This is a genomic window from Malonomonas rubra DSM 5091, from assembly GCF_900142125.1.
GTDB lineage: Bacteria > Desulfobacterota > Desulfuromonadia > Desulfuromonadales > Geopsychrobacteraceae > Malonomonas > Malonomonas rubra.
In genome coordinates this window covers 1-115,343 of record NZ_FQZT01000007.1, presented here as the reverse complement: position 1 = coordinate 115,343, position 115,343 = coordinate 1, and the positions used below count along the sequence as shown (strand labels likewise).

Annotated in this window: 95 protein-coding genes and 1 tRNA gene (1 of these 96 running past the window's edge); 49 read left to right on the top strand and 47 right to left on the bottom strand. The window is 53.8% G+C overall.

All coding sequences use genetic code 11. From position 1 onward, the window contains the following. From BUB13_RS10900 to BUB13_RS10875, 6 genes are all read right to left on the bottom strand, one after another. Positions 1-918: the 5' portion of a coiled-coil domain-containing protein gene (locus tag BUB13_RS10900; RefSeq protein WP_139249359.1), read on the bottom strand. Its footprint begins 1,227 nt before the window's first position; 918 of the gene's 2,145 nt are visible here — the first part of the coding sequence; the start codon lies at positions 916-918; its stop codon lies off the left edge, out of view. 11 nt (positions 919-929) lie between these two features. Then, positions 930-1,340: a hypothetical protein gene (locus BUB13_RS10895; protein WP_072908784.1), complete on the bottom strand. Its 411-nt coding sequence runs from the start codon at positions 1,338-1,340 to the stop codon at positions 930-932. Between the two features lie 270 nt (positions 1,341-1,610). Then, positions 1,611-3,023, bottom strand: coding sequence for a sigma-54-dependent transcriptional regulator (locus BUB13_RS10890; RefSeq protein WP_072908783.1), 1,413 nt, complete (start codon positions 3,021-3,023; stop codon positions 1,611-1,613). Then, the gene (locus BUB13_RS10885; RefSeq protein WP_072908782.1) at positions 3,016-4,608 is read right to left on the bottom strand and encodes an ATP-binding protein; all 1,593 of its coding nucleotides are present in this window, start codon (positions 4,606-4,608) and stop codon (positions 3,016-3,018) included. Before BUB13_RS10885 ends, BUB13_RS10890 begins: the two co-directional genes overlap by 8 nt. 394 nt (positions 4,609-5,002) lie before the next feature. Next, positions 5,003-6,385, bottom strand: a complete 1,383-nt coding sequence (locus BUB13_RS10880) for an ATP-binding protein (RefSeq protein ID WP_072908781.1) — start codon at positions 6,383-6,385, stop codon at positions 5,003-5,005. A gap of 6 nt (positions 6,386-6,391) precedes the next feature. Next, the gene (locus tag BUB13_RS10875; protein ID WP_072908780.1) at positions 6,392-7,093 is read right to left on the bottom strand and encodes a response regulator transcription factor; all 702 of its coding nucleotides are present in this window, start codon (positions 7,091-7,093) and stop codon (positions 6,392-6,394) included. A gap of 184 nt (positions 7,094-7,277) precedes the next feature. On the opposite strand from BUB13_RS10875, the gene BUB13_RS10870 reads away from it, so the two are divergent. From BUB13_RS10870 to BUB13_RS10855, 4 genes are all read left to right on the top strand, one after another. Continuing rightward, entirely contained in the window at positions 7,278-8,669 is a 1,392-nt protein-coding gene (locus tag BUB13_RS10870; RefSeq protein ID WP_072908779.1) for an efflux transporter outer membrane subunit, read from the top strand. After that, positions 8,666-9,916, top strand: coding sequence for an efflux RND transporter periplasmic adaptor subunit (locus tag BUB13_RS10865; protein ID WP_072908778.1), 1,251 nt, complete (start codon positions 8,666-8,668; stop codon positions 9,914-9,916). The genes BUB13_RS10870 and BUB13_RS10865 overlap by 4 nt, the downstream gene beginning before the upstream one ends. Beyond that, complete coding sequence (locus BUB13_RS10860) at positions 9,909-13,088, top strand: efflux RND transporter permease subunit (RefSeq protein ID WP_072908777.1); 3,180 nt, start codon at positions 9,909-9,911, stop codon at positions 13,086-13,088. The genes BUB13_RS10865 and BUB13_RS10860 overlap by 8 nt, the downstream gene beginning before the upstream one ends. A 175-nt stretch (positions 13,089-13,263) precedes the next feature. Further along, positions 13,264-13,560: a hypothetical protein gene (locus tag BUB13_RS10855; protein ID WP_139249358.1), complete on the top strand. Its 297-nt coding sequence runs from the start codon at positions 13,264-13,266 to the stop codon at positions 13,558-13,560. A gap of 68 nt (positions 13,561-13,628) precedes the next feature. Here the strand turns inward: BUB13_RS10855 and BUB13_RS10850 are convergent, their stop codons facing one another. Next, complete coding sequence (locus BUB13_RS10850; RefSeq protein ID WP_072908775.1) at positions 13,629-13,991, bottom strand: hypothetical protein; 363 nt, start codon at positions 13,989-13,991, stop codon at positions 13,629-13,631. 171 nt (positions 13,992-14,162) lie between these two features. Between BUB13_RS10850 and BUB13_RS10845 the strand changes: the two genes are divergently transcribed. Next, positions 14,163-14,687: a Spy/CpxP family protein refolding chaperone gene (locus BUB13_RS10845; protein WP_072908774.1), complete on the top strand. Its 525-nt coding sequence runs from the start codon at positions 14,163-14,165 to the stop codon at positions 14,685-14,687. A gap of 72 nt (positions 14,688-14,759) precedes the next feature. Here BUB13_RS10845 and BUB13_RS10840 read toward each other — a convergent pair whose 3' ends face one another. After that, positions 14,760-15,755, bottom strand: a complete 996-nt coding sequence (locus BUB13_RS10840) for a LacI family DNA-binding transcriptional regulator (protein WP_072908773.1) — start codon at positions 15,753-15,755, stop codon at positions 14,760-14,762. A 288-nt stretch (positions 15,756-16,043) separates the two neighbouring features. On the opposite strand from BUB13_RS10840, the gene ptsP reads away from it, so the two are divergent. From ptsP to BUB13_RS10820, 4 genes are all read left to right on the top strand, one after another. Then, entirely contained in the window at positions 16,044-18,512 is a 2,469-nt protein-coding gene (gene ptsP, locus BUB13_RS10835; protein ID WP_072908772.1) for a phosphoenolpyruvate--protein phosphotransferase, read from the top strand. Next, on the top strand, positions 18,473-19,489 hold the full coding sequence (gene pfkB / locus BUB13_RS10830) for a 1-phosphofructokinase (RefSeq protein ID WP_084092025.1): 1,017 nt from the start codon (positions 18,473-18,475) through the stop codon (positions 19,487-19,489). The genes ptsP and pfkB overlap by 40 nt, the downstream gene beginning before the upstream one ends. Beyond that, complete coding sequence (locus BUB13_RS10825) at positions 19,482-21,209, top strand: PTS fructose-like transporter subunit IIB (protein WP_072908771.1); 1,728 nt, start codon at positions 19,482-19,484, stop codon at positions 21,207-21,209. The genes pfkB and BUB13_RS10825 overlap by 8 nt, the downstream gene beginning before the upstream one ends. Positions 21,210-21,761: 552 nt before the next feature. Then, a complete protein-coding gene (locus BUB13_RS10820; RefSeq protein ID WP_072908770.1) occupies positions 21,762-22,292 on the top strand; it encodes a Spy/CpxP family protein refolding chaperone in 531 nt (176 codons plus the stop codon). Between the two features lie 206 nt (positions 22,293-22,498). On the opposite strand, the gene BUB13_RS10815 is transcribed toward BUB13_RS10820, so the two are convergent. The 5 genes from BUB13_RS10815 to BUB13_RS10795 all read right to left on the bottom strand — a co-directional run bounded on the left by BUB13_RS10815 (position 22,499) and on the right by BUB13_RS10795 (position 27,369). After that, positions 22,499-22,921, bottom strand: coding sequence for a universal stress protein (locus tag BUB13_RS10815; protein WP_072908769.1), 423 nt, complete (start codon positions 22,919-22,921; stop codon positions 22,499-22,501). A gap of 12 nt (positions 22,922-22,933) precedes the next feature. Beyond that, positions 22,934-24,220 (bottom strand): TRAP transporter large permease, encoded by a 1,287-nt coding sequence (locus BUB13_RS10810; RefSeq protein WP_072908768.1) that lies wholly within the window; start codon positions 24,218-24,220, stop codon positions 22,934-22,936. Position 24,221: 1 nt separating this feature from the next. Further along, positions 24,222-24,731: a TRAP transporter small permease gene (locus BUB13_RS10805; RefSeq protein WP_072908767.1), complete on the bottom strand. Its 510-nt coding sequence runs from the start codon at positions 24,729-24,731 to the stop codon at positions 24,222-24,224. 364 nt (positions 24,732-25,095) lie between these two features. Continuing rightward, entirely contained in the window at positions 25,096-26,139 is a 1,044-nt protein-coding gene (locus tag BUB13_RS10800) for a TRAP transporter substrate-binding protein (protein ID WP_072908766.1), read from the bottom strand. A gap of 204 nt (positions 26,140-26,343) precedes the next feature. After that, the gene (locus BUB13_RS10795; RefSeq protein WP_072908765.1) at positions 26,344-27,369 is read right to left on the bottom strand and encodes a TRAP transporter substrate-binding protein; all 1,026 of its coding nucleotides are present in this window, start codon (positions 27,367-27,369) and stop codon (positions 26,344-26,346) included. 182 nt (positions 27,370-27,551) lie between these two features. On the opposite strand from BUB13_RS10795, the gene BUB13_RS10790 reads away from it, so the two are divergent. Genes BUB13_RS10790 through BUB13_RS10775 form a run of 4 tightly spaced genes read left to right on the top strand, consistent with a single transcriptional unit; the run spans position 27,552 to position 32,891 of the window. Further along, positions 27,552-30,551 carry an efflux RND transporter permease subunit gene (locus BUB13_RS10790; protein WP_072908764.1) on the top strand — a complete coding sequence of 1,000 codons (3,000 nt, stop codon included), beginning with the start codon at positions 27,552-27,554 and terminating at the stop codon, positions 30,549-30,551. A 28-nt stretch (positions 30,552-30,579) separates the two neighbouring features. Beyond that, on the top strand, positions 30,580-31,371 hold the full coding sequence (locus tag BUB13_RS10785; protein ID WP_072908763.1) for an outer membrane lipoprotein-sorting protein: 792 nt from the start codon (positions 30,580-30,582) through the stop codon (positions 31,369-31,371). A gap of 31 nt (positions 31,372-31,402) precedes the next feature. Continuing rightward, positions 31,403-32,668: a hypothetical protein gene (locus tag BUB13_RS10780; RefSeq protein WP_072908762.1), complete on the top strand. Its 1,266-nt coding sequence runs from the start codon at positions 31,403-31,405 to the stop codon at positions 32,666-32,668. A gap of 31 nt (positions 32,669-32,699) precedes the next feature. Further along, entirely contained in the window at positions 32,700-32,891 is a 192-nt protein-coding gene (locus BUB13_RS10775) for a YgaP family membrane protein (RefSeq protein WP_072908761.1), read from the top strand. 76 nt (positions 32,892-32,967) lie between these two features. On the opposite strand, the gene BUB13_RS10770 is transcribed toward BUB13_RS10775, so the two are convergent. Further along, positions 32,968-34,677, bottom strand: coding sequence for a methyl-accepting chemotaxis protein (locus tag BUB13_RS10770; protein ID WP_072908760.1), 1,710 nt, complete (start codon positions 34,675-34,677; stop codon positions 32,968-32,970). Between the two features lie 197 nt (positions 34,678-34,874). Between BUB13_RS10770 and BUB13_RS10765 the strand changes: the two genes are divergently transcribed. The 20 genes from BUB13_RS10765 (at position 34,875) to BUB13_RS10670 (ending at position 58,577) form a co-directional block, all read left to right on the top strand. After that, on the top strand, positions 34,875-35,609 hold the full coding sequence (locus BUB13_RS10765; RefSeq protein WP_072908759.1) for a DsbC family protein: 735 nt from the start codon (positions 34,875-34,877) through the stop codon (positions 35,607-35,609). A gap of 10 nt (positions 35,610-35,619) precedes the next feature. Then, positions 35,620-37,989, top strand: coding sequence for a peptidase U32 family protein (locus BUB13_RS10760; protein ID WP_072908758.1), 2,370 nt, complete (start codon positions 35,620-35,622; stop codon positions 37,987-37,989). A gap of 72 nt (positions 37,990-38,061) precedes the next feature. Beyond that, complete coding sequence (locus BUB13_RS10755) at positions 38,062-38,499, top strand: DUF4019 domain-containing protein (protein WP_072908757.1); 438 nt, start codon at positions 38,062-38,064, stop codon at positions 38,497-38,499. Between the two features lie 88 nt (positions 38,500-38,587). Continuing rightward, a complete protein-coding gene (locus BUB13_RS10750; protein WP_161947648.1) occupies positions 38,588-38,947 on the top strand; it encodes a DUF2141 domain-containing protein in 360 nt (119 codons plus the stop codon). Between the two features lie 91 nt (positions 38,948-39,038). After that, positions 39,039-39,968 carry a pentapeptide repeat-containing protein gene (locus tag BUB13_RS10745; RefSeq protein ID WP_161947647.1) on the top strand — a complete coding sequence of 310 codons (930 nt, stop codon included), beginning with the start codon at positions 39,039-39,041 and terminating at the stop codon, positions 39,966-39,968. Between the two features lies 1 nt (position 39,969). Further along, positions 39,970-40,794 (top strand): HDOD domain-containing protein, encoded by an 825-nt coding sequence (locus BUB13_RS10740; RefSeq protein WP_072908754.1) that lies wholly within the window; start codon positions 39,970-39,972, stop codon positions 40,792-40,794. Positions 40,795-40,889: 95 nt separating this feature from the next. Continuing rightward, positions 40,890-41,606 carry a GGDEF domain-containing protein gene (locus tag BUB13_RS10735; RefSeq protein WP_072908753.1) on the top strand — a complete coding sequence of 239 codons (717 nt, stop codon included), beginning with the start codon at positions 40,890-40,892 and terminating at the stop codon, positions 41,604-41,606. Positions 41,607-41,633: 27 nt separating this feature from the next. Continuing rightward, a complete protein-coding gene (locus BUB13_RS10730; RefSeq protein WP_072908752.1) occupies positions 41,634-42,590 on the top strand; it encodes a D-2-hydroxyacid dehydrogenase in 957 nt (318 codons plus the stop codon). Continuing rightward, positions 42,590-43,306 (top strand): YkgJ family cysteine cluster protein, encoded by a 717-nt coding sequence (locus BUB13_RS10725; RefSeq protein ID WP_072908751.1) that lies wholly within the window; start codon positions 42,590-42,592, stop codon positions 43,304-43,306. The genes BUB13_RS10730 and BUB13_RS10725 overlap by 1 nt, the downstream gene beginning before the upstream one ends. A 384-nt stretch (positions 43,307-43,690) precedes the next feature. Continuing rightward, positions 43,691-45,940 carry a methyl-accepting chemotaxis protein gene (locus tag BUB13_RS10720; protein ID WP_072908750.1) on the top strand — a complete coding sequence of 750 codons (2,250 nt, stop codon included), beginning with the start codon at positions 43,691-43,693 and terminating at the stop codon, positions 45,938-45,940. A gap of 163 nt (positions 45,941-46,103) precedes the next feature. Continuing rightward, positions 46,104-47,789: a sigma 54-interacting transcriptional regulator gene (locus BUB13_RS10715; RefSeq protein ID WP_072908749.1), complete on the top strand. Its 1,686-nt coding sequence runs from the start codon at positions 46,104-46,106 to the stop codon at positions 47,787-47,789. Positions 47,790-48,060: 271 nt separating this feature from the next. Then, entirely contained in the window at positions 48,061-48,564 is a 504-nt protein-coding gene (locus tag BUB13_RS10710) for a chemotaxis protein CheW (protein ID WP_072908748.1), read from the top strand. Between the two features lie 71 nt (positions 48,565-48,635). Next, complete coding sequence (locus BUB13_RS10705; RefSeq protein WP_161947646.1) at positions 48,636-49,097, top strand: chemotaxis protein CheX; 462 nt, start codon at positions 48,636-48,638, stop codon at positions 49,095-49,097. Positions 49,098-49,191: 94 nt separating this feature from the next. Next, entirely contained in the window at positions 49,192-52,257 is a 3,066-nt protein-coding gene (locus BUB13_RS10700) for a sensor histidine kinase (protein WP_072908746.1), read from the top strand. A gap of 5 nt (positions 52,258-52,262) precedes the next feature. Next, positions 52,263-52,907, top strand: a complete 645-nt coding sequence (locus BUB13_RS10695) for an ANTAR domain-containing response regulator (protein ID WP_072908745.1) — start codon at positions 52,263-52,265, stop codon at positions 52,905-52,907. Between the two features lie 674 nt (positions 52,908-53,581). Beyond that, entirely contained in the window at positions 53,582-54,658 is a 1,077-nt protein-coding gene (locus BUB13_RS10690) for a KamA family radical SAM protein (protein ID WP_072908744.1), read from the top strand. Positions 54,659-54,714: 56 nt separating this feature from the next. After that, entirely contained in the window at positions 54,715-55,077 is a 363-nt protein-coding gene (locus tag BUB13_RS10685; RefSeq protein WP_072908743.1) for a hypothetical protein, read from the top strand. 24 nt (positions 55,078-55,101) lie between these two features. Then, entirely contained in the window at positions 55,102-56,295 is a 1,194-nt protein-coding gene (locus BUB13_RS10680) for a KamA family radical SAM protein (RefSeq protein ID WP_084092017.1), read from the top strand. 597 nt (positions 56,296-56,892) lie between these two features. Then, positions 56,893-57,624, top strand: a complete 732-nt coding sequence (locus BUB13_RS19275) for a PEP-CTERM sorting domain-containing protein (RefSeq protein ID WP_072908742.1) — start codon at positions 56,893-56,895, stop codon at positions 57,622-57,624. Between the two features lie 188 nt (positions 57,625-57,812). Beyond that, positions 57,813-58,577, top strand: coding sequence for an endonuclease (locus BUB13_RS10670; RefSeq protein WP_208610153.1), 765 nt, complete (start codon positions 57,813-57,815; stop codon positions 58,575-58,577). Positions 58,578-58,681: 104 nt separating this feature from the next. On the opposite strand, the gene BUB13_RS10665 is transcribed toward BUB13_RS10670, so the two are convergent. Next, positions 58,682-58,758, bottom strand: a tRNA-Pro gene (locus BUB13_RS10665). Positions 58,759-58,857: 99 nt separating this feature from the next. After that, positions 58,858-60,321 (bottom strand): SpoIIE family protein phosphatase, encoded by a 1,464-nt coding sequence (locus tag BUB13_RS10660; protein WP_072908741.1) that lies wholly within the window; start codon positions 60,319-60,321, stop codon positions 58,858-58,860. 132 nt (positions 60,322-60,453) lie between these two features. Here BUB13_RS10660 and BUB13_RS10655 point away from each other — a divergent pair, with 132 nt between their 5' ends. Both BUB13_RS10655 and BUB13_RS10650 read left to right on the top strand, forming a co-directional pair. Beyond that, complete coding sequence (locus BUB13_RS10655) at positions 60,454-61,221, top strand: Mut7-C RNAse domain-containing protein (protein ID WP_072908740.1); 768 nt, start codon at positions 60,454-60,456, stop codon at positions 61,219-61,221. Next, on the top strand, positions 61,211-61,555 hold the full coding sequence (locus tag BUB13_RS10650) for an MmcQ/YjbR family DNA-binding protein (protein ID WP_072908739.1): 345 nt from the start codon (positions 61,211-61,213) through the stop codon (positions 61,553-61,555). Before BUB13_RS10655 ends, BUB13_RS10650 begins: the two co-directional genes overlap by 11 nt. A gap of 33 nt (positions 61,556-61,588) precedes the next feature. On the opposite strand, the gene BUB13_RS19400 is transcribed toward BUB13_RS10650, so the two are convergent. From BUB13_RS19400 to BUB13_RS10560, 20 genes are all read right to left on the bottom strand, one after another. Beyond that, positions 61,589-61,717 carry a hypothetical protein gene (locus BUB13_RS19400; protein WP_279625983.1) on the bottom strand — a complete coding sequence of 43 codons (129 nt, stop codon included), beginning with the start codon at positions 61,715-61,717 and terminating at the stop codon, positions 61,589-61,591. A gap of 81 nt (positions 61,718-61,798) precedes the next feature. Next, positions 61,799-62,425, bottom strand: coding sequence for a YigZ family protein (locus tag BUB13_RS10645; protein ID WP_072908738.1), 627 nt, complete (start codon positions 62,423-62,425; stop codon positions 61,799-61,801). A 48-nt stretch (positions 62,426-62,473) separates the two neighbouring features. Further along, positions 62,474-62,959, bottom strand: a complete 486-nt coding sequence (gene lspA, locus BUB13_RS10640) for a signal peptidase II (RefSeq protein ID WP_072908737.1) — start codon at positions 62,957-62,959, stop codon at positions 62,474-62,476. After that, entirely contained in the window at positions 62,959-65,742 is a 2,784-nt protein-coding gene (ileS, locus tag BUB13_RS10635; protein ID WP_072908736.1) for an isoleucine--tRNA ligase, read from the bottom strand. Before ileS ends, lspA begins: the two co-directional genes overlap by 1 nt. 246 nt (positions 65,743-65,988) lie before the next feature. Further along, positions 65,989-66,159, bottom strand: coding sequence for a hydrogen-dependent growth transcriptional repressor (locus tag BUB13_RS18805; RefSeq protein ID WP_139249355.1), 171 nt, complete (start codon positions 66,157-66,159; stop codon positions 65,989-65,991). A gap of 303 nt (positions 66,160-66,462) precedes the next feature. After that, positions 66,463-67,290, bottom strand: a complete 828-nt coding sequence (locus BUB13_RS10630; RefSeq protein WP_139249354.1) for an ElyC/SanA/YdcF family protein — start codon at positions 67,288-67,290, stop codon at positions 66,463-66,465. 5 nt (positions 67,291-67,295) lie between these two features. After that, complete coding sequence (locus BUB13_RS10625) at positions 67,296-69,158, bottom strand: glycosyltransferase family 39 protein (protein WP_072908735.1); 1,863 nt, start codon at positions 69,156-69,158, stop codon at positions 67,296-67,298. 63 nt (positions 69,159-69,221) lie between these two features. Next, positions 69,222-69,878: an endonuclease III domain-containing protein gene (locus BUB13_RS10620; protein ID WP_072908734.1), complete on the bottom strand. Its 657-nt coding sequence runs from the start codon at positions 69,876-69,878 to the stop codon at positions 69,222-69,224. A gap of 172 nt (positions 69,879-70,050) precedes the next feature. Beyond that, positions 70,051-70,560 (bottom strand): prepilin-type N-terminal cleavage/methylation domain-containing protein, encoded by a 510-nt coding sequence (locus BUB13_RS10615; RefSeq protein ID WP_072908733.1) that lies wholly within the window; start codon positions 70,558-70,560, stop codon positions 70,051-70,053. 1 nt (position 70,561) lies between these two features. Further along, the gene (locus BUB13_RS10610) at positions 70,562-71,515 is read right to left on the bottom strand and encodes a putative Ig domain-containing protein (protein ID WP_072908732.1); all 954 of its coding nucleotides are present in this window, start codon (positions 71,513-71,515) and stop codon (positions 70,562-70,564) included. 3 nt (positions 71,516-71,518) lie between these two features. Beyond that, the gene (locus BUB13_RS19435) at positions 71,519-75,400 is read right to left on the bottom strand and encodes a thrombospondin type 3 repeat-containing protein (protein ID WP_072908731.1); all 3,882 of its coding nucleotides are present in this window, start codon (positions 75,398-75,400) and stop codon (positions 71,519-71,521) included. A 28-nt stretch (positions 75,401-75,428) separates the two neighbouring features. Then, positions 75,429-75,809, bottom strand: a complete 381-nt coding sequence (locus tag BUB13_RS10600) for a hypothetical protein (RefSeq protein WP_072908730.1) — start codon at positions 75,807-75,809, stop codon at positions 75,429-75,431. A gap of 25 nt (positions 75,810-75,834) precedes the next feature. Next, the gene (locus BUB13_RS10595; protein WP_139249353.1) at positions 75,835-76,377 is read right to left on the bottom strand and encodes a pilus assembly PilX family protein; all 543 of its coding nucleotides are present in this window, start codon (positions 76,375-76,377) and stop codon (positions 75,835-75,837) included. Positions 76,378-76,397: 20 nt separating this feature from the next. Further along, positions 76,398-77,300 carry a prepilin-type N-terminal cleavage/methylation domain-containing protein gene (locus tag BUB13_RS10590; RefSeq protein WP_072908728.1) on the bottom strand — a complete coding sequence of 301 codons (903 nt, stop codon included), beginning with the start codon at positions 77,298-77,300 and terminating at the stop codon, positions 76,398-76,400. A 21-nt stretch (positions 77,301-77,321) separates the two neighbouring features. Further along, positions 77,322-77,756, bottom strand: a complete 435-nt coding sequence (locus BUB13_RS10585; RefSeq protein ID WP_072908727.1) for a type IV pilus modification PilV family protein — start codon at positions 77,754-77,756, stop codon at positions 77,322-77,324. A 388-nt stretch (positions 77,757-78,144) separates the two neighbouring features. Continuing rightward, positions 78,145-79,122, bottom strand: a complete 978-nt coding sequence (locus tag BUB13_RS10580; protein ID WP_084092009.1) for a 4Fe-4S dicluster domain-containing protein — start codon at positions 79,120-79,122, stop codon at positions 78,145-78,147. Then, positions 79,116-81,146, bottom strand: a complete 2,031-nt coding sequence (fdhF, locus tag BUB13_RS10575) for a formate dehydrogenase subunit alpha (RefSeq protein WP_072908726.1) — start codon at positions 81,144-81,146, stop codon at positions 79,116-79,118. The genes BUB13_RS10580 and fdhF overlap by 7 nt, the downstream gene beginning before the upstream one ends. Next, complete coding sequence (locus BUB13_RS10570; protein ID WP_072908725.1) at positions 81,143-81,988, bottom strand: FAD/NAD(P)-binding protein; 846 nt, start codon at positions 81,986-81,988, stop codon at positions 81,143-81,145. The genes fdhF and BUB13_RS10570 overlap by 4 nt, the downstream gene beginning before the upstream one ends. A 67-nt stretch (positions 81,989-82,055) precedes the next feature. Then, entirely contained in the window at positions 82,056-84,872 is a 2,817-nt protein-coding gene (locus BUB13_RS10565) for a putative bifunctional diguanylate cyclase/phosphodiesterase (protein WP_072908724.1), read from the bottom strand. A 110-nt stretch (positions 84,873-84,982) separates the two neighbouring features. Then, on the bottom strand, positions 84,983-86,440 hold the full coding sequence (locus tag BUB13_RS10560; RefSeq protein WP_072908723.1) for an aminotransferase-like domain-containing protein: 1,458 nt from the start codon (positions 86,438-86,440) through the stop codon (positions 84,983-84,985). A 218-nt stretch (positions 86,441-86,658) separates the two neighbouring features. Here BUB13_RS10560 and BUB13_RS10555 point away from each other — a divergent pair, with 218 nt between their 5' ends. Beyond that, the gene (locus BUB13_RS10555; protein WP_072908722.1) at positions 86,659-86,925 is read left to right on the top strand and encodes a DUF2917 domain-containing protein; all 267 of its coding nucleotides are present in this window, start codon (positions 86,659-86,661) and stop codon (positions 86,923-86,925) included. 45 nt (positions 86,926-86,970) lie between these two features. Here the strand turns inward: BUB13_RS10555 and BUB13_RS10550 are convergent, their stop codons facing one another. Next, positions 86,971-87,219: a hypothetical protein gene (locus tag BUB13_RS10550; RefSeq protein ID WP_072908721.1), complete on the bottom strand. Its 249-nt coding sequence runs from the start codon at positions 87,217-87,219 to the stop codon at positions 86,971-86,973. A 177-nt stretch (positions 87,220-87,396) separates the two neighbouring features. Between BUB13_RS10550 and BUB13_RS10545 the strand changes: the two genes are divergently transcribed. After that, on the top strand, positions 87,397-87,699 hold the full coding sequence (locus tag BUB13_RS10545) for an MTH1187 family thiamine-binding protein (protein ID WP_072908720.1): 303 nt from the start codon (positions 87,397-87,399) through the stop codon (positions 87,697-87,699). Here BUB13_RS10545 and BUB13_RS10540 read toward each other — a convergent pair. From BUB13_RS10540 to tatB, 4 genes are all read right to left on the bottom strand, one after another. Further along, positions 87,696-89,933: a diguanylate cyclase domain-containing protein gene (locus BUB13_RS10540; RefSeq protein ID WP_139249352.1), complete on the bottom strand. Its 2,238-nt coding sequence runs from the start codon at positions 89,931-89,933 to the stop codon at positions 87,696-87,698. The two genes, BUB13_RS10545 and BUB13_RS10540, sit on opposite strands and share 4 nt — an antisense overlap. 97 nt (positions 89,934-90,030) lie before the next feature. After that, entirely contained in the window at positions 90,031-91,035 is a 1,005-nt protein-coding gene (gene rsgA, locus BUB13_RS10535; protein ID WP_072908718.1) for a ribosome small subunit-dependent GTPase A, read from the bottom strand. Between the two features lie 93 nt (positions 91,036-91,128). Beyond that, positions 91,129-91,911, bottom strand: a complete 783-nt coding sequence (gene tatC, locus BUB13_RS10530) for a twin-arginine translocase subunit TatC (RefSeq protein ID WP_072908717.1) — start codon at positions 91,909-91,911, stop codon at positions 91,129-91,131. Then, positions 91,904-92,314: a Sec-independent protein translocase protein TatB gene (gene tatB, locus BUB13_RS10525; RefSeq protein WP_072908716.1), complete on the bottom strand. Its 411-nt coding sequence runs from the start codon at positions 92,312-92,314 to the stop codon at positions 91,904-91,906. The genes tatC and tatB overlap by 8 nt, the downstream gene beginning before the upstream one ends. A gap of 193 nt (positions 92,315-92,507) precedes the next feature. Between tatB and nadA the strand changes: the two genes are divergently transcribed. From nadA to BUB13_RS10500, 5 genes are all read left to right on the top strand, one after another. Then, positions 92,508-93,425: a quinolinate synthase NadA gene (gene nadA / locus BUB13_RS10520; protein ID WP_072908715.1), complete on the top strand. Its 918-nt coding sequence runs from the start codon at positions 92,508-92,510 to the stop codon at positions 93,423-93,425. A gap of 77 nt (positions 93,426-93,502) precedes the next feature. Beyond that, on the top strand, positions 93,503-97,000 hold the full coding sequence (mfd, locus tag BUB13_RS10515; protein WP_072908714.1) for a transcription-repair coupling factor: 3,498 nt from the start codon (positions 93,503-93,505) through the stop codon (positions 96,998-97,000). 49 nt (positions 97,001-97,049) lie between these two features. Then, on the top strand, positions 97,050-98,006 hold the full coding sequence (locus tag BUB13_RS10510) for a peptidylprolyl isomerase (protein ID WP_072908712.1): 957 nt from the start codon (positions 97,050-97,052) through the stop codon (positions 98,004-98,006). A 34-nt stretch (positions 98,007-98,040) separates the two neighbouring features. Next, entirely contained in the window at positions 98,041-98,979 is a 939-nt protein-coding gene (locus tag BUB13_RS10505) for a SurA N-terminal domain-containing protein (RefSeq protein WP_072908710.1), read from the top strand. A gap of 109 nt (positions 98,980-99,088) precedes the next feature. Then, positions 99,089-99,697 (top strand): TetR/AcrR family transcriptional regulator, encoded by a 609-nt coding sequence (locus tag BUB13_RS10500; RefSeq protein WP_072908708.1) that lies wholly within the window; start codon positions 99,089-99,091, stop codon positions 99,695-99,697. Between the two features lie 12 nt (positions 99,698-99,709). Here the strand turns inward: BUB13_RS10500 and BUB13_RS10495 are convergent, their stop codons facing one another. Further along, positions 99,710-100,294 (bottom strand): flavodoxin family protein, encoded by a 585-nt coding sequence (locus tag BUB13_RS10495; RefSeq protein ID WP_072908706.1) that lies wholly within the window; start codon positions 100,292-100,294, stop codon positions 99,710-99,712. A gap of 308 nt (positions 100,295-100,602) precedes the next feature. Here BUB13_RS10495 and BUB13_RS10490 point away from each other — a divergent pair, with 308 nt between their 5' ends. Continuing rightward, complete coding sequence (locus tag BUB13_RS10490) at positions 100,603-101,970, top strand: diguanylate cyclase (RefSeq protein ID WP_161947644.1); 1,368 nt, start codon at positions 100,603-100,605, stop codon at positions 101,968-101,970. A 15-nt stretch (positions 101,971-101,985) separates the two neighbouring features. Here BUB13_RS10490 and cobO read toward each other — a convergent pair whose 3' ends face one another. Beyond that, positions 101,986-102,555, bottom strand: coding sequence for a cob(I)yrinic acid a,c-diamide adenosyltransferase (gene cobO / locus BUB13_RS10485; protein ID WP_072908702.1), 570 nt, complete (start codon positions 102,553-102,555; stop codon positions 101,986-101,988). A 233-nt stretch (positions 102,556-102,788) separates the two neighbouring features. On the opposite strand from cobO, the gene BUB13_RS10480 reads away from it, so the two are divergent. From BUB13_RS10480 to BUB13_RS10460, 4 genes are read left to right on the top strand one after another with little or no spacing between them, the layout of a single operon-like run. Further along, complete coding sequence (locus BUB13_RS10480; protein ID WP_072908700.1) at positions 102,789-103,664, top strand: aminotransferase class IV; 876 nt, start codon at positions 102,789-102,791, stop codon at positions 103,662-103,664. 20 nt (positions 103,665-103,684) lie between these two features. After that, on the top strand, positions 103,685-104,224 hold the full coding sequence (locus BUB13_RS10475) for a hypothetical protein (RefSeq protein WP_072908698.1): 540 nt from the start codon (positions 103,685-103,687) through the stop codon (positions 104,222-104,224). Between the two features lie 18 nt (positions 104,225-104,242). Then, a complete protein-coding gene (locus tag BUB13_RS10465) occupies positions 104,243-105,778 on the top strand; it encodes a PilT/PilU family type 4a pilus ATPase (protein ID WP_084092003.1) in 1,536 nt (511 codons plus the stop codon). Positions 105,779-105,788: 10 nt separating this feature from the next. Then, positions 105,789-107,093: an L-cysteine desulfidase family protein gene (locus BUB13_RS10460; RefSeq protein ID WP_072908696.1), complete on the top strand. Its 1,305-nt coding sequence runs from the start codon at positions 105,789-105,791 to the stop codon at positions 107,091-107,093. A gap of 5 nt (positions 107,094-107,098) precedes the next feature. On the opposite strand, the gene BUB13_RS10455 is transcribed toward BUB13_RS10460, so the two are convergent. The 4 genes from BUB13_RS10455 to sucC form a co-directional block, all read right to left on the bottom strand. After that, positions 107,099-107,572 (bottom strand): HAD family hydrolase, encoded by a 474-nt coding sequence (locus BUB13_RS10455; RefSeq protein ID WP_244151863.1) that lies wholly within the window; start codon positions 107,570-107,572, stop codon positions 107,099-107,101. Between the two features lie 141 nt (positions 107,573-107,713). After that, positions 107,714-109,687 (bottom strand): choice-of-anchor F family protein, encoded by a 1,974-nt coding sequence (locus BUB13_RS10450; RefSeq protein WP_072908692.1) that lies wholly within the window; start codon positions 109,685-109,687, stop codon positions 107,714-107,716. Positions 109,688-110,092: 405 nt separating this feature from the next. Further along, positions 110,093-110,971 carry a succinate--CoA ligase subunit alpha gene (gene sucD / locus BUB13_RS10445; protein WP_072908690.1) on the bottom strand — a complete coding sequence of 293 codons (879 nt, stop codon included), beginning with the start codon at positions 110,969-110,971 and terminating at the stop codon, positions 110,093-110,095. Positions 110,972-110,975: 4 nt separating this feature from the next. After that, a complete protein-coding gene (gene sucC, locus BUB13_RS10440; RefSeq protein WP_072908688.1) occupies positions 110,976-112,196 on the bottom strand; it encodes an ADP-forming succinate--CoA ligase subunit beta in 1,221 nt (406 codons plus the stop codon). Between the two features lie 560 nt (positions 112,197-112,756). Between sucC and BUB13_RS19270 the strand changes: the two genes are divergently transcribed. Together BUB13_RS19270 and BUB13_RS10430 are read left to right on the top strand one after the other, a co-directional pair. Then, the gene (locus BUB13_RS19270; protein WP_244151862.1) at positions 112,757-114,895 is read left to right on the top strand and encodes a HAMP domain-containing methyl-accepting chemotaxis protein; all 2,139 of its coding nucleotides are present in this window, start codon (positions 112,757-112,759) and stop codon (positions 114,893-114,895) included. A gap of 217 nt (positions 114,896-115,112) precedes the next feature. Next, on the top strand, positions 115,113-115,343 hold a 231-nt coding region (locus BUB13_RS10430; RefSeq protein WP_139249351.1), incomplete at its 3' end, for a transposase.

Sequence of the window (115,343 nt, the reverse complement as noted above, 5' to 3'; positions counted from 1 at the left end):
CAGTCCCGAGACTTGCTGCATGATGTTGCCGATAGCCTGTGACTGGGTGCTGAAAAGATCATCTAGCTCCTTCACCAGGTTGTCGAGCTGGGCTTTTTGCAGCTCCACCGAGAGGTAGGTTGTGCAGGCCTGCTCATCTTCAACTGTTTGTGGTTGGGCCGGGCACTCCAACAGGGCTTCATTGACATGCTCGATCCGCTGTCGCAGGTTGTCGTGGAACTGGATTCCCATGACCACCTTGTTGATCTCGGCGCCGATCGCTTGTGCACTCTGCTCTGCTTCGTTGACCATGGAAATCGAGTAGTCGACCAGCTCGGAAACCTTTCCCAGTGCCATTTCTGTTGCCTGCTTCGACCCTTTTGCGAGGTCCTCAAGGGAGGCGATATTATGTTTTGCATCCTGCAGGGTTTTCTGTTGTTCGTTGCTCGCCTGCTGCGATTTGTCGAGCAGTGTGTTGGTCGCCTTACGGATCTGCTCTGCCAGATTGATGGTGTCGTTGGCAACGACCTTGAAAGTCGATTCAATCTGGCTGTAGCGCGAGCATTCGATGCCAGTGTTGATGCCGATCACGTGCAGGAACAAGCCGGTCTTTTCCAGCGCGTGGCTGTCCTTGTCGATCGCCTTCATCACCTGCAGCATCTGCGAAAGTTCGTCACACAGGTTGGCAGCAGTCTGCTGCGCTGCAGCTGTGTCCTGCTGGCTCTGGCTGACGTAGCTGGAGATCTGCTGCATCAGCCCAGTCTCTTCGTCGGCCTTGAGCAAAGACATGGCGGCAGCAATTTTCTGCCGCTGCGCCGAAGACATCATCTGTACTTTCTGCAGGTTCATCCCCAGGGACATGAAGTCGTCCTCGGAGTTGGTAACGACCTGCTCCAACATTTTTACCAACCCGGTCAGCGGGTGCTCATTTGTCGTCATCGGCACCTCCATTACAGCTGCTCGTGCAGGTTGGTTGATTGTCCGTTGTTGCGGACAGGGATGTCGTCCGGGGCTTTTTTGAGGTGGTATTTGACACAGTCGAGAACCAGTTTCGGATCGCAGATGGAATAGTTGGAAAAGCTTGGCTTGGGCCCTGTAGCACGGGCTTTTTTCTCGTGCACGATGATCAGGTTGTCGCAGAACGGGTTGCTCTGAAGAGTTTCCAGTTCGCCCAGCAGCTGTTTGTCCGGAATAATCAGGACCAGATCGAAAGCGTTGTCCAGTTTCTGGAAAATTTTGAACCGGTTGATCCCCTCATCAATGGTGTCGCAGGATTCAATCTGGTAACCGTTCAAATGCAGCAGGAACTTGATATCTGCACAATGTTGCGTGTCCGGATTGATTAATAGAATTCTGGCCATTGTTTCCCCATAAGTTTGAAGATTGTCTGGCTTTTATTAGGCAATACTCATGCCAGTTAATCGAGTTGCTGCAAGCTGCTGTTTTTCTTGAAAACTGCTTGTGTTTTCAAGATGTTGACATTTTTCGACCCCTGCAACAAAAATTGCAACAGAAGATGAGAGGTGGCTAACTGTGTGAAATTGCTAATGTGTCTGCTTTCAACAAAAGTTGAGGCTGCAACAAAAGTTGAAGGGGTTTAGTGGGGGGAATTTGAACTGAAATAGCGGAATTTATTCGTTGTTTTTCTTCAGGCGCCGGCTAAGAGCCTGGTGGGAGATGCCGAGCAGGCGGGCGGCCAGCGTCTGGTTGTCGCCAGACCGCTTCATCGCTTCTTCAATCAGCAGTTCGTTAACCTGTTTGATGGTTGGCAGAACGTCGTTGAAGCTGACCTGGGGCCGCGATTCTTCCGGCAGGGTGACCGCTTCGGTTTTACCGCTTGGAGTCGGCAACATGTCGATAAAGCCGACCATCGAGAGGACTCCCCGGCGGTGCAGGCTGACAGCATTAAAGGCCATGGCGCGCAATTCGCGAACGTTGCCGGGGAAGTTGTGGGTCTGCAGCAGCGGCACCAGTTCCGGCGGAGTGGTCGGTACATTTTTGCCCATCGATTCGGCGGCTTCCTGCAGGAAATGATCGAGCAGTCCGCGGATGTCCTCTTTCCGCTCCCGCAGCGGTGGGATGGCAACCCGGTGAGCCCAGAGACGATAGAGCAGGTCGCGGCGAAATTCTCCGGCGGCTTCTTTGGCCTGCAGGTCCTGGTTGGTGGCGACCAGGATACGCGCTTTGATTTTACGCGGCTTATCGCTGCCGAGAGGGTAATACTCGCCCTCCTGAATCAAGCGCAGCAGCTTGATCTGGGAGGCGATCGACAGGTCGCCGATCTCGTCGAGGAAAAGGATTCCGTCCTGTGCCTGCTCGATCATGCCGGAGCGGGTTTGATCCGCGCTGGTGTAAGCACCTTTGACGTGGCCGAACAGGCTGTCGGAGAACATGGTGTCGTCCAACCCGGCGACGTTGACCGCGACCCAGGGGCGATCCGGGCAGCTGACCTGGTGCAGTGCCTTGGCAATCAGCTCTTTACCGACCCCGCTTTCGCCGGTAATCAGCACCGGTTCGCTGCTGCGGGAGATCGCCTGCAGGTAGCCGAAGATTTTCTTCATTTCCGGGTTGTTGGAAATCAATCCCGGCAGGTTGAACGCTGGCCCATCCTCTTTGCTCAACAGAACTTCGGTCAGGTTGCGGCTTTCCTGCCGTAGCTGGCTCTGTTCCAGCACGCGCTGGACTCCGGCGACGACACGCTTGCGCTCGTCGGTTTTGACGAAAAAATCTTCCGCTCCCAGTTTGACACAGCGGATGGCCGTTTCGATCTGGTTGATGCCACTGATGATGATTACCGGGAGATGGGGGTGCTTTTCAGCGATCAGTTCCAGCAGTTCTTCTCCCGACAGCTTCGGCATGGTCAAGTCGAGTAGCGCCAGGCTGTAACTGTTTTCCTCCAGTAATTGCGGTACCAGCGTACTGTCGCTACACTTTTCGACGTTGTTCAAGCCGGCCGAAACTTTCAGCGAGAGGGCGAGACTGTTGATCCAGGTCGGTTCGTCATCGACGATCAGTATCGGTTTGCGCGGTTGACTGTCAGACATCGGCCTGTTCCTCGCCCGTATAAACCGGAAGCTGCAGGGTGACGCAGGTTGGCTCGCCTGGCGGCGAACTGAATTCGAGTTTTCCGCCGTGTGCTTTGACGATCCTGCTCGAGACCGAGAGACCGAGACCGGTGCCGCCGCTTTCTCCCTTGGTTGTGGTGAAAGGTTTGGTGATGGATTGCAGGATTTCCGCTGGAATTCCATGCCCTTCATCGATCACCTGGAGTGTGACTTGCCCTGGTTGCTGCTGGCTGGTGCGGAGGCAGATCGCCTGATCCTGACTGGTCAACGCCTGGCAGGAGTTGAGCAGCAGGTTGATGACCACCTGCTCCAGTCGACCGAAATCCCCATGAACTGGTGGCAGGTCTGAGGCCAGCTCTAACGAGAAGCTTGTTGTACTGTTCTTCAGCGGGTTCTGCACCAGTCGCACGGCGGCATCGGCGACGCTGTTGAGGTCGATCGGTTTGAAGCTGCTGTTGCTTTCACCTCGGGCGTAATCGCGCAGGTCGGCGACGATCCGCTTGATCCGCTGAGCGCCTTCCTGGATAGCCGACAGCATGTTCGGCATTTCCTCTTCCAGCTCGGACCAGCTGAGGCCGTTGATTTCGACGCTCTCCAGTGCGGGGTTCTGCTGATGCAGATAAGGGAGCAGTTCGGTGAAGATTTCCCGCAGGATATCACTATTGTAGATGATGAATGCGTTCGGATTGTTGATTTCGTGGGCCACCCCGGCGGCCAGCATGCCGAGGGACGCAAGCCTGCTGCTGCGGGCTGCTTTCTCGCGCAACTGTTCTTTTTCGCTGATATCGATAGCGATCTGTAGCGCTTGCTGCTGATCTTTCCCGGTCGAGAGTGGAAAGGAGCGTAGCTGCCAGAGACGCCCATCGTTGGTAGCGACATCTGATTCAACTCGTTTGCCGCTGGCAAAGCAGCGTTGCAGCGGGTATGAGTCCGGTTCGGTGAAGTAGTTGCGAAAGATCAGGCCATTGTGATCGCAGCCGATCTCTTGCTGCAGGTCTCGGTAACTGTCGTTGGCCCAGAGCAGGTCATAGTTATCATCGATCAGCCCGATCGGATCGTCGATCGCGTTGAGCAGGGTCTCGAACTGACGGTAGAAGTGCTGGACCCGGTATTCGTTTTCATCGCTGTACTGCAATTGCTGTATCAGTTCACTGATATCTTCGATGCAGACCAGTGCCATCGATTCATCAGCAAAATCGACAGGTGTCGCCGAGATTTTCAAATGTTTAAGTACCGGGCCCTGCGGCGTGATGGTTGTCAGGGTCGCGACCTGGTCTTTTCTGCTTTTTCGCTCGAGCAAACTGGTCAGGACATTCTGGTTGACCAGGCATTGGCTGCATTCGAAACCGATGCCGCAGCCACTTTCGGCGTGTTGGCAACGGAACAGATCTCCACCATATCGACCCAGCGCTTGTTCTCGATCGAGATTGCACATCTGCAGTGCCGACTGGTTCAGCTCAGCAACTTTGCGCTCGCTGTTGATGACCAGCATGGCATGAGGAGCGTACTGGTAGAGCACGCCCAGGTCGCTTTGTTCTGTTGCAAGAGACTCTGCGCTTATCACGGAAGCCCTGTCTTTTCCGGGGGTGAAGGCTGCTTGTTACAACTGAGTGGTTAAATATATCTAATGCGATCTGGAACGTCAACGCCAAGTAACTATTTTTATTGGAATTGATGCTTGTGAAGGGGTTTTTGAACAGAAAAGAACAAAAAAGCGGTTTTCCCGAGTCTCGGGAAAACCGCTTTGCTTTATTGCTGCTGCCCGTTTTCTGCTTTCTCGGGCTGGTTATTTTTACTTCCGTCACGCGGAAGTTGACAGCTGTCGGACAGTCATGTCTGTACCCCCATTTTCGGGAGCACCCATTTGTTCAGAATATACCAGACGGCAAAAATGCCGAGCAGGGGGAGAAGGTCCATGTTGAACTCCTTTTCTTGAATTATTCAAAAAATAGAATATATCAATTCGAAGCCTGTGGCAAGTAGATCTCGACTTCCAAGCCTCCTTCAGTGCGGTTCTGTGCCTTGATACGACCATTGTGTAGTCTGATTGATCTGTCGGCAATCGCCAGTCCAATGCCAGTTCCGCCGCTTTTTCTGTCGCGATCGTCGGCAACACGGTAGAAAGGCTCGAATAATTTTTCCAGCGATTCTTCCGGAACTCCCGGTCCCTGATCGAGAATCTGGATGCAGATCTGCTGCTCCTGTTGGCCCAGCTTGACCTGAACGGCTGTTCCCTCTGCAGTATATTTTACCGCGTTGCGGATGACATTTTCCAGCGCCCGGGCCAGTAACTGCTGGGAACCATAAAAGGGGCATGGGATGTTGTCGCTGAATTCAACCCGGCAATTACGATTTTTCGCTTCATAGTCGGCGTCCTGCACCAGCTCTGTGATCAATTCGGCCAGGTCAAAGTTCTCTCGCTGCAGCTCGCGGGCACCGCTCTCCAGCCGGGTCAGGTTGAGCAGCTGCCCGATCATTTCGTTCATCCGTTCAGCTTCCAGCTCGATCCGCTGCAGTGCTTTCTGCCGGATCTCCGGCTTGCCTTCCTGGCGAGCTAATTCCAGCGCAACGCCCAGGCGGGCAAGTGGCGAGCGTAGCTCGTGAGAGATATCACGCAGCAGTCGCTGCTGGGCAGAGACCAGGTCTTCGATCCGCTCGGCCATATGGTCAAAGTCACGCGCCAGCCCTGCTATTTCGTTTTTCCCTTTGACCTGGTCGCCGATCCGGATACCCAGATCTCCATCGGCCAGCTGGTGAGTCGCTTTGCGCAGGCGACTGATCGGAGAGGAAAAAGAGCGGGCCAGCCAGAAGCAAACGACTGCCGAAATTGCCATCAGTATCATCAGGCGCCAGCCCAAAAAGCCACGGCCGAGGCTTTTCAGCAGTTGTTCCGGTTCCGGTTCCCCTTTCAGAGCAATGGTGACGGCGTACCTGCGGCCGCTCTTGCCCTGCAAACCGGCAGAGACCAAGTTGCGATCCCCCATCATCGGAAAAACGACTTGCCCGCTTTCCAATGCCCGGTGAGCCATCATCTGCATGCGGCGTGGCATGTGCCGGTGCGATTTGGTCAACGGCTGACCGTGCGCATCGAACAGGCTCAGCTTGACCTGGCGTCTGCCGTTGAGCTTGTCGATGAATGTGTTCAAGGCTGCCGAGCCGCGGGTTTCGTAGATCTCGATCGCTTCCGAGCCGTACTCCTCCACCAGTTGGCGAGCGAACTGGCGGTGGGCTTCGGGTGGAAACTCGCGGTCACGCAAAAATGCCAGAGAGAGGGCGATGGCGACAAAAAGGATGTTGATCAGCAGGAAGCTGAGGAAAAATTTCAGAAACAGGCTACGCATTGCAGCTCAAGCCTCCGCGCGAGTATAGAGATAGCCGATGCCGCGAATGGTTTTGATCCGTTCTTCTCCGGCATATTCTTTACCCAGCTTTTTACGCAGCGCACTGACATGAACATCAATGCTGCGATCGTAAGCAGAGAGGCGGCGGCCGAGAGCTTTTTCGACCAGTTCTTCACGGCTGATGACGTTGCCTGCCTGTTTCAGCAACACAGTCAGCAGGGTGAACTCGACCGATGTCAGCTCCACGGTTGTTCCGTCCCGTTTCACGCTGCGGTTGGTGGGACAAAGGACAATATCACCGACCCGCAGTTCGCCATCGTCGCTCTTCCGAGTCCCGCTGTCGCTTGTGTCCATGCGTCGCTGTACCGCACGGATGCGGGCGATCAACTCGCGGGGATTGAAAGGTTTCGGCAGATAGTCATCGGCACCAAGTTCGAGGCCGACAATGCGATCGACATCATCACCGCGCGCAGTCAGCATAATCACGGGAACCTTGCTGGTTTCGCGGATTCTGCGCAGGACATCAAAGCCACTCATCCCCGGGAGCATCACGTCGAGCACCACCAGCGTGTATTCCTGCTCCAGGGCCTGGGTAGCGCCTTCTGTACCATGGTTGACGGTTTCGACCAGGAAGCCTTCACCGCCCAAGTAGTCACTCAGCAGTTCACAGAGTTCGGTGTCATCATCGATCACTAAAATTCGATTCATCATTTTTCTCCTATGTTTGACATCATAGCGAAAAATAACCTGCCGGTGCTGTAAAGAATTTTAAAGCCGGTGAGCTTAAATCTTTACGAAACTTTACAAAATGAAATTGCTATTTAACACCAAAAGTTTTGGCGAAAGCGTATCATAACAACATTCATGTGAACGTTTCGAAGGATGGATAACTATGAGATGGAACATTCCTGGCCTGCTGCTGTTGCTGTTTTTGAATGCCTGCAGCCCCTTCAGGGTTGAGCTGCAGCCGCAGGAGATGGTCGAGCCGCCGCAGAACTATTCGACTGTCGGCAGCGAAGTGGTACCGGGGCGCTGGTGGCAGAGTTTCGCTTCCGCTGATCTGGACCGGCTGATCGATGAAGCGCTGAACGACAACCTGACCCTGCGCCAAGCCTGGGCGCGCCTGCTGCAGGCGCAGAGCTTGTCACGGCAGAGCCGGAGTAGTCAGCGTCCCGACCTGTCCCTGAGCGCCGGCCACGAAAACAGCCGTCAGCGCAGCAGTGGTATGACGACAGACGATGAAAGCTATTCTCTCGGCTTGAGCAGCAGTTTCGAGCTTGATCTCTGGGGCCGGGTGGCAGCGGAGGTTGAGAGCCAGCAGAAAGAAGAGCTGGCAACACGGGAGGATCTGCAAACTGCTGCCATCAGCCTGGCGGCGGAAGTGACCGACAGCTGGCTGTCGCTGCTGACACAGATCGGCCAGCAGCAGTTGCTTGACCAGCAGCTGCAAACATCGCGGGAATACCTGCGGCTGATCGACCTGCGCTTCCGTAAATCACAATCGACAGCCCTTGATCTGCTGCAACAACAGGAAGCGATCGCCGCACTGCAGACCAGGCTCCCGGCGTTGCAGAAACAGGAGCAACTGTTGCGTCACGAGTTGGCCCTGTTGCTCGGCAACAGCCCACAGCAGCCGCTGGTATTGACCGAAGTCACCCTTCCGCAACTGCACCCTTTGCCCGCCTTGGGACTTCCCGCTGACCTGCTACGGCAGCGACCTGATGTCCGGGCGGCTGCATTGCGCCTGCAAGCCGCTGGCCTGGACCTGACAGTCGCCAAGGCCGATCGGTTGCCGGCTCTGAAGCTGACCGCTTCTGCAACGACCAGCGGCGATTTCTCTGAACTGTTTGATAACTGGCTGCTTAATCTGGCACAGAATCTGTCTGCCCCGTTGCTTGACAGTGGCAAGCGTAAAGCGGAGGTTGAGCGGCAGAAAGCAGTTCTTGCCGAAGAGGTGGCGGGCTACCAGCAAAGCGTTCTGACCGCTATCCGCGAAGTGGAGGATGCGCTGGTCAGCGAACAGAAATTACAGGAAGAGCTCAATGCCTTGCTGCATCAACTGGAAATCGCGAAAAAAGCTTTGGCTGTTGCGAAGAACCGTTATCTGAAAGGACAGAGTACCTATCTGCCGGTTCTGACCGAGCTGCAGAATGTTGAACAATTGCAGCAGGATCTCCTTAATCAACGGCTCGATCTTTTGAGTAATCGTGTCAGCCTCCACCGTGCCTTGGGGGGTGACTGGAGCGAACAGCTGCCGGTGCAGCAACTTGAGGTGAAACTATGAATGTTTCTGAAAACAATCGACCTGCTTCGGCAAAAGGTCAGAAGAACGGCAAAAAAACGGTTCTGACCCTGCTGGCGATTGTGTTGATCCTGGCTTCGGCACTGGCGACCGGAGCCTATATTGTTAAAAGCACCCCGAAAGCGAACCGAAAAAAGCCGGTCAAGGAGGCCCCGCTGGTCGTGACCCGTCTGTTGGAAGCGTCCATTGAGCAGGTGACGATTTCCGCCATGGGCACGGTCATTCCGGCCACGGAATTGAACCTGCAAGCGGAAGTGAGTGGCCGGATTGTCGGTGTGCACAAAAACTTTCAGCTCGGCAGCCGCATCACATACGGAGACAAGCTGTTGATGCTGGAACCGGCTGATTACCAGCTGGCAGTGGCTCAGGCTGAAAGCAAAGTTGCCGACGCCGCTTACGCGCTGGCGATCGAAGAAGGAAACCAGGAGATTGCCCTGCAGGAGTGGGAGTTGTACGACGGCAGAGAGAACGCCAGCGAAAAGGATAAAGAGCTGGCGCTGCGTAAGCCTCATCTGTTGAAAGCCCAGGCGGAGTACAAGTCTGCTCGTGCCGAACTGGCCCAGGCGGAGCTGAATCTGCAGCGCACCGTGCTCTACGCACCTTTCAACGCGTTGGTAACAGCGAAAACCGCTGAGCCAGGCGGCTATCTGTCGGTTCAGCAGAGTGTCGCCACCCTGGTTGGCACTGATCGCTACTGGGTCCAGATCTCTCTGCCGGTCGATCGTCTGGGTTGGATCGATATTCCGCAGAAGGAGGGTGCAGAGGGCTCGCTGGTACAGATTCACAGCGGAGATAAGTGGAAGGTCGGCACGGTCATCAAACTGCTCGGTGACCTCGAAGAACAGGGGCGTATGGCGCGTCTGCTGGTCGAGGTGGATGACCCTCTCGACCTCAAGAAACCGGCTGCAAAAAGAGAGCCTCTGCTGCTTGGTGAATATGTCCGGGTCAAAATCGATGGGAAGATGCTGGATGATGTTGTCAGTATTCCTCGCTCGGCGCTGCATGACGGCAACCAGATCTGGCTGGTCGATGAAGAGGGTCGCCTGCAGATCACTGCTGCCGATGTGCTCTGGCGCGACAGTGAACGGGTGTTGCTGCGTAATAATCTGCCAGCGAACTCCAGGCTGGTGACCAGCAATCTGGGCAGCGCCGTCAGCGGTATGCAGCTGCGCCTGGAAGAAGGTCAGCCGAAAAAAAGGCAGCAGCCGCAGGAGCCTGATCATGAATGATCGGTTGGATAATCCCAAAGGCCCGATTGCCTGGATGGCGAGCAACGCGGTTGCCGCCAACCTGCTGATGCTGGTGCTGTTGGTGGGTGGCCTGTTCTTCATGGGGCAGATCAAGCAGGAAGTTTTTCCGGAGTTTGACTCCGACCAGGTCAACATCAGCGTCAGCTACAGCGGTGCCAGCCCCGAGGAAGTGGAGCAGGGGATCGTGCTGGCGATCGAAGAATCGGTCAGCGGTTTGGAAGGGGTCGACGAGATCAGTTCCAGTGCGACCGAGGGACGGGGCACGGTGATGGTGACCATGCTCAACGGCAGCAACCTGCAGAAGCTGGCACAGGATATTCAGAACGAAGTTGATCGCATCAGTACTTTCCCGGAAGAGGCGGACGAACCGAATGTCGAGATCGCGGCCCGCAAGCGGGACGTGATTGAGTTCGTTCTTTTCGGCGATCAGAGCGAGCAGGTTCTGCACAACCTGGCCGACGATTTTCGCACCGCCCTGCTGCAGAATTCCGAGATCACCCAGGTCGAACTGTCCGGCACCCGTGACCTGGAAATTGCCATCGAGATTCCCCAGGAGAAACTGCGCGCTTACAACCTGACCCTGCAGCAGGTGGCGCAGACGCTCAGTGCGGCGACGGTCGAACTGCCTGGTGGCGGGATAAAAGCGGCTGGCGGTGAAATCCTGATGCGGATGCAGGAGGGGCGCGATTACGGCAGCGATTTTGCCAAGGTGCCGATCTACACCGACAACAATGGCAGCCAGTTGTTGCTGGAGGACATTGCAGAAATCAAGGACGGCTTTGAAGAGAGCGAGCGTTATGCCGAGTACAATGGCAAGCGTGCCGTCCGTATCGAGGTCTTTCGGGTTGGTGAGCAGACCCCGATCGTGGTCGCGGCCGCTGCCAAAAGCGAGATGGAGAGCTTCCGGCAGCAGCTACCGCCCGGTGTGGATATCTCGATCCGCAGTGATCGTTCAAAGATTTTTGAGCAGCGCCTCGATCTGTTGCTCGGCAACGCCTACCTCGGCTTGTCGCTGGTGCTGATCCTGCTGGCAATCTTTCTTGAAAGCCGCCTCGCTTTCTGGGTCACCATGGGGATCCCGATTTCCTTCCTCGGCGCTTTTCTGGTGCTGCCGTGGTTGGGGATGAGCATCAACATGATCTCGATGTTCGCCTTTATCGTTGCCCTGGGTATCGTTGTCGATGATGCCATCGTTGTTGGCGAAAATGTTTACAAGTTCCGCCAGCAGGGCCTGCCTCCGCTGCGGGCTGCGATTGCTGGAGCGCGTGAAGTCTCCATGCCGGTGACCTTCAGTATCCTGACCAACGTCGTCGCTTTCATGCCGCTCTATTTTGTTCCCGGTACCATGGGAAAAATCTTCCGGGCAATTCCGGTGGTTGTCATCATCGTTTTTCTGGTTTCGCTGATTGAATCCTTGTTTGTTCTGCCGGCCCATTTAGCCCACATGAGGCAGAATCGGCACGGGGGGATTCTCGGTCGGCTGCACCAGTGGCAGCAAGGTTTCAGTCAGGGGTTCAGCCGATTGATTGAACAGCGCTACGCACCATTTCTGCAGGTGCTGCTGCGCAATCGTTACCTGACGCTCAGCGCTGCTGTTGCCATCCTGATTTTGATTACCTCACTGGTTATCAGTGGCCGGATGGGCATGACGATGTTCCCGAAGATCGAATCCGATTATGCCCGGGCCCAGGTGGTGCTGCCGTACGGCTCGGCCGTCGAACAGACCGAAGCGGTGCGCGATCGCTTGCTGGCCAGCGCTGCCGAGGTGGCGGCAAAGTACGAACAGGATCAGCTGGTTATCGGGACCTTTGCCGACTTGGGCCGCAGTGTTAACGGAACCTCGGGCAGCCACACCCTGGATATTATGGTTTACCTGGCTGATCCGGAGAAGCGGGTCATCCCGACGGCGCAATTCATCCAGGAATGGCGCCAGGTGACCGGCGACATCAGCGGGTTGGAGTCGATCTCTTTCCTGTCCGATTCGGGCGGCCCCGGTTCTGGCAAGGCGCTGCGGATTGAGCTCAGCCACACCGATCTGTCGACCCTGGAACAAGCGGGGCAGGAATTGGCCGAGAGCCTCTCCGGTTACGCCATTGTCAAAGATGTCGACGATGGCTTTGCCCCGGGCAAGGAGCAGCTTGATTTCAGCATGCGGGCGGAAGGTTTGGCTCTTGGACTGACGGCGAAAGAGGTTGCCACCCAGGTACGTCATGCTTACAGCGGCGCAGAGGTTCTGCAGCAACAGCGTGGCCGCAATGAAGTAACGGTCACGGTGAGGTGGCCGAAGGCCGAACGGATTTCTGAGTATGACCTGGAGGAAATGATCCTGCGCAACGCCGCGGGGATTGAAATCCCCTTGCGGGAAGCGGTCGATATCGAGCGTGGTCGGGCATATACCAGCATTGACCGGGAGAACGGTCGCCGGGTGATCACCGTGATGGCCGATGTGCGTCCGGTTAGCATGGCCGGGCAGATCAAGAGTGAACTGCAGGCGGCCGAACTCCCGCAACTTGCGGACCGTTACCCGGGGTTGAGCTACGCTTTTTCTGGTCGGCAGGCCGATATGGCTGAAAGCATGACCAGTCTCTATACCGGCCTCGGTTTGGCGATGTTGCTGATTTACGCGCTGCTGGCGATTCCGTTCCGGAGTTACATGCAGCCGATGATCATCATGGCCTGTATCCCCTTCGGTATTGTCGGGGCGGTCATCGGCCACCTGTTGCTCGGTTACAGTTTGAGTGTCATGAGCATGTTCGGCGTGGTCGCGCTATCCGGGGTTGTGGTCAACGACTCGTTGGTGCTGATCGATTTTGCCAATCGTCGACAGCGGAAAGGGGAGCCCGCTTTTGCCGCCGTGGTTGAAGCTGGCATCCTGCGTTTCCGGCCGATTCTGCTGACGACTCTGACAACCTTCTGTGGCTTGATGCCGATGATCTTCGAAACATCGCGGCAAGCGCGCTTTCTCATCCCGATGGCGATCTCGCTCGGCTTCGGTATTCTCTTCGCGACCCTGATCGCACTGCTGTTGGTACCTTGCCTCTACCTGATCGTAGAGGATGTGCGCAAGCTTTTTGGGCAGACAGAGAAAGATAAAGAAAAAGCATTAGAATCACACTTTTTGGCGCCTCAGGAAGGGGTGGAAAGATCCTGATAATCGTATTTTTGTATATACAAAGAATGTTCGTTTCTTGATTTTTTAAGTTGTTAAACCCCGTTAAAATGCGGCTTTAGCAACAGTTTTTTGAGCAAATAAAATTTTTTTGTCAACTTTTTCGATCGGACTGCGTTATAAAGGCTGAAGCTACAAGTTCATTAACAAATCTGAAATGAAAAGTAGATGGCAGTTTTGTAATGGCTCTGCAGCAATGTTGCAAGATCGAGAGGTTGAGATGTTGAAAGTGTGTGAATCGGAAAAAAATGATCAGGTGGGGGGAAATCGTCTGGTGATCAGCGGCGACCCAAGAGAAAATTGGTACATTGGTTGGTCGCCAGCCAATGACAGGCTTGCAGCCGAAGGCTCCTGGGAAGAGTGGGTGCAGTTGGCAGAAGCGATCCTGGATGAAAACAAGAAACGCAAGGTTGGCTTACAGGAGCCCAAGATCAACATAAAAAAAGGCTTCTGATAATATAGCTTGACCCATCGACGCCCTGCTTCGCGGGGCGTCAATTTTTTTCTCCACTCTTTGTCAGATCACCATGCGTAAGGATTGCGTGGATCAGCCTTCAGCCGCATATCGAGAATATCGAGCAGCTCCGATGCTGCCGCTTTCGGGGCGAGCTTCAGCAGTTTCCGATGGAGTTCAGGCAGACCGCCTGGAATATTGCTGGTCAGGTAGGTAAATGCTTCAGCCGGGTTCTGGTATTGTAGTCGCTGCAGCTCCTGAGCAGTTCGCCTGTGGGTCGGCGTGACTCCGTTCAGCAGCCCCCAGACCATCAACTGAAAAACCGGTAGCCGCTCGGCGTCCGGAGTTTCGCCCGCTTCCCGCAATTTCAGCGCGGCGACCTGGTTCAGCGGCAGCAAGCGCCAGCGCTCAAAAGGGTTTTCCTGCAACATCCACCGACCTCCATTGATCGATTTTCTTCACAGCAATTAACAGTAACGATCGACAGTTTACAAAACTTTACCCCATCCGCACAGCTCTTAACCCACACTTTAGATACTTTTCCGTAGAGTGGAATCATCAAAACGCAAGCAACACACCACCAACATAAAAGGAGATTGATTATGAAAAAGCAAGTTTTGATTCCCGCTCTGCTCATCGGTACCCTCGTCACTTCCAGCATCGCCATGGCCGCTCCCGGTTTCGGCAAATTCCGCAGCGGCGACTGCGATGGCAACGGCAAAGGTCGCCAGGCAATCACTTTCGAGCAGCATGAAGAGCGGGCTGGGCAACGACTGGAGAAGATGACAGCGATCCTTGATCTGAGCGAAGAGCAGCAGGCGCAGGTCAAGCAGCTGCTGAACAATAATTGGCAAGAGCGTCAGGATGGGCGTTCAGAAATGCAGGCGGCACGTGATGCGATGCGCGAAGCTCGGCAGGCTGAGCCGTTTAACGAGGGCGCCTTCCGTACTGCAGTTGCCGAGTTGAACGAATTGAAAACCGATAAGATGGTCGAGCGGGCTCAGCAGAAAGAAGAGCTTTTTGCACTGCTGACCCCAGAACAGCAGGAAAAGGCTGAGACCCTGCGCGGTTTGATGAGTGGGCCGGGCAAGGGGAAGCACGGTGGAGGTAAAGGCTTCCGTCTCTAAAAAGTTAGAACGCACCAGTAAGCAAAACCCGGTCTCTCTATGAGGGGCCGGTTTTTGCTTACTGGTGCGGCATTAAGAATGCGCGCCACAGGACTGGCGTACAATCAGTTTGCTCGAGAGAACAACCTGTCTCGTCGGGCGTTCCGGATCCTTAATGCGTTTGAATAACATCTCACCGGCAGTTTGGCCGATAGCGTAGGTCGGCTGTTCAATGACTGTTATTGCCGGACGGATCATGGTTGTCCAAGGGGATTCATCGAAGGTTGCAAAGGCAATTTTCTGCGGGACAGCTATCTCTTTATCGCGAATTGCCCGGAACGCGCCTGTCGCCAACAGGCCGCTACTTGTCAGGATCGCTTCCGGCGGGTTTTCTGCTTCAAGAAGGCGACTGACGGCGGCATGTCCCTCAACTTCTTTTGCTGCAATTTCGATGATCAACTCTTGATCCAGGTCGAGCCCTGCTGCTCGTAGGGCAGCTTCAAAACCACTGCGCCGTTCTTGTCCTGTGACACTGTTGGCACCGAATAGCCCGGCAATCCGGCGGTAGCCATGATCAAGCAGGTGGCGGGTCAGGGTTTGCCCAGCATCAAAATTATCAATGACGACACTGTCGACAGAAATATTATTGACTTTACGGTCGATGACCACCATCGGCCCGCTATCGGCCAGCTCTTGCGGGAAGTTGCGAGCCAGCTCCCCGGTCGGCGCCAGAATGATGCCGGCAGCGTTCTCGTTCTGCATCAGTTCCAGGTACATCTTCTCCTTTTCAGGGTTTTCGTCTGTATTGCATAGGATAACGCTGTAATCGTTTGCTTGAGCAATGTCTTCCACTGCCCGACTGAGCGAAGCGAAGAAGGGATTCTGGATATCAGCCACGATCAGGCCGATTGAACTTGAGCGGCGCGACCGCAAGCTGCGGGCTGCCCGATTCGGGGTGTAGTTCAGCTCTTGAGCTACCGCCATCACTTTGTCGCGTACTGCCGGCCGTACATTCTGCTTGCCGCTGAGGACTCTTGAGACAGTGGCGGTTGAAACCCCGGCAGCTTCTGCTATGTCTTTAATTTTCATATTCGTCTCCTTGGAAGACCTAGCCTCTGTGTAATCAATTTCACGGGCTTTTTCAAGCCCTGATCACGCCACAGTCATTTACGAAAAGACCATGTTTGAACTGCGTCACAAGCGATGTTGTCTGCGACTGAAGCTTTAAAGTTAATCAATTTTTCGACTAATATAGTAATCGTTTTCAGGATTTAAGTATCTGAAAATAAAGAGCAGTAAAGATATTTAAAAAACCTGTTTGACAATCAAAATGTAATCGATTACATTTTGATTGTCAAACACTTTCGGGAGGTCGCTATGCTGAATCTGGATAAGGAATTGATCGTTCTTGGTGCTCAGGTTGCGGGAAAGAAAGAGGCGATTGAGTTGGTTGGCGACGTGTTGGTGCGAAACGGTTATATCGATGCCGCCTATGTCGCCAGCATGAACGCGCGTGAAGCAGTTGCCAACACCTTTCTCGGTAATGGCATTGCCATTCCACATGGCCTGCCGGAAGATCGCGAACTGATCAAGAAGACTGGTGTTGCTGTGCTGCAGATTCCGCAGGGAGTTGCTTGGAATCCGGGAGAAACCGTTTGTCTAGTAGTCGGTATTGCGGCCAAGTCGGACGAACATATCACCATTCTCACCAACCTGACCCACGTTCTGGATGACCCCGATACCATCTCCCGTTTGTCGCAGACTCTCGATCCGCAGGATATTATCAATGTCTTGAGCGGTTCTGTCGGCGGCATTTCCAAGGCCGCTCCAGAGATGGATCTGACAGGCTTCGAATCTGTTGAGGTTGCCATTACTGGGGAGCATGGTCTGCATGCCCGCCCAGCCACTTTCTTCGTCGATGTCGCGAGCGAGTTTTCTGCCGATGTCTATGTCGAGTTCGATGGACGAACCGGCAACGGCAAGAGCTTGGCGTCGTTGCTGAAATTAGGGGTAACGGCCGGGCAGAAGGTCCGTCTGCATGCCAAGGGTAAGGATGGCAAGAGTGCGCTCGCTGCACTCAAGGATGCGGTCGATGCAGGGCTCGGTGAAGAGTCTGAAGAAAAGATGGAAGCTTCCCAGCTTGAGCACTGTTGGGAACCGAAATCTGTCGGCCGTATTATTCCCGGCTTTAAAGCCTCCCCGGGGCTGGCGACCGGCCCGATTCGGCAGTTTGTTCATGAGCGAATAATCGTCGAAGCCAACGCGAAAGATCCGGCACACGAAAAAAGTTCTCTCAGCCAGGCTATCGCCGCCGCCAAGGTAAACCTGCAAAACCTTTATGATGAAGTGCGGGCCAAAGCCGGAGCGGGCAAGGCGGCAATCTTTCGCGCCCATATCGCTTTTCTTGACGATCCTGAGTTGCGTGCCGAAGTCGAGCAGTTGATCAATGCCGGCAAAAGTGCCGGTTTCGCCTGGCGCCAGATGATAGAAGAACGGGTACATGCCCTTGAGCAGCACAACGATTCTCTGCTTGCCGCTCGGGCAATGGATCTGCGCGATGTCGGTCGGCGGGTGTTGAAGCATCTGGCCGGCACCATCAGCGACGAACCCTTTGTGCCGACCGAACCGGTTATTCTCGTGGCGGAAGACCTGACCCCCTCCGATACCGCGAATCTCGACCCCGCTCTGATTCTCGGGCTTTGCACGGCCGGTGGTGGCCCGACCTCGCATTCTGCAATCATTGCCCGTTCTTTGGGCATTCCGGCAATTGTCGCCGCTGGGCCTTCGGTGCAGGAGATTGCAGACGGGACCATCGCTATCATTGATGGCGATGCCGGAAACCTTTATCTCGACCCGAGCCGGGAAGATCAGGATTCGGCTGAACTTGCACGCACAGCACTTGACGAAATGCGCAATCAGGAATTCAACCACCGCTTTAAACCGGCGATCACTCTGGATGACCATCGTGTCGAGGTCGTTGCCAATATTGGGAAATCAGAAGAGGCGGAGCAGGCTGTCAACGCAGGTGCCGAAGGGATTGGCCTGTTGCGCACCGAATTCCTTTTTCTCGGCCGGGAGACTCCTCCGGATGAAGAAGAGCAGTATCAACACTATAGTGACATGCTCGAGAGCCTAAACGGCCTGCCGCTGATTATCCGTACTCTCGATATCGGTGGCGATAAAGAAGTTTCCTACCTAGATTTGCCGGCTGAAGACAATCCTTTCCTCGGTGAGCGTGGTATCCGTCTCTGCTTAAACCGACCGGAGCTTTTTCTCACTCAGCTGAGGGCTATCTATCGCGCCTCCAAGCAAGGACTCGTTCGCATCATGTTGCCGATGGTGACTACGCTGGAAGAACTGGCGGCTGCCAAACGTCTGGCAGAAAAAGCGCGTATTGAAGTCGGAGCGGAGCCGGTCGAAATCGGCATTATGGTTGAGGTGCCTTCGGTTGCTGTGATGGCAGATGTTTTCGCCAAAGAGGTCGATTTTTTCTCGGTTGGAACCAACGACCTGACCCAGTATGTGATGGCGATCGATCGCCTTCATCCAACCCTCGCTGCACAGGCCGACAGCCTGCATCCATCGGTATTGAAAATGATCGATATGGTGGTACGGGCCGCGGATGAGGCGGGTATCTGGGTCGGAGTTTGCGGGGGCTTGGCGGGAGAACCGCTTGGTGCGGTCCTGCTGGCCGGTTTAGGTGTACATGAACTGAGTATGGTGATTCCGAGCGTGGCTGCAATAAAAGCGCAGCTGCGAAACATCAAAATTGAGGATGCGCGCAAGCTGGCACAGCAGGCGCTCAAATGCAGCAGCGTCAAGCAGGTGCGGAAACTCTCTTTCTGATGGAGAACGATATGTCGAAAAAAGATAAAATCGTCACTATCACCCTCAATCCGGCTATCGACCTGGCTTGCACGGTTCCAGGATTCACTTACGGTGCGGTCAATCGGGTTGTCGCTTCACGTACTGATGCCGGCGGCAAAGGGGTCAATATCGCCCGATTGCTGCGGCAGTTTGAGCTGCCGGTCGCGGCAACCGGTTTTTTGGGCGAGGATAATCCACATCTGTTCGAAAAACTGTTTCGCAATCTGGGGATCGAGGACGCCTTTGTCCGGGTACCGGGCGAAACCCGTATCGGTATTAAAATCCTCGACCCTTCCGACCACAGCACCACCGACTTGAACTTGCCGGGGCTGTCGCCGCAGCAACAACAAATCGATCAGCTGCTTAAAACTGTCAAACAACAGGCTGAGGCCGCAGCTCTAGTTATCATTGCCGGGAGTATCCCGGTCGGCTTGGATGCAGAGATCGTTGCCCAGCTTGTTAAAGTGATCAAGCAACAGGGCGCCAAGGCCTATGTCGATACCAGTGGTCCCGCCCTGCGGTTTGCGATTGACGCCCGACCATCGCTGGTAAAGCCGAATATCGATGAGCTGTCCGAATACGTCGGTCGACCGCTGCAGGTGGACGAGGCGATCGCTGAAGCCCGCAAACTGGTCAATAGCGGAATCGAAACGGTGGTGGTTTCCTTGGGGGCGGAAGGAGCCTTTTTTGTCGATGCGAGCGGCTGTGTGCAAACCAAGCCCCCCGAAATTGAAGCCGTCAGCACTGTCGGTGCCGGAGATGCCATGGTCGGAAGTTTGGCCGCAGGTCTACTCAAGGGGCTCTCTTTGGCTGAGCGGGCAAAACTGGCTACTGCCGTATCCGCCGCTATTGTTACCCATGCCGGACCGGGCCTTTCCAGTCTGGACGAAACAAACAAACTCGAACTACAAGTCCTTGTCACGGAAAAAGAATTTGACGGAGGTACAGATGAGTAAAATAGTTGCCGTAACCGCATGCCCGACAGGTGTTGCCCACACATTCATGGCTGCTGAAGCCCTAAAGAAAGTTGCTGACACTATGGGCCACGAGCTCGAGCTTGAAACCCAGGGATCGGAAGGGGCAAAAGATGTTCTTGCTCCCGATGCCATCGCCCAAGCTGATGTGGTTATCATTGCCGCCGATATCCATGTCGATCCGAGCCGTTTTGCCGGTAAGGCGATCCATGCTGTCAGCACCAGCGACGCTATTCGCCAGACCAAAGAGGTGATCGAGGCGGCTTTTGCCGAAGCCAGTCAGTACCGGGAAGAAGTACCGCAAACTGCTGACGGGGAAAAGTTTATCGTTGGCGTCACGTCCTGCCCGACCGGTATCGCTCATACTTTCATGGCAGCAGAAGCATTGAAGAAAGCAGCGGAAGAGTTGGGGCACGAAGTTAAAATCGAAACCCAGGGCTCGGTCGGGGCGAAAAATGTACTGAGCGACGATGAGATCGCCCGTGCCGATGCTGTGATCATCGCCGCGGATGCTTTTGTCGATAAAACCCGTTTTTCCGGTAAGCCACTGTTTGAAACTTCCACCAAGGAAGCTTTACACAACGGCGCCAACGCTATTCAAGCAGCACTCTCCGCCGCACCTGCAGCAAAAGGGCTTGCCAAGCAAGTAGATGATTTGAAGAGCGAACGCTCGGCGCAGCGGACCGGTCCCTACCGCCACCTGATGACCGGTGTTTCCTACATGCTGCCGGTGGTGGTCGCCGGTGGTCTGCTGATCGCCCTGGCCTTTGCTTTCGGCGGCATTTATGCCGGTGATAATGAGGGTACCCTCGGTTGGGCTCTGATGCAGATCGGTGGCGCGACCGCTTTCAAACTGTTCGTTCCGGTGCTTGGTGCATTTATCGCTTATTCTATTGCGGAACGCCCCGGCATCGCTCCCGGATTGATCGGTGGTCTGCTGGCAACGACTGTCGGTTCCGGTTTTTTAGGTGGTATTGTCGCCGGCTTTCTTGCCGGTTACCTGACCAAATTTCTGAACGATAAAATCCAGTTGCCGCAGAACCTGCAAGGACTCAAACCGGTGTTGATTCTGCCCTTCCTGTCGACCTTGATCGTTGGCCTGCTGATGATTTACGTCATCGGCCCGCCGGTGAATGTGGTGCTGACCGCCATGACCGATTGGCTACAGGGAATGCAGTCGACCAGCTCGTTGGTGCTTGGTCTTATCCTCGGTGCCATGATGGCCTTCGATATGGGCGGACCGGTCAACAAAGCTGCTTACACTTTTGGCGTCGGCCTACTTTCCAGCCAGATCTACGGGCCGATGGCTGCAATCATGGCTGCCGGTATGGTCCCTCCGCTCGGTCTGGCGTTGGCCGCTACTCTGTTCAAGAATCGCTTTACCGATGACGAGCAGGAAGCGAGTAAAGCTGCTTTTGTTCTCGGTATATCCTTTATCACCGAAGGGGCGATCCCCTTCGCCGCCCGCGATCCGTTCCGCGTTATTCCATGCATCATGCTCGGTTCAGCAGTTACCGGCGCATTGTCGATGGTCTTCGGGGCTGCGCTGATGGTTCCCCATGGCGGTATTTTCGTGCTCTTTATCCCGAATGCCGTGACCCAGTTGGTGCCTTACGCGGTGGCAATCCTTGTCGGCATGTTGGTGACGGCGGCAGCACTATTTGCGTTGAAAAAGCCGATTTCTGCAGGGAATGCAATATGATGCCGGCAATAAAAATTGCTGGAGACTGTAGATCCTCCGGTCAAGTAGAAAGTTAGACCTTTGTGTGGTTTGATGGGGGAGGTCAGGGGGCGCATGGCGGTAAAAAATTCCATGCTTAAACGATAAAATCTAACTGCGAGACCACAGGGGATTCTCTTTCGAGGATCCCCCTTTTCATTTTGTTCTTCGCCAAATTTGTAGCTGGTACCGTAGATGAAATGGATCAGCGGAACAAAATCATCAGCTCATGCTCCTGCTGAAATCATTTTTTATACTTTATAACTCAGGAGAGAGCCGGAGACCAGTAACGGTTCACTGGCCGAAATGATGGTCAATATTACTCTGGCGAAGTAGTCTTGTGAAGCGGCATTGGATGTCAGCGTCCGACTCTCACCGTTGCCAACCCTTGATTGCTTTTAGCCATGGGAAGCCTTTACAAAACTTTACACAAAGGGGGCCACTCTTAACCCACGCTTTAGATTCCTTGCCGTATAGTGACATCATCAAGACAGCGTCATAGCAACTTACATAAACGAAAAAAGGAGATTGATGATGAAAAAGCGTATTATGATTCCCTCTTTGCTTATTGGTGCCCTTATGACTGCCAGCCTGGCGATTGCTTCTCCGGGGTTTGGTGGCAAGTTCGGCCGGGGCTGCGATGGTGATTGTGCTGGCCGCAGCCAGGGGATGAGCTACGAGCAGCATGAAGAGCGGATGGGGCAGCGGTTGGAGATGATGGCTGCGGTACTTGACCTGAGCGAAGACCAGCAGTCGAAAATTAAAGCGTTGATGGATCAGCAGTGGCAGAACCGCCAGGGAGATCGCGAAGAGATGCAGGCCGCCCGTGAGGCGATGCGCGAGGCCCGTCAGGCTGACCCGTTCAACGAAGCTGATTTCCGCGCCAAGGCAGAAACAATGAATGCGCTGAAAACCGAGCGGATGATCGAGCGTGCCAAGCTGCAGGCTGATATCAAAGCGGTGCTGACTCCGGAACAGCAGGAAAAAGCTGAAACCCTGCGCGGTATGATGGGCTTCGGTAAAAAAGGTAAGCGTGGCGGTGCCCGCGGTGGTTGCCGCTCATAACAACTCTGCTGAAGGGTTGATGAAAAAAGCGGGGCTCTCAAAATCGGGAGTCCCGCTTTTTATTTAGAGTGGTTCTTCAACCTCCAAGAGAGTTGAGAAGCCTTCAGCTGCAAGGCCTGCGAAACCGCAGCTGTGAGGCGTAGCAGCGCTACGTCGATCAGCGAGGATTGAGTATAACGCAGCAGATGGGCGGTTATAGCCTCTCGCTAAAAAAGCAAAACCGGGCACTTGACGTTGTGCAGCACAAAATTGGCCACCGAGCCGAACAGCACGTCACGTATTTCGCCGGTGGTTTCACGCCGGCCGATGATCAATAACTCAAATTTTTCATCGTTGGCAACCTGCGGGATCACCCGCCTTGGTGAGCCGAATTCCAGGCGCAGATCGGTTTCAAATCCGGCTTCCTGCAGCAGGGTGGCGATCTGTTCCAACTTAACCTGCCCGGCTTTGCCGGCATTCTCCCGCACCATTTCAATCTGAAAATCGGGGATCATCCGATACGCCAACTGGTCGTTGACCACGTGCAGCAGAGTCACCTTTTGCGGCATACGATCTTTGTGCGCAATGACCTCGTTGATGGTTTTCAGCGAGGTGGCGGAGTCGTCAACCGGGATCAGAATTTTCGGCATAGCGCTCTCCTATCAGCCATATACCCATCTGGGTAGCAGTAGTACGAGATCGGGCCAGAAGGTCAATACCAACAGTATAGCAATTTGAATCAGCAAGAACGGCATGACCGCACGAGAAACGTATAAAAGGTCGCGATTAACGGTTGCCCCTGAGATATAGAGGCTGACCCCGAGCGGTGGTGTACAGTAGCCGATACCGAGGTTAATGGTCATCAGCAGGCCGAAGTGCATGGTGTCGATGCCGAACTTGGAAAGCAGCGGCAGGAAGATCGGCGTCAGGATCAATGTTGCCGAGATGATATCCATGAACATGCCGATCACCAGAAGGAGGACGTTGACCGAGAGCAGGAAAACCCATGGTGAAGAGATACTGTCGACAACAGCGTTGGCGATTTTGGTCGGGATCTGTTCAAAGGTCAGGTATTCGCCGAAGACCGAAGCGCCGGCGACGATAATCAGCAGGGTGGCCGAGGTGACCGCCGAGGAGACGATGACCTTTTTCACCTGCATCAGCTTCATGTCTTTGTGGATGAAAATTTCGACGAAAAAAGCGTAGAAACAGGCGACGACTGCTGCTTCGTTGGCGGTAAACATGCCGGAGTAGATGCCACCGAAGATCAGCACCGGCAGGAACAGCGCCCAGACGCTTTCTTTCAGGACGGCCAGGGCTTCTTTGCCGCTCGGTCGGTTGAGGGTTTTCATCCCTTTCTTTTTACAGACGATGTAAGCATAAAAACTCATTGCCAGCATGATCAGGGCGCCTGGAATGAAACCAGTCAGGAACAGCGCTTCCAGTGGATCGTTGCTGACCATGGCGTAGAGGATCATGGCGATTGACGGCGGGATGATAACACCGAGGATCGGTGCGGTGGTCATGATGCCGACGGAGAAACGCTCATCGTATTCGTTCTCGATTAATGCCGGGATCATGAAGCCGCCGATAGCAACCACGGTGGCGACGGTCGAACCGGAGATGGCGCCGAAAAAGCCGCAGGCCAGAACCCCGGCCATTGCCAGTCCGCCCGGCAGGAAGCCGACCAGCACGTTGGCGGTTTTGATCAGTTTTTCGACAATCGATCCGGTGGTCATGATGTTGCCGCAGAGAACGAAGAACATGACGACGATCAGAGCGAATTTGTCCATACTGCGGTAGAGAACTTCAATGACAATGGCCGGATCGATGCCGATCAGGTAAACCAGGCCGACGGTGCCGGTGAAGAACAACGCCATGAACACCGGTACGGTGGTGGCAAGGCAGCCGAGCAGAACGGCGAGAATCAGAAAATAACTGCTTTCCATCTTAATTCTCCCCCGTGATATCTTGCTTGCCGCGCCAGTCTTCGACCATCACGATCAACGTACGGATGAACATCATCCCCCCCATGATCGGCAGAACAATGTAAAAGTACCACTCCGGAATCTGCAGCGTGGTGGTGCGGGCGTATTCGTCCTGATACATCATCATCGTCATCTGCCAGCCGAGCTTGATCATGACAGCGGAAAAAACCAGTACTACCAGATGCGAGAAGAGAGTGAGGGGTTTTTTCAGCACCGGCATCAGCTGCGGCAGGGCATCGATACGGATCAGTGAGCGACTGCGGATCGCGGCCACGCAGCCGATATAGGTGGAGAAGAAGATGACCTTACGTACCACTTCGTCCGACCAGTAGAGGCTGACATCACTCGTCATTTTGCGCAGGACGACGTTAGCCATCGCCGTCACCAGTGCAATGGCGACAGCTGCAAACAGTGACCACTCTTCGACGAAGAGGAAGCCGCGATCAATCGCTTTGAAGGTTTTTTTCAACATTCTGTACTTCTTTCAAACAGGTTTTGCCGGTAGCTACCGACGATAAGTCTAAATGTGCCTTTACTGGCACCTTACTTTTTGCTTGTCCAAAAAGTAAGCAAAAAGGACACCCCAGCTGTTTCCGCCCGCTTCGCGGGAACCTCCACTTCATGTTATCGGGGTTCGCTCGCAAAACGTTAGCGAAATGCAGGGAACCCGAAGGGCAAGGAGGTCGGGTGCGTTTTTCTGCTTACTCTTTTGTCGCATTGCAAAAGAGTAAGGCGACGTGCGGGGGCGCAACCCCGCGACCTTACCTAAAAAACAAAAAGGGCCGGGGAGTTTTCCCCGACCCCGTAAAACGGATCGCATTATACAGGTTTAGCTATTAGCTGCCAAGCTTTGCGCGAACAGTCGACAGGTAATCGGGCTGCATTTTTTTGCCCCATTCTTCAATTACAGGCTCGGCCAGTTTTTTCAGTTCGCTAATTTCGGCGTCGGAAAGCTTGTGGAAAGTCACGCCAGCCTCTTTTGCAGCAGCAACTTGGGCCTCATGTTGCTTGCGGGTCAGGTCACGAGTGTGAGCGCTTTCCTCTCGCACGACTTTGAGGAAGGTTTCACGCAGATCTGCCGGCAGTTTGTCCAGCCAGCGCTTGTTGGTCAGGTGAACGAACAGGCCCTGGGCATAATTCAGCTCGGTGAAGTTTTTGGCAATGGTGAATTTCTTGGTGATGTTACAGACGATCGCGGTGTGGTCGAGGCCGTTGATAACGCCGGTCTGCAGGGATTGCGGTACATCGGCCCAAGGCATGACGGTGAACTGCAGCCCCCAAGACTTGTAGATATCGGCGTTGACCGGCGCTTCACCGACACGGAACATGACTTTTTTGGCAGCGGCGAGGTTATTCACCGGCTCGTTGGTCGCCCAGCCGTAGAGGCCGTAGTTGGTGATGTCGATGGCCAGGATCCCCTTGTCGGCAGCCGCATTGGCGAAGGGTTCCCAGATCTCCGGCGTATTGCGGAAGGTGTCGAGCTTATCAAATGTGTCGACGATGTAGGGCATATTGACTACACCCATTTCGTTAGCAACGTTGCCGCCGGCAAAAATAGATGAGCTGAGCATGCCATGAACTGCGCCCATTTTGACCTTGTTATAGACGTCCTTTTCCCCGCCCAGTTGCAGTAGCGGGCGATAATCGACGTAGATCTGGCCGTTAGTTGCTTCCCAGACTTTATCGCGGATGCGGTAGCCTGCTGCAACACCTTCGATAACCGGGTGGGACAGGTTGGAGAGCAGGTAGACATATTTCGCACCGCTCGGGTCGAACTTCGGCTGCCAGGCAGCCAAAGGATCTTTTTTCTTTTCAGCAGCAAATGCTGCAACCGGCAGGCAGAGGGCCAGGACCAACAGAACAACCAATAATCTCTTCATTGAGGAGCCTCCTTGTGGCGTTATGACAAAACGTCGTTTGATCTGCGCGAAAAAAAGTTAAATATTAGTAAAATCAGCTACTTAGGTTTAAACAATAGTCTTTTCGTAGGGCTTGGGTCAAGCAGAAAGGTGGGGCCTGAAAAAGAGAACGCCCCGTAAAGAGAGGCTCTACGGGGCGTTCTTTTGTTCTTTTCTGGGTGGCTTTTATTGAAGCGCAGTGCGGACTTTATCGAGGTAGTCGCTACCGATCTCTTTTGCCCACTTCTGTACGACCGGCTCAGCCAGTTCGACCAGCTTATTTTTCTCTTCAACCGGAAGTTGATTGAAAACGATGCCGTTGGCTTTTGCCGCGGCTATCTGGTCGAGTTGTTGTTTTTCGGTCAGGGCGCGGACCTTGACGCTCTCCTCGGTGATCGCAGTCAGCAGAATCTGCTGCAAATCTTCTGGCAAACTATTGAACCAACGTTTATTCATCAGGTGGACATAGAGGCCCTGGGCATAATCGATACTGGTATAGGCTTTCGCCACGGTAAATTTCTTGGTGATATTGCAGACGATCGGTGTGTGATCAAGGGCGCTGATGACACCAGTCTGCAGTGCTTGTGGCACATCAGCCCACGGCATAACGGTGAACTGAAAGCCCCAGGCTTTGTAAAGATCGACATTGACCGGTGCCTGAGCAATCCGGAAGAGCTGCTGCTTGGCTTCGTCGATACTTTTGACCGGTGTTTTGGTTGCCCAGCCGTAACTGCCGTAACCGGTGAAATCAACAACTTTTATCCCTTTTTTGTCGGCATCGGCACCAAATTCACGGAACAGTTCTTCGTTGCTGCGGAATTGATCCAGTTTGGCAAAGCTATCGATCAAAAACGGCAGATTGACGATACCAAGGCGTGGCGAAACATTCGGGGCCAGAACCGAAGAGCAGAGCATCCCCTGGATTGCACCCATCTGCAGTTTGCGCAGGACATCCTTCTCCCCGCCAAGCTGCGAAATTGGCCGGTAGTCGACGTAGAGACGGCCGTTCGATTCTTCCCAGACGCGATCGCGGATGCGGTAGCCGACAGTGCCTCCTTCAATCGCCGGATGGGCGACTGTTGACAGCAGATATGTGTACTCTGCTTTGCTTGGATCGAACTTCGGCTGCCAGGCCGCCAGGGGGTCGGCGGAAAACGCGCTGAGCGGTAGCAGCAAGCAGAGCAGAAGACAGGCAAATACTCGACACTTCATTGTGTTCCTCCTTGGTAAAAAAGAATGTTATATCACTAAACTTATCGGCGGCATTCTCTCACAAATGTCTGGACTATGGAACTAAATATGCTAATAGGTTGAAAGGGGTAAAATTCGTTCTTGAGTTGCCCCCACTTCTAATATATATTGTTTTTCATATGTTTCTTGGGAGGAGACACCTGATGAATCTTTGGTTAACCAATTTCAGTATCCGTTTTCCGAAACTGATTTTGTTGCTTACGCTGATTGTTACCGTCCTTTTCGGTGCCCAATTTCCTAAGGTTACGTTTGATAATGACCCGGAAAACATGCTCCCGGCCGATGAGCCGATTCGTGTTTTTCATCAGGAAGTTAAAGAGAAGTATGCTCTCTACGACTTCGTCATCGTCGGGATTGTTAACGATAAGGATCCAGCCGGTGTATTCAACCCGGCGACCCTTGGCCGTATCGATCATCTGACTAAGGAATTGCTCAGTTTGCAGAAGGGCGCAGACGGACTGCCACAGGTCGGGACTTTCGATGAAGACGGCAAGCGCGCCGGTGAGCGCAGCATCGATCTGAGTCCTGACGGCGCATGGCAGCGGGCGCTCAATGTCGCCTTCAATCACGCACCGAACCGACTGTTTGACGAGGAAGGCCAGAGTATCATTATCGGCCGCGAGCTGATTTCGCCGAGTGTTGTCGATAACATCAAGCAGGCCGATCTCGGTTCGCTCAAACTTGAATACCTGATGGAGCAGGCGCCGAAGACAGCGTCCGAAGCGAAGGTGATCCGCGATGATGCCATGAACAATCCGCTCTATGCGGGCACCTTGGTGTCAGAAGATGAGAAGGCGATCTGCCTCTATATTCCAATCCAGAAAAAGATTTACAGTTACAACGTCGCCAGCCTGGTGCAGAACCTTACTGCTGACTGGCCGCAGGCCGACCAGGTGTTCATCACCGGCCAGCCGGTCGCCCAGGACACCTTCGGCATCGAGATGCTGGTGCAGATGGCGACCTCTGCGCCGATGGCCGGGCTGATGATTTTCCTGTTGCTGCTGTTCTTCTTCCGCAATCTCAGTTTGATCATCGCGCCGATGATCGTTGCCATTGTCAGTGTTATAACGACCATGGGCCTGCTGATCGGCCTCGGCTTCGATGTGCATATCATGAGCTCGATGATCGCCATCTTCCTGATGCCGATTGCGGTCGCTGACTCGGTGCACATCCTCAGCGAATTTTATGATACCTATCCGCGCTTCAAGGACAAGGCGGAGACGGTCCGTTACGTTATCGGCCATCTGTTCCGACCGATGCTCTATACCACCCTGACCACCATCGCCGGTTTTGCCTCTCTCGGCACCACGCCGATCCCGCCGGTGCAGGTGTTCGGTCTGCACGTCGCCTTCGGTGTCGGCATGGCCTGGCTGCTCAGTATGACCCTGATCCCGGCTTACATTCTGCTGCTGGTACCGGAAAAGCAGCTCGAGAAGCTGGAACTGAGCACTGGCGAAGAAGCGCCGAAGAGCGGTCTACTCACCCGTTTTCTCCAGGGCCTGGGGGCCTTCAGCACTTTGCGCTACCGGGTCATTCTGATATTCACGATGGTTGCCGTGGTGGTCGCGCTGGTCGGTATCAGCCGGATTAAGGTCAACGATAACCCGGTTAAATGGTTCAGCCCGGAGCATGATATACGCGTCGCCGACCGGGTTCTCAACAGCCATTTCGGCGGGACTTACACCGCCTACCTGACGCTGGCGTCAACCCAGCCGGGGCTGTGTGATTGCGAAGAGAACTCGGCCGAGATGGCGAAAGAGGTCGAAAAGCGTTTCGGCGCCGAGTACCCGGAAGAAGTTGCCCTGTTCAAGGCCAAGCTGCAGGAGCTGCGTGATCGTTACGGTAAGGTTTCCAGCCGTGACGTAGCCCGCGCTTTCGTCGAACTGGTACAGCTTGCAGAAGAGCTGGACAGTGGCAGCACTGCGGTCTGGGCCGATCTGGCGGATGAGATCAACTACCTCGATCCTGAAGGCTTGACTGTCGAAGTGTTGCACAATTGGATTTCTCCGCAGGAAAAACTGCCAAAACGGTTCAAGCAGCGGGTTCACCAGGAAATCCATACACAAACACACTTAACTGGCGAAGCCCTGATCGATGCTGCTCTGGCGGTCACCGACCGTTACACTGCCAACTCTTTCGTCGATTTTGTCTACGAGATGCAGGCCGAACTGACCGCACCGCTGTTCAAGCGGCCGGAAATGCTGCGCTATCTCGAGCGGTTGCAGCAGCATTTGACCAACAACCAAGTGGTCGGCAAAACCTCGTCGGCGGTCGATTCGCTGAAAAAAGCATCCTACGAGTTGAACTACCTGGAGCCGCCGGGCGGCTTGGGGCAGGCTGAGATGGATGCCTACCATGAGCGCAACCAGTCGCACAATTCCATCCCCGATTCAGCGGCGGCGATCGGCCAGGTCTTCGTCCAGCTCGAAGGGATGAAGAAGAAGGACAGCCTGTTCCACCTGATCACCCGCGACTATCAGGAAGCGAACGTCTGGGTGCAGCTGACTAGCGGTGATAACCAGGACATGGTGTCCGTGGTTGACGATCTGGAAAAATACCTGGAAGCTAACGAACCGCCGACCCCGCTGAAGATCGAGTGGGCTGGACTGACCTACCTCAATGTCGTCTGGCAGGAGAGGATGGTCAACGGCATGATGACCTCGCTGGTCAGCTCTTTCGTCGTCGTTCTGGTGATGATGGTGATGCTGTTCCGCTCGCCGCTGTTCGGACTGTTGGCGATGATTCCGTTGACCATCACTATCATGGTCAGCTACGGCATCATCGGCCTGGTCGGCAAGGACTACGATATGCCGGTGGCGGTGCTTTCGGCTCTGACTTTGGGGCTGAGTGTCGACTTCGCTATCCACTTTCTGCAGCGCTCGCGCGAACTGCAGGAGCAGACCGGTGACTGGTTTGCTGCGGCGAAGATGATGTTTATGGAGCCAGCGATGGCGATCAGCCGCAACGCCATCATTATCGCTGTCGGCTTTACCCCGCTGTTGCTGGCGCCGCTGGTACCATACCAGACCGTCGGCTTCTTCCTGGCAACCATCATGGCGGTTTCCTGGCTGGCGACCCTGTTCATCCTGCCGGCCCTGCTGACGCCGTTGCAGAAGCTGGCTTTCCGTAAAAAAGAAGACTGATACTGATCCGACAACAAGGAGATTTGATATGAAATCGTTACGTTTTTTCGTTTTAACCGCTCTTGCCGTGGCACTTTTGGCGGCACCGGTCATTGCTGCCGGTTTGACTGCCGAGGAGATTGTTGAGAAGGCGAATCGCGCCTCTTATTACGCCGGTAAGGATGGCAAGGCGGATATTGTCATGACGATCACGGCTGCTGACGGCAGTACCCGCAGCCGTGAATTCACCATGCTCAGACTCAATGACGAAGGCGACGATCAGAAGTTTTACGTCTACTTCCAAGCCCCGGCCGATGTGCGCAAGATGGCTTTTCTGGTCTGGAAGAATGCCGGGCGTGACGATGATCGCTGGCTCTGGCTGCCGGCCCTCAACCTGAAAAAGCGGATTGCACCGGGCGACAAGCGGACCAGCTTCGTCGGCTCCGATTTCTTCTACGAGGATGTTTCCGGTCGTGGCACCGATGAGGACAATCACAGCCTGCAGGAAGAGACCGCAGATGCTTATGTGTTGCGCAGCGAACCGAAAGATGCCGATGCTGTCGAGTTCGCCTGGTACCAGGTCTGGATCGATAAGCAGACCTTCCTGCCGATGAAAGCAATCTACTACGATCGCCAGGGGCAGGCGTACCGCCAAGTCGAAGCGCTCAAAGTCGAGACGATCGATGACCATCCGACTGTCATCGAGGCCAAGGCTGCTGATTTGAAAGCTGGAACCAGTACGGTGAACAGTTTCAGTAACATCAGTTACGATAACGGTTTTAACTCCCGCATTTTTACCGAGCGCTTCCTGCGTCGTCCACCGCGTGAAGTGGGTAACTAAAGGTTCCTGCTGAAAGGAAGAGGGTAAAAGTGTGAAGAAACTATTTTTGTTCTGCGTTTTTCTGCTGCTGCCATGGCAGGCCTTTGCCTTTGAACTGGCGGACTTGCACGGTTTCGCCGATCTGCGGGCTGGAACTCGGCTGCAGGAGGATGGCTATCAACGGGATACCAGCATCCTGGAAGGGCGCCTGCAGCTCGATTATCAGCAGCGGTTTGATGCCGTCACTTTGCAACTGCGAGGAGATCTGGTCGCCGATGATGTCACGTCCGATCACGATTTCGACCTGGAAGAGGGAACCGGTTTCCTCGATCTGCGTGAGGCGAACCTGCTTTTTTCACCGACCTACAGCATGGATGTGAAGATCGGTCGGCAGATCCTCACCTGGGGCACCGGTGACCTGTTGTTTATCAACGATATGTTTCCGAAAGACTGGCAGTCGTTTTTCATCGGCCGTGACGAAGAATACCTGAAAGCGCCGTCCGATGCGGCGATGATCAGCTTCTTTCCGCAGTGGGCGACCGTTGACCTGGTGCTGACGCCGCGCTTCGACAGCGATCGCTACCTGAGTGGGCAGCGAATCTCTTATTGGAACCCTACTCTTGGCCGCATTGCGGGCCGAGACGCCGTGATCAACGCCGACCAGCCAGACGACTGGTTCGAAGATTACGAGCTGGCCAGCCGTGTGTCGAAAAATATCGAGGGTTATGAATTAGCCCTCTACGGCTACCGCGGATTCTGGAAATCGCCGGTCGGCTATAATGCGGATAGTGGTCGGGCTGCCTCGACACGACTGAATGTTTATGGCGGCAGTGTCCGTGGCTCCTTCCGGGGTGGTATCTTCAATGTTGAGCTCGGCTATTACGATTCCCGCGCCGACCGTGATGGTGATGATGCCTTTCAGCCGAACAGCGAAATGCGTTACCTGTTGGGTTACGAGCGCGAGCTGGCAAAAGAGCTGACCGGCAGTGCCCAGTTTTACCTGGAACAGCTGCTCGATTATGACGAGTACAAAGACAGTTTGCCTGCTGGGCAGAAGAAGCGGGATCAATACCGCCAGGTGTTGACGGTGCGTTTGACGAAACTGCTGATGCAGCAGAAGCTGACGGCCAGTCTGTTTACCTATTTTTCACCGACTGATAAAGATTTCTACCTGCGACCGAACGTGAGATACAAGCTGACCGATCGTTGGTTGGTGACGTTCGGTGGCAACCTTTTTGGTGGCACAGAGGATTATACGTTCTTTGGCCAACTGGAAGATAACTCGAATGTTTATGCCGGGCTCAGATACAGCTTCTGAATGCCGCAAAGAATCGATAAAGGAGAAAATTATGACTGTTAATCGTTATTTACGTCTCGTCGCAGGATTTTTCGTTATGCTCAGCGTCGTCCTGTCGCAGGTGCATTCCCCTTACTGGCTTTACTTCACAGGTTTTGTCGGACTCAACCTGTTTCAGAGTGCCTTCACCGACTGGTGTCCACTGATCACCATCTTAAAAAAGGCGGGGGTCAAAGAGGGCTAAACGTCACGGGGAAGAGAATAAAAAACCGGGAGCAGCAACGCTGCTCCCGGTTTTTTTGTGCCTGTCTTCAGCCCATTCAGTCTTTGTGGTGCGCTGCTGCCGCTTGCTGGGAGATATAGTCATGGCCCCATTTTCGCAGTTTGTCGGTCAGCTTCTCCAGCTCTTCTATCTCGCTAAAGATCGCTGTCGTTTTGGCGACGTTACGGTGGAGTCGCTTCTCTGCAATCGTGAAATGTTCAGTGATCCGTTCCGATGCCTGCTGCTGGTAGGTGTTGGCATCGATGATCGCTTTGATCTGTTCATCCCGATCGGCCAGGCCACGGTCAAGGTTGCGGGTTGCTTTTAATTGCTCGTCCATACCGTTGGCGACCTGGTCGGCGGCCGATTTCATTTCGGTGACACCATCCTGAATCCGGCTGACGCCGGTGCGCTGTTCTTTCATGGCGCGGGCGACGGCACGTACCGAGCGCAAACTCTGCCCGGCTTCGTTCAGCATCAGCCGGGCCCGTTCACCCTGGGCACTGGTTAACTGGCTGATCTCGTCGGTTGCGGCGGATGCCAGGCCAACAGAGTGAACGATCTGGTTGAGGGCATCGCCTGTGCGCAGGGAGTTTTCCTTGCCTTGGCTGACCCGCCGGACAGTAGCTTCAACTGCGGTGAGCGCTTCAGCGGTATCTTTACTGATCGCCTGGATGATGCGCTGGATATCCTGAGCGCTGTCGGTGGTGCGGTCGGCCAGATCTTTGATTTCATCGGCCACCACGGCGAAGCCTTTGCCTTCGTCACCTGCTTTAGCGGCGATGATGGCAGCATTGAAGGCGAGTAGCTCGGTATCTCCAACCAGATCCTTGATGACACCGATGATTTTCCCGACTTCCAGAGCCTGATGGGCGAGGCGTTCCATCGCGGACATTGCCTGTTGACTTTCAGTCGCCATCAGGTCGATTTCGTTCAGGGTTTGGGTCATCATCTGCAGGCCTTCCTCGGCGTCCTGCTTAACTTTCTGGACCGCTTCGTTGCCGGCAGCCGAACCTTTGCGAATCCGCTCGAAGGATTCACCGATGGAATCGAGCTGCTGCGCGGTGTCTTCCACCGAACGGGCAATATCTTCCGCCTGGTTGGCGACTTCACGCACGCTGGCTGTCATTTCTTCCACCGCCGTTGTCGTCTCGATGAACTTGGCTGTGGAATGGTCCATCGCCCGTGCCATCTCTTCCAACGACTGTGACAATTCTCGCGACAGTGCCGCCTCGTCCTGCGACTGATCAGCAAAGGTTTTGATCAGGTTGACCACGTCGCGCTGTTTGGCTTCCATGATCTCAACATCTTTGCGCGTGACCTTGGCAGCCGCCAGCCCTTCGTTGGCGCGGTCGGCCAGGTAAAGAGTCGACTGGCTCAATGAACGGTAATAAGGTATCAGCCGGCTTGAAGTGCTCATCACCTCCTGGAACAGCTGGTGGACCTGGTTGATCCCTTCCTCCATGACATGGGCCATTCCTTCCAGGTTTTCATCGCCGATTTCGGTTTCACCGATCAGCGGCTCCAGCATGTCCAGCTGGTGACGCAGCTGCTTTTTCAAGGTGTTGCGGACAAACAGGTAGGAAATAGCGGCTACGGCGTAGCCGGCCAGGACCGCCACGGCAATAAAGCTGGCCGAAAATGCGACATCGCCGATGATCGGCTTGACAGCAAAGGGGAATACCGCTGCCGTGGCAAAGCCGACGAGATGAGTAAAATAAAGGACTTTATGCAGATAACTGAGCCTTGCCGGCTGTCCCTGAGACATATCAGTATCCCTTGCGGAAAAAAAGAATCTCGATAGCGCAACATCACAGCATTGGAAAACTGTAAAACAAGACAATTAATTATCACAAATATAGAGTTGCAGCAAGCAATTGCCCTGCTTTCTCCTCTTTTCCCAAGCGCTCGGCTGAGGTATGCTGATGACTTGTCCCGCGACTTAACCTAGAGGAGCACAAAGCAATGTCCCGATTTGTCCTGTCACTGATTCTGATGATCTTTAGTCTGCCGCTGGTTGCCTGTGCGGTTCCACCGCAAACGGAGGATTTTTCCTCGGTGGCGAATGCTTTGCAGATGAGTTTTCCCAGCATCCCGCTGAAAGAGGTCAACGCGACGCCGGTTGCCGGAATTTATGAGGTTGTGACGGTCAAGGAGGAGATTCTTTACTTTGCCCCGGCCAGTGGCCATATCTTTGCCGGCGAATTGTGGAACAACCAGGGACAGAACCTGAGCCGCGAGAGCAAGGCCCGGATGATGACGGCAAAGTTGCCGCTGCTGCCCCTCGACAAAGCGATCAAGATCGGTGATGGCCCGAATGAAGTGGTCGAAATTTCCGATCCCGACTGTCCATTCTGCCGTGAGGGCTCTTCTTTCTTTTCCTCCCGCGAAGACGTCACCCGCTACATTTTCCTCTTCCCGCTCGATCGCCTGCACCCCCAAGCGGAGGCCAAGTCGAAGTTCATTCTTTCTGCAGAGGACCAGGAAGAAGCGTACGAGGATGTTTTTAGCGGCGAATACGATAATCAGCCGCTACCGGCATTTGAAGATAACGGCCTGCTCGACGAGCATCGACAGATCGGCCGAAACATAGGGGTGACCGGAACGCCGAAATACTGGATCAATGGCAAATTCGTTTCCGGGACCAACCTGAAAAAATTCGAGCAGCTGCTCGATCAGGGCCCTGAAAAGACGAAATAGAAAGCGCTGCATGACTGTTAAACAACCGAACCAACGCCCCGAACTGCTCGCTCCGGCGGGCAGTTTCGAGGCTTTTTTTGCTGCTGCGGAAGCTGGTGCGGATGCCGTCTACACCGGGCTGAAGGACTTTTCCGCCCGTGCCAAGGCGCGCAACTTCACCCTCGCCGATATCGAAAAACTGACTCACTACCTGCAGCGGGATGGCAAACGGCTCTATGTCACCCTCAATACCCTGGTCAAAGAAGCGGAACTGTCGCAACTGATCGATACCCTGGGTGCGCTGGAACAGATTGGTGTTGATGCCGTCATTCTGCAGGATCTGGCGGTCTGGAAGCTGGCACGCGATCACTTTCCCGGTCTCGAACTGCACTCTTCGACCCAGATGACGGTGCACAACAGCGCCGGTGTGAAGATGCTGGAGCGGATGGGGTTTACCCGTGGGGTGCTGGCGCGCGAACTGAGTCTGGCCGAGATCGGCGAAATCCGCCGCAACACGACGTTGGAGCTGGAGCACTTCATCCACGGTGCGCTCTGTTTCTCCTTTTCCGGTCAGTGCTACTTTTCCTCTTTCCTCGGCGGCAAGTCGGGTAACCGCGGCCGTTGCGCCCAACCCTGTCGCCGGCGGCACAATTATCGTCAGCAGCAGGGCTACTATTTCTCCACCAACGATCTTTCTGCTATCGATCTGCTGCCGGAGCTGGAGCAGGCGGGCATCTGCAGTCTGAAGATCGAAGGGCGGATGAAGAGCGCCGAGTATGTCTACAAGGTGGTTGGTGCCTATCGCCGTGCCCTCGACGCGGCGCCGGGTCAGCGCAAAGCGGTGATCAAAGAGGCTAAGCAGCTGCTTAAGGAGAGTTTCGGTCGGCAGCCGACCAAAGGCTTTCTGCCGGGCGGGCAGCCGAGCGATATCGCCATCCCTTCTGTCAAGGGTGCGACCGGTCGTTACCTTGGCGATGTTGCCAAGGTGCGCGGCGGCGAGATCAGCTTCAAAACCAGGGACAAGTTGCACCTCGGTGATCGATTACGTGTCCAGCCGGCCAGCGACAAGGCCGGGACCGCATTCACCATCCGCCAGTTGATGCTGGGCAAACGCACCGTCAAACAGGTGCCGTCAGGCAGCTTTGTCACTGTTCCTTCGACCTTTCAGGGGCAATTCAAGGTTGGTGATGGCGTCTTCATGGTCTCATCAAGCACCGCTTTTGCCATGAGCGATGCTGCCTGCAAGCGCAAACTGAGCCAGGTGAAACCGTCGCTCGAAACGGTCGATCTGGGCATCGAGGCGACAGAGCAGCAGCTGCGTATCGAGGCGAACGTCGCCGGGCAAAAGCAGCAGTTCGAGTTCGCTATTGATAGTTACCCGGCTGAATCGCGCGGTCTGGATGTAGACACCTTGCAGCAGGTCTTTGCGGCGACCGCTGGAGAACCATTCCGTCTCGGCAAGTTGGACTGTGGTGAGTTGCCGGAGATTGTCATTCCGCCGAAGCAGCTGAAGCAGATCCGCCGCGAGCTCTACACCGAATTGCGTCAGCTGCGGCAGCCGCAGAAAGATCGCCTCAAGCAGCAGCATCTCCAGGCGGCCCGCAATGCTTTATTCGGCAAGGGTGGCACAACGTCTGCCAGCCGTGAGTTGAGGGTGCAATTGCGTGATGCCCGCGACCAGCGTATTCTGCAAGATCCGCAGGTCGACCAGATCATCATCCCGCTGACCGGGCAGAATCTGCAGTCGGCCACCAAGCTGACCCGCCGCGCCGAACAGGTGATCTGGGATATCCCATTTATTGTTTTCGATCGCGACTGGAAAGAGATGCGCAACACCATCAACCAGTTAATTCAGGCCGGTTTTCGCAAGTACCGGCTGAACAATCTCGGTCACTTTCCTTTCTTCGATAAACAGCAGGGGCTGGAGTTGTTCAGCAGCTTCCGCCTGTTTTCCCTCAACAGTCAGGCGGTCGCCAGCTGGGCCGAGTTGGGCATTAACGAGGCGGAGCTGTATATCGAGGATGATCGCGATAATTTGGCCGATCTGCTGAGCCGCGAGCTGCCCTTGCCGACGGCGTTGACCGTTTATGCCAGCGTGCCGCTGCTGGTGTCGCGTATCGCCATCAAGGGGGTGCGTGCCGACAACCCGGTCCGCTCCGATCGCGATGACGAGTACCGGGTGCAGCAGCGTCAGGGCCTGACCTGGCTGACCAGTGAGACGGATTTCTCTTTTATCAGCAATATGCAGGAACTGCAGGACTTTGGTTGCCACAATTTCATTGTCGATCTTTCCCACCTGGGACCCTTTAGCGCAAATGGCAAGAAGGTGCTGGAAGCGCTGAAGCGGGGGGCTGATCCCGCAGGCAGCAGTAAGTTTAACTACCTGATGGGAATGGAGTGATTGCCCGGCCGGGTCGCCTATAGTAGAGTTTTCTATCGATTGGTTTTCAATTCTGCTGTTTTGGAGGTTTAAGTGTTTGCCAGAAAATATCGTATTCATATCTTTCTGATTCTGATTGCCCTCGGCATTATTTATGTGTCCTACACCAATAATCTGCCCAAGAAAGAGCAGATCCAGGTTGCAGATGCGGCGGCGCAGGAGTTTCTGCAGATGGTCGACGCTGGCAGGTATGATGACAGTTGGGTGATCGCTGCCCCCTACCTGCGTCAGGAGATCCCGCAGGAAAAATGGCTGCAGGAACTGACCGACCTGCGCACCAAAGTTGGTAAATTGAACGAGCGCAGCCTGGAGGATGCCAACTTTACTGCGGCGATCAAGGAAATGCCGGACAGTGTGCTGATGCTGCTGGAATATACCGCAAACTATGAAAAAGGTGTTTTCAAGGAAATGATAACCCTGATTCGCGAGTCCGATACGCGTTGGCGGGTCGTTGGTTATTTTATTCAGTAAAATGATTTCCCTCCGCTCGATTTTACTTACTTCTCTGCTGATGCTCTCCCTGAGTTCTTTTGCGACGGCGGAGTCTGGACATTTACGGGTGCAGCTGTCTGGGATTGATACAGACAAAGGCGGCAGGCTGCGTGTTGCTCTGTTTCGGGGGGAGCAGGGTTGGCCAAAGCTGGAAAATGCAACGCTGCTGCAACAGTTAGCGGCCGGTCAGAGTGAAATCGAGGTGCTGTTTTCTGATCTGCCTTACGCAGATGATTATGCCGTCGAAGTGCACCACGATGAAAACGGCAACGGCAAATTTGATATGCGCTGGCTCCCTTATCCACGCCCGAAAGAGGGGGTTGGGGTCTCCAACAACAGCTCAGGTTTCGGTCATCCCTCCTTTGATTCTGCGCGGTTTTCCTTTTCGCGATCGCAGCAGGAGATTTCAATTCACATGCGCTATTGAGCGAAAATCTTTAGCGATTTGACAATAATTAGAGCCTGCTATAAGTTTTGATGATGACCTGTTTCAGCAGAGTGAAAAATACAGGATGCAGATGACTCAACCGCCAATAGATTTGACACAGGATTTAAGCGGGGCAGATCTTAACGGTGCCGATTTGCGTGGTGCTAATCTGGCGGGCCGCGATCTGCGTAACGCCCGCCTGTTCAAAGCCGATCTGCGCGGTGCCAACCTGCAGGAGGCGAACCTCGAAGGTGCCGAACTCTCTGCGGCCGATTTAAGCGACGCTGATCTTGATGGTGCTCATTGCCGGCGTGCCGGTTTCGGCCGTGCCAAAATGTGTGGAGCCAGCCTGTTCCGTGCCGACCTGGAAGAGGCCAGTTTGACCCAGGCTGACCTGACCGGTGCCAACCTGCACTGCGTCAACCTGAACCATGGCCGGTTGCGCGAAGCCGACCTGACCGGGGCGGACCTGTCTGAAGCAGACCTGCGTTATGCCGACATGTCGCTGGCACAAATCAAAAAAACAAATTTCAGCAATGCCGATCTGCGTCACGCCCGCTTGCGCATGATGCGGCACTTTAAAAAAGCGACCTGGATCGGTGTCGATATCCGCGATATCAACTTTGCAGGTGCCTACCTGATGCGGCGCGAGATTATCGATCAGAACTTCATCAAGGAATTCCGTTCCTATAACTGGCTCTCGCGCATCCTGTATTATCCCTGGATGCTGACTTGCGATTGTGGTCGCAGCATGTTTCGCTGGTGCTGCTGCATCGGTCTGTTGCTGCTTATATTCGCCTATCTTTATACCTTGGTCGGCATCGATTACGGTGACTACCCCACAGCACTTTCGCCTTTTTACTTCAGCGTTGTTACCATGACGACCCTCGGTTTCGGCGATGTTGTCCCCAGGACTCTCGGTGGCCAGGTTGTCGCCATGATGGAGGTTTCAACCGGCTATGTGATGCTTGGTGGCCTGCTGTCGATCTTTTCCAATAAATTGGCCCGGCGGGGAGATTGAGATGCTCGGATTCGGCAAGAAGAAAAGGCACCTGGCTCCGGAAGGGTTCGAAGTCCCCAGTTTTCCGACCACGGTGCTGAACGTTCTGGGCAAGCTGCGTGACCCGGAAATTTCCAGCAATGAACTGGCGCACGAACTGGAGATTGATCCCGGTTTGCATGTGCGGGTTCTTAAAGTCGTCAACTCGGCTGCTTTTGGCCTGTCGCACAAGGTCAGCAATATCACCCATGCTGTTAACCTGCTCGGAAGAGGGCGGCTGGAAGCGTTGGTTTTGTCAGTGGCAACCCAGGAAACGCTGAGCAAAAACAACAAAGCGGCTTGGCTCAACATGAAGGACTTCTGGGCGACGGCTGCTCGACGGGCGGCACTAGCCCGCGGGCTGGCGGTGGAGCTGCACCCGCATGTACGGAGTGATGTTTTTACCATCGGCCTGCTGGAGGATATGGGGGTTCCGGTGCTGGCCAACAAAGGGGGCAATCGCTACCGCGATATTTACCAGGATTGGTTGAAGAACGACGATGTCGACCTGGTCAGCTACGAGCAGCAGCAATACGGCACCAACCACGCCAGCATCGGGGCTCAAGTGGCAAAATACTGGGGGTTTCCCGATTCGCTCAGCGACGCCATCGGCCATCATCACCAGTTCGATGACAGCGAGCTGCCGTTGTCGATCAAGGTTGCATCATTGGTGCGCGGCGCAACCGAGGACAGCCACCTGATCGCAGAAAAAGCGGAGCAGCTGTTCGGCCTTGGTTCCCGTTTGACCGTCGATCTGATCGAGCGTGTGCTGGATGAAAGCGGCGAGCTGGCTGCTGCCCTGGGCTGACTTGCGAACTGCCGAAATGAAAGACTTGTCTTGCACAAGCGTGTATAATCTAGCGGTTGTCTGTTGACCCGAACGCGAACCCCGAGCCTGTATTGATGACTGTCGATTCCACATCAAAGCCCGACCCGCCTGAGTCCGATTCCCCGGACTGCCCTGTTGGTGAAGAAGATTGTTTTGTTATCGACGAGCTGGCTGCAATTCGCCAGGAGCTGGCCGAGCTGTCGCAGGCTGTCCTCACCGACCAGTTGACCGGGCTGGCCAACTACCGGCATTTCTGTGTCCAGATGGAACAGGAGATGGAGCGCACCCAGCGCAGTGGGCAGCCGACCAGCCTGATCATGCTCGATATCGATTTCTTTAAAAAAGTAAACGACCGGTGGGGTCACGAAGTCGGCAATCAGGCCCTGATCCATATCGCCGGACTGATGCAGCAGACGGTGCGCCGGCTCGATATCCCCTGTCGATACGGTGGTGAGGAGTTCGCTATCATTTTACCGAATACCCCGCTCGCGGCCGCAATCCCGGTCGCTGAACGCTTGCGTGCTGTCATTGAGGAAACGCCGCTGCAACTGGAGCAGCAGTCTCTGTCGTTGACGGCCAGCCTGGGGATAGGCACCTATCTTCTCGGCGAAGAGGTCAGTATCGAAGAGCTGGTCCAGCGCGCCGATCATTATCTTTATCAAGCCAAGCAGGAAGGGCGCAATCAGGTTCGTCATGCCGAGCTGCCGAAAGTTGACCTGGTCAGCAGTGATGAAAAGGCTGCCTTATTCGACCTGTTCGGTAAACCCACGGAGGGGGAAGACGACGGCTGAATTGGCCGTATGTTGCAGGAGTTAATTATGGATATCGTTGTTCTCGATGCTCACACGGCTAATCCGGGCGATCTCGATTGGGGGCCGCTCAAAGAGCTTGGTACCTACGCAGTCTATCCGCGGACCGCGCCGGAAGAAATCTGCCAGCGGGCGGAGAGTGCTGAAATTATCCTCACCAACAAAGTTGTGCTCGATGCTGAAATTATCGACCAGCTGCCGAAATTGAAGTATATCGGCGTCCTGGCGACCGGTTACAACGTAGTCGATCTGGATGCTGCCAGTGCACGTGGCATCGTCGTCACCAATATTCCCGGCTACAGCACCGATTCGGTCAGCCAGATGGTGTTTGCGCTGCTGCTGGAAATGTCGCAGCAGGTTGGTCACCACGCCCGGTTGGTGCAGGAGGGAGCCTGGAGCAACTGCGAGGATTTCAGTTTTCACGATCGCCCCTTGTTTGAACTGGCAGGCAAGACCATCGGCATTGTCGGTTATGGCCAGATTGGCCGCAGGGTGGCACAGATCGCCAACGCTTTTGGCATGAAGGTGCTGGTGAATACCGCCCATCCGGAAAAGTACAGTTGCGACAAAAGCGTTGAGTTTACCGATATCGATCGCATCTTTGATGACAGCGATATTATCAGTTTGAACTGCCCGCTGACTGGCGAAACCCGCCACTTGGCCAATACTGCGCGGCTGATGCGGGTCAAGCAGGGCACCTTGCTGATAAACACCGGTCGTGGCGATCTGATCGATGAAGATGCCGTTGCTGAAGCTTTGAACGAAGGCTACCTCGGTGGTTTTGCGGCGGACGTTCTCTCCAGCGAGCCGCCGGATGAAGACAACCCGCTGTTGAGTACGCCGAACACTTTCATTACACCGCATATCGCCTGGGCAACGGCTGAGGCGAGGCAGCGTCTTCTCGATATCGCCATTGCCAATATCAAAGCTTTCCAGGACGGAACACCGCAGAATCAGGTCAATTGATGGATTGGGATGACCTGCTCGCGGGCCTGAAGCCGCTACGGCAACAACTGGATCGCGTTGCTGAGCAAAATTTTATCACGGATGCAGCGGTAAAAATTTATTGCCAAAACGGTTGCAGCAACTGCTGTTCGCTTTCGGTGAATTGCAGTTTCCCGGAAGCGGTTGCCATCGCCCGCGAGTTGACGGCCGAACAGATCGTAACGCTGAAAGCTAAAATCCCCCTGCTGCAGCAAATCAGCACGCAGGCCCAGGATTTGAAAGACTACCTGCGCCAGTTCCGCAACCGGTTTGGCGGCTGTCCTTTTCTCGATGCCGCGGGCAGCTGCAGCATTTACCCGCATCGTCCTCTTTCCTGTCGGGCGCTGCTCTCAACCCGCAACAGCAGCTGGTGCGGCGTCGATTTCGCCGACCTCCACCCGCTCGAGCGGGACGCTTTCCTCAGCAGTCTTGACCGGGACGTTGTCGCTTTCCCGACCCACTATCTCGCTGCCACTCAGGAAATGGGAATGGAGCTGGAAGCAGCAGCCCTGGCCGATATGCGCGACCGTTTCGGTGTTGCAGTCAGTGGCAACCTGCTTTATCAGGTCTGGCTCGAGCTGGAATATCGAATCAGCGAAATTATTCCTCAAGGGTTTAGCGCCACGCGGAAGTATCTGGAAGGCGAGAGTTTGGACCTCCCTTACATGCTGCATCTGCAGGGAGCTGAAAGAGGTTAGCTGCAGCGGGCGGCATCATTCCTTCTCTTATCCCACCAGCATATTTTCAAGCTGCTACTTTGGATCGACAGGTGTGCCATGGCACACTTATGCGCCAGAGCGGAACTGTGCCATGACACAGTTCTGTGCTCCTTAGGCACGCCTTTCAAATCGCCTCGAAGTTTCTTCCACAGAAAAATCTTTTCAAGATAATCTAAATAAAATCAGTACTTTAAAATTCTATCCGCAAAAAGTAAGAGTACATTTTCTTCATTGGTCTGGCTTTTGCCATAAAGGACTGAGCAGATGGTAAACGTTTGGGCGCACAGTCGATGGTTCCAGGTCGAGAGAGCATGTTTGCTTTCGCCCTTTACAGAAACAGACTCATACTTATGGAGAATAAAAGTGAAGCTATTCGGAAAAATCTTTCTGCCAATTTTTATTTCTCTCGTCATCGCATCTCTTGCTCTTGGGTTTATGACCTATTACAAGACAGATATTCTGGTTGCGACGGGGATGGAAAGAGAAGAGGCTTTGCGTGCGGGAGAACACAGCGTGCTGGCCCAGGAGAAGCTCTCTAAAATTGTTAAATCCTCTGCCATCAATGCCAAGCTGCATCAAGAGCAGGCTGCGGTCATTTCGTCTCTTGATTTTGTCAAAGAGGCATACACAAAAGCTCAGCAGGGGAGTCTTGATCTGGATACGGATCCTCAGGTGAGAGAGGCGCGCAATTTTCTTAAAGACAATTTCACCCCAATCGAAGATTCCTTTGTTCGGCTGACCGGCAACCAGGATCTGCGGGCGCATTTTCACCTTGCCAACAATCGATCTTTTGCCCGGGTCTGGCGAGACGGTTGGCAGGTAAAGCGAAACGGAAAAAAACTGGATATCTCGGACGATCTTTCCGGTTTCCGGGAAATGGTTGTGAATACCAATCGCAATCAGAAACCTCTGCAGGGCCTTGAGCTTGGGATCGGCGGTTTTGTCATCCGCGGGATCGTGCCGGTAAACAACCTGTCCGGTGAGCATGCGGGCTCTATCGAAATTTATTCTTCCTACGGCAAGTTGGTCGAAGAAACCGAGTTAGCTGAAGGGATGACCATCAGCCTGGTGATGCCGGCCAGCAAGCTCAGTATTGCGAAAAAGCTTGATGACCCGCAAAAGTTTCCAGTGATCGATAACGCCTGGGTACAGGTTTGCAGTTCCGATCCGACAATTTTGTCGAAAACCTACCAGCAGGAAGAATTCTCGCAGGCATTTGCCCAGACAGATTCTCAGTACGAGACAGAAACTCACAGTGTCTACACACGGCGTGTTGAAGATTTTTCCGGCAAGCCGATCGGCATGCTGGTGCTGACCGAGGATTTGGCTGCCTGGAACGCGGCGATGGCTGCAGCCCACGAGCATGGCCACGAACAGATCAAGGCGACTTTGACCTATACTGTTGGCCTCCTCGCATTGGTGACCCTTGTTCTTGGTGGTATCGCCTATTTCCTGGCCAAACGAATCAGTTTTTCGGTGCAGTCTACTGTCAGCATGCTGAATGAAATGGAAGCCGGTAACCTCGACAGTCGCCTGGAAAGCAAAGGCAAGGATGAAATCGCCCTGTTAAGTCGTTCGCTGAACGCCTTCGCCGACAACCTGCGCGATGAAGTTCTGACAGCGTTTGAGCGGTTGGCAGCGGGAGATTTCACTTTTAAAGCGGAAGGGTTGATTGCCGAACCTCTGGCAAAAGCGAACCAGAAGCTGTCCGGTATTCTGCAGACGGTGCAGATGACCAGTCATAAAGTTTCAGCCGATGCGATCCAGGTAGCGGAAACCAGCACCAACTTATCGAATGGTGCCACCCAGCAGGCCGCTGCGTTAGAAGAGATCAGCAGCTCCATGAACGAGATGGATAGCCAGACTCTGCAGAATGCCGAGAATGCAAAAGTTGCAAACCAGCTGGCAGAAGAAGCCAGCAACCAGGCTGCTATCGGCGGCGATCAGATGACAGCGATGCTCACCGCAATGCGCGATATTGATGACGCCGGCCAGAATATCGGTAAAATCATAAAAGTCATCGATGAGATTGCTTTCCAGACTAACCTGCTGGCTTTGAATGCGGCGGTTGAAGCTGCCCGCGCCGGGCAACACGGCAAGGGTTTCGCGGTCGTTGCCGAAGAGGTTCGCAACCTCGCTGCGCGCAGCGCCGAAGCAGCACGCGAGACCGCAGAGTTGATCGAAGGTTCTACGGAAAAAACCCAGAACGGGACGCAGATCGCGGAACAGACATCGGCCGCTTTCAACGACATCGTTGATTCGATCAGCAAAGTAACCGACCTTGTCGCAGAAATCGCGGTCGCCAGCAATGAACAGGCAAAAGGGATCAGCCAGGTCACCGAGGGCGTCAGCCAGCTGGATGCTGTCAATCAGAACTCAACGGCCATCGCCGAAGAAACGGCCGCTATCGCCGAAGAGCTCTCGACTCAGACCAATCACCTCGAAGGTGTGTTGAGCAGATTTCAGATTATCGATTCGTTCAAAGGCTTGTCTTTTGCCGATGGGATTACCACTCAAACCCAGGCAATTCAGGATGAAGAAATGGCCAATAATGGCAGCAGGCAGCCACGGCAGTTTATGCCGCTAAATGCCAGCGAGTTCGGACGTTTTTAGAACTTCTCTCCTCAAGAGCTCCAGCTGAATTGGCTGGAGCCTCCTTTTTTCCGCCTCCCATGGAAAACCGTTTTTGCCCATTTTAGGAACTTCTATGTTTCTCATGACTTTTTTGTTAAGTTAGGGCTAATAATCGTTTGTTTCGAGTGGAGATGGAAAGTTTATGTCACCTCAAGTTTTAGTTGTTGATGATGAAACGACCAGCCGTAACATCTTTTCCAGTTTTCTTAAAAAAGATGGCTGCCAAGTTATCAATGCGTCTACTTTCGATGAAGCTTTAGCTTTTATCGACGAACACAGCTTTGACTTGATTCTTTCGGATATTCTGCTGGATGGGAAAAATGGCATAGAACTTCTGGAATATGTCAAAAAAGCTCAACCATCCTGCCCTGTCATCATGGTCACCGGCTCCCCAAGTGTGCATTCAGCCACGGAAGCCGTTCGCCTAGGCGCCTACGATTATCTGTCCAAGCCCGTTCATGGCCAGGAGTTGACCAGGGTCAGCCGGCGGGCTCTGAAATACAAGCAGTTAGCCGATGAGCAGCAAGAGACCAAGGCGAATCTCGAGGCTATATTCCGCAGCGTTCAGGATGCGATTATCACCGTCGATAGCCAGTTTAAAGTCTTGGCGATTAACGATGCGGCGCAAACGCTCTGTGGAATCACAAAAGAGACATTAGGAAAGAATCTCTCGGCTCACCAGCTTTGCGCGCAAAAGTGTTTCGACACGATCGCTGAAACCATTGCAGAGAAGCACCCCACCAGCGTCGAGCATATTCACTGTGACTGCAAAGGAAAAAGGGACCAGGTTGTCAGTTTGCACTGCTCCCCCCTGTATAACGCCAAAGGGGCTTGCTACGGTGCTGTTCTGGTTGTGCGCGACAATACCAGGCTGTACACCCTGGAGCAAAGCCTTCAAGGAGCCCAAAGCTTTCATAAAATTGTCGGCAGTAGCCCCAAGATGCAGGAAATTTATGGGCTTATCGAGCGCTTGGCGGATGCGCCAACAACAGTATTGGTCACCGGGGAGAGTGGTACGGGCAAGGAACTGATCGCTGCAGCAATTCATGAGGCCGGTCACCGCAAAGGCCCTCTGGTGACAGTCAATTGCGCGGCTCTTTCGGAAAACCTGCTCGAAAGCGAACTGTTTGGCCATGTTAAAGGGGCTTTCACCGGAGCTGTTACCGATAAAGTCGGCCGTTTTGTTGCAGCCGATGGCGGTACCATCTTTCTTGATGAGATCGGCGATATCTCGGCGCAGATGCAGACTCGACTGCTACGCGTGTTGCAGGAAAAGGTTGTTGAGCGGGTCGGAGATATCAAAGGGATTCCGGTTGACGTCCGGGTTGTCGCCGCAACCAATCGTAACCTGAAAAAACGGATAGAAAGCGGAGAGTTTCGCGAGGATTTATTCTTCCGCCTGAATGTTGTCAATATCGATCTTCCGCCCTTACGGAACAGAAAAACTGACATTCCGGCATTGGTCGATCACCTGATAGACAAGCTGAATATCAGGTTAAACCGCAATATTCAGGATGTCAGCGAAGAGGTTCTCGGCATATTGATGGCTTACGATTGGCCGGGTAATATCCGCGAACTGGAACATTGTATTGAGCATGCGTTTATCCTGTGCCGGGGAACTCGGGTTGAAGCCAGTCATCTACCAGCGGAATTGACCCTTGTCAGTCATGAAAAAATACCGTCTGCATCATCGAGTGTTGATGCCGAAGCGATTCGTTCAGCGTTGAGTAAAACTGGCGGGAACAAAGCCAAGGCCGCCCGTCTGCTCGGCATAAGTCGCAGGACAATCTATCGGAAAATAGACGAGTTCGGGATCGACGACATTTAGCAGTTTCTCTACAAAAAGTGTGTCATGCTACACTTCTGCGCCTGGCACAGAAGTGTGTCAGGCACAAAACCGCCCTCCTTTACCCTATCTCTGCAGCTTCCCTGACAAGCTTTTTTGTCGCGAAATAGAGCGGAAAAAAGCAGTTATTGCCTGTGTTTATCGATTTCTTCTTTTGTCTGGATCACGCGGTCACTCTTCTTCGTGCGGTTTGGCACGTTGGATGCTCTTTATGGGAAGCGGAAACAGTATCCGCAACTTTCAAGGAGAGAAAATGACCCGCGCAGCTAAAGAAATCTATAGTCCACTGGCAACAATGGAAGACGCACAGAAAGACCTTTACCTGACTTTTCACCTGGGGGATGAAGATTTTGCTATCGACATTACCCAGGTTACCGAAATTGTCGGTATTCCCCTGATTACAACGATCCCTGACCACCCCAACCATATTAAGGGTGTCATCAACTTACGGGGAAGCATCATTCCGGTCATGGATGTCCGTTTGCGTTTCGGGATGCCGGAGCGGGGCTACGATGAGCGGACCTGCCTGATCGTCGTCAAAGGGGATGATTCGATGACCGGGCTGGTTGTCGACCGGGTAAACGAAGTAGTCGAAATTCCGACCAGTCAGATAGAGCCCGCGCCGCTCAAAGGCGGCCGGCAAAACTATATTCATGGGCTCGGGAAACTTGGCGATAGCGTTAAAATTCTTCTGAATTTGAAAAACTTGCTTGATGAAGATGAAGAGCTGGAAATCCACCAGGATCTGGCGGTTTAGGCCCGGATTTATTGTCCTGGCAGCAATTGCCCGCTTCTTTTTTCAACCACTGATGGTGAGGACGTATGAACATGGTAGAAACGCTTATCCCGGCAACTGAGGATCTTTTTTCCAGCTTTGTGTCCTTGAGTGCGTCTGCAGGAACCCCTTTCCAGAGAGCGGATGTGCCTGAAGCCGATGGTTTGGCGGGGATCGTCCATTTCAGTGGCCAGACTTCCGGTTACGTTGCCCTCTGTCTCCCTGCCGAAACGGCTGCTCTGACGACAAAATTGTTTCTCTTTCTTGAAGCGGAACATGTTGAAAACGAGCAGATAGACGATGCGGTGGGAGAGCTGACGAACATCTTGGCCGGACAGGTGAAGTCCCTTGTTGACCCGCAGGGGAGCAACGTCAACCTTTCGCTGCCGATGATCTGTTCAAAGCAGGATTTTACCGCTGTGGATCTGCCAGGGACCGAAAGAGTGACCATTCCGTTTTATACAGATGATGGCGATTTTTTTGTCGAGGTTCAACTCGCGTCTAAACTACAGTAAATTTGACAAGATTAATTCGAGTATTATAATCTAGGTGCGACTAGAAAAAGCTTGGTGTGGAATCTGATAATCTTTATTTAGCCGGAACATTGCAATGAAAACATCATGCCCCAGCAAGAGCTCTTTCCCGCAACAGGCTTTTCTGCTGTTCCTGTTTTCCCTCCTCGGCTATGCGGGAAATTACTTCAGCCTGCCGATAAGCTACAATGTCGATTTTATTTTTGGCAGTGTTTTCAGCCTGATTGCCCTCAGGCTCATGGGGCCTCCGGGCATCATTGTCGCTTTCATTGCTTCAACCTACACCTACCAACTATGGCATCACCCTTATGCCATAGTCATATTCACTGCTGAAGCCGCTTTCGTCATGCTCGCTCTTAAAAAAGGGCGTTCAAATATCTTGATCATTACGGTCGCTTATTGGCTCTGTGTCGGCATTCCCCTAGTTGTCGCTTTTTACGGCGGAATTATGCAGCTTGGGGCACAGTCGACATTGGTCATCGCCCTGAAGCAGTCCTTAAATGGAATTTTCAACGCCCTGATTGCCTGTACTCTCCTGTCCCATTTACCTGTTCGGAAGTGGCTGGGAATTATTGAGCGCAAAAAGTCTGAGCCTCTTTACCAGGTTATTTCGAATACGATAGCGGCAACCTTCTTGTTTCCTGCCATTATCGCAATTTGTTTTTTTGGTCAGAATGAACTGGAAAAACAGCACGAGCGTGCGATCCAGGCCCTTGCCCAAGAGACCAAGGCAACAGAAAGAGTTTTAACCCGCTGGTTTGATTATCGAGTGAGAGCCCTTACTTCTCTCGCAGAAGGTTGGAGCAGGAGCCCTCAGGCTGCAACAACAAATTATCAGAATCAGCTTAAAGAGTTTCTCGATGTTTTCCCCGAATTTCACAATGCTTACCTCGCCGATGGCGATGCAACAACGGTTGCATTTTCCCCCCCGCTAAATGAAAAAGGTGAATCGACGATCGGGCTGAACTTTAAAGACAGAAAATACTTCGAAGAACTTCAGCAAACAAAAGGCCCCGTTGTCTCAGATGTTTTTCAAGGCAGGGGAGGTGTTTTCTCCCCAATTTTTACGATCGCAGTCCCAGTTGTTCAAGGGGGGAATTTGTTTGGTTTTGGTCTTGGAGCCATTGACCTCAACAAGATGGGAGAATTTCTCGAAACCGTGATCAGCAATCCGGAGCTGAATTACACTCTGGTTGATCATTCCGGCACTGTTGTTATCAGCACTGTGGCAGATAGAACGCCACTCCAACCGATACCAGACCTGCAGGAAGGCGCAACTGTCAAACAGGTTGGAGCTGTTGCTTTGCGTGTCCCTGGTATCCATAAGCATGTCAGTATTATGAGTACATGGAAAGGGGCCGCTTATTTCACTGAACAGCAATTGAAAAATGGGGGTTGGAGGCTGATTATGGAATATCCTCTGGCCCCACTGCAGCAGGCCGCTTACGCCGATACGATTTACAGGCTTTACGCCATGGCCTTGCTGTTTATCATCTCAATTTTCCTGTCGTGGTGGTTAAGTCGATTAATAGCGTCAATGCCACAACGGCTTGCCAGCATTAGCCATGATTTGCCCGGGAAAATAGCCGCCCGTGAAACTATTGCCTGGCCGCAAAGCAACATTCTTGAATTTCAACAGCTTTCAAATAACTTCCAAAAGTCGGCGAACGCCCTTTCTCAGCGCCTCGAATTTGTTGAAAAACATAGTCAGATTCTGGAAGAAAAAGTTGCTGAACGTACGGCCAGGTTGCAGGCAAGTGAAAGCCGTTTCCGCTTACTTTTTCATGGTCATGCGGCCGTCTTTCTTCTTGTTGACCCGGAAAATGGATCTTTGCTGGATGCAAACAAGAGTGCGGCCGATTTTTATGGCTACAGTATTGATGAACTGAAGCAATTAAAAATATCTGACATCAATATTATGTCAGATGAAGATGTCGCAGAGAAAATCAGCGAGGCTGCAACGGCCAAAGCCAATCATTTTATTTTTTCACATCGCTTAAAGGGTGGCGAAATCAGGACAGTTGAAACCTATGCAACGCTCATTTCGTTAGAAGAAAAACCGGTCCTGTTCTCAGTGATTCATGACATCAGTGAGAGGCAAAAAGCAGAAGACGCTCTTGTTCTTGAACGGACCCATCTCCGCACACTGGTGAATACGATGCCGGACATGGTTTGGCTGAAGGACCGGAACGGAAAATACCTCGCCTGCAACCATCGCTTTGAGCAGTTTTTTGGGGCGGCACTGGAGGATATCAAGGGAAAAACAGATTACGACTTTATTGATAAGGCGTTGGCAGATTTCTTTCGAGAGAACGACCGCAAGGCAATGCTGGCCGGTTGTCCCACGAAAAATGAAGAAGTTGTCCCTTTTGCAAGTGACGGCCATACGGAACATCTCGAAACAATTAAAACTCCCATGCTCGCTCCAGATGGGACACTGATTGGTGTTCTGGGGATTGCCCGCGATATTACCGACCGGAAAGAAAAAGAGGCTTCTCTCGAAGCGTTAAGGAAAGAAGCTGAACAGCTTTCGGAGGAAAGGGGGCTGCTTCTTAAAGAGGTCAATCACCGGGTCAAGAACAACCTGGCAATAATTATCGCAATGCTCAACCTTGAAGCCAATAAACGCAGCATGGAAGCCTACTCTCTTTTTATCGATGACATCATCAGCAGGGTCAATGCTTTGGGCATCGTTCACTCTCTGCTGTCCGGTAACCAATGGCGACCCGTTATGCTTAGAGATCTCTGCCAGCAGATTATCGGAAATACGCTGCCAAGGGATTTGAACTCCGAAATCCTTATCGATAAATCGACTCTTACCATTGCGGCATCTCAAGCCCATAACATGTCTTTGGTCATCAACGAACTGTCAACCAATACGGCTAAATATGCCGGGAATAGATCAGATATAAAGGTCAGCGTTGCTATAACCTCCGAAGAAGGCTGGATTCAGTTTGTCTATCAAGACAATGGCCCGGGCTATCCGCAATCGTTGCTGGACGGGATTATCCCCGAGACCGGTATTGGACTGCAGATGGTAAAGGGGATCGTGGAGATGAGCCTGTCAGGCAAGCTTGCACTCAGTAATGTTGACGGTGCCAGAACCGAGATCCGTTTTCCAATTTTGAGTAAGGAAGAGTAATCGATATGGAGCCTGTTACCAAGCTGAGAGTCGTTATTGCTGAGGATGAGTATTTGATTTCGCAGGATGTCGAAAATACTGTCCGGCGCGCTGGTTATGAATCCGTTGGAATTGCTGCGAACGGCAAGCAGGTTCTGGAGCTTATTGATGAGACAACAGCAGACATCGCAATCCTGGATATAAAAATGCCGGTTATGGATGGCTTGGAAGCAGCTCGGCAGATACGAGATCAATTCCAGATTCCTGTCGTTATGATGACAGCGTACGAGTCCCCTGAGTTTCTCGCTGAAGCCAAAGAGGCAGGTGTTGGAGCCTACCTGATCAAGCCCCCTAACGTAGACCGTTTGAAGCGAGCGGTCGAAATTTCTGTCGCCCGCCACAATGACCTTTTGGAACTTAGGACGCTGAATAACGAACTTGTCGCAACCATAGCGGAGCTGAAAGCCGCGAGAAATGAAATTTCAGAATTGCGCGAAATTCTGCCTATTTGCAGTTACTGCAAAAATGTTCGCGATGATCAAGGATTTTGGCAAAGGGTCGAAAAGTATCTGGAGACACATTCCAGTGTCACTACCAGCCACGGGATCTGTAATGATTGCATGCAGCAACACTTTCCAGATATTTACGACAGAGTAAAAAACAAGATGTAATTTCAGAAAAACTCAAAAGGCGATCGAGCTTAGTCTGTCTGGGAGAGTCAGAGAAAGCGGGTACGAATTTGCTGAAAGAAGCATTCTGTGGCAGGGGCACAAAAAGCCAAGAAACCAAAACCCAGCCTAACCGCTCGGAAGGTTTCCGAGAATAATGGTGGGGCCGAGACCCAAGCTTCAGCTTTTACCGAATGTCCACAGTTTGGAAACATAAATGCCGAAAAGCTTGCAGCTTGAAGTGTGTTGCAAGGAATGTCTTTTCAAGTATCTTTCCCCATATTTGCTGTCTGAGCCTCTTTGTGTTATGGTGCTCGAGTTCATGGCGGCGTCCTCACAGGATGTTCCGACCATAGACCCGCAAACGAGGTGGACCGATTTTGCCCCAGGCATGATCGGGACGAACCCTCATCCTACAGGGCAGCACTGGATTGCGTCGTACCGTCGCGATACCGGGTGCGGGTGGCCCTGCCTCTTTACAAATTAATAATCACCTGTATCAGCACTCTGCTGGCTCCCTCTGTACTTCCTGCGCGAATGAAGGTCTTTCTCTATTCGTGTGTCTGTATCTCTTTAGTTTGTCCTGCCGCAGGTGCTTCTGCTGAAGCACTCTGACTGTTTCCCGCTGTGGGATTTGGTGTGCTTTGGCACAACCTTAATCTACGAAAGGATGTTCCATGTCAGGCGAGTGGCAAGGTCAACTCAAAGGATTTGTCAACAGTATCGAAAGGCTCAAGCAACACATTAATCTCACTGCCGAGGAAGAAAAAATTCTCACTGAGACGAAAACGACCTGGGGCACCACTCCCTATTTTGCTTCGCTCATGGACCCGGACGACCCGAGCTGCCCGATCCGTCGTCAGGTGATTCCTTCTGCCCTTGAGCAGCAGAATCAGTTTGGCATGGAGGATTACCTGGTCTGGAAGGAGAACCGAGCGACTGAAGAAGTCCGCCCGGACAGTATCGCCAGGCAGTACAAAGACAGGGTCGCTTTTACCGTCACTCAGGTATGTGGCATTTACTGCCGCCACTGCTTCCGCAAGGAGCTGGTGGTCGATGGCGATCTTGAGCTCGACTTCAACGTTGACGAAGGTTTGCTCTGGCTGGCCGAGCATTCTGAGGTGCGGGATGTGCTTATTACCGGCGGCGACCCCTTTCTCTTATCCGACGAAAAACTCGAATATCTGATCCGCAAGCTGCGTGAACTGCCGCATGTCGAAATGATCCGTTTCGGTACCCGGACACCGATCGTTCTGCCTCAGCGCATCGATGCCGGCCTGAAAAAGGTCCTGGGCGGCTATCACAAGGTGCCGATCTGGATCAACACCCAGTGCAACCACCCCAAGGAACTGACCGAGGAAACGGCCAAGGCAGTGTTCGAACTGCTCAGCTGTGGTGTCAACGTCGGTAACCAGGCGGTGCTGCTCAAAGGGATCAATGATGATGTCGAGACCTTTCGCGCATTGCATCAAAAGCTGCTGCAGGTGCGGATCAAGCCTTACTATGTTTTTTACTGCGAAGCGGCGCCGGGAATCGATCACTTTCGCACGCCGGTCGAAAAAGGCGCCGAATTGATCCGCGATGCCCTGCGCGGCCACACCACCGGACTCGCCCAGCCGATGCATGTGGTGGCGACCAACATTGGCAAAATTCCTCTGATGCCGGACTACTACATCAAGGATAAGGACGCCCAGCACTACACCCTGTGCAATCACAAGGGAGAGCAGACCAGAATTCCGAATATCCCCGAGTAATAAAAGGCTAAAGGCTTCCGTATCACTAGCTCAAAAACCGCGAGAGGACACAGAGGATGACCGCCCCAAGGACAATTCACGCGATTGCTGAAATAAACCGACGCGCCGAAGAGTATGGCCTCAAGGTTCGTAGCGAGCTGTTTCGCATCGGCTGTGCACCAAACAGGCTGCGCGTTGTCCGACAAGGCCCCTATCTACAGTTGCGCTTTGGACATAAGACGCTACTTGGTGAACCATGCGAGTTGCTGCTTTTGCTTAAAAGGTTGCCGATCGGTATCGGCGAGACCGAGGTCTGGAATCAGATCAATGAGAGAATGCGTAAGGTAGATACGCAGAAACATCAGATGCGAAGCTGGGGCACCGGCATGTTTCTCGGAGGGCTCATCCTTCTATTTTTGTTTCTGTTGAACCAGCTGTAATCAATTACCAAAGAGGAAAACTCAATGTTTGACATTGCACAACAAATCTATCGCTCACTCGATCTGCAGCAAACCGATTGGGCGCAACTCGATTGGCAGGAAGAGCTCCAGAATAACATTACCGATATCGACGGACTGAAAAGCTACCTCGACCTGTCCTTCGACGATGAAGACAATTTGCGTAAGGTTGTTAAGGAGCACCCGCTGAACATACCCCGTTATTATCTGAACCTGATCAACCGCGATGACCCGCATGACCCTATCCGCAAGCTTTGTGTTCCGGGAAGCGAAGAACTGGTTGTTGCTGGCGCCATGGGGGAAACAACCAAAGACCCCTACGGCGACGATAAGCACGACAAGGGCAACGGGGTTCTGCACAAGTATTCCTACACTGCGCTGGTGGTGGCGACGGAATACTGTGCCATGTATTGCCGTCACTGTTTCCGCAAGCGGATGGTCGGCTTGCCGAATGAGCAGACGGTGAAAAACTTTCAGGGGGCAGCCGAATACATCGCCCGAAACCCGCAGATTTCCAACGTTGTTATCTCCGGTGGCGACCCATTCATGTTGCCAACCGAAACCTTGCGCAAGATGCTCGATGCGTTAAAAGAGATTCCGCATCTCAAATTCGTCCGCATCGGTTCGCGGGCTCCGGTCGTCTATCCGATTCGTTTTTTTGAAGATGAGCTGATCGAAGTTCTGGCCGAGTTCAACCAGCACAAAACCTTATTCGTGCCGACCCATTTCAATCACCCGGACGAAATCACACCGCTGGCGACGGAAGGGATAAAGCGGTTACGGAGCGCCGGAATTACCGTTAACAACCAGGCGGTCCTGCTTAGCGGGGTGAACGATGATGTCGACATTTTGGTTGAGTTGATGAACGGACTGCTCGAAATCGGCGTAAACCCTTATTACCTCTATCAATGTATGCCGGTCGAGCGAGTCCGGCATCACTTTCAAGTACCACTGAAAAAAGGGGTTGAGCTAGTCGATGCCGCCCGCCAGCAGATGGACGGCTATGCCAAGCGCTTCAAGTTCATCATTGGCCATGACATCGGCAAACTGGAAATATGTGGACAATTTGAAGACAAGCTTATCCTCAAACAATTGCATGCCCGACCGGGGCACGAAGAGGAATCGTCACGGATACTGGTTCGGCAACTCACTGAAGATGGTGGCTGGCTTGATGACCTGCCGGAGGTGGGGATCGGCTAGCATCTGCGGGCTGGCGTAGCGCATGCTTTCGAGAAACATCTATGGTTTTCTTTATTTGAAGGGCTGGTGCCAGATTCCCCGCAACTTTTTCAGCGTAGCTCAAGGTGTAAAACCGTGATGGTAATATTGACGGGACCGCTTAGTCTGCTCTGTTTTTACTTGCCCTTCCTCTGCTTGTGAAGGAAGTTTCACCGGCACGTGTTAGTCCTGGGTGGTTTTGCGATGTTTTTTTTGTCGGTGACGATTCTTGGCGGAGGCTGCTCTACACTGACCTGAGTTATGTCTGGACACAGTTATGAAAGGCCGCAGGGACTCCTGTGGCCTTTTGCGTCTTAAATGTAGTGAATGTCAAAAAAAGCCGTCGCATCGTTGCCGGCGGCTTTCCTGCTTCATGACTTTATCAATTCAGATGATTCCTGTTCTGGCAACAAGGTATATATTCAAGTGGGAAGCTAGAAAATGTCGAACAGATTTACCTGAATTGAGATGAAACCAGTTACATATTAGCAACTTCCCGGCAATATTTGTGAATTTATGAAGGTATTTTTTTTGCACTTCACTTTTTGTTGTCAGTTTTCTTTTCAGCAGGAGGAGACCATGCGTTTGAAATGTACTTTATCAATGTCGTTAGTATTGGCAATTCTTTTGGCCGGCTTTGCCGTAAATGCCGCAACAATTGACGTTGGGGCAACTCCAACAAATCAAAACGACTGGGTCTTTTCAGATGGGACGAACAGCCTTAGCCCCAATTATAATGGAGTAAATGCCTTTGGGGTCTACGGTGGAACGGTTTCTGATTTTAGCGGTTGGTGGCAAGCCGATTTTGAATTTACAGTAAGCAACATTGACTCTCTTCTCCCTGCGACGATAGAAGTATCAGCTTTTGGCGCAGACGACAGAGCAGCCCTCTTGATAAACGATCAATTATTTCAACTTGTAGGGATATTTGCCCCGGGAATAGGCGAATTTGACTGGGCTAAGCCATTATTTGAGACGTCGGGGACAACCTATCCCGACCATGAGACTGGACTCTCCTTTGTCGCAAACTACGGATATGATGGCAATCCCGGTGGCCCCTATAGTTTCGACCTTTCAAGCTTTCTTATGGAAGGAACAAATACCCTGTCAATTATTGTGAACGACACAAACGCAGGCATTAATGGTTACACAACGGAATTTGTCGGGTCACAGCAATATTCGTCATTCCGTTTTCTCGCAAATGTTAATTATTCGGAAGTGGCTCCCGTCCCCGAACCCTCAACCGTTCTTCTCCTCGGCAGTGGCCTCTTGGGTCTCGGTTGGTACGGACGAAAGCGAAAGAAAGCATAGTGTATCTTTACATACACAAATCGAAGCGGGGCCAGAAATGGCTCCGCTTTTTTTGTGTCAAATGTAGTGAGTTTTCAGAGCAGCCATCCCTAGCGCAGGGCTGGCTGTTTTGTTTTATAATAGCGGCAGCGATGTTGTTGAATCGTTACAGCAAATAGGTGGTTAGTGCCATATCTGCGGAGGTGCAGGTGCGAAGGTTTTTGGTGTTTGTCGTCGTGGCCTTGCTCGGTCCTTCCATTGCCTTAAGTGGTGGGAATGAAAGCATTCAGTCTTTCAGCAAGGCAGAGAATATCCTTCTGAAACAAATTTATGCTGACCGGGATCAGACGTTCTATTGCGGCTCCACATTCAATTCAGGCAAGCAGGTTTTTCACGCTGCTGGATATGTGCCGGTAAAAGACAATAAGCGAGCTAACCTATTGGTGTGGGAGCATGTTGTCCCTGCTCATGTTTTTGGGCAGAGCTTCAAAGAATGGCGTGAAGGTGATCCGACCTGCGTAGATAGCAAGGGCAACGTTTTCAAGGGCCGCAAGTGCGCTGAAAAACTCAACAAACAATTCCGCTATATGCAGGCGGATATGCACAATTTAGTACCTGCAATCGGTGAGCTTAGCGATCAGCGCTCTAGCTCTTCGTTTGCAATGATCCCTGGAGAGGAAAGACGCTTCGGGCTTTGCGATATGGAGATCGCCAATCAGAAAATTGAACCCCCAGAAGATGTGCGCGGCGATATTGCCAGGATCTATTTCTACATGAGTGATGCCTATCCAGAGCGTGGAATTGTCAGCGTGAAGAACAGGAAGCTATTCGATGCTTGGGATAAGCAAGACCCTGTCGACGAGTGGGAGTGCGAGAAGGAAAGGCGGGTTCGGGCTATTCAGGGGAACGAGAATTTTTTTGTGAACCGAAGGTGTTTGGGTGGCTATGGTGGGGTGTTTTGGTTTCCCCTGTGATGCAATCTAGAGCGTGTAGTCACCAAGGAAACTTCAACCCCAGAAACACAAAAGGCCAAGACATCGAGTCTCAGCCTAAGTGGTTGAATAACTTCAAAGAATAATGGTCGGGGCGAGAGGATTTGAACCTCCGACCCCATGCTCCCGAAGCATGTGCGCTACCAGACTGCGCTACGCCCCGACAATCGTTCCTGAAGTACGGCGGATACTTTTAGCACCCTTCAAATCGAAAAGCAAGATATTTTCCTCCCCCAGATTGTTTGCGTGAAAATGGCTGTTTTCAGGCTTCTGCCAGCTTAATGACCATCAGGGTCATGTCATCTTCAGCGGTTGGGGTGGCGCGAAAATCGTTGATCTTCTGCATGATGATCTGATAGAGGCTGGCGGCGTCTTTGTCGCGGTGCGAGGCGAGAATCTGTCGCAACCGGGCGCAACGGAACAATTCTCCTCGCAGGTTCTGGGTTTCCCAGAGACCATCGGTGCCGATCAGCAGAATGTCGCCAGGATGCAGCTGCAGGGGGGGCGGATTGTAATAATTGGCTTTGGCGGCGATTCCCAGGGGGATGTCGTTCGGTGCCAGTTCGATGATCTTATTTTCGTGTCGACAGTAGCAGAAGACGGGCCCGTGGCCGGCGCTGTTCCAGTGCAGTTGCTTCTTTTTGTTGTCGATGCGGCCGAAGAACAGGGTGAGAAAGCTGCTGTCTGTGGCGCTGTTCAGAAGGTGGTCGTTGAGAACCTGCAACAGCCTATCCGGCTTCATCAAGCTATGTCGGGCTTCTGTCTGCAGAACTCCTTTGGTCAACGACATCAGCAGCGCTGCGCCGACGTTATGGCCGGAGACATCGCCAACAGCAAAGGCCAGGTCCTGGGCGTTCTCTTTCGGTAGCGGGAAAAAATCATAGTAATCGCCACCTGCTTCCTGGCAATAGTGTGACTGGACAAAGATGTCGTATCCCGGTAATTGCGGGGTTTGGGCCGGGAGCAAGCGTTGCTGGAATTCCTTGGCCAGCGCCAGGCTTTGCCGCAAAAGCTGATGCTGCCTCTTGTCACTGATATCGCGAACAATCATGACCTGCATGTCGCAGCCTTTCAGCCGTAAATTGCCGACGGAGATCTCAGCGGCAAACTGTTGACCGTTACTGCGCCTGTGCCGTGCGGTGCTGCGTTGCCTGCTCAGCTGGCTGCCGCTGCCTTCGACGATCAGCTCTGAAATCCGCAATTGTAAAAACTCATTGCGCGGATAACCGTACAACTGCAACGCTGATTCGTTCAGGTCGTGTATGCGGCCACTCTCTTTTTCAAACAGGATGATGGCGTCCTGTTCGGCGTAGAACAGTTGTCGGTATTTTTCTTCCGCTTCCTGCAGGGCTTCTTCGGCTTTTAACTGGCGGGTGTTGTCGCGAACGATGACCGATGCACCGAGCAGCTTGCCCGGCCGATCGATAACCGGGGAGACCGACAGCGAAACGTAGATACAGTGCCCTTTTTTGTGCAGATGGATACTGTTGTTGTGGCGCACTGGTGAATCGCTCTTCAGTCTTGCCAGCAAGCGGTGGATTTCATCACTGCGCTCGGGTAGCGAGATCAGTGAAATCGATTGACCGATCACCTCTTCACTACGGTAGCCGTAGATCTGCTGTGCGCCCAGGTTCCAGCTGAAAATGCGCCCCTGTGGGTTGAGCCCGATGATGGCATCATCGGACGATTCAACTATAGCGGCAAGAAACGCCCGCAGCTCGTCCATACTCACTCCTTGAAACAGTCTGTTTCTATTTTAGCTTTTTTAAGCCGGATGCCAATGCCGCTGTTGCTGGCAGACCAACATTTTCTACAGGAATGCTAAACTGGTAATGATGTAGATAAGGGGGGTCTGGTGATGTTCAATTCCGCGAACTTCAAATTTTTTGGCCGGTTGCAGGCAATGGTCGCAGGCCGAGGAGCAGAAGGGCACGATTATTCTTTTCAGCAGAACCCGGCGATTAAGGATGCGATTGAGGCCCTCGGTGTCCCCCATACCGAAGTTGATCTGATTCTCGTTGCTGGCAGCCCGGTGTCTTTCAGTTATCACTTGCAGGATGGCGATCCTGTTGCTGTCTACCCGGTTGGTGACTTTGTTGCTGCTTCGCCCTCGGCCAAGCTGACGTTGCCGCCACCAGAGCCACTTGGCTTTGTGCTTGATGTCCATCTGGGGAAACTTGCCCGGCGCTTGCGCATGCTCGGCTTCGACTGTCGCTATCGTAACGACTATGCTGATCCGGAGATAATCAAGCTGGCGCTTGATGACGGTTTGATCATCCTCACCCGTGACCGCGGGATTCTCAAACATGCCTGTGTCAAACATGGCTATCTGGTTGGATCGCAACTGGTGGATGAGCAGGTTCGGGAAGTTCTGGGCCGATATGACCTGTACGACCGGATCTCTCCACAAAGCCGTTGCCCGAGCTGTAACGGGCAGTTGCGTGAAATTGAGAAGGAGCGCATCCGGCAGCGCTTGCAGCCGAAAACGGCACGCTACTATTCCCAGTTTTATATCTGTAGCAGTTGTGAAAAGCTTTATTGGCAGGGGTCACATTACAAAAAAATAGCTGCCTGGCTGCAGCAGCGACTGGGGCCGACAGAAAAGGGAGGAAGCAGTGGATTTTGAAGCGTTGCGAGGCTACCTGCTGAGTAAGCCGGGAGCAGCAGAAGATTTTCCTTTTGACCGGGTTTCGCTGGTGCTGAAAGTTGGTGGAAAAATGTTTGCCATCGTCGCTACGCAGAAGGACCCGTTGTGGATCAACCTGAAATGCGATCCTGTCAGGGCTGAAGTGTTACGGGATCAGTACGGTGCCGTGCAGCCCGGTTGGCATATGAACAAGCGGCACTGGAATACGCTGGTGCTGGATGGATCAGTTCCGGATGAAGAAATAAAAATGATGATCGATGATTCTTACGAACTGGTGGTCAGGGGACTGCCGAAGGCGAAACGGCCGCAGTAAAAACCCCATCCAGAGAGGATGGGGTTCGTGACCTCAGCGGCTGCTGTTGCGTTCAATCCAGCTGCCTGCTTTCTGCAGGTCGCGACCGAAGCCGGCCGTACACTCACAACCGGAGATAAACAGGCTGGAAACCAGCAGCAGGATCAGGAAAATGCGGATCATGATGTCTCCTCCTTGTGCAATCCAAATATTAATGCCGCATCTTATCAGCGCTCTGTGGTGATGTCGATGTTTTCTTAAGTGTCAGTCGGCCAAGTCTTCAGTTTGAAAGCTGATTTTCCCGGCAGTCAGGTTGGTTAGGGCGTCACGTAAGAGCTCAGCCTGCTCCAGCGGTAATTTCAATTCCAGCTCGATTTTATCCGCAAAATTGCGCGCAACGATTTCAGCTTCGAAATCGGGCAGCACACGTTCGATGCTGTTCAAGTGGGCATAGTCGAAGGCGATCGTGACAGAGTACCAATCTATCTTTTCAACCTTTTCCAACTGCTCCAGTGCCGTCTGCACCGCTTGGGTATAGGCTTTGACCATGCCCCCCTTGCCGAGCTTGATGCCGCCGAAGTAGCGGGTGACGACGGCAACAATATCGCCGATATTGCCATGTTGCAGCACCGTCAGCATCGGTTTGCCCGCGGCGCCGTGTGGCTCGCCGTCATCACTTAAGCCGATGCGGTCGCTGCTGCCGGGCGGACCGACCAGGTAAGCCCAGCAGTTATGGTTGGCGTCGGGGAATTCCTGTTTCAACCTGGCAACGAACTTCAGTGCCGCTTCCGCAGAATCCACCGGTTCAATACTGGTGATAAAGCGGCTGCGCTGCACCTCTATTTCGCTGCGATGGAATCCTGCCGGTATGGGGTAGCGGTTTTGTGTCATTTGTAGGTCCAGAAAAAAATCCCCTTCTGTAGAAAGAAGGGGATCGTTTCAGGTTGTTTGTTGCTTTTTCCGTTCGTCGCGCCAAGTGCAGAGGAACATCAGGGCAACGCCGACACAGATGGCGCTGTCGGCAACATTGAAGGCAGGCCAGTGTGTCCCATACCAGTGGGCGTCGAGAAAGTCGATCACCTCTCCCAGCCGCACCCGGTCGATCAGGTTGCCGACGGCGCCACTGAAAATCAGGCCGAGGGCAAAATGTTGCCAGCGGTCGCCCGCATCGATTTTGCGCAGGTACCAGAGGATGCCGATGCTGGCAACAACCGAAACGCTGATGAAAAACGGAATCCGCACCGCGCTGTCGGAGAGAATGCCGAACGCGGCGCCGGGATTGCGTACGTAGGTGATGTTGAAAAAGTTTTCGATCACCGTGATCGATTCGTACAGCGTAAATGAGCTGTCGATGTAGATTTTCGTCAGCTGGTCAACAATCAGGCTGATGACTGCTGTCAGGGTGAAAATCCTGTAGTTTCCCATTACTCCGCGCTCAGGGCTGCTGCACAGCGGTTGCAGATGCTCGGGTGCTCACTATTCTCGCCAACACTGGTAGCGAAGTTCCAGCAACGCTCGCACTTTTCACCGTCGGCCGGTTGTACCTTCAGCTTCAGGCCAGCCAGTTGCTCGGCATCGGCACCGTCGGCCAGTTCGTCAACCAGTTCGACCTGCGAAACGATGAACAGGCTTGGCAGTTGCTCGCTGTATTCTTCCAGCAGTGTTTTGACGCTCTCCGGTACCTGCAGGCTGACTTTCGCTTCCAGCGACTGGCCGATCTGCTTTTCGGCACGGGCCTTTTCCAGGACCTTGGAAACCTCGGCACGAACCTTCTGAATCTGGCCGTAACGAGCTTCCAGCTCGGCATCGTAACGCTGCTCCATTGTCTCCGGGAAACCTGCCAGGTGGACACTGTCCTCCCGCTCACCCGGCATTCCCTGCCAGATTTCGTCGGCGGTGAAAGTCAACACCGGTGCAATCATCCGGGTGATAGCGTCGAGCAGCAGGTACATGCTGGTACGCGCGCTGCGGTATTCGACACTCGACTTCGGACTGGTGTAGAGCCGGTCTTTGAGGATGTCGAGATAGAAAGCCGACAGGTCGATAGAGCAGAAGTTATGTACTGCGTGGTAGATAACGTGGAACTCATACTTCTCGTAGGCCTGTTCGACCTTTTTTACCAGTCCGGACAGCTTCGACAGCGCCCAGCGATCCAGTTCCAACAGCTCGCTGTCAGCGACCATGTCAGTTGCCGGATCGAAGCCGGCGAGGTTGCCGAGCAGGTAACGGGCAGTGTTACGGATGCGGCGATAGGCATCCGACAGCCGCTGCAGGGTCTCGTTTCCGAGACGGATGTCGTCGCGGTAGTCAGTCGCCGCAACCCACATGCGCAGGATTTCGGCACCGTACTTTTTGATGATCTCTTCCGGTTTGATGACGTTACCGAGGGACTTCGACATCGGCCGGCCGTCTTTATCGAGCACGAAACCGTGGGTCAATACGGCCTTGTAAGGCGCGCGGTCGCGGCTGCCAACCGATTCCAGCAGGCTGGAGTGGAACCAGCCGCGGTGCTGGTCGGACCCTTCCAGGTAAAGATCGACCGGGCTGTGCAGGTAGTCGCGGTATTCGCAGACCGCGGCGTGGGAGACACCGGAGTCGAACCAGACGTCGAGGATGTCGGTCTCTTTGGTGAACTTGTCGTGACCGCACTTCGGGCAGGTGGTGCCGGGCGGCAGCAGTTCGCTGGCATCCTTTTCAAACCAGACATCACTACCGGTCTCTTCGAACTGGTCGGCGATGTAGTGCATGGTTTCACCGTCGCACAGGTCTTCGCCGCACTTCTCGCAGTAGGCGACGGTGATCGGCACACCCCAGCTACGTTGGCGGCTGATGCACCAGTCGGGGCGGCCTTCGACCATGTTGTAGATGCGGTCGCGGCCCCAGCTCGGGATCCACTCGACTTTATCGATTTCGGCCAGCGCCTTTTTGCGCAGGTCGTTCTGCTCCATGCCGACGAACCACTGCTCGGTAGCGCGGAAGATGATCGGCTTCTTGCAGCGCCAGCAGTGCGGGTAGCTGTGGCTTATTTCGCTCTGTTTCAGCAACGCACCGACCTCTTCCAGCTTCTCGCAAACGGCCGGGTTGGCGTCTTTAAGCTTCATGCCGCCGAAGATTTCAAGATCGTCGCGGTAGCGGCCGTAGTCGTCGACCGGGTTGAAGATCTCCAGGCCGTATTTGAGGCCGACGATGTAGTCATCCTGACCATGGCCGGGCGCAGTGTGGACGCAGCCGGTACCGGCTTCGAGGGTGACGTGGTCGCCGAGGATGATTTTCGAATTGCGCTCGTAGAGCGGGTGCTTGCAGTTTTTCTTCTCGAAGATCGCCGCTTCGAAGGTTGCGGCGATGGAGAAATCCTCAACCCCGAGAGTCTTCATCACCGACTCGACCAGTCCTTCAGCCAGCACCAGCAGCTCGCCGCTTGCTTCGACCACCACGTAGGGCAACTCAGGGTTCAGGCAGATGCCGAGGTTAGCCGGGATGGTCCAGGGGGTGGTGGTCCAGATGACGAAGTTGAGCGTTTTGCCTTCAAGCTGGGAAAGTTCTGCTGGCAGTGCGTCGACGTAGGGAAACTTGACGAAGATTGACGGCGAGCTGTGATCGGCGTACTCAACCTCGGCCTCGGCCAGGGCGGTGACGCAGGAGGAGCACCAGTGGATCGGTTTCTTGCCTTTGAACAGCGAACCACGTTCGGCCAGCTTGGCCAGCTCGCGGGCGGTCTGGGCCTCGTAGTGCGTGCTCATGGTCAGATAGGGATCTTTCCAGTTGCCGAAGATGCCGAGGCGCTGGAACTCTTCGCTTTGAATCTGGACCCATTCCTTGGCGTACTCGCGGCACTCGCGGCGCACATCCGCCTTGCTCATCTCACGCTTCTTCTTGCCCAGCTTTTTGTCGACCATCAACTCGATCGGCAGACCGTGACAGTCCCAGCCTGGTACGTAAGGGGTGAAGAATCCCTGCATCCGCTTGCTCTTGATGATGATGTCTTTCAGGGTTTTATTGAGCGCGTGCCCCATGTGCAGGTGGCCGTTGGCGTACGGAGGGCCGTCGTGCAGGATGAAGCTTTTGCCACTTTCCTTGTTGGCGCTTTCCAGCTTATCGTTCAGACCGATCTCTTCCCAGTGCTGCAGAATCTGCGGTTCGCGATTCGGCAGATTGGCGCGCATCGGGAAATCGGTTTGCGGGAGATTGAGTGTGTCTTTGTAATCCATGCCTGTGCCTCTTTCTATTGTGACTGGAAAACCACTGAATTGGCGTGGTTTCTCAAGCGTAGTTCAGCTGAAAAGACTAGTCAGGCAGGCTAGCAAAAGCGGCTGGCAAGTTCAAGGAGAAAGGCGGTGAAATACGGGACTTTTTGCGGTTTTTGGTGGGGTGACAGCAGTGAACGTCCCCTCCGAACGTTCACGATTGTCGCAGGCCGAAACCTGCTGCTGTCGATACCTTGAGATTTAGCGGGATCAGGCGCTCAAGCGACCTTGTTCTTCCTGCAGTACATTGAGCGATTTGCGCAGCAGGTCGGAGATGCTGCAATCTGTTTCTTTTGCCATGCTCTGCAGCATGTCCATTTCGGTGGAGTTGACGCGACAGGAGATGATGAACTTTTTTGCGTTGACGGTTCTGCGACCCATGATGTTGCTCCTTTCAAAAAGCAAAGTTGGTTTTTCTGTTTTTTGTTTCGTTCACGTGACACAACATACGCAAACTTATTGCCAACTTTTGAAAGGAAACCCTTCTTTTTTATAAATCTCTGCTAAATCAAATGTTTATGCTGTTTTTGTCGGTCTTTTGTGTAAACGAAAGAAAGATATGACCGGCCAATTTGACTCAAAAAGCTGTATACATGGTCAAAAGTGAACAGGTGAGAAGTGGGTCATTTTGTCCCACTTTGCTGTTGTCCGATGAGCCAACGGTCACGAGGACATAGTTTGCTCCTAATGGGCTTTGTCTTCCGAGGCGGGTTGCACCGAAACCGCTCGGGTTGGCTTTTCTCCCGCGTGCAGGGTTAAACGAGTCCAGAGCTGGCCAAGCTTCTCGTGCGCCCAGTACTGTGTTTTTGCCAGGGTGCGGGCACTCGGGAAAAGCAGCTTTTTTCTCACCGGTTTGGCCAGGTAGTTGGTCGGAGCCGGAATCGGTTGCAGGCCGACTTTGCTGCAAAGCATCATGGCGCGCGGCATGTGAGAGGCTGATGTCACCAGCACCAGGTTGCTGTTGGCATAGGCGGCAGCCAGAGCCAGCGTTTCTTCGGCGGTATCTTTCACTCCTTCGATCAGCAGGATATCTTCGGCAGGCACGCCAAGGGAAATCGCCAGTTGCCTGCTTTTTTCCGCATAGCTGAAGGGCTCTTCGAACTTGTCGCCGCTGAAAATCAATTTGCTGCCCGGATTGAGGCGATAAATACGGATCCCTTCGGTGACCCGAACGACTCCGGTCGGGCTGAGCTGACTGGTGATCGGTTGAATTTCGGATGAAGCATGGGCATGACCGAGTACGGCAACGTAATCAGCCGGTTCGGCAGCGACCTGATAGCCCGGGTATTCCTGTTCCAGTGGAGCGATCAGCCTGTTGGCAATCGGAGCGTAGCTGGCGGCGAACAATAAGGCCGTTGCCAGCAAAGTGAAAATTCCTCCGAGCCAGCGGGTCTTTTTGCGCAGCAACATCAACACCGCCCAGACCAGCAGCAGAAGTACCAGCGGCAGTGGCATCATCAGGCTGCCGAGGAATTTTTTCAGCATGAACAGGTAGCTGTCGATATTCTGCATTGTGATTACTCCGGCCAGGAAAGCAGGTTTTCACCCCGCCACATGGTGTATTTGCGCTCTCCGCCAGCCCCGATTTTGATGCTTTGTTCACCGAGTGGTGCAATCTTTTCAAATGCGGCAACCAGGTCCTCCGGCAGCGGTGTGTTGGCATCATGCAGAATCAGAGCGTCCCAGCCGAGCTTGTCGACCGGCCCGGTCCAAAGGGTGTACTGGCTGGCATGAGCCTCTGTGCTGTCGGGCCATTGGTAGGTCTGTGGGTTGCCCGGAACATAAAAGGCAGTTGCCGCAGGATAATCGCGCAGGGGGGAGAGGATAAAGGTTTCATCCGCTCGCGGTTGTTTCTGCAATCGTTCTCCCACATCTTTGCCAAGTTGTTGCCAGCCCTTGAATGGCGCGGTCGGATCTTTCTCTCCCAGTGGCAGGAAGCCAAGCTGCAGGATGAAGGGGAGCAAGTACGCGATGAACGTCAGGGCGATTCCCAGCTTGACGCCGCGTGGGAACCAGCTACGCAAGCCGTTGAGAAAACCGGCACCGATTTCACCGCAGCCCCAGGCTGCGAGCAGCAGCATTCCTGCCGGGTAGAAAGTCGCAGGCCAGTTCGGAGCAACTCCCAGCTTATAGCCGACGCCGAGATAAGCGATCAAGCCGATAGCGCTGAAGAAGAAAAGAAATTTCGTCTGCTTCTGCCAGCGGAAGCAGCGCAGCAGCAAGGAAAAGAATAAAAAGATCAGCAACAGCCAGGTAATCGGTGTCAGCATGGCCAGCTGGGCAAACAGCTCCTTAGCATAGCTGATCAGGGTCGGTGTGCTGCCAGTTGTCGCAACTTTGAAGCCGGCCCAGTGGTGCTGATAGTTCCACCAGAGATTCGGCAGAATGCAGAGAATAGAGCCGATGGTCATCAGCCAGGGCCACTTTTTCACCAAGTGACGGCGGTCGGCAGAGAGCAGCAGGTAACCAAACATCAGCGCCGGGAAGGCCAGCATCAGTTGCGAACTGAGTGCGCCCAGGGCAATCATCAGCATGGTCGCCAGCCACCAGAAGGTTTTCGGCTGCTCGTTATCGAGAGTCCGCCAGAGAGTATAGAGCGCCAGTGACCAGAAGCAGAGCAGCAGTGCTTCTGTGTTCATGGTCAGGCCGATGGCTGCCGTCAGCGGGGTAGCCAACCAAGCGGCAACAGCCCAGAAAGCGACTTCACCGTTGAACATGCGGCGGCCACAGAAGTAGACGCCGACCAAACCGAGCCCGCCGAAAATGACAGCGGGGATGCGCACCGCCTGAGCGCTGACGCCGAGGATAGAGGCCGCAGCAGCATTGATCCAGGCAATCAGTGGCGGATGGCCGTGGTAGCCGAGATCGAGATGACGCGACCAATCCCAGAAGTAACTTTCCTCGGCTGAGAGATCAAGGGGGGTGATGTAGAGGTAACCGAGCCGGATCAGGGTGATGCAGGTCAGCAGCATCAGGAACATGCTGTCCCAGCGGAAATTTTTCTTTTTCGGTTCGGCCGGGGCCGCTGCGGCGACGGGCTCTTCCCCGTCGGAAGCTTCTTCTGCCTCTGCTAGCTCATCCTCAGCAGCTTCATCAGTTTCCTCGTCTGTCTCTTCGTCCTGGTCTTCGTCATCCTCGTATTCATAGTCTTCATCATCAGGATCCTCCAGGTCGTTATCCGACTCATCTTCCTCTTCAACCTGGTCACTGCCATCTTCAGGCTCTTCCTGTTCATCAGCAGCATCGGTTGCCGGAGTTTCCTCTGTTTCAGCTTTGTTATCGTCTTCAGGGATCAGTTCGGCGTCCAGGATTTCTTCGTCGAAGTTTGGAGCCTTTTTCCCTTCCTCTGTTTCCGGATTATTTTTTGGGGTATCGGTCATGATTGCATTCCATCTTCATTAGTTAAGTGATCCTGCCGAAATTACCCCAGCCAGCGTTTACGATCAAGGATTCTGTTGCTGGTGTGCGCAGTCGTCGGCCAGTGGACAGGTTTCACACAAAGGTTTTTTTCGGCAGTGCTCTTTGCATTGCATCACGATCAGTGCGTGAAATTCGTTGTAGAGCTCGCTGTTTTCAGGGAGATTAGCCATGAAAAAGTCACGAATTTCAGCGTATTTTTCTTTTCCGTGCAGCACTCCCAGGCGGCTGAACAAACGACCGGTGTAGGCATCGACAACAAAGGAAGGAAGATCTCCGGCATAGAGCAGGATCGAATCGGCGGTCTCCGGGCCGACTCCTTTGAGGCTCAGGAGTTCTTCGCGGGCAAGGTTCAGTGGTTGCTGCAAAAGAATGTCGAGGCTGCCTTGGTGGTGATCGAGCAAGTGTTGGCTGAAAAGCCTCAGACGTTCAGCTTTCTGGCGGAAGAAACCGGACGGACGGATAAATTCCTCCAGCCTGGCAACAGGTAGCCCAGCGACAGAATGACAGTCAAGCACATTTGCCTGTTTGAGATTGCCGATCGCCTGCTCGACATTTTTCCAGTTGGTGTTTTGCGTCAAGATAGCGCCAACCGCCATCTCAAAAGGAGTATCGGCAGGCCACCAATGACGAGGGCCATAATAGTCAAAAAGGCGTTGGTAAACAGATTTCAAGTCGAGCATGGCAACATCATTTCAGACAGCAAAAACAACAGCACGCATGATAGACGCTGATGGCGGCAGGGGGAATGCTTTTTTGTGAAAAAAAACGGGGCTGCATTTGCAGCCCCGTGGTGATGCCTGACATGTAAGCTGTGGAACGAAAGAGTATATTATCGACGAGAGGGAAGTACCCCTATTCAATTATCGCTTTTCCGGTATTCTGATTGTCAATTCTGACTTTAAATTTTTCATCTCCGGTCGCCAGAAGGTGTGAGTCCATAATACAGATAACCCCTGCACTGCTGGTGCCGTCCGGGTTAAAATCAAAAGTAATATCAGCGGTGCCCAGACAATTAGCATTGCCACGCAGGACCACCGTTGCAGGCAAACTGGAATCTTCACCGGTCATTACTACTGTACTGAAGGACGTGCTATTTGAAGCACGGTTTCCCTCCAGCACCTGATAACATACCGTAGCGTCATCATCATTTAGGTCAAAAACGACTCGGTATTCGCGATTCCTTGCTGCTGATTGGCTTTGCCCCAACCTTAATGCCTGTAAAACTTGTTGCGATACCTCTCGGTAGTCGGCGCGGCTGAGCCATTGCATAAGAGGGGGAAGAGAGAGCCCTGCTAGAATAGCCAAAATAGCTACGGCCACGACCAATTCCATTAGGGTGAAGCCTTTATTGTCGGTCAACATGTTATTGCCGCTCCTCGTCAACTAGTGAAAGGCTGAAAGACTGCCTGGCTTGAGCGTCTTCGTTGTCTGCAACGGTGACTTCGATCTCGTAGATTGCACGAGGGGTGCTCTGGGTGACGCTCCATGTCAGAACACCACTGGTTGCATCTATAGCCATCCCTTCCGGGCCCTTACTTAGTCGATAATACAAGGCATCATCATCGGGATCATCAACTTCGACCTGATAAACATATTGTGCTGACATCAGCGGCGGTGGTTGGGAAGTAATTACGGGAGGCGAGTTTGGGATAACCATTCCCAGCCCCTGAAAGGTAGCTCCACTGGTGATTCCATCGTAAGCAGTCACCGCTAGCTGCACTTCTGTTCCTTTGGTCAATAGCTCACCGGGAAGGGTTGGACCAGTTACCTCTTCTTGAATGATGCCATTGATCTTCCACTCGTAACTGTAGTCGATTGGATCATCATCATAATCTATTGCAGAAGGAATAACGGTCAAATCTTTTCCAGCCTCCAGCACCGGGTCTTCAAATTTGACAGCTGCAATGGAAGGAGGGCCATTTTTTACCGTAGTCTCAGCTGTCAGCGAAAAATTTCCACAAGTGACTGTTAACTCTATGATATCTCCTTGCCGAAACGTCTCTCTATCAAGTGAATCGGTAGTGTAATCGGCCATTATCTGGCTGTTGACAGACCATTGGTAACTGATTTCTTCATTACAGTTTCGCAATAACGCTTCTGCATGATCGGCCGATGTCAGAGGAACCGGCTCTATGATGAGATCCAGGTTAGCCTCGTTAGAGCCGATTCCCTCCTTTATGGATACCTTATCCAGCTGAAGAGCTTGTAAGGCAGAGGCCGGTTCTCGCTTTTCGGATTGACTAGACTGGCTATTGTCCTGACAGGCAGATAGCAGAAACACTGAGGCTAACGCCAAAAAAAGGGCAGAAAGCTTCATGGTTTATTCCATCATCCAGTAGATGGGAACTGCAGTCCCACCGCCCTTGGTCTCGCCGCCGCAAAGACCACCACCACAGCCAATTAGAGCGCTGGAGGTGCCATCCTCACGTACGACAACAACTGCGCCGGAAGGAATTCCCGAACCGATAGTTTTCACCCGGTCGCTGCGGCGTAGGATCTTTCCGCCACCCGCTATGGCACGCTCATTCTCATTTTCAGCGTAGGAATCTTCATCAGCAACATCGTTGGTCAAGTCGAAATTGAATACCGCTTCACCTGTTTTGTAATCTACCGCATAAAGTCTGCCGATACCCAACTGCCCTTGTTCGCAAGGATCATCCGAAGGGACGTTGGCGGTAAAGGTCGTGTAGTAGGCTACCTTATTGAAAACAATCGGGTTGGAGAGGACTTTTTCTCCATCCAGCAGATCGAGTTTGATGAACCAGCCATAATTGCTGGTGCTGCTGAGGGCTAGCAGAGTTGAGTTGACTACACCTATACCAGGGCTGGCAGATTGCAGGTTATCTTCGGTTACGTTGACCAGGTGCTCTTCGGTTCTTGCCGAGGTAATATTCCCCCGGTCGTACACGGCATAAAGGCGATCAATCACTGCTTTGTTCAGCGGGTGGGCGCGGTCGCCAGTGCCGAAATAAACACCAACGTAGCCAGGCTCTTGAACAATTGACGGACGATAGAAAATTTTTCGACCATTGGTTGCCGGATCCTCATCGCTGTTGGCAACATCGCTGGGATTGGCGCTGAAAATTTTGGTGGCATCCCATGCGCTTGTTGATGTTTTGTCACCGATATCGAAACGCCACATATTGCCGCCAGTATCTCCTGAGTAGAGTCGGTCGATATAGCCGTCAAAATCAGAGTCGAGCGTAGCGATGGTTGCGACAAAAGAATATTTCGGATTGTTACCAGGATCGTATGCATCGAGATTTGAGTCTTCACGGTCGGCATCGTAAACGTACTCCCAGAGTTTTTGCGGACTGGTGTTTACTGCAACAGTCGGCAAGAAGGGAGAAATTGTCGGGTAGCTGACAGTCGCTAATTCAATGACATAGATCCCTCGTCCCTTTGGATTGACCTGTGCACTACTACCAGAACTGGTCACGTCGTTGGCATCCGCGGTCGGCAAAATTGTTGACGTCGCCGTAGTTGTGTTGTCCGGGAACAGTTGGGTGTTGCCAAAGCGCAGGTCTTCGTTATTGTCGTAGCCTGCACCTATAAAAGCGACGATCTTGTCACTGCCGTTCAGGCGGATTTTGCCGATGACTGCATCAGACCAGGTCTCGCCCAATTCTGAGAATCCGGTCGTTGTCGAGTCGATCTCCCAGAGGAATTGTGGGGAGAGTGGATTGGTGACGTCGAGCGCATAGTAGGATCCGCGACTGGTTGCTGCATCGAGGGTATCGATGCCGCCGCCACGTCGCATGCTGACAACCATGATGACTTTGTCGTTGGCACCCGCATCAGTGACCCCGGTCGGATCAGTGTCGCCACTCTCAGGTCCTGGGCCGATATTACCGTCACCATCATAATCAAAGACATAAAGAGCTGGACTACCATCCATAAAATATTCATGGATTGCGTTGTTGCCCAGATTCTGCAAGTTAGGCAGAACCGATGGCGGAACAAAAGACCAGAGTTCGCTGCCGTTCGCATCGCTGAACGCATGCAGTTGGCCGTCGTTGCTGCCGACATAAATAACGGTTTTGTTGACATTCGGATCAGCTTCACTGCTGAGTGCATAACTGTTGTAGGTCTGGATCGCCGGTTTGGAGTGGAGAATATCACCCATCACCCACTCCCGGCCAACGCTGGGATTGATCCCGTAGACGTCGTAACCGTAGACGTAGTTGATGATTTCATCTTTGCGGACATCGGATGCAACATCAAAGTCGGCAAAGGTCAATGCGGTATTGCTTGTCGTCAGGGCATTGCTACTGTCGGTGAGGGCCGCTGTTGTACCAGTGTAGGTGTAGATATTGCGGGTCGATAAAACCCGATTGTTCAGGATGCCCCCGATGCCCCCTTCCTCAACGTTGCCTGCGTCTGTTGCAGTTCCCCAGTAGGACACAGATTCCGGCAGGAAGGCACCGTTGGCGTCAGTCGCTTCGTTGCCGTTTTTATCCAGTACTTCTCCGTTATTGTCGAGGCCGAATTTTTTCAGGTTGCCATACCAGTCGCCAGTGATCTGTGGCTTGAAAAAGCCAAGATAGATGCGTTGACCACTGTAAACTTTGTTTTCCGGGCTGGTTGGTACCACCGGAGCGACAAAAGCGGAACTCTGGTCGAGAACTTCGCCGATAATCGCCGAGAGGGCACTCGTTAGCTCTTGGTATGATGATGCCAGGTAGGATTTCCCTTGCCCGGCATTGGCTCCCTGGCCGTTGTCGGCGGTGTCTTGCAGCAGGTCAACAGCGTCGCTGTCACCTCCTCCCAGGCCGAAGCCGATAGTATAGGTTTTAACGTTCTGGGTGCCGTTGAAGTCGGACAAGTCGGTGTTGTACAGGTACCAGGCAACATCGTCGAGGGAATCGTCGTCGCCATCATCGCTCCTGCCGTCACCGTCGCAATCGACGTTGTCATCGCCGCCGCAGCTTAGGCTGGGGACGCTGCTATCGGAAGTCGCCATACCGTCGGTCATCAAGATGATATAGTTCGGCTGGCAACTGGCAGTGATTGGCGAGGTGTAGGAACCGGAACCCGCAAAGTATTTATTGCCGCCGCTGAAATAGCGCATCGCTTCGTACAGGGTTTCGCCAAGCGGGGTATATCCCGAGGCCGGCATGTTGGAGGCGATGTCTACCAGAGCTTCCCGGTTGGTGGTCGTGCCGGTGTGAATCTCATCCATATTTTTGATGGTTGTTTCATAGTTCTGGCCATCGACCGATACAGTCATGAAAGTGCCGCCGGAACTCGAGTTAAAGCGCATGATGCCGAAATTGACCCCGCCCGTGCTCTCGATCAGGTCAGAGACAACGTTTTCGGCGACGTCGTTTTTGCGTTCCTGGGTCGTCGAGCAGATTTGGGTGGAGCCACTGTTATAGTCGTCGCCGGAGCCCGAAGCGCCGCCACCTGCATCGCCAATAGTGACCAGGCTATACCAGTCAACCCAGTTGCCAGTGGCGTAATAGCGTGAGCTTCTGGAACCATCGCAGTTGCCGTCTTCGTCAAAGCGGACATCATCAACAAGTGTACCTTGCTCACTCAAGGCGTCTTCCTGATCATTGCAATCGATATCCGAATAATCGATGTTTTCAACTCTGTCCCATTGGCTGCAGAAGCCATTCTGGTCCCACTCATCGTCGCGGCAACGGTAAACCTTGTTGCGTTGGCAAGCCTCGGCAGCCCATGGCGGATCCCTTCTGCCACCGCCATCACCGCAGAACTCACTCGAGGTCATGGCGGTGTAATCGGTGTCTTTGTTATAGCCGCCGGAGCCGACTTCGCAGGCGTCACCGATACCATCGCCGTCACTGTCTGCTTGGTCGGCATTGGAGGTTACTTTGCAGTTATCGGTATCGTCGGTGACACCGTCGCCATCAGTGTCGGGGAAGGTTGTGTTGTCATCACACAGATCGCCGATACCGTCGTTATCGGTATCGGTCTGCGTGGCGTTGGCAACCGTCGGGCAGTTGTCGGACTCATCGATAACCCCGTCCGAGTCGACGTCTGGCTGGCAGACTTGAACATCTATCTCATCATCCATACTTCCCGAGGTGTCGAAAACGATCAGCACATTTGGTTGCAATGTAACTGAAGCACCCCCGTATATAGCGGTATCGCCGATATAGGAATCTTGGGCGCTGTAACCGACCTGGGGAAGCAGGAGCAGCATGCCGAATATGATAATCAAAGGGTTGTATTTCATAACTATTTCTCCTTTCGGGGGATTCGTACTAATCCTCAGAATTATCATTCAGGCTGCTTTTGTGGATAGTCTTTTGCCGAAGGAAATTCAGGTAATTCCCTGTGACCCAATCCTTCCCTTCTCCTGGATCCAGGCACTGGCCATTATCACCCAAGTTGCCAGTCCAGGTTCCTTCTTGCAGTGCCAGGTAGGCTTCAGCACAACGGATCTGACGAACCGTCTGGAAGCGCTTACTCGGATACCAGATTTTTTTCCGTTCACTGCGTTTGAAAATACCCTTAGTGTCGAACGGTCCCTCGTAGCTTACATCCTGATCGTAAGCAAGAAGGTTTTCTGGGCGTTTGTCGGCATGAGCACCGATGACGAGAACAAAGAGTAAAAACAGAAGAACGAAGGATAGTTTTTTCATGTCAATCTCCATGCTGACTGGCATTTTATTTAGGTACAATTTTGGCAAATTGCGACCTCAACTCGGTACGCGAAGGATTGTTGGTGTTGATTGGGAACAGGCCGACAGCATTGCCAACATAATTACGTGCTTCAAACAGGGATGCATCCGAGCCAGAGCCGACAGGCGGAGGTCCCGCATTGATAAAAGTGACGGAATTGCGATCATCCGTGGTGGTAATTGTACTTGCCTCCAGGCCGCCATTGCCCAGCTCAATCAGATTGCGGTGAAGAGTTGGGGTTGCAAGTGACGTGTTTTGGTCGTTGTAGAGATCAACCGTTCCTGAAAAATCTGAAGCACTCCGCATGGAGTATTCTAAGGCGCGGTCGGCAACATAAAAGCTTTCCTGCTTATTGCGATAGTTTCCAGAAATTTGAATTTCTGTTGTCGACGTTGACATCAGTACTGTCCCGAGAACACTCATGATTGCCAGCAGGAGCATCGCGATAATTAAGATTGAGCCCCTTTGATTTTGAACCAGCGGTGTCAAATGGTGCGGAGCTTTTTGGGGGATTTGTTTTATCAACATAACCTTCGCTTTCTCTGTGATCAATTGCGCAAATAGGTGATGCTGGAAAGGCTGCGTGCGCGGACCTGACCGTCAAGTTGTCTAGTGGCATTGGCCGTCAAAGTGACACGCACTGCCCGAATATCCTCCAGTTGGGCAGCCGTTGGTGCTGTTACTTCAGTGCTATCCTCAAGTAGGTAGTCGAATGCGATGCTGGCGATATCGTTGACGATAATATCGGGACCGGTTTCATCTGCGTCAAGAGTACCACTTCCGTCATCATCGTTGTCACCATCGTTGCGGCGCAAGTCGGTACCGTTTAAATCCCAAACGATGGTTGATGGATCAGGAGCATCATTAGCATCGTTGACCAAAGCAATAATATCTCCCTCTTTGTACTGTAAGCTGGTGGTATGGGAAAAGTTGCCGATGGTTATGGTTGGTCCCGTTCTGTCAACCGCGGTCACCAGCAGTTCATTGTTGTTCGAAGCGTCATTGACTGGGTCGAAGGGCTGGGCGCCATCCTGAGGGCGGATAATTCTGACAGTGTCTCCTACCTCGAAACGATCGACACTGGTTGGGACATTGATGTCGAACTGCTGCGATGTTTCAGCTAAAGTAACTTCTTCATCGTCAGCAATTCGAGCAAAAGCATAAAAGGCCGACGCTGTCACCAGATTCAAGGTTGTTGCGTTTGAGCCGACAGCAATCCCTGTTGTTCCTGCGGGAACCAATGCCTCTGCCATCTTGATATCTTTGTCGATCAGATTTAAGGACACTCGCAGGTTCTGCTGAACATCAACTAGGTTTTCCTGGTTTACGGTGGTCTTTTGTGTTGATGAATAGGTTGCATACATGCCGACAATTGCAAGCCCGGCTACAACCGTAACAACCAGAAGTTCGACTAGCGTAAAGCCTTTATTATTATTGATAACGCAACGCATATGACTCCTTGATTCGCTTGCTTACAGGTTATAGCGTTTGAAGTTTGTCAGGGTTATGGTTCTCCCTGAATTCTCCTGCACGTTGACATCAATCCTGGAGAGACCGGTAATCCCCTGCCAGTCCACTGTAACGACCCAGTTGGCTGTAAAGAAGCCGGCCCCCTGAAGTCTCAGGGTTGTCGCATCGCCATCGCCATCAGAATCGTTTGGGTCAATGCTAACAACATTAGTACCGGCTGTTCGGAACAGCGGATTATCGCTGGGGAGAGACATAACTTGCTCCATCACTCCTTGCGCCATAGCGGTTGTCGATGTGCGAAGGTTTGATCCAGAATTATATCTGATCGCGTTGATCTGTAATCCTGCAATTGCAAGCAGACCGACGGAGAAGATCGTCAGAGCAATCAGCACTTCTACCAATGTGTAGCCGTTGTCGTTTGCACATCTGTTCGACATAATACATCCTTTTTGCGAACGCAGATTTTGTTAGGCTTGATACTTAAAGCAAAGCATGTGCCAGCTTGGGGCTAGCTATAAAGGAAGCTAAAAAGAGGCAAGAAGCGCTTGTGAAGCCATTTCTGCAGGTAGAGAGTGCACAATTTGCATTTTTATATATGCAACTTGTGCACTCTCTGAAAACGAGGAAATTTGTATGTTAATTAAGATTTGTTTGGAAGGTGCCTGCGTCTTCTTTGCCTAAATCACCTCAGATGCTACAAATAAAAAATGATACAGAGAATTGGCTACTAAAAGATTGTGTTTGACCAATTAATTTATATTGCTAGGCCATATCAGGTCTAAATTGATACTTAGGCTTGATGTGAGAAGGGGTGAAGAAGCTTTTTTAGCCGAACTGGTTAATCATTTCTTCCACCACCGCGAACATGCCGATGCCGGTTGGACAGGTGCGGTCACAGCGGCCACAGGCGATGCAGCCGATCTCACCCCAGCGCTCGACATCGGCGACCAGCTTGTGGTGAATCCGGCGGCGGGTGCGCAAGGCTTCGGTGCCGAGGGGGTTGTGGCCGCTCGCTTCGCGCATGAAAGCGTCGAGCTGGCAGGAATCCCAGACCCGGCTGCGCTCGGTTTTGCCATCGCGGATCCGGTCCTGCACGCAGAAGCAGCTGCAGGTCGGGCAGACCAGATTGCAGCCGGTGCAGAGGATGCAGCGGTCGGCTATTTCCTGCCAGAAGGCATCCGGAACTTTATCTTCTCTCAGCAGGCGACTTGCCGCCTTTAGCAGGCTGTCGGTTTTTGGTTCCGCGGCGCGCTGATCAATTTCCGTTCGTTCTTTAGCTTCGCTGTCCGGGAAGGGTGCCAATAGCGTTTTACCTGCTGCCGAATAGGCGCAGCCGAGCCAGCCGTCTGCTGTCGCAATTAGCTCCAAATCGCAGTTTTCTCCGGCTGGGGGCAGGTAGGCGCTATTTTCACCAGCAAATCCAGTCAATCCGATCAGTAGACTGTTTTCTCTTTTACCCTGGTAGATATCATCCGCCGGTTCGCAGAGAAAGAATCGATCGAGAAATGCGATCGCGGCCAAGTCGCTGCGCTCCAGGCCGAACAGGGCCAATGGCTTTTCAGCCGGGTGCGGTTGTTCCACGGAACCATCAGGGTTGATGCTAAGCAGCAATTCTGCTTGCGGGAACAACAGGCTGGTCGGTTTGCGCTGCAGCAGCGGCCCGCAAAGCGAAAGTTCACCGCTGCCGTAGCGGCCGAGCTGGCGGGTGCCGTCCGGCAGCTTGAGCGGCACCTGTAGATCGTACTGTTCCGCTAAGGTTTCGAGCAGTCGCAACAAGTCTTCGCGTTTGAGGGATTTCAACATGGCTCAATCCTCACCGCGCAGACTTTGAACTCGGGGATGCCCGATTCCGGGTCGAGGGCGTTGTTGGTCAGAGCGTTGGCTGCCCCTTCGGTAAAATGGAAGGGGATGAAAACTTGTCCGGCCGGGACCTTTTCAGAAACCAGGGCGCGGCAGGTGATGCTGCCTCGAAGACTGCTGATTCTGACCTGTTGCCGTGCGAAAATAGCCAGCTGGCTGGCATCGTCCGGGTTTATTTCGACGAAGGCAAAACGTTCTTCGCGGTCAAGCAGGTGGCTGCGACGGGTCATGCTGCCGGTATGCCAGTGGAAATAGCTGCGCCCGGTGTTGAGCAGGAAGGGGAAATCCCGGTCCGGCAGTTCATGTGGTGCGCGGTAGTCGACCGGGCTGAACCGGGCTTTGCCGCGCGTGCATCTGTCGATGTGCAGAATCGGCGTGCCGGGATGGGTTTTGTCCGGGCAGGGCCACTGCAGACCATGCCCCTGTAGGCGGTCGTGACTGATGCCACCGTAACTGGGTGTGAGAGCAGCGATTTCAGCCATGATTTCGGCGGGATTTTGATAATCGCTTTTCAGCCCGCAACGCTGTAGCAGCTCACAGATGATCTGCCAGTCGGTACGCGCCAGTCCCGGTGGCTCTGCGGCTTTTCTGCCCAGTTGCACCCGGCGCTCGGTTGAGGTGAAGCTGCCGTCCTTTTCCGCATAACAGCTCGCCGGCAATACCACATCGGCGAAAGCGGCGGTTTCGGTGGGGAAAATATCGATGACGGCGAGGAAGTCGAGCCGCTCCAATGCTTTTTTCACCATCCCCTGGTTGGCGTCAGAAAGCATCGGGTTTTCCCCCAGAATCAGCATGCCGCGAACTTCTCCCGTGGCCGCCGCTTCGATGGCGTGGGTCGACATCAGCCCTTTTGTTTCCGGTAGTTCACAGCCCCAGGCGGTGGAGAATTTCTTCCTTGCCTCAGGATCGGCCACGTTCTGGTAGCCGCTGTAGACATCCGGCAGCGCGCCCATGTCGCAGGCTCCCTGCACATTATTCTGGCCGCGCAGCGGATTAACGCCACTGCCCGGTTTGCCGAGATTGCCGGTCAGCAGCGCCAGGTTGGAAATGGCGCGGACGTTGTCGACGCCGTGACTGTGCTGGGTGATGCCCATGGCATAGACGATCATTGCCCTGTCGGCCTCTGCGTAGAGGCGGGCGGCCGCGATAACCTGCTCTGGTTCCAAACCGGTAATTCCGGCAACATATTCAGGTGTGTAGCTTTCGAGCTTTTCAGCAAAGGCGGCAAAATTCTCGCAACGCTGCGCGATAAAGTCTCGATCCTCCAGGCCGTCCCTCAGGATCTGCCGCATCATGCCGCTCAGCAGGGCGACGTCGCTACCGTTCTGCTGGCGCAGGTGCAGGTCGGCATGTTTAGCCAGGCGAATTTTGCGGCTATCTGCGACCAACAGCTTGGCACCACGCTGTTTGGCCTGCAGGATGCGACTGCCGATCAGCGGGTGCTGCTCGGTGGTGTTGGAGCCGATGACGAAAACCAGTTCAGTTTCATCGAAGCAACTCAAGCTGTTGGTCATCGCCCCGGAGCCGAGGGTTTCGACCAGCCCGGTGACGGTCGATGAATGGCAGAGGCGGGCGCAGTGATCGATGTTGTTGGTGCCGTAGCCGGCACGGGCCAGCTTTTGCAGCAGGTAGTTTTCTTCGTTGCTGACCTTGGCTGAAGAAAGGAACATCAGGCTGTCGGGACCGTGCTTTTCAGCGATGGCTTGCAGCTGATCATGTACCAGGTCGAGCGCCTGTTGCCAGTCAGCGGACTGGAGTTCGCCATCGCGGCGGATCTGCGGCACCGCCAAGCGGTCGGGGTGATCGACAAAGGCATGAGCGTTCCAGCCTTTGACACAGAGCTGCCCCCGTGTCGTCGGGTGCTGTCCGGCCGGTTCGACGCCGGTCAAGCGACCATCGTCATCGCTGAGCAGGTAGAAGTTACAGCCGGTGCCGCAATAAGGGCAGGTAGTGAGCGTCGCTGTCATAGGGCCCCGCGCAGATGCTCGACTTCTTCCAGCCAGAAGATCGGGCCGTCGCAGCAGCAGGTCAAATGCTCGATGCTGCAGTGGCCGCATTTGCCGATACCACAGCGCATCTGTCGCTCCAGTGACAGCATGATCTGTTTTTCGCTGGTCAGCCCGAGGCGTCGCAGCTCGGCGATAACCGGCCGGTACATGGTCGGCGGACCGACAACCACAGCACAGCTGTTTTCCGGCTGCAGTACGACCTCGTTCAGCAGCTCGGTAATCAGGCCGGTTTCGCCGTCGAAGCAAGAGTCGGCCGGTTTATTGTCAACGGTGTAGCGGCAGCTGAAGTTGTCATCAATCTGCCAGCTGTCCAGGTCGCGACGGAACATCAGGTCCTGCGGTGAGCGGGCACCGTAGAAAATCTGTACCGAGGCAAACTGGTCGCGGCAATCCTGGCAATATTGAATCAGCGAGCGCAGCGGCGCTAACCCGCATCCCCCGGCAATCAGTAGCAGTTGTTTGCCGCGAAGTGATTCCATTTGAAAGGGACGACCGAAGGGGCCGCGGATGCCGATTTGTGCACCCGGCTGAAGACTGTGCAGGGCGCTGGTCAAGCTGCCGGCTTTGCGCACGCCAAGCTCGAAGTCGCCTGTGCGGGTCGGAGAACTGGCAATGGAAATTGGTGCTTCGGTGAGGCCGGGCAGGGATACCTGTACGAACTGCCCCGGTTGATGCTGCAGTTCGCTGCCGTCGAGCAGCTGCAGGCGGAACAGCTTTTCCTGCGGCGTCAGTTGTTCGACCGTCAGCAAGCGACAGGATCGGGGGGTGTAGATGGAGGTTTTGGCAACAACTGCAGTCATGGCGGCTCCGTAAAATAACGAAGCCCCATACTAACCGATTGCCGTATACGCCAAAAGGAGAATGTTTTCAGTCGCCGCTGTTTTGTTCGAGCAGTTCGACTAACTCTTCCGGCGGTAGTGGGCGGCTGAAATAGAATCCCTGCATCTGGTCGCAGCCTTCATCGCGCAGGTAGTTCTGCTGTTCCAGCGTCTCCACACCTTCGGCGATAACCTTGTGCTTGAGGCTGCGGCCGACGCCGATAATCGCCTGGGTGATGGCACCGTCCTCGGTGTCGAGGGGGAGATCCTTGATGAAAGAGCGGTCGATTTTCAGTTTGTCGAAGGGGAAGCGCTTCAGGTAACTGAGGCTCGAATAGCCGGTGCCGAAGTCGTCGATCGCCAGGTGCAGGCCGAGGGCTTTCAGCTGCTGCATCAGCACCAGGGCTGATTCTTCGTGCTGCATAACCGCGCTCTCGGTCAGTTCGAGTTCCAGCATTTCCGGATTCATCCCGGTTGCTGCCAGGATTGTTGCAACCTTTTCGTAAAAATCGACGTGATGCAGTTGCAGGGCTGAGATGTTGACCGCCATGCGCAGAGGTGGCAGTCCCTGTTCTTGCCAGCTGACGCTCTGCCGACAGGCGGTTTCCAAAACCCAGTTGCCGATGTCGTTGATCAGACCGCGTTCTTCAGCGATCGGGATGAAAACGGCCGGCGACATGTTGCCGTGGGTCGGGTGCTGCCAACGCAGCAGTGCTTCGACGCCGATGACCTTGCTGCTCTCCAGATCAAGCTGGGGCTGGTAGTGCAGGCGCAGTTCGTTGTTTTCCAGCGCGTGCTGCAGATCGCGCTCCAGGTTCAGGGCTTCAAGGGTCTGCGCGTTCATGTCTTCAGTGTAGAAGCAGAAGGTGTTGCGCCCGGCATTTTTGGCGTGATACATGGCTGAGTCGGCGTTCTTCAACAAGGATTCGAAATTGTCGCCGTCATTCGGGAAAACACTGATGCCGATGCTGATGGTGAGACGGAACTTCTGTCCTTTGACTTCATATGGGGTGGTTCCCAGTTCAGTGACCTTCTGGGCGACGTTGGCCACGGCACGTTCATCTTCCAGGTCGGCCAGCAGGATGACGAATTCATCACCGCCAACCCGGGCGACGGTGTCCTCTTCACGCAGGCAGGTTTTCAGCCGCTTGGCGACTTCCTGCAACACGCCGTCACCGACCGAATGGCCGAGGGAGTCATTGATGTTTTTGAAGCGGTCGAAGTCGAGGAACAGGAATGCACTTTTGCTGTTGTTGCGGCGGGCACGGGCAAGGTTCTGCTCGACCCGGTCTTTCAGCAGATTGCGGTTTGGCAGGCCGGTCAGTGAGTCGTGGTGGGCCAGGTACTGGATCTCTTGCTGGGCTTTTTTCCGCTCGGTGATGTCACGCAGAATCCCCTGCAGGTAAATTTGCCCTTCCAGTTCGATCAAACGTGCACTGATTTCGGCCGGGAAGATAGTGCCGTCCTTTCGCAGGCAGCGCTCCTCGAACAGGTGAGATCGCTTTGTCAGGAGTTGCTTGCGCTGTTCGGCCGATTTTTCCCGATCTTCTGCCGGGCGCAGCGCCGTGACATTGAGCGTCAGCATCTCTTCCAGGCTGTAACCGAACGCTTCCAGTGCGCGGTTGTTGACATCGACAACCTTTCCTTCCCTGTCGCAGAGCATGATGATGTCGTTGGCGTGCCTGGTGATCTGATGGAAACGTTTCTCCAACAACTGTTTGTCGAGCTGGGACTGGTATTTTTCCGCCAGCAAAGCGGTGCTGATCTGCCGCCACCAATAATAAAGGCTCAGCCCGGCGGACGAGACCAGGGCGATAACCAGCAGGGAAATCTGCCAGGCAAGCTGATTGATCGGGGCGTAGATCTCCTCCCGATCTATTTTCGCAACCAGGTACCAGGGGGTGCCAGCCACTTTTTTGATATAGGACAGCGCCGGGATATTACGATAATCGCGGTGCTCCAGGACGCCTTCTTTGCCCTGCCTGATCATTTCCGGTGGCGTGACCCGGTCGGTCGGGATGGAGATCTTGTGTTTGTGGTCTTCCTCCGCGTGGCGCCGACCGCTGAGGCGGATGACACCGCTGGGTGTTGGTTTCAGCAGGACGGTTTCCGCCGTTTTACTGGCAGTCGGCCAGCTCTCTATCAGTGGAAAGAGGAACTTTTCAGGAACCAGCCGCAGCACGATCGCGCCGCTCGGTTTTCTCGCTTTTCCCGCCAGCATCGGAATAATCAGGTCGAGGTGGATATGGTGGTTGAAATGTTCATGCTCATGTTCTTCATCACGATGATGCTCATGATGATGAGCTTGGATGCGTTCCAGTTCTTCCGGGTGCTGTGCGGAAATCTCGGCAAATTTGCTCTGCTTGGTCGCTAAGGCGTCCAGTGCTGCTTTCCTGGTTGTTTCACCGAGAAGCCACTCTTCACCAACGCTCAGCAAAGTGTTGGCTTGGGTATCGAGCAGGGCGACAGCATGATAGTCGTAGGCTTCCAGCAGAGCGGTCAGGCGGGAGAGGAATTTCTGGTAAAGGCCATTTCTGGGTGAGCCGTTCAGGATCCAGGCTTCCAGCTGTTGGGCAATGATCGGGTTGTTGAGCAGCAGCTTGGCATCATCCAGCTTTTCTTTACGCCATTCGCTGATCTGATGAGCTTTCAGGGTTGAGATGGCGATCAGCTCATTTTGCCGGTCGGCTTTGATTTTGGCCGTCTGATACTGGTAAACCCACCAGCCGCCACAGGCGATCAGCAACGCCAGAAAGCAGAATCCACCGAGCGCGATCCGGTTGACGTGCCCGGCACTTCTCCATTTGCGGTCAGAGAAAAAACTGCTGATTTCGTTTTGTTTGTGGCCTGTTTGCTGTGTTCCCATAATGTAACTTTGATAAAGCGGAAATGGTAAAAAATAATCCAACTTTATAAAGATACGTTAATTTTTTTTGCGGAGCAAGCCTTTGCGTAAACATTGCAATAAAAGTTGGATCAGGATATTTGCAGCTGGCTTTTTGCCAGGCGGCCAAGGGTTTCAATTGCCGCTTCGACGCAGGGATCCCAGAAGGCAGCATTCAGGCGCACGCAATTGCGATATTTTCCTTCCACGGAAAACAATTGTCCTGGAGCGATGGTGATACCGACCTGCTTGCTCTGCTCGTACAGTTTCAGCGAGTCGATCGGCTCCGGCATCTCGACCCAGAGCAGAAAGCCGCCCTGTGGCTGGGACACGCGGGTGCCAGCGGGAAAACAACGGCCGATGGCATCGGCCATCTGCGCCGTCTGCCGGGTGTAAACGCGACGGATCGAGCGCAGGTGGTGCTCGTAGCCGCCGTTGGCGAGAAATTCAGCGATCGCCAGCTGAGTCGGCGTCGGAGTGGCGACGTTGGCCAGCATTTTACTCCGCTCGATCTTTTCCTGATAACGACCGGCGGCGATCCAGCCGACCCGGTAGCCGGGGGCCAGGGTTTTGCTGATCGACGAGCAGAGCAGCACGTTACCGGTTTTGTCGAAGGATTTGGCCACCGATGGACGTTTGTCGCTGAAAGAGAGGTCGCCGTAGATATCGTCTTCGATCAGTGGAACCTTGTGCCGTTCCAGCAGCTGCACCAGCTTCAGCTTGTTTTCGTCCGACATCAAGCTGCCGAGGGGATTGTTGAAGTTGGTGATAACGATGCAGGCCTTTACCTCGCCACGGTTGCGGTCGAGAGCGAACTCCAGCGCTTCCAGACTGATGCCGCCGCGCGGCGAAGCGGGGATTTCCAGCGCTTTTAAGCCAAGGTCTTCGATCAGCTGGAGAAAGTTGAAATAGACCGGCGATTCAATGGCGACCACGTCGCCCGGTTTGCACAGCACTTGCAGCGCCAGCACGACCGCCTCGACACAACCGGAGGTGGTGACGATCTGCTCAGGGCTGAGGGTGCAGCCAGACAGCAATAAGCGCTGGGCGACCTGCTGGCGCAGCCGCAGGTTTCCGGGTGGCAGGTCGTAAGAGACGGATTGCAGAGCGAAGCGGCGGGTTTCGCGGGTCAGCATGCGGTTCAGTTTTTCGATCGGCAGCAGTTCCGGGTTAGGAACCGCGATGCCGAGCTGGAGCAGTTTCGGGTCGAGCAGGTCGCGCATCACCAGCTGGTAGATGTTGTCCATGCTGACTTCGGCCGGACTCAGGGTTGGCCGGTCGAGGACAGGTTCGGTCGGCAGCTCGGGCAGCCTAGCGCGGACATAGTAGCCTGATTGCGGGCGCGCTTCGAGCAAACGACGATCTTCCAGTTGGCTGTAGGCCTCTTTGACCGTGTTGATACTGACCTGCATCTGTTTGCTCAGCTTGCGGATCGACGGCACCCGGTCGCCGGGACGCAGCGTGCCCTGCTTGATCAGAAAGCTGATTCGTCCGGCGACTTCCTCGTAAAGCGGTTGCCTGCTCTGTTGCTGTTCGCTCTGTGCCAGCATCTTCTCACCTCTCGCCTGAATCCAGCCAATTTTTCTGCTGCAGCAGATTTAGCATTTCGCCCTGCCTGCAACCAGACACAGTTGCCTGTGAGGTTTCTGGGTACAGTTGCTGTCAAGTCTATCTGTGACGGTTACAATAGTAAAGCCCTGTATCTTGTGAGGAAAACTGAGACAGATAAAATAGTGGCGAATAAACAAGGCAACCAAAGGGGGCTGTGATGGAAATATTACTGGCAAAAAATGAACTGCTTGATCTCGGACATGAACTGAAAGGCTTGAGTATTTTCTGCCACAGCGGTCGCTGCTGGGTGACACAAAGTGGAGATGGCAGGGATCATATCCTGCACAGCGGACGTAGTTTCAAAGCGAGTAACGGGAGGCGTTTGATCGTCACCGCGACCGAGGATTGCCGCTTGATGCTGCTGGGGGAAGAGCTGGAATTCAAATACGAGCCGCTCTGGCAGCGTCTTCGCTGTGGTCATTGAAAAAAACGGGCCCGGTTTTCGCCGGACCCGTTTTTGCTCCTGCTGTCAGTCGAGGTGACTGTCGAATTCGTGCGGATGTTTCAGCACTTCGTCGTAGCGGATGGCGTAGCCGTGGGTCATTTCCCGGCAGTTGCTGATATCCCAGCGTTCGCAGTGGCGGTCAACTTCAACCTCAATCATACCCGGCTCGAAGCCGATCACCCTGCCTTTGCTCTGGTTGAGGAGATTCTCCACCCAGATCATCTGTCCGTCATCAAATAACTGCTGCATTCCCTGATAATCTGTTCTGTTCATAGTGACTCCTTTCCGCGTGCCCTGCGGCTTTGGCGGAAGGCGTAGACTTTTGCCATCAGGCACGCGCTCTACTGATTTTATTATACTGTGATTGCTGGTTGTAGATAAAGGTGCCGGCTGGAAGTTCTTAGGGGCACCGGCTATACTGGCGCAAACCTGTGCAGGAAGGAGTTAGAGATGAAAGTTATTGTCGATCTGGGTGTGGTTCCGATGGGGGTCGGTGTTTCCGTCTCCAAGTATGTTGCAATCTGCCAGCAGGTGCTGGAAGAGGCGGGGCTGAAAACCCGCCTGCATGCGTATGGCACAAACATCGAAGGCGATTTTGACGCGGTCTTCGCGGCGATCAAGAAGTGTCACGAGCAGGTGCATGCCGCCGGTGCGCCACGTATCAGCACCACCATCAAGCTCGGCACCCGGACAGATCGCGAGCAGTCGATGGAAGACAAGCTGCAGAGCGTGGCGGAGAAGAGGAGTCTCTAAAAATCGAAATGCGCTTGCGGGGTTGAGGCGAACTGGTAGTTTGCGCGGCCTTTGCCTTTGGCTTGGTACATCGCCTTGTCGGCGGTTTTCAGCAACTCGTGGCCGGTGCTGCCGTCTTCAGGGAAGATGCTGATGCCGATGCTGGCGCTCAGTTTCTGCCGGTAGGTGTCCCGTTCCATCTCGTGGGTCAGAGCTTCGCAGATCCGTTCCGCCATCACCTCGACCAGCTGAACATTATCGATATCTTCCAGCAGCACCAGGAACTCGTCACCACCGAGGCGGGCAACGGTGTCGCTTTCACGGACGGTGTTCGCGAGACGCTGGGCAACGTCGATCAGCACCAGGTCGCCGTGGTCGTGGCCGAAGTTATCGTTGATTTCTTTGAAGTGATCGAGGTCGATGAAAAATAGAGCCACCTGCTTACGGCTGCGTTTTGCCTTGCTCAGCGCCTGCTTCATCCGGTCTTCAAACAGCAGCCGATTTGGCAGGTTGGTCAGGGCATCGTGGTGGGCGAGGTGGTGCAGGCGCTTCTCATTTTCGCTCAACAGCTCTTCAATTTTCTGTCGTTCGGTGATGTCGCGGGTGACTTCGATTGCCGCGTAAAGTTCGCCGTCGCTGTTGTAAAGGGGCGATGAAAGGACTTCGATAATGCGGATCTGCTGATTCTCGTCAAGATGGTTGTGAATTGTTGAAACCGGCTGGCCGGTCTCTTTTACCTCTTGCAGTGGGCAGGGGTGAGCGTCTCCGCTGCAGGGAAGCTTGGAAGCGTGGGAAATTTCATGACAGCTGATTTTGTCCTGCGCGAGCAGCTCGGGAGATACCTGCCTGGCGGCCGCCTGGTTGAACTGCAGCACCTGATGGTCAAAGTTGATGACCATCAAGGGATCGGAGACGCCGTCGATAACCGATTGCAGAAAGTCGTTGCGATCGGCCAGCGCCTTCTCTGCCGCTTTCCGTTTGCTTATATCGCGGATAATTGAATAGATCAGCGAACGCCCCTCCACCACGATGGGACTGCTTAATATTTCTACCGGGCAGATGTCCCCGTTCGCTTTTCGGTGGGGGATCTCAAACTGCTGCAGATCACCAGATTTGATCTGCAGTGTTTTCTGCTTGATTTCTTCAGGTGAAAGCTGGTTGATCTCGCCGATGTTCATCCCTTGCAGGGTTTCTCGCGGATAGCCATAAAACTCGCAGGCTGCCGGGTTGCCATCCACAATCAGCCGGGTTTCCGGATCGATCAGCAGCATGACGACCTGATTCTCTTCAAACAGCACCTGGTACTGTTGCTGCCGTTCGCGCAGCTCGGTTTCAATTTGCTGCCTCTCGTTCAACTCATCTTCCAGCTGGCGATTTTTCTGTTTGAGCAGCCTGGTTTTCTGCTTCACCAGTCGACGGGTCCAGAGGGTGGAGAGCAGCAGAAGCAGCAAGAGTGCGCTCAGGCCGTACATCAGCCCGCTCAGCCATTGTGGCATCTGCGTCGCCAGTTTTTCGCCCAGCCACTTTTCCAGCAGCTGGTAATAGATGGACGTGGTCGAACTTTTCCAGTCAGCCAGAGAGCTATCAAACTGCTGTTTCAGCTGTGGAGGGGCGGTTTTTGCGAAGGCAGGACGGACCTGGATCGGTTTGATCAGGATCGGTGCCGGCTGCACGCCGTATTCCTGACGATGCTTGATGCCAAAGAGGCGACCAACCATTGCTGCATCGACTTCGCCAGCTGCCAACTTGATAAAAGCATCGCGGTAGCTGGTAACTTCGACGTAATCGATTGCGACCCCGAATTTGTCAGCGACCTGGCGCAAGCCCTGCTCACTGATGTAGTAGACATCACCAGCCAGAACGGCCAGTTTTTTGCCATTCAGCTGCAGGATCGAGTCGATCTGTGAATTGTCGGTGCTGCGGCGATAGACCTGTCCCCAGCTGGTAAAAACGGTTTCTTCGGCAAAATTATATTTCAGGGCACGCTGTTCGGTGTAAGCGATAGCTGGGAGAACGTCGATGCGGCCGTCCTCGAGCATTTCAAGGCAACTGTTCCACTGGCATGGCTGGATTTCCAGCTTCCAGTTGTGCTGCTTGGCTATCTGCTGCAGCAGGTCGGGAAAGAGGCCTCCGGCTTGGCCGTTAGCATCGATAAAGGTGAGCGGGGGATTGCTGTCGATGCCGACACGAACGGCAGCAGACGCCGTGCCGAGTGGCAGCAGGAGCATAATCAGGAAGAGGAGTATCCGGTGCAACACATGTCCCCCCGAAGCGGCACAGGAAGATTAAATTATCGAGCTTGAAAATAATAGAATAGAAAACCGGCATTATGCCGGGCATTTGCTAATAAAGTCAACGGCGCCGCTGGAGATTGGCGAGCTCGTCTTTCAGTTTGTGATAATTTTTCAGTCGCGAAGCACTGAGCCGTCCGTCATCTACGGCGGCACGAACGGTGCAGCCGGGTTCAGTTTTGTGGGCGCAGTCACTGAATTTGCAGCCAGTTGCCAACTCTTCGATGTCGGTGAAAGATTCCGCCAGGTCTTCCTCCTCACCCCACAGGTGAAGTTCGCGCATGCCGGGGTTGTCCATCAGGATGCCGCCTTCTGGCAGCAGGAAGAGTTCACGGTGGGTAGTGGTATGACGGCCTTTACCGACAGCGTCACTGACTTCGCCGATTTTCTGTCGCTCTTCACCGAGCAGTCCGTTGAGGATGGTCGATTTACCGACCCCGGAGGAACCGAGCAGCGCCAGGGTGCGTCCCGGCTGTAGGTAATCGAAAAGGAAATTAAGTTGCTCAGGTTGCTTCGCCATACAGGAGTGGACGGGGGAATCTCCAGCGATCTCGCGGACCTCCGCCAGGCACTTTTCTGGATCATCACAGAGGTCGGCTTTGTTCAGAAGGACGACCGCTTCGGCTCCGCTGCCGCCAACCAGTGTCAGGTAGCGTTCGATGCGGCGCAGGTTGTAGTCGCGGTCGAGGCCACAGACGATCAACACCAGGTCGACATTTGCGGCGATCACCTGCTGTTCGACTCGGCCACCACCTTTGCCTTTACGCCGTCCAGGAAGGTTGCGGGCAAAGGAGCTTTTTCTTTCGAGCAGGGCATGAATCTGTCCGCGCTCATCCGGTTGTGGCTCCACTGCCACCCAGTCGCCGACGACAGGCAGGTCACCCCGGCCACCGGCGCGATGGCGCATCTTACCGGCGAAACGGACGGTCAGTTCGCCTTTTTCGGTCCAGACGCGGAAATAATTTTTCTCTCCACGTATCACCCGTGCCGGAAGGTAGCCATGGCGCTGCCATGCGTCAAACTGGTCTGCAAAAAACGGGCTCCAGCCCCAATCCTGTAAATTCATGGCGGTAAGATTAACAGAAATCCTTGTCGGCGACGCAATAAAAAAGGCCGCCAAAAGGCAGCCTTTTCAGTTTTGTTCTTCTTCCAAATTTGCCTATTCGGCAGCTTCAGTCGTTTCCTCTTCTGTATCCTCGTCTTCTTCAACCGACTTCTTTTTGCCGAACAGGCGGGCGACGATGATGCCAACCTCGTAGAGGATGATGAACGGCAGCGCGATCGATGTCTGCGAGAACAGGTCGGGTGGGGTCAGCACCGCACCCATGATGAAGGCCAGCAGCAGGGCGAACTTGCGGTTGCGGGCGAGGAACTTGTGATCAACCACACCCATGCGGGCGAGGAAAAAGATAACGATCGGCAGCTCGAAGACCAGGCCGAAGGCGATCAGCAGGCGACTGGCCAGGGTCAGGTAAGAGCCCATCGACAGCATCGCGCTGATTCCGCCGATCTCGGTACCGTACTTGACGAGAAAGGCAAACACCATCGGGAAGACGAAGGTGAAACCGAAATAGGTGCCGGCACCGAAACAGAGACTGCTGAAAAAAACGAAGGGAATGACCAGTTTTTTCTCGTGGGCGTAAAGGCCGGGGGAGATGAAACCCCAGAGCTGCCAGACGATGATCGGGAACGCGACCACCAGGCCAGCCAGCGCGGCGACCTTCAGCAGGGTGAAGAAGGGCTCGGTGGCGTTGATAAAGACCAGTGAGCTGCCTTCCGGCAGGGCATTGCGGACCGGCTCGGAGATCCGCTCAAAGAGTAGCTCGGCGTAACTGTAGCACGCGAGGAAAGCAACCAGCCAGGCGCCGGATGCGATCATCAAGCGCTTGCGCAGTTCCTCCAGGTGAGTGCCGAGGGGCATGGCGCCGTTGGTATCAGACATCCTGCTTCTGCTCCTGTTTCGGCTGTGGCGCCTCTGCGGTCAGGACTTCTTCTTCAAGCTGCCGCTCGATTTCGGCATCTTCTTCAGCATAGCGTGCTTGGGCCGCCTTGGCTTCGGCAATCGCTTCAGCGTTCCCTTCCGGCTCTGGTGCAGACTCCGGCTCGGCTGCAACTTCAGCTTCAGGTTTCAGCTTACCTTCCTGCTGCAGCTTTTCCTGCGTCTGACGCACTTCTTCAGCACGGATTTCGACTTCCATGGTATTTTTAAACTCGTTGGTCGCCCGCTTGAACTCGGCAAATCCTTTACCGAGTGATCTGGCCAGATCGGGGAGCTTTTTCGGCCCCAGCACGATCAACGCCAGTGCGCCGATCAACAGCATTTCGGTCATTCCGATTCCGAACATCTACTTCTATCCTCTCACTCACAAAAAGCGCTATTTCCGGCTGTGAAAATCAGCCACTTTAACCCGGCGAGAATAGCCCCTTCCCCGGTTACTGTCAAGCGCTCACGGTGGGGGAAAAGATTGACAGAACAAGGGGTTTTGTCTAGTATTCGTGCTTCGCTTTGTATACACCTGAAATTGTGGGATAGATGTGATGGATCAAGAGCAATTGAAACAACAGATCAAGCAGCTGGCGGCCGAGCGCAACGCCCTGCTGATGGCGCATAACTATCAACGCGACGAAGTCCAGGAAATTGCCGATGTCACCGGCGATTCGCTGGCGCTGTCGATGGAAGCGGCCAAGACCGACAAGGATGTGATCGTCTTCTGCGGTGTCCATTTTATGGCTGAGAGCGCCGCCATTCTGGCACCGGAAAAGACCGTTTTGCTGCCGCGAGAAGACGCCGGCTGCCCGATGGCCGACATGATCACCGATGAGCAGCTGCGCCAGTTCAAGGCCGAGCATCCGGATGGCGTGGTCGTGACCTACGTTAACTCGACCGCCGCGGTCAAGGCGGAGAGCGATATCTGCTGCACCAGCTCCAACGCTATCAACGTGGCCCGTTCGCTCGAGGCCAAAAAGCTGTTGATGGTGCCGGACCGCAACCTCGGCCGTTTCATCGCCAAGCATGTGCCGGAGAAAGAATGCATCTGCTGGGAAGGCTACTGCCCGACTCACGACCGGCTCTCGGTCGAAGAAATCAGGCAGGCCAAGGCCGAGCATCCCGATGCCGTCTTCATGGCCCACCCGGAGTGTACCCCGGAAATACTGGACATGGCCGACCACATCTGCTCGACCAGTGGCATGTATGAGTACGCGAAGACGAACCCGGCAAAGACCTTCATTGTCGGCACCGAAAATGGCATCCTCTGGCGGCTGAAGGTAGAGAACCCGGAGAAAGAATTCATCATGCCGAGTCGGCGCTTGGTCTGCCCGAACATGAAGCTGACCTCGCTGGAGGATATCCTCAAATGCCTGCAGACGCTGGAACCGCGGATTACTGTTGATGAAACGACACGGGAAAAGGCGAAGCAGAGCCTCGATCGGATGCTGGCGGTACCGCGGGATTAAACACAGTGCAGTAAAAATGGGTTAGTATGTTGAAGGGCGTGCGTTTTGCGCGCCCTTTACTATTTTGAAAAGAGCAGATGGAACCAGAATTTCACGACATAAAACACGCCACCGTCAAAAGCTTCGTTGATGGCCTCTGCAGCCATCGGCAGACCAGCGAAGTGCTCGGGTTGCACGGTTCGAGCGACGCCTACCTGCTGGCCCGTTTGCTGCCGGAGCATGCCGGGCTGCTGGTGATCCTGACCGCCGAGCTGCCGCAGGCACGGCAGTTGGCTGCCGACCTGCAGTTCTACCACCACCGTCCAGCAGAGATTGCCCTGCTGCCGAACTGGGAGCTTTCCCCCTACGACCCGCTGACGCCGCATCCGGAGCTGGAAGCGATCCGGATGACAACCCTGGCAGCGCTTGCCCGCGGTGAGTTGAAGGTGCTGGTGCTGCCGGTACGGGCACTGATGCAGAAGCTGATTCCACGCCAGGTACTGGCTAACGTGGCGCTTGAGCTGACAGCCGAAAACGAGTCGGAACAGGAATACCCGCGCGAGCAGTTGACGGAAAATTTGTTGCAGCTCGGCTATCAACCGGTTCCCTTGGTCGAAGAGCGGGGCAGTTTTGCCGTCCGCGGTGACATTGTCGATCTGTTTCCGGCAGACAGAGAACAGCCGGTGCGGATCGATTTTTTTGGTGACTGGATCGAGAAAATGCGCACTTTCGACCCGGCCACCCAGCGTTCGGCAGGTGAAACCATCGCTCGGCTGAAACTGATTCCTTCCAAAGAGATGATCCTGCATGGACCCTTTCTTGAGACCTTCGGGCAGCGGCTGAAAGAGCGTTGCGATGAGCTGTCGATCCCCCGTACCGAGCGGGACGCCATCATGGAGGAGGTGCGCGAAGGTCTTCTCGCGCCGGGGCGGCACTTCCTGCTGCCGTTCAACTATCCCGCCCTCGACTCCCTGTTCAGCTACCTGGAAAAGGAGCGCTGGGTGTTGCTTGATCCACCTGCCATCGAACAGGAGATCGATTCTATGCACCGTGAGGTGCGTGACGGCGAGCAACGCATGCTCGACCAGCAGCAACCACACGCGGCACGGAGAGAACTTTTCCTCGACCCGAGTGAACTACAACCGATCATGACCGGACCCGGCCGGGTTGAACTGTCGCAGCTGCGGGTCTTTCAGCTCGATGATGAGCGTGAACGTTACCACTTCAAGTGTACCGGCAACGCCGAACTGCGCGCACAGATGAGCGAGGGGCAGGATGGACTGGAACCGCTGGCGGCCAAACTGCAGCAGTTCGAGGAGGACGAGTGGCGCTGCCTGCTGGTCTGCCACAAGCAGGCGCAGGCACAGCGACTGCGTGAACTTTTGGCGGTGCACGATGTTGAACTGAACATCAACCCGGCGATCCGACTGAACAACCTGCACGCCGGCTTCCCGCAGCTTTGTGTCGGCGAACTCTCCAGCGGCTTCTGCCTGCCGGAAGAGAAGCTGGCGATCATTACCGAGGAAGAGATCTTCGGCAAGCGCAGTCACCGGCAGAAAAAGACCGGTCAGCAGCGCGCGCGCAAGCTGATGAGCAGTCTCGCCGAGCTCAAAGAGAACGACTACATCGTCCACACCGATCACGGCATCGGCCAGTACCTCGGCCTGGTGCATCTGCAGACCGGCCCGGTTGAAGGCGATTTCCTCCATCTGCTCTACGCCGGTGGCGACAAGCTCTACCTGCCGATCGACCGGATCGAGAAGGTACAGAAGTACCTTGGTGGGGAGGGGGCTGCGCCCAAGCTCGACAAGATGGGCGGCCAGGGCTGGGAAAAGGCCCGGCTGAAGGCACGTGCCGCAGTCGAAGAACTGGCCCGCCAGCTGCTGGAACTCTACGCCAAACGGGAACTGCGCCAGGGCTTCGCCTATTCCGCGCCGGATAAGCTCTACAAAGAGTTCGAGGCGACCTTCCCGCATGAGGAGACGGATGATCAGCTCTCTGCCATCGAAGATACCTTGTCTGACATGCAGTCGGACAAGCCGATGGACCGGCTGGTTTGTGGCGATGTAGGCTACGGTAAAACCGAGGTGGCCCTGCGGGCAGCGGTCAAAGCGGTCCTCGACAGCAAGCAGGTGGCGGTGCTGGTGCCGACCACGGTGCTGGCGCGGCAGCACTGGGAGAGTTTCAGCCAGCGGCTGAAGGATTTTCCGGTGCGGGTGGAAATGGTCTCCCGTTTCCGTACTCCGGCAGAAAACAAGAAAACACTCGAAGCCGCCGCTGCCGGCAACGTTGATATTCTGATCGGCACCCATCGGATTCTGCAGCGCGATGTGCGCTTCAAAGATCTGGGCCTGGTGATTGTCGACGAGGAGCAGCGCTTCGGTGTTTCGCACAAGGAGAAGCTTAAGCAGCTGCGCGCCGAAGTCGATATCCTCACCTTGACGGCGACGCCGATTCCCCGCACACTGCATATGAGTATGGCCGGGATGCGCGACCTGTCGGTGATCGATACCGCTCCAGTCGACCGGCTGGCCATCCGCACCTACGTCACCCGTTTCGATGACGAACTGCTGCGCCAGGCGATCCTGCGCGAACTGCGCCGCGGCGGCCAGGTTTACTTCATCCACAACCGGGTGCAGACGATCGACGCCATGGCTGAGCAGCTGCGTGAGCTGGTACCGGAAGCGAGTATCGCCGTCGGTCACGGCCAGATGGCGGAAAAAGAGCTGGAGCAGGTGATGCTCGATTTTATCGAGGGCAAATCGAACCTGCTGCTGGCGACCACCATCGTCGAAAACGGTCTCGATATCCCGCGTGCCAACACCATTATTGTCAACCGCGCCGATTGTTTCGGCCTCTCGCAGCTCTACCAGCTGCGTGGCCGGGTCGGCCGTTCCGACCGGCGCGCCTACGCCTACCTGCTGATCCCGGGTGAAGCCTCGTTGACCAAGGATGCCCGCGAGCGATTGAAAGTGCTGCAGGAATTGACCGAACTGGGCGCCGGTTTCCGCATCGCCAGTCACGACCTGGAGTTGCGCGGTGCCGGAGATCTGCTTGGTGCCAAGCAGTCGGGGCCGATTGCGGCGATCGGTTTCGAGCTTTATACCGAACTGCTGGAAGAGACGATCAACAAGCTGCGCGGGCTGGAGCATGAAGAGAAGGTCGACCCGGAAATCCGACTGGGCCTGTCCGCCTTTTTTGCCGAAAAATACCTGCCCGACCCGAACCAGCGGTTGCAGTTCTATCAGCGCATGGCAGCGGCAGAAAGCGACGAAGAGCTGTTCGATATCTCCGAGGAACTGCGCGATCGTTACGGTGAAATGCCGAGCGCCGGCGAAGCCTTGCTCGGTACCATGCGCTTGCGTATCCTGCTGAAAAAGTTGCGGATTGAGCTGCTCGAATATGATGGTCGCCGATTGCACCTGAGTTTCCACGCATCGACCAAGGTCTCGCCCGATCTGATCCGCAAACTCTTGACCGAACAGCCGGAAAAGTACCGGCTGGGAGCAGATTTCAAGCTAAGTGCCGAGCTGGGACGACTGAAGGAGCAGGAGCTGTTGTTGACAGTGCGAAAAGAATTGCAACTGTTTTTCTGAATGTGTTAGCTTTGCTAGCCGAATTTCCTCTTTTGCAACAGGTGTTTAAGTGCCGTCCTTGCTGCTGAAATCTGTACTTTCAATCCTCTTTCTGCTGATTCTGACCGCCTGCGACCAGCAGCAACCGGAACCGCAGAAGGAGGCGCCGCTGCTGCAGGTTGGCAGCCGCAGTCTCAGCCTGTCGCAATTTGAGCGCAGGCTGCAGCAGGTTTACCCCAAGCTGGGAGAGTTCCCCTATCCCGAGCAGGTGCAGCTGAAACTGGAACTGGTCAACCGGTTGGTCGAACAGGAGATGATCTTCGCGGAAGCCGAGCGACTCGATATCCGGGTCTCGCCCGACGAGCTGGATACTGCTATGGCGGAACTGCGTGGTACCTACAGCGCCGAGGAGTACCGGCAGATTTTGCGCGAGGCCGGGCAAGACGAGCAGAGCTGGAAAAGCGGCCTGAAGCTTCGTTTGATCACCCAGAAATTGAGCGATATCCTGTTCACTAAAGCGGCACAGGTGAGCGAGCAAGAGGCTGAGCAATATTACCTGGCCAATAAAGAAGAGTTCCGTCGGCCAGAGGAATTGCGGGCACGGCAGATGCTGTTCGCGAACCGGGAAGATGCCGAGGAGGTGCTGAAACTGTTGAAGCGGGGGGGCGATTTTGCCGAGCTGGCGAAGGAATATTCCCTCTCGCCTGATCGCGAAAATGGTGGTAACCTCGGCTACTTCTCGAAAGGGGAGCTGCCGCCGGAGTTTGACCGGGCTTTATTCCGGCTTGGTGCTGGCCAGTTGAGCGACCCGGTTGAAAGTCCTTACGGTATCCACCTGTTCCTGGTTGAACGGCGTCGCCCGGCTGGAGTGCGGCCTTACGCCGCGATAAAGCACGAGATTATGGCCAACCTTTCGCAGCAGCGTGAGGAACTGGCGTTTCACCAATGGCTTGAAGAACTGCGCGAGAAAACCCAGATCTCGGTCGACTGGGAGCTGTTAAAAGAACCGGATAAGCAAGATCAATAAACTGAAACCATAGATGCAACAAGGATCGACACTGATGAAAAGATTTTTCTTTCTGCTTCTGCTGCTGGCTTTGCTGGTGCAACCGCTGGCGGCCAAGACCCTGACGAAAGTGGCAGCTGTGGTCAACAACGATATTATCACCACCTATCAGCTGGATAAGGCGGTGATCGATGCCCTGGCCAAAAACGCCAAGGGGAACCAGCTGACCAGTAAAGAGTTCGATCAGTTAAAAACCAGTGTCCTGGAAAACCTGATCAATGAAAAGCTGGTCGAGCAACGGATCAAGGAGCTTGGCCTGAATGTACCTGACCCGGAGTTGAACGCTGCGGTCGAGGATGTCCGGCTGAAGAACAATCTGACTGCTGATCAGCTCAAGCAGGCTGTTGAAGCCCAGGGGATAACATTTGCAGCCTACCGTGAGCAGCTGAAAAAAGAGATTCTGCGTTATAAGCTGCTCAGCCGTGAAGTCAACTACAAAGTTGAAGTGACCAGCGGCGAAGTGCGTGACTATTATATGGAGCACATTGACGAGTATCGCAGCAAACCGAAGGTACGTGTCAGCAGCTTGAGTTTTGAATTACCCGCAGATGAAGAGGCGGTGGCAGAGCTGCGCGAGCAGGTCGTTGTGACCCGCAAACAGCTGCAAAAGGGCAAGGCGTTTGATCAGGTGCTGGCAGCTCAGGGTGATGCGGCGTTTGGCGGCGACATGGGCTATCTGGTCGAGGATGACCTGGCAGCCGTGTTGCGTGAAGCGCTTGGCGGGCTGGAGGTTGGCCAGGTGAGTGAACCGGTTGAGATGAACAACCAGCTGCACCTTTTCCTGATCACAGAGCGTGACTCCGGTGATAGCGGGATGGATGACCGGGTGAAAGCTGAGATCGAGCAGCTTCTGCATCAGCAGAAGACGGAAGCCCGTTTCAAAGAATGGGCAGCGGAATTGCGCGAGAACGGTTATATCGATATCCGTATTTAAATTTTTCAGCCCGCCTTTCTCTCCGTAAGGCGGGCTTTTTTACATCTGCAACTTGACTTCTGCTTGTCAATCAGTAGATTGAACTAAGATTCAATTCACGAGGGACGAGATGCCGAGAACTGCCGAACAGAACAAAGCCATCCTCGATAAACGCCGCGCTCAGATCCTTTCATGCGGCTTGCAGGTTTTCTCCAACAAGGGCTTGAAAGCTGCAAAAATCAGTGACATTGCGCAGCTGGCATCGATTTCCCAAGGCTTGACTTATCACTATTTTAAGTCGAAGGAAGATCTTTTTGCCGAACTTATTGCGATTGCATTCAAGCAGATGAATCGTGGAGCTCTGGAGCTCGCGGCCATGGAGATGCCTGCCCGGCAGAAAGTTTCTGCGGCGCTTCAGGGTTTACTGGACGAGATCGAGAGCAACGAAGAGTTCAGCCTCTACGTGTTACTGGTGGCTCAGGCGAGTATTTCTGCGGCTATACCGGAGGAAATAAAGCAGGTGCTGCAGTCGCGCAGCCAGATTTCTTACATGGTGGTGGAAAAAATCTTTGCTGAAGGTCAGCAGCAGGGCTGCGTGAAAAACTTTCCTCCGCGCGAGATGGCGATTCTGTTCTGGACTGTCATCAAAGGGTTGGCGATGAATAAGGTGACCCTCGGTGAAGCCTACCAAGCCCCTTCTCTGCAGATGCTGCAGGAGATGTTCCTGCTACCGGAGTAGGTCCCGTTCTCGTCACATCTGCCTGTTCACCATCTCTTTCGCCATCTGCTCCAGTTGTGCAAACACGTCAGGTTTTTTCTTTTCCGCATCACCTAAATGGTAGACATCGATCACCCGCATCGGGATAACATCGGCAAAGCCGGTCCAACCGAAGATTTCTTGGTAGCGGGGAATGATGTCGGCGAAGGCATTCTCGTCGCGATGCCCTTGGGCGAGAATGAACAGCAACGGGATCGGTCGCAGCAGCCGGTTTGGTTGGTCGAGGGCGATGTAACCCGGCTTGAGGAAGCTGTAGCAGCGGTCGATAAATGGTTTAAGCTGAGCGCTGACATCGCCGTAGTAGACCGGCGTTGCGAACACCAGCAGATCGGCAGTCTCGACCGATTTCAGCACAGGCTGCAGGTCATCCCCGACAACGCAGTAGTCCTTTGATTTTTTGCAGGCGTCGCAGGCCTGGCAGCCGCGCATCTGCATGTCGTTTAGGTAATAGCTTTCGACTGTCGCTCCGGCAGCGATTGCATGATCGAGAAAGTGTTTTGCCAGTTTCGTACTGTTGCCTTGTTTGCGCGGACTGGCAAATAAGCAGATAATTTTCATCGGTCCCCCGGAAAGAAAAAAGGTGATTTTTAACTGTAGATTATCGACTGCCTTTTGCTGTGACGCAAGAGTCCCTTTTGCTCCTTCTGAAAACCTTCCCTAACCGTAGTTGGTGTTTTTTAATAATTTATTGACCAAGGCGGCGGAAAAGGCTATAAATCAACATGAAATAGTGTGAATTCTGAAGGCCAAGATCTCGTTATTTTGAATGGTAAAATGCAGTGCTTGATTTTGGCCTCTTTTGCAGCTGCTAGCTTAACGCTGTTGTTTATTATCCACTCATGCCCCCAGGCTGTGGCAGGAGTAAGATGCTAGCTTCATCCATTAAATCCATGCTGCCGAAAAATAAACGGGTGCTACTTTTGGCGGCGGTTACGCTAGCTGTTGCAATGATTTCCTTGCAGGTGCTGTTTTATGTCACCATCCAACGTGAGGTCATGGGCAAGGCGCAGGAAACAGTCACCAACGTCTTACACATTCAGCAGGCGATTCGTGGTTATGTAGAAACGGTTTTGCGGCCAGAGGCCTATCGTTTGCAGGAGCAGGATATTCTCGCCGCAGATTATTTTTCTCCTGAAATGATGTCACGCTCTTTTGTCTCGCGTGAAACACTCAATATCTTCAGCCAGCTACACAACGAGACCTTTCCTGATTTTATTTTCCGTTATTCTTCGAAGTCCCCTTTGAATCTAATAAATCAGGCCACAGATGATGAACTGGCCCTATTTGACTTTTTTGATCAGCGGGATTGTGTTCAGCCGGATGGCTGTTCCGAGCTCAGCGAAGTGCGGTACATCTCCGGTCGGGAGCACCTTTTTTATGCGTTGCCACTCGGGCGATTCAAGCAGGAGTGTTTGAAATGTCATGGAGACCCGGCAGATGCACCAAAGGCGTTGACCGATCGCTACGGGCGCACTCACGGTTTTCAGCGCAACGTCGGTGAACTCTCGGGAATCATGTCCATTGCTTTGGATTTGACGCCATACAGGCAAAAGGGCTGGCAGGTTTTTGCCCTTGTCGGTGGCTTGAACCTTATCATTTTCACAACTGTTTTTATTTTCTTCTGGCGCATGTTGCGGACAAAGGATTGCCAGGACCGACTGCTTTTGCAAAAGAACGATGAGCTGGCCCGTTTGTCGAGTATCGACACCTTGACCGGCCTGTGGAACCGTCTCCAGTTTGACCGTGAAATTATAAGGTCGATGGCTTTGGCGAAACGGCAGGGGGAATCATTGGCGTTGATTCTACTCGACCTGGATTACTTCAAAAATGTGAATGATAAGTACGGGCATAGTGTCGGAGATGAAGCGCTGAAATGCTTCGCGGACTTTTTGCGGCGGGCCTGCCGCAAGTCAGATTTCGTCGGCCGCTATGGTGGTGAAGAGTTTATCATCATGGCGCCACAGATGGATGAGGCGGAATTGGTCGAATATGCAAAACGGTTACTGGAGGAAATGGTGTCGGTTGACTATCCGTATGAACTCAACCTGACGGCGAGTTTGGGGTTAGCCCTGATGCAGGCCGATGAAGATGCAGACCGCTTTTTCTGTCGTGCCGACAACGCATTGTACGTGTCAAAAGCTGAAGGTCGCTACAGGTACACCCTGGCGGACAGAGATTGCTCTAAATTCCCGCACATGCCAAGAGGCAAAATGAATGTCCATAGTTCAGTTTAGGACCGCCCTCGCCAATCAGAAATCGACTCCTTTGCGTGCTTTAACCCCGGCCCGGAAGGCATGCTTGATGTCTTGAATTTCAGAGACCGTATCAGCGAATTCACGCAATGCTTCTCCACCACCGCGTCCGGTGATGACAACACTCTGCTGCTCTGGGCGCTCACGCAAAGCTTTGAGGATGGTCTCTTCATCGAGATACTTGTATGAAAGCATGTAGGTCAGTTCGTCGAGAATGACAAGGTGATAGCTGGAATCCTGCAGCAGTTTGACTGCCTGCGCCCAAGCCTCTTCAGCGGCAGCGATATCGGCTTCGCGGTCCTCGCTCTCCCAGGTGAAGCCGGTCGCCATCTGGTGAAAAAAGACCTCAGGATGTTTTTCGCGGATGAAGATCTCTTCGCCCGACAGCTGCTTGCCTTTGATGAACTGGACGATACCGACTTTCAAGCCATAACCGAGACAGCGCATTGCCATGCCGAAGGCCGAACTCGATTTGCCTTTGCCGTTACCGGTCAGCAAAATGACGACGCCCCGCTCTTCTGTTGCCTGTTGGCTGCGGTTACCGGCTTTGATTTTTCGTGTGTTCATTTTTTCCTGTGACCCTGTTGCTGTAATGATTTTCTCTTTTGCCAAGTGCCATCGAGTTTTGTCAAAGTGAGAAAGCCTGTGGAGGTTTCGCAACCATATCGTATTCACCACTTCAGGTGGCAATTAAATCGATTTTGTTTGCTGGAAAACCGAGTATGGGCTTTCGCCAATAATGTTGTTGCGCTATGATTAATCTTTCATAAGGTTTGGCCGGTTGGCTCAAGGTGCTGTGCATGAACGATGTCTATCTTAATGGTGAGTTTGTCCCCGGCGACCGGGCCCAGATCTCAGTTTTCGATCAGGGCCTTTTGTACGGCGACGGGATTTTCGAGAGCTTTCGCTCCATCGGTGACCGTCTTTACCAGTTCGATCAGCACTACGCCCGGCTGCTGCAATCAGCCGAGGCGTTGAATTATGCCATCCCTTACAGCCAGCAGGAGTTGGAAGATATTCTGCTGGAGCTGCGCCAGCGGAACCAGCTGGAGAATGCCTACTACCGTATTACCATTACCCGCGGCCGCGGGGAAATCGGTTTTCAGCGCAACATCAGCAACGACCTCACCTGCCTGGTGATGGGGCGAGAGTTTCAGGGGTTTGCGGCCGAATACTATCAACAGGGGATTGAGCTGCGGGTGGCGCAGACGCGGCGTAACGCGCCGGAAGCGATCAACCCGAAAATCAAATCGATCAGCAACCTCAACAGCCTGCTCGGCAAGCTGGAAGCGAAAGCGGCTGGTGCTTTTGAGGTGATCATGCTCAACAACAAGGAGCATATCTGCGAGGGCGCTTCCTCGAACATTTTCTGGGTGAAGGATAAGTGGATTTTTACTCCTGATGCCTCGACCGGTCTGTTGGAAGGCGTGACGCGTGCGACAATTATCCGTCTCTGCGAAGAGAAGCTGAACCTGCGGGTGATCGCAGGTGAATTCAAGCTGCAGGATCTGAAGTTTTCCGACGAAGTGTTTATCACCTCGACGTCGCTGGAAGTTATGCCGGTGATCAAGGTCGATGATTTCATCATCAACCAGGGGCAGGTCGGTCGCATCGCCTACCAGTTACGCAAAGAACTGCATCTCGATATGGAGCAAAAGAGTGAGCCTCTGCGCTGAGTGGAAGGAAAGGAGACATGATGGTGGACGGGTTTGAAGGGAAGAAGCCGGATCTCGACTGGAGCCAGGTCCGGGAGACCGTATCGATGTTGAACCTGGCTGTTGCCCAGCTGGAAAAGACCATGTCGGACGGGCATGAGTCGGTCGACACTTTGACCGAAACCTTTGCGTCGCTGATCGGCGGTATTCAGGCGATCGGCATGGCGGCTGATAATCTGCCGGAAACCCCGGAAAAGCAGACGATTCAGGCCAACGTGGAGCCAGCCAAGGAAAAGATCAACAACGCCATCATCGCTTTCCAGTTTTACGATAAGCTCAGCCAGCGACTTGCTCATGTCAGTAACAGCCTGGCCGAACTGGGGAAGCTGGTGGAAACTCCGACCCGACTTTACAACCCTTACGAGTGGCATGGCCTGCAGGCGATGATCAAATCGAAGTACACCATAGAGCAGGATCGGATCATGTTCGATGCCATCCTCAACGGTGCAACAGTTGCGGAAGCGCTGGCACTGGCGAAGGAAAAAGGCCGTGATGAACCGACAGATATCGAGCTCTTTTAACCTTTTTCTGGAGTGAGCATGAGTAACGAGCAAAAGCGACGGAAGCTGGGCGAATACCTGCTGGAAGAGCGGGCCTTGACCCCTGTTCAGTTGGACAAGGCGCTGCAGAAACAGGAGGAAACCGGTGGCCAGATCGGTTCCAAACTGGTCGAGTTGAACCTGATTGAAGCCAAAACCCTGGTCAAGGCTCTGAGCAAACAGCTTGGCCATCCGGTCGCCAACCTGCTGGAGTTGCGCCTCGACCCGAAAGCGCTGAAGCTGTTGAGCACCGATCAGCTGAAAAAGTACCAGGTACTGCCGGTCGCTTTTTACGATAAGCAGGTGGTTTTGGCGGTGATGACGCCCGGTCAGAAACCGGCCGTCGATGAACTGCCGCATATCCTCGGTCGTCCGATCAAAACCATTGTTGTTCCCGCGTATCAGTTGTTGATGGCGATCAAGGAACTGGCCAGTCGGGAAATTCCGGAAACCAAGTTTCGCCTGCAGGCGTCCGCTGCCCCCAAATATCCGGGCATCTGGGAGCTCTGCCGTCGCCTGTCGAAGTCGAACGCCTCTGACCTGCTGCTGGTTGCCGGGACTTACCCGGCGCTGAAAGAGAACCATGAACTGGTTCGTTTCGATACCCCGATGCTCACCCCGGAACAGATGGAAATTTATGCCAACGATCTGATGACCCGGCGGCAGAAGGAAGAGTTTGCCGAGCAGCGGGATATCGACTTTGCCCTGACCGACCATCGGCTCGGCCGCTTTCGCGTGAACATCTATCGCCAGCGGACAAGCATTTCCATCGCCATCCGTCATATCATCGAGGATATTCCAACATTCGATCAGCTGAACCTGCCGAACTGGCTGGAAAATTACGCCCTTAAAGCGCAGGGGTTGATCCTCATCTCCGGGCCGAACGGGCACGGTAAGAGTACCACCATGGCGGCGATGATCGATGTCATCAACAGCAAGAGCAAACGCAACATCATTACCATCGAAGATCCGATTGAGTACCTCCACCAGCACAAGAGCAGTAACGTCAACCAGCGCGAGATCGGCATCGACACCTCCTCTTTCAATGAAGGGCTGCGGCACATTTACCGCGAAGCTCCGGATGTCATCATGATCGGCGAGATGCGTGACCGCGAATCAATCGCTATCGCGCTGGAAGCGGCCGATACCGGTCACCTGGTGATCAGCAGTTTGCACGCCAACAACAGCGTGATGGCGATCAACCGGATCGTCGATGTGTTTAAGTCTGAACAGCAACAGCAAATTCGTGTGCAGCTTGCCGACAACCTGCTGCTGTCATTTCACCAGCGGTTGCTAAAAGCACGTAACTCCGATGCGCGGATCCCGGCGTTCGAAAAACTGGCGAACAGCCACCGTGTCGCCAACCTGATCCGCGAGGGAAAAGATCACCAGATCCGCAACCTGCTGGTGAACGCCGAGGAGTTTGTCTCCCTTGACAGTAACCTGGCGCACCTGGTTGCTGAGCGAAAAGTCGAGAGGGAAATGGCGCGTCATGTCTGTCTCGATCAAAAACAGTTTCTTGACATGTTGAAATAGGAGAGAGGTCATGCTGTACACCGACCCCTGTTATCAGGCCTACATCGATATCCTGCACGAAGAACTGGTCCCGGCGATGGGCTGCACCGAACCGATCGCTATCGCCTATGCCGCGGCGCGGGCGCGGGATTTGTTGGAGGACGAGCCGGAGCGGGTGGTGATCGAGGCGAGTAACAATATCGTCAAAAACGTTAAAAGCGTGGTGGTGCCGAACACCGGCGGCCTGCGTGGCCTGCGTGCTTCGGCCGCTGCTGGTATTGTCGCCGGCAAGGCAGACCGGGTGCTGGAAGTGCTGGCTGACGTCAAAGAAGCACAGCATGCACAGATCAAAGCTTTCCTGGACGAAAAAGATATCGAGGTGGTCGAGTCGAACAGCGGCCTGGTATTCGATCTGGTGATCAGTCTCTATGCTGGCCAGAACAGGGCGCTGGTGCAGATTTCCCACTACCACACCAATATCGTTCTGATGCTCAAAAACGACACGGTTGTCTATGAAAATCAGGATTGCGACGAGATGGCGACAAACAGCCTGACTGACCGCTCGTTGCTGAATGTTCAGAGTATTATCGATTTTGCCGAAACCGTCGACCTGGCAAAATTGCGAGAATTGCTGCAGTGTCAGATCGATTACAATATGGCGATCGCCGAAGAGGGACTCGGGGGGGACTGGGGCGCCAATATCGGTTCGGTGCTGCTCGATACCTGGGGCGATGACGTTAAGATCCGCGCCCGGGCGCTGGCAGCTGCGGGCTCGGATGCACGTATGAGTGGCTGTGATCTGCCGGTGGTGATTGTATCCGGTAGCGGCAACCAGGGTATCGCTGCCTCGGTTCCGGTGGTGGTTTATGCCCGCGAGCTGGGGAGTGATGACGACACTCTGTTGCGTGCGCTGATTGTTTCCAATCTGATCACCATTCACCAGAAGACCGGTATCGGCCGGCTGTCGGCCTACTGTGGCGCGGTCAGCGCTGGTTGCAGTGCCGGTTGTGGTATTGCCTGGCTGCATGGAGGCCGTTTCGAAGAGATCGCTCACACCCTGGTCAACGCCCTGGCGACTGTTTCCGGAATCATCTGTGACGGTGCCAAGCCGTCCTGCGCGGGAAAAATCGCCGCATCGGTCGATGCTGGTATCCTCGGCTACGAGATGTACAAGCGGGGCCAGCAGTACTACGGTGGTGACGGAATCGTTACCAAGGGCGTGGAGAACACTCTCAGGAATATCGGCCGGCTGGGCCGTGACGGGATGCGGGAAACCGATAAAGAGATTATCCGCATCATGCTGGGAGATAACAGTCCGTTCCCGGCAGAAAAGTAGCTGTTTCAGTTGCGCAAGGTCGCGATCAGACGTTGCGGCTTTAGCAGCAGATCGAAGGCGGCAAGGATATCGGGGATCAGCAGGTCGGCTGCGAAGATTGCGCGGCCTGCGGCTCCTTCCTCCTGCATGATGGCGATCCCCAGCTCTGCAGTTTTTAGCAGGAGTTGATCGTTGCGGCCGTTGCCGATGGCGACCACTGTTTCGCGACCCAATTCCCGGCAATATTTCTGCTTTGCCTCGTCCTGTTTTTGCTGCGCGATGATTGCCAGTTTGCAGGGAATCTCTGCGACCTCTTTCGCTACGTTACCGAAGGTGTCCGCGGTGATGACGTGAATCTTGACCTGCTCTGCCAGTTGCTGCAAGCGCTCTTGTACGCCCGGCAGCAGTTTGCCGTCAATTGCAATAGTACCGTTGTAATCGAGCACCAGGTGCTCACAACGCAATTCACCCCACCCCGGAATCTCTATTTTCAGCATCATGACCGCCTTTCTGGATGGAAACAAAATAACCGATTCTCGTCGTTGTCCGCAATCGTCTGCTGCCTGTTACGAAGAAAGGACCGGGCATGCCTGCACCGGTCCTTTCGTTTGCCTGTTTCCAAAAGTGATGTTTCGTTCTTTTTACCTGTTTTTCCCTGGAATTTTTTCTTCAATGGTCGTTGTCGCGTACGCTTCATCGACAACAATCCCGCCAGTGAGAATAAGCTGGGCAGTCCAATCGACGATTGCGCCCTGATCCAAATCAGCAGTCCATCTGAATTTTGTTTTTACCTTTTTGTTCGGGGCAAGATCAACAAATTCGGAAGTAAACTCGCTGCCATCGGAACCTGTTACCTTCAAGGTCCCAGTTGCCGCCTCTTCGGCATCTTTATCATTTTTGAAAGCCACTGTTATCGCCCTCGTTCTGCCATCGGTAATGGTATCAACGACAGTGAACTCGGTAAAATTGACATCAGATAAAATTGGCGTATCCATGTCCTGGGCGACACTGGAAGAGGTTTTCGTTACCTCCTCAGAAACATCATCATAACTCATGGTGACGACTGTTCCTGCCGGCACAGCACTGAACTCTTCCGGCAGGGTGGCGGCAAACACACCACGGTTTTCACCCTGCTCGAGCAGAGTCAAAGTTGCTGACAGTCCCGTATCTGTTGAGATAGTGACCTCGACGTCTTCGGCCACCAGCGGATCCAGGTTGAGATCGGCATCACCGACCCGTGCGGTCAGCAGGCCACCAACAATGAAGCTGTCTTTCGGATCGAGAAGAACCTGTGCATCCGAGCTGGTGAACAGCAACAGCGGGCTAGGTTCCTCGCCAACATAAGTCGGGGCACCGATGCCAGAAGTGTCAGCGGTCGGGGTGATGCGGATGGTAAAGGTGTTGCCGGGGAAAGTTGTCACATCGCCGATTGTGACGACGTAGTTGAGGCCAACGTTGACCAGGTCGTCAATCTCACCCATGGTGTATGAGAGGTTCGCTCCCATTGCTTCGATTTCTGTGTCGCTGATCGCTGCAAAAGGACCGTCGCTGTCCTGCGAGCCGCCCATCCAGCCCAAAGCTTCGGTGGCCGGGTTATAACCGTACCAGGCAAGCAGCTCGGCATCGGTCTCCGGGTTGCCGTCATCGTCAAAGAAAATTCCGTATGGCAGCATGGTGTTCGGTAACCAGGGGCCGAACTGGTTTGCAATCGCTGCACCAGCCGGGACTTCCGCATAATCACTGCCCAGGGTTCTGGTCGCGTGCAGGGTCGAGGTCAGCGGTTGCTCTCCGACAACATATTCATCGATGTAAAAACCGGCCCGTTGGACAGGGTCAAAAAAGCCGATGCTTCCGGTGTGCTTGTCGAGAGGGCCGAAAAGACCGGCAGAAAAATTCGCCAGCTGGCCGTCGCTCCAGATGTCTGATGGAACTGAAATATTCAGGTTTGCCAGGTTAGCGGGATCAACCGACTGAAAATCTGCACCGACGCCAAAACCGACTTCAATGGTAAAACCTTCGAGGCGCTGATCGGTCCAGTTATTGATTTTCTGAAAAACCTGATACTCACGTGAGCCGGCTTCTGCTTCGACGTTGAACACCAGGTCGATGCTTTCCGAACCGACTCCGTCCACCGATGCCGGCAGCATGGCCAGTTTGTAACGCTTGTGACTCTGGAAGGGGCTGCTGCAGATGACCTGCTCCGGATCATCAGAGTCGAGAAAGTGCTCGGCACGGTATGAGGTTGCTATGATGCAGTTGCTCGGTTTTGGCGCTTTGACTCCGGCGTCATCATTGATAATCTTGATCCCGGCTGGTTCACCGACCGGCCAGTCTTTTGCCAGGGTGTAACCCATCAGCACCGGGTTATTGATGTCTCCATCATCAACATGCCCTGCGTAGGTGAGATCAGAATCAGGGGAAAAGAAATAAGCGCCAGTAGCTTCATCATAATAGCTGCCAGTACCATTTACGTTAATGGCAACATTATCAAGGTTCCAGCCACCAAATCCGGCGGCGCCGGTTGCCGGGGTCGGTATGGAGGTGATCTTTCCAGCGTGCGCAGTGGCCGCTAGAAAAACTGTGGCAAAAAGTATTGCAGCGGTTTTCAATTTCATTACTAAGCTCCTTAAAAGGTCGTGATAGAACCATTTTGCTTACGAATTGTCACTTTCAAGGCTATGCCGAAGCAAATTGTAAGGCCTGTGAAAGTTTCCGCGACTTTTCATTTGAGCCTCCTCTGCATTTCCTGGTTTGCAGGACGGCTTGCGCTCACAAAATAAGTGCAAGAGGTGTCCCGTTTCCAACTTATTCATTTTTACGTATATTAGGGTAAACTCTTGGTTAAAAGCAAGGGGCTGGCTAATTAATGAGCTACGGACAAGTGGCTGGATAAAGGTGCGGATGAAATGTCTCTGAGCCGCACGATTGGATATGAACGTAGCAGGAGGATTGGTACATGATGGTAAAAAAAGGTCGGTGCAATTGCACCGACCTCTTTTTTTACAGCAGTTTTTACTTGCTTACTTGCCCAGCACCTCGGCAACTTTTTTACCGATATCAGCTGGTGATTGGACAACATGAACCCCGCACTCTTCCAGTGCTTTCATTTTGGCGGCAGCGGTATCGTCACCGCCAGAAATGATGGCGCCGGCGTGGCCCATCCGCTTGCCTTTCGGAGCGGTTTGACCGGCGATGAATGCGACCACCGGTTTGTTGAAGTTCTGCTTGATCCACTCGCCCGCCTTGACCTCGGCCTGACCGCCGATCTCGCCGATCAGCACCACGCACTCGGTCTGAGCGTCGAACTGGTACATCTCCAGCAGGTCGATGTATTTCAGTCCGATGATCGGGTCACCGCCGATGCCGACGCAGGTCGACTGGCCGAAGCCGAAGGCGCTGACCTGTTTGACCGCCTCATAGGTCAGGGTGCCTGATTTGGAAACGATGCCGACGGTACCGGGGGTGTGAATCTCGCCTGGCATGATACCCATTTTACATTCTCCCGGGGTGATGACGCCGGGGCAGTTGGGGCCAATCAGCATGGTTTTCGAGGAGCTGGTCTTCATCAGTCGCTTGACCTTGATCATGTCCTTGACCGGGATCCCCTCGGTGATGCAGACGCAGAGATCGAGGTTGGCGTCGACCGATTCCATCACCGCATCAGCGGCGTAAGCTGGCGGCACGTAGACGATGGAGGCGTTGGCGCCGGTTGCACGAATCGCTTCCTCGACGGTATCGAAGACCGGGGTGCCATCGACGTCACTGCCGCCACGGCCGGGAACGACACCGGCGACAATGTTGGTGCCGTATTCCTTCATCTTCTGAGCGTGAAATTTGCCCTGCGAACCGGACAGCCCCTGCACGACGACTTTTGTTCTGTTGTTTACAAGAATACTCATCGATCTACTCCTTCGCCTTGGCAGAGGTTTTCTTTTTTGCCGGTTTTTCTTCTCCTGCAGCAAGCTCGACCGCTTTCTGCGCCGCATCGGCCATGGTGTCCGCGGTGACGATGGTCAGGCCGGTCTTGGCTGCGCCTTCCTCGAGGATCTTGCGCCCTTCTTCGACGTTGGTGCCGTCGAGGCGGACGACGATGCTGCGGTCGCTCGGAACTTCGTCAGAACCATTGAGGACGCCTTGGGCGATCAGGTCGCAGCGGACAATGCCGCCGAAGATGTTGACGAAGATAACTTTAACTTTGGGGTCGGTGAGGATGATCTTGAAGGCCTCGCGCACCTTGTTGACGTCGGCGCCGCCGCCAACATCGAGGAAGTTGGCCGGGTCACCGCCGTAGGACTTGATGATGTCCATGGTCGCCATCGCCAGGCCGGCGCCGTTGACCATGCAGCCGATGTTGCCGTCCATGCTGACGTAGGACAGGTCGAAGATCGATGCGCGAACTTCTTGTGGCTCCAGTTCGCCGTAGTCCTTCATCTCTTCGATTTTAGGGTGGCGGTAGAGGGCGTTTTCATCGACGTTCATCTTGGCGTCGAGACAGACGATGTCGCCGTCGCCGGTGACCACCAGCGGGTTGATCTCCAGCATCATGCCGTCGTGGTCGGCGAAGACGTTGTACAGCTTGTGGGCGACGTCGGCGAACTTGTTCAGCAGGCTGGAATCAAGGCCGATCTTTTTGGCGATCTTGCGCCCGAGAAACAGGCCCATGCCGGTGACCGGGTTGATCCGCTCGGTGACGATAGCGCTCGGGTTGTTCTCGGCAACCTCTTCGATGTCCATGCCGCCTTCGGAGCTGACGATGATCATGTGTTGTTCGGAGTCACGGTCGACCAGAAAACTCAGATAAATCTCCTGCTTGATGTCGGTGGCCTTTTCAATCAGGGTGCGGCGGACGATTTTGCCATCTGGACCGGTCTGCTTGGTGACGATCTTCATCCCCAGCATGTGCGAGGAAACATCGTAGACATCGCTGAAGGTGTTGACGACTTTAACGCCACCCGCCTTGCCGCGACCACCTGCATGTACCTGTGCCTTGATGACCCAGGCATCGCCCTTTAATTCCTTGGCAACGCGCAAGGCGTCGCTGGCCGTGGAGGCAACCCCACCGTCAGGAACCGGTACGCCGTAACTTCTCAGCAACCCTTTCGCCTGAAACTCATGTAAATCCATGACTCACCTTTCTTTTCTGGTCTGTTTTAGTCGTTGTTGGACAAATACTGAAATTACTTTTTCAGTAGACAACAATAAAATGACCGGCTTGCATGCCGGCTTTTTGAATCCGGTAAATCACTGTGCTTTTGAGCGTATACATGACTCTTGGCTTGCTTGTCAAGTGGCCTTACCAGTTGGGTGGTCGGATGAATGTTGGAACGATGTTGTGGCAACTATAGCGCAGAGAGTTTTCACATCAAGGTGGCAGGAGAAAAAAATCAAAAAAGAGAAAAGTTTACCGGATATTCAAAGCATATAACCCTTTGTAAAAGAAGCGATTTAATGGCATTGGCAGTTTAGAGAGATTGATTGAACGCTGTTCTGTAAAAAGTTTCAGAGGCTGATAAGGAAGTTGAATTGTCAGCTTTCTTAGAAATTTCTAAAAACCTCTGGACTTTGTGATTAATTTTCTAAAATTTACTTATTCTGTAGGATTTGGTGTTTTGTAAATAAACAAGTTTTGATGTCGGGTTTGTTGTGGAACTACTGGTCATGTGTCCTGTCGAAAGGGGTAGAGAATGGTTTGGAAAGATTTAAAAATCAGAACCAAATTGGCAATCGGCTTTGGCAGTATGTTGCTGCTGATCATGGCTGCAAGTGGAGTGGGCTATTCAGGCCTTAAGGCTGTAGGCAACTCCATGTTTGTCATTAGTGACGAGGAAGCGCCACTGGTTGATGCTTCGATGGAGATGAAGATTTCACTACTCGAAGCAATGATCTCTATGGAGGAATATCTGGGAGCGACTGCAGTGATGGCTACTGCTGATGAAACGGTCTTGAATGAAATTATAGATCGTTACCATACCGCTAATCGGCAGTTGGACCAAGGAGTTGAGGCGATTCTCAATGGTGGCAAAATGGGGGATATCGAGGTTATTAAAACCGATAATGAGCAGTTAGCTAACTATATTCGCGAAGCGGCGGACTTGCATGACAAGAAGTATGATGCAACTGCCGCTGAGTTGATTTCCGATGGACGGAAACTGCTTGAAACCAAGGCGGTTGAAGCTGCCGCCATGGAAGCCTTGGAAGCAGTTGTTGATGAGATCACGGCCGATGCTGAAAATGTCGAAATTGCAATTTCAGACGAAGTTCAACGGAAAATCAAAAGCGAAAATGTCAATTATGCCGGGCAGAAGATTTTGAACGAAGAAATGCCCCTGGTCGATATGGCGATGGAGATGAAGTACATCATTGCCCAGACCCGGATTATCATTGAAGAGTATGCCCAAGGCACAGATCTGGCTGAACTGGACCAGTTGGAGCAGGAATATAAAAAACTGCTGGCAGAGTTTGATGAGATGGCTGCTGCTGTGTTGCAGGGTGGACAGGTCGGTGATGTCAAGGTGATTGCGACCGGCAATCCAGCGATCCGTGAAATGGTTGAGGAACTGGCAGAAAATCATGGAGACTTTGAAAAAGCTGCAGAAAATCTGATGGTTGCCCGCCGCAGTCTGATTGCCCAGAGTGCTGAAGCAGCTGAGACCATGGAGCGTCTCGACCTTGCCGGTGAAAATGCCGCTGGTTTGCTGGCGCAAGCTGAAGAGTTGGCGGCAGGCGAGATGGCGATAGCTAAAGTTAATGGTTCAAAGGCAAGCATCAGTGCCACTTTCTGGCTGCTGACTGTATCCGGGTGTTCTCTGGCTATTGGTGGGCTGCTTGGTTTTGTCATCTCCCGTAGCTTGACCAAACCGCTTGCTGAAGCAGTTCGAGTCAGTGATCAGCTTGCTTCTGGCGACCTGAGGATACAGATCGATGTTGAGCGCAAAGATGAAACTGGCCAGCTGCTCGCTTCTATGAAGAGCATGGTGATCCATCTGCGTGATGTTGTTGAAAACGTCAAGCTGGCAACAGATCAAGTGGCTGCTGGCAGCCAACAGCTTTCCGCCAGTTCGGAAGAGATGAGTCAAGGAGCCACTGAACAGGCCGCAGCAGCAGAAGAGGCCTCCAGCTCAATGGAGCAGATGGCCGCCAACATCCGCCAGAATGCCGATAATGCCATGCAGACTGAAAAGATTGCTGTCAAGAGCGCCGAAGATGCTCAGGCTGGAGGCGAATCTGTGGCCCAGACCGTTGGCGCTATGAAAGATATTGCTGACAAGATCTCGATCATCGAAGAGATTGCCCGCCAGACCAACCTGCTGGCGCTCAACGCTGCCATCGAAGCAGCCCGTGCTGGTGAGCATGGCAAAGGCTTCGCAGTGGTTGCTGCCGAGGTGCGCAAGCTGGCCGAACGGAGCCAGAATGCAGCCGCCGAAATCAGCGAGCTGTCCAGCAGTAGTGTCGAAGTGGCTGAACAAGCGGGGGAAATGCTGGCCAAGATGGTGCCTGATATTCAGCGTACCGCTGAACTGGTGCAGGAGATATCCGCTGCCAGCAGAGAGCAGGATACCGGTGCCGAGCAGGTCAACAAAGCGATCATGCAGCTCGACCAGGTTATCCAGCAGAATGCTTCGGCATCTGAGGAAATGGCCTCGACCTCCGAGGAGCTGTCCAGCCAGGCGGAACAGCTGCAGGATACGATCACCTTCTTCAAAACCGATACAGAAACTGGTGCCGGCCGTCGCCTGATGAAGCCACAGATTTCGCAAGCTGCATTGCCTGCACCAGCAAACGGTCATCAGGAGCAAGACTTTTCAGTTGGCAGGAATGTTTAATAGCTAGCTTTATAAGAGAAGGTCTGTCAGCAAAAGGCTGATCGCTTCTTGCCGTTTTTTAAAGACAGATAAAAGAGGGCGCTTCGAAACAACTTCGAAGCGCCCTCTTTATTTGAATCTGGTATTAAGTTATCTGGTTATCCACTTCGCTCCAGTTGAGACATTAGCTGTCACGTAGTGGGTACAAACTGGTCTCATCTTAAAGAGGAGGCCAGCCATGATAGAAGATTTTCCAAACAATGAAGTTGAATTTGACCGCAGGTTCCATTCTGAAGAAGCCTGTCTCGACTATCTCCTTCAACTTCGCTGGCCGGATGGATTTAAATGCACCCGCTGCGGCCACGATAAATACTGGATGAGTTCCAGAGGACTTTATCTCTGCAGGCATTGCGAACATCATCACTCAGTGACTGCGGGAACGATCTTTCATGGAACCAGAAAACCTTTG

Coding starts and splice junctions, on each gene's coding strand:
- BUB13_RS10895 (WP_072908784.1), bottom strand. CDS start 1,340: ATGGCCAGAATTCTATTAATCAATCCGGACACGCAACATTGTGCAGAT.
- BUB13_RS10890 (WP_072908783.1), bottom strand. CDS start 3,023: ATGTCTGACAGTCAACCGCGCAAACCGATACTGATCGTCGATGACGAA.
- BUB13_RS10880 (WP_072908781.1), bottom strand. CDS start 6,385: ATGCGTAGCCTGTTTCTGAAATTTTTCCTCAGCTTCCTGCTGATCAAC.
- BUB13_RS10875 (WP_072908780.1), bottom strand. CDS start 7,093: ATGAATCGAATTTTAGTGATCGATGATGACACCGAACTCTGTGAACTG.
- BUB13_RS10870 (WP_072908779.1), top strand. CDS start 7,278: ATGAGATGGAACATTCCTGGCCTGCTGCTGTTGCTGTTTTTGAATGCC.
- BUB13_RS10865 (WP_072908778.1), top strand. CDS start 8,666: ATGAATGTTTCTGAAAACAATCGACCTGCTTCGGCAAAAGGTCAGAAG.
- BUB13_RS10860 (WP_072908777.1), top strand. CDS start 9,909: ATGAATGATCGGTTGGATAATCCCAAAGGCCCGATTGCCTGGATGGCG.
- BUB13_RS10855 (WP_139249358.1), top strand. CDS start 13,264: ATGAAAAGTAGATGGCAGTTTTGTAATGGCTCTGCAGCAATGTTGCAA.
- BUB13_RS10850 (WP_072908775.1), bottom strand. CDS start 13,991: ATGTTGCAGGAAAACCCTTTTGAGCGCTGGCGCTTGCTGCCGCTGAAC.
- BUB13_RS10845 (WP_072908774.1), top strand. CDS start 14,163: ATGAAAAAGCAAGTTTTGATTCCCGCTCTGCTCATCGGTACCCTCGTC.
- BUB13_RS10840 (WP_072908773.1), bottom strand. CDS start 15,755: ATGAAAATTAAAGACATAGCAGAAGCTGCCGGGGTTTCAACCGCCACT.
- ptsP (WP_072908772.1), top strand. CDS start 16,044: ATGCTGAATCTGGATAAGGAATTGATCGTTCTTGGTGCTCAGGTTGCG.
- pfkB (WP_084092025.1), top strand. CDS start 18,473: ATGCAGCAGCGTCAAGCAGGTGCGGAAACTCTCTTTCTGATGGAGAAC.
- BUB13_RS10825 (WP_072908771.1), top strand. CDS start 19,482: ATGAGTAAAATAGTTGCCGTAACCGCATGCCCGACAGGTGTTGCCCAC.
- BUB13_RS10820 (WP_072908770.1), top strand. CDS start 21,762: ATGAAAAAGCGTATTATGATTCCCTCTTTGCTTATTGGTGCCCTTATG.
- BUB13_RS10815 (WP_072908769.1), bottom strand. CDS start 22,921: ATGCCGAAAATTCTGATCCCGGTTGACGACTCCGCCACCTCGCTGAAA.
- BUB13_RS10810 (WP_072908768.1), bottom strand. CDS start 24,220: ATGGAAAGCAGTTATTTTCTGATTCTCGCCGTTCTGCTCGGCTGCCTT.
- BUB13_RS10805 (WP_072908767.1), bottom strand. CDS start 24,731: ATGTTGAAAAAAACCTTCAAAGCGATTGATCGCGGCTTCCTCTTCGTC.
- BUB13_RS10800 (WP_072908766.1), bottom strand. CDS start 26,139: ATGAAGAGATTATTGGTTGTTCTGTTGGTCCTGGCCCTCTGCCTGCCG.
- BUB13_RS10795 (WP_072908765.1), bottom strand. CDS start 27,369: ATGAAGTGTCGAGTATTTGCCTGTCTTCTGCTCTGCTTGCTGCTACCG.
- BUB13_RS10790 (WP_072908764.1), top strand. CDS start 27,552: ATGAATCTTTGGTTAACCAATTTCAGTATCCGTTTTCCGAAACTGATT.
- BUB13_RS10785 (WP_072908763.1), top strand. CDS start 30,580: ATGAAATCGTTACGTTTTTTCGTTTTAACCGCTCTTGCCGTGGCACTT.
- BUB13_RS10775 (WP_072908761.1), top strand. CDS start 32,700: ATGACTGTTAATCGTTATTTACGTCTCGTCGCAGGATTTTTCGTTATG.
- BUB13_RS10770 (WP_072908760.1), bottom strand. CDS start 34,677: ATGTCTCAGGGACAGCCGGCAAGGCTCAGTTATCTGCATAAAGTCCTT.
- BUB13_RS10765 (WP_072908759.1), top strand. CDS start 34,875: ATGTCCCGATTTGTCCTGTCACTGATTCTGATGATCTTTAGTCTGCCG.
- BUB13_RS10760 (WP_072908758.1), top strand. CDS start 35,620: ATGACTGTTAAACAACCGAACCAACGCCCCGAACTGCTCGCTCCGGCG.
- BUB13_RS10745 (WP_161947647.1), top strand. CDS start 39,039: ATGACTCAACCGCCAATAGATTTGACACAGGATTTAAGCGGGGCAGAT.
- BUB13_RS10740 (WP_072908754.1), top strand. CDS start 39,970: ATGCTCGGATTCGGCAAGAAGAAAAGGCACCTGGCTCCGGAAGGGTTC.
- BUB13_RS10735 (WP_072908753.1), top strand. CDS start 40,890: ATGACTGTCGATTCCACATCAAAGCCCGACCCGCCTGAGTCCGATTCC.
- BUB13_RS10730 (WP_072908752.1), top strand. CDS start 41,634: ATGGATATCGTTGTTCTCGATGCTCACACGGCTAATCCGGGCGATCTC.
- BUB13_RS10725 (WP_072908751.1), top strand. CDS start 42,590: ATGGATTGGGATGACCTGCTCGCGGGCCTGAAGCCGCTACGGCAACAA.
- BUB13_RS10715 (WP_072908749.1), top strand. CDS start 46,104: ATGTCACCTCAAGTTTTAGTTGTTGATGATGAAACGACCAGCCGTAAC.
- BUB13_RS10710 (WP_072908748.1), top strand. CDS start 48,061: ATGACCCGCGCAGCTAAAGAAATCTATAGTCCACTGGCAACAATGGAA.
- BUB13_RS10705 (WP_161947646.1), top strand. CDS start 48,636: ATGGTAGAAACGCTTATCCCGGCAACTGAGGATCTTTTTTCCAGCTTT.
- BUB13_RS10700 (WP_072908746.1), top strand. CDS start 49,192: ATGAAAACATCATGCCCCAGCAAGAGCTCTTTCCCGCAACAGGCTTTT.
- BUB13_RS10695 (WP_072908745.1), top strand. CDS start 52,263: ATGGAGCCTGTTACCAAGCTGAGAGTCGTTATTGCTGAGGATGAGTAT.
- BUB13_RS10690 (WP_072908744.1), top strand. CDS start 53,582: ATGTCAGGCGAGTGGCAAGGTCAACTCAAAGGATTTGTCAACAGTATC.
- BUB13_RS10685 (WP_072908743.1), top strand. CDS start 54,715: ATGACCGCCCCAAGGACAATTCACGCGATTGCTGAAATAAACCGACGC.
- BUB13_RS10680 (WP_084092017.1), top strand. CDS start 55,102: ATGTTTGACATTGCACAACAAATCTATCGCTCACTCGATCTGCAGCAA.
- BUB13_RS19275 (WP_072908742.1), top strand. CDS start 56,893: ATGCGTTTGAAATGTACTTTATCAATGTCGTTAGTATTGGCAATTCTT.
- BUB13_RS10660 (WP_072908741.1), bottom strand. CDS start 60,321: ATGGACGAGCTGCGGGCGTTTCTTGCCGCTATAGTTGAATCGTCCGAT.
- BUB13_RS10655 (WP_072908740.1), top strand. CDS start 60,454: ATGTTCAATTCCGCGAACTTCAAATTTTTTGGCCGGTTGCAGGCAATG.
- BUB13_RS19400 (WP_279625983.1), bottom strand. CDS start 61,717: ATGATCCGCATTTTCCTGATCCTGCTGCTGGTTTCCAGCCTGTTTATC.
- BUB13_RS10645 (WP_072908738.1), bottom strand. CDS start 62,425: ATGACACAAAACCGCTACCCCATACCGGCAGGATTCCATCGCAGCGAA.
- lspA (WP_072908737.1), bottom strand. CDS start 62,959: ATGGGAAACTACAGGATTTTCACCCTGACAGCAGTCATCAGCCTGATT.
- ileS (WP_072908736.1), bottom strand. CDS start 65,742: ATGGATTACAAAGACACACTCAATCTCCCGCAAACCGATTTCCCGATG.
- BUB13_RS18805 (WP_139249355.1), bottom strand. CDS start 66,159: ATGGGTCGCAGAACCGTCAACGCAAAAAAGTTCATCATCTCCTGTCGC.
- BUB13_RS10630 (WP_139249354.1), bottom strand. CDS start 67,290: ATGCAGAATATCGACAGCTACCTGTTCATGCTGAAAAAATTCCTCGGC.
- BUB13_RS10625 (WP_072908735.1), bottom strand. CDS start 69,158: ATGACCGATACCCCAAAAAATAATCCGGAAACAGAGGAAGGGAAAAAG.
- BUB13_RS10620 (WP_072908734.1), bottom strand. CDS start 69,878: ATGCTCGACTTGAAATCTGTTTACCAACGCCTTTTTGACTATTATGGC.
- BUB13_RS10615 (WP_072908733.1), bottom strand. CDS start 70,560: ATGTTGACCGACAATAAAGGCTTCACCCTAATGGAATTGGTCGTGGCC.
- BUB13_RS10610 (WP_072908732.1), bottom strand. CDS start 71,515: ATGAAGCTTTCTGCCCTTTTTTTGGCGTTAGCCTCAGTGTTTCTGCTA.
- BUB13_RS19435 (WP_072908731.1), bottom strand. CDS start 75,400: ATGAAATACAACCCTTTGATTATCATATTCGGCATGCTGCTCCTGCTT.
- BUB13_RS10600 (WP_072908730.1), bottom strand. CDS start 75,809: ATGAAAAAACTATCCTTCGTTCTTCTGTTTTTACTCTTTGTTCTCGTC.
- BUB13_RS10595 (WP_139249353.1), bottom strand. CDS start 76,377: ATGTTGATAAAACAAATCCCCCAAAAAGCTCCGCACCATTTGACACCG.
- BUB13_RS10590 (WP_072908728.1), bottom strand. CDS start 77,300: ATGCGTTGCGTTATCAATAATAATAAAGGCTTTACGCTAGTCGAACTT.
- BUB13_RS10585 (WP_072908727.1), bottom strand. CDS start 77,756: ATGTCGAACAGATGTGCAAACGACAACGGCTACACATTGGTAGAAGTG.
- BUB13_RS10580 (WP_084092009.1), bottom strand. CDS start 79,122: ATGTTGAAATCCCTCAAACGCGAAGACTTGTTGCGACTGCTCGAAACC.
- fdhF (WP_072908726.1), bottom strand. CDS start 81,146: ATGACAGCGACGCTCACTACCTGCCCTTATTGCGGCACCGGCTGTAAC.
- BUB13_RS10570 (WP_072908725.1), bottom strand. CDS start 81,988: ATGACTGCAGTTGTTGCCAAAACCTCCATCTACACCCCCCGATCCTGT.
- BUB13_RS10565 (WP_072908724.1), bottom strand. CDS start 84,872: ATGGGAACACAGCAAACAGGCCACAAACAAAACGAAATCAGCAGTTTT.
- BUB13_RS10560 (WP_072908723.1), bottom strand. CDS start 86,440: ATGCTGGCACAGAGCGAACAGCAACAGAGCAGGCAACCGCTTTACGAG.
- BUB13_RS10555 (WP_072908722.1), top strand. CDS start 86,659: ATGGAAATATTACTGGCAAAAAATGAACTGCTTGATCTCGGACATGAA.
- BUB13_RS10550 (WP_072908721.1), bottom strand. CDS start 87,219: ATGAACAGAACAGATTATCAGGGAATGCAGCAGTTATTTGATGACGGA.
- BUB13_RS10545 (WP_072908720.1), top strand. CDS start 87,397: ATGAAAGTTATTGTCGATCTGGGTGTGGTTCCGATGGGGGTCGGTGTT.
- rsgA (WP_072908718.1), bottom strand. CDS start 91,035: ATGAATTTACAGGATTGGGGCTGGAGCCCGTTTTTTGCAGACCAGTTT.
- tatC (WP_072908717.1), bottom strand. CDS start 91,911: ATGTCTGATACCAACGGCGCCATGCCCCTCGGCACTCACCTGGAGGAA.
- tatB (WP_072908716.1), bottom strand. CDS start 92,314: ATGTTCGGAATCGGAATGACCGAAATGCTGTTGATCGGCGCACTGGCG.
- nadA (WP_072908715.1), top strand. CDS start 92,508: ATGGATCAAGAGCAATTGAAACAACAGATCAAGCAGCTGGCGGCCGAG.
- mfd (WP_072908714.1), top strand. CDS start 93,503: ATGGAACCAGAATTTCACGACATAAAACACGCCACCGTCAAAAGCTTC.
- BUB13_RS10505 (WP_072908710.1), top strand. CDS start 98,041: ATGAAAAGATTTTTCTTTCTGCTTCTGCTGCTGGCTTTGCTGGTGCAA.
- BUB13_RS10500 (WP_072908708.1), top strand. CDS start 99,089: ATGCCGAGAACTGCCGAACAGAACAAAGCCATCCTCGATAAACGCCGC.
- BUB13_RS10495 (WP_072908706.1), bottom strand. CDS start 100,294: ATGAAAATTATCTGCTTATTTGCCAGTCCGCGCAAACAAGGCAACAGT.
- BUB13_RS10490 (WP_161947644.1), top strand. CDS start 100,603: ATGCTAGCTTCATCCATTAAATCCATGCTGCCGAAAAATAAACGGGTG.
- cobO (WP_072908702.1), bottom strand. CDS start 102,555: ATGAACACACGAAAAATCAAAGCCGGTAACCGCAGCCAACAGGCAACA.
- BUB13_RS10480 (WP_072908700.1), top strand. CDS start 102,789: ATGAACGATGTCTATCTTAATGGTGAGTTTGTCCCCGGCGACCGGGCC.
- BUB13_RS10475 (WP_072908698.1), top strand. CDS start 103,685: ATGGTGGACGGGTTTGAAGGGAAGAAGCCGGATCTCGACTGGAGCCAG.
- BUB13_RS10465 (WP_084092003.1), top strand. CDS start 104,243: ATGAGTAACGAGCAAAAGCGACGGAAGCTGGGCGAATACCTGCTGGAA.
- BUB13_RS10460 (WP_072908696.1), top strand. CDS start 105,789: ATGCTGTACACCGACCCCTGTTATCAGGCCTACATCGATATCCTGCAC.
- BUB13_RS10455 (WP_244151863.1), bottom strand. CDS start 107,572: ATGATGCTGAAAATAGAGATTCCGGGGTGGGGTGAATTGCGTTGTGAG.
- BUB13_RS10450 (WP_072908692.1), bottom strand. CDS start 109,687: ATGAAATTGAAAACCGCTGCAATACTTTTTGCCACAGTTTTTCTAGCG.
- sucD (WP_072908690.1), bottom strand. CDS start 110,971: ATGAGTATTCTTGTAAACAACAGAACAAAAGTCGTCGTGCAGGGGCTG.
- sucC (WP_072908688.1), bottom strand. CDS start 112,196: ATGGATTTACATGAGTTTCAGGCGAAAGGGTTGCTGAGAAGTTACGGC.
- BUB13_RS19270 (WP_244151862.1), top strand. CDS start 112,757: ATGGTTTGGAAAGATTTAAAAATCAGAACCAAATTGGCAATCGGCTTT.